At 63.5% G+C, this 114175-nt stretch carries 94 protein-coding genes, 5 tRNA genes and 5 pseudogenes; 51 read left to right on the forward strand and 53 right to left on the reverse strand.

The window, feature by feature from the left end; translation table 11 throughout:
- Positions 1–1136, reverse strand: a 1136-nt coding sequence (gene tssI / locus DK261_RS16210) for a type VI secretion system tip protein TssI/VgrG (protein WP_146218537.1), incomplete at its 3' end; no start/stop codon positions are given.
- A gap of 420 nt (positions 1137–1556) precedes the next feature.
- On the opposite strand from tssI, the gene DK261_RS16215 reads away from it, so the two are divergent.
- The 4 genes from DK261_RS16215 to DK261_RS16230 all read left to right on the forward strand — a co-directional run bounded on the left by DK261_RS16215 (position 1557) and on the right by DK261_RS16230 (position 5459).
- Positions 1557–2312: a PIG-L deacetylase family protein gene (locus tag DK261_RS16215; protein ID WP_009048817.1), complete on the forward strand. Its 756-nt coding sequence runs from the start codon at positions 1557–1559 to the stop codon at positions 2310–2312.
- Between the two features lie 92 nt (positions 2313–2404).
- Positions 2405–3205 (forward strand): endonuclease/exonuclease/phosphatase family protein, encoded by an 801-nt coding sequence (locus DK261_RS16220; RefSeq protein ID WP_016704743.1) that lies wholly within the window; start codon positions 2405–2407, stop codon positions 3203–3205.
- 121 nt (positions 3206–3326) lie between these two features.
- Positions 3327–4025, forward strand: coding sequence for an alpha/beta hydrolase (locus DK261_RS16225; protein WP_110175998.1), 699 nt, complete (start codon positions 3327–3329; stop codon positions 4023–4025).
- Positions 4026–4394: 369 nt separating this feature from the next.
- Positions 4395–5459: an autotransporter outer membrane beta-barrel domain-containing protein gene (locus DK261_RS16230; protein WP_110175999.1), complete on the forward strand. Its 1065-nt coding sequence runs from the start codon at positions 4395–4397 to the stop codon at positions 5457–5459.
- Positions 5460–5712: 253 nt separating this feature from the next.
- Here DK261_RS16230 and glgB read toward each other — a convergent pair whose 3' ends face one another.
- The 3 genes from glgB to DK261_RS16245 form a co-directional block, all read right to left on the reverse strand.
- Positions 5713–7941, reverse strand: a complete 2229-nt coding sequence (glgB, locus tag DK261_RS16235) for a 1,4-alpha-glucan branching protein GlgB (RefSeq protein ID WP_038632164.1) — start codon at positions 7939–7941, stop codon at positions 5713–5715.
- Positions 7942–7983: 42 nt separating this feature from the next.
- Complete coding sequence (gene treS / locus DK261_RS16240) at positions 7984–11298, reverse strand: maltose alpha-D-glucosyltransferase (protein WP_029527223.1); 3315 nt, start codon at positions 11296–11298, stop codon at positions 7984–7986.
- 282 nt (positions 11299–11580) lie between these two features.
- Positions 11581–13581 (reverse strand): alpha-1,4-glucan--maltose-1-phosphate maltosyltransferase, encoded by a 2001-nt coding sequence (locus DK261_RS16245; RefSeq protein ID WP_028682417.1) that lies wholly within the window; start codon positions 13579–13581, stop codon positions 11581–11583.
- A 247-nt stretch (positions 13582–13828) separates the two neighbouring features.
- On the opposite strand from DK261_RS16245, the gene DK261_RS16250 reads away from it, so the two are divergent.
- On the forward strand, positions 13829–14026 hold the full coding sequence (locus tag DK261_RS16250) for a hypothetical protein (protein ID WP_110176000.1): 198 nt from the start codon (positions 13829–13831) through the stop codon (positions 14024–14026).
- Positions 14027–14116: 90 nt separating this feature from the next.
- Here the strand turns inward: DK261_RS16250 and DK261_RS16255 are convergent, their stop codons facing one another.
- Entirely contained in the window at positions 14117–14632 is a 516-nt protein-coding gene (locus DK261_RS16255; protein WP_110176001.1) for an MgtC/SapB family protein, read from the reverse strand.
- A 112-nt stretch (positions 14633–14744) separates the two neighbouring features.
- Between DK261_RS16255 and DK261_RS16260 the strand changes: the two are divergent.
- The 3 genes and pseudogenes from DK261_RS16260 to mapR form a co-directional block, all read left to right on the forward strand.
- Positions 14745–14867 (forward strand): annotated as a pseudogene (locus DK261_RS16260) (DUF3203 family protein); the annotation flags it as partial.
- A 207-nt stretch (positions 14868–15074) separates the two neighbouring features.
- On the forward strand, positions 15075–16487 hold the full coding sequence (ccoG, locus tag DK261_RS16265) for a cytochrome c oxidase accessory protein CcoG (protein ID WP_016704739.1): 1413 nt from the start codon (positions 15075–15077) through the stop codon (positions 16485–16487).
- A 125-nt stretch (positions 16488–16612) separates the two neighbouring features.
- Positions 16613–18022, forward strand: a complete 1410-nt coding sequence (mapR, locus tag DK261_RS16270; protein ID WP_009048808.1) for a GntR family transcriptional regulator MpaR — start codon at positions 16613–16615, stop codon at positions 18020–18022.
- A gap of 24 nt (positions 18023–18046) precedes the next feature.
- On the opposite strand, the pseudogene DK261_RS16275 reads toward mapR, so the two are convergent.
- The 12 genes and pseudogenes from DK261_RS16275 to DK261_RS16330 all read right to left on the reverse strand — a co-directional run.
- Positions 18047–18787: pseudogene (locus DK261_RS16275) on the reverse strand (SDR family oxidoreductase); the annotation flags it as partial.
- A gap of 272 nt (positions 18788–19059) precedes the next feature.
- Entirely contained in the window at positions 19060–21138 is a 2079-nt protein-coding gene (locus DK261_RS16280; protein ID WP_110176002.1) for a bifunctional diguanylate cyclase/phosphodiesterase, read from the reverse strand.
- Positions 21139–21528: 390 nt separating this feature from the next.
- Complete coding sequence (locus DK261_RS16285; protein WP_009048805.1) at positions 21529–23007, reverse strand: efflux transporter outer membrane subunit; 1479 nt, start codon at positions 23005–23007, stop codon at positions 21529–21531.
- Entirely contained in the window at positions 23004–26111 is a 3108-nt protein-coding gene (locus tag DK261_RS16290; protein WP_110176003.1) for an efflux RND transporter permease subunit, read from the reverse strand. The genes DK261_RS16285 and DK261_RS16290 overlap by 4 nt, the downstream gene beginning before the upstream one ends.
- A gap of 100 nt (positions 26112–26211) precedes the next feature.
- Positions 26212–29307, reverse strand: coding sequence for an MdtB/MuxB family multidrug efflux RND transporter permease subunit (locus tag DK261_RS16295; protein WP_110176004.1), 3096 nt, complete (start codon positions 29305–29307; stop codon positions 26212–26214).
- A complete protein-coding gene (locus tag DK261_RS16300; RefSeq protein ID WP_041984098.1) occupies positions 29304–30626 on the reverse strand; it encodes an MdtA/MuxA family multidrug efflux RND transporter periplasmic adaptor subunit in 1323 nt (440 codons plus the stop codon). Before DK261_RS16300 ends, DK261_RS16295 begins: the two co-directional genes overlap by 4 nt.
- 175 nt (positions 30627–30801) lie before the next feature.
- Positions 30802–31302 carry a thiol peroxidase gene (gene tpx / locus DK261_RS16305; protein WP_009048801.1) on the reverse strand — a complete coding sequence of 167 codons (501 nt, stop codon included), beginning with the start codon at positions 31300–31302 and terminating at the stop codon, positions 30802–30804.
- Positions 31303–31509: 207 nt separating this feature from the next.
- Positions 31510–31734: a hypothetical protein gene (locus DK261_RS16310; RefSeq protein ID WP_235184585.1), complete on the reverse strand. Its 225-nt coding sequence runs from the start codon at positions 31732–31734 to the stop codon at positions 31510–31512.
- Positions 31735–32118: 384 nt separating this feature from the next.
- Positions 32119–32787 (reverse strand): DUF3313 domain-containing protein, encoded by a 669-nt coding sequence (locus DK261_RS16315; RefSeq protein ID WP_009048799.1) that lies wholly within the window; start codon positions 32785–32787, stop codon positions 32119–32121.
- 191 nt (positions 32788–32978) lie between these two features.
- On the reverse strand, positions 32979–33944 hold the full coding sequence (locus DK261_RS16320) for a hypothetical protein (protein ID WP_038632152.1): 966 nt from the start codon (positions 33942–33944) through the stop codon (positions 32979–32981).
- Between the two features lie 220 nt (positions 33945–34164).
- Positions 34165–34659, reverse strand: a complete 495-nt coding sequence (locus DK261_RS16325) for a DUF934 domain-containing protein (RefSeq protein WP_110176005.1) — start codon at positions 34657–34659, stop codon at positions 34165–34167.
- Positions 34660–34734: 75 nt separating this feature from the next.
- On the reverse strand, positions 34735–36408 hold the full coding sequence (locus DK261_RS16330) for a nitrite/sulfite reductase (protein ID WP_016704730.1): 1674 nt from the start codon (positions 36406–36408) through the stop codon (positions 34735–34737).
- A gap of 479 nt (positions 36409–36887) precedes the next feature.
- Between DK261_RS16330 and ccoN the strand changes: the two genes are divergently transcribed.
- The 5 genes and pseudogenes from ccoN (at position 36888) to DK261_RS16355 (ending at position 40221) form a co-directional block, all read left to right on the forward strand.
- Positions 36888–38315: a cytochrome-c oxidase, cbb3-type subunit I gene (gene ccoN, locus DK261_RS16335; RefSeq protein ID WP_009048795.1), complete on the forward strand. Its 1428-nt coding sequence runs from the start codon at positions 36888–36890 to the stop codon at positions 38313–38315.
- A gap of 75 nt (positions 38316–38390) precedes the next feature.
- The gene (locus DK261_RS16340) at positions 38391–38618 is read left to right on the forward strand and encodes a hypothetical protein (protein WP_009048794.1); all 228 of its coding nucleotides are present in this window, start codon (positions 38391–38393) and stop codon (positions 38616–38618) included.
- A gap of 107 nt (positions 38619–38725) precedes the next feature.
- Positions 38726–39029, forward strand: a pseudogene (locus tag DK261_RS33555) (PAAR domain-containing protein); the annotation flags it as partial.
- Between the two features lie 152 nt (positions 39030–39181).
- Positions 39182–39805 carry a hypothetical protein gene (locus tag DK261_RS16350; RefSeq protein WP_172666943.1) on the forward strand — a complete coding sequence of 208 codons (624 nt, stop codon included), beginning with the start codon at positions 39182–39184 and terminating at the stop codon, positions 39803–39805.
- A 20-nt stretch (positions 39806–39825) separates the two neighbouring features.
- Positions 39826–40221 (forward strand): hypothetical protein, encoded by a 396-nt coding sequence (locus DK261_RS16355; protein WP_110176006.1) that lies wholly within the window; start codon positions 39826–39828, stop codon positions 40219–40221.
- Between the two features lie 9 nt (positions 40222–40230).
- On the opposite strand, the gene DK261_RS16360 is transcribed toward DK261_RS16355, so the two are convergent.
- Both DK261_RS16360 and DK261_RS16365 read right to left on the reverse strand, forming a co-directional pair.
- Positions 40231–40722 carry a hypothetical protein gene (locus DK261_RS16360; RefSeq protein ID WP_177411719.1) on the reverse strand — a complete coding sequence of 164 codons (492 nt, stop codon included), beginning with the start codon at positions 40720–40722 and terminating at the stop codon, positions 40231–40233.
- 123 nt (positions 40723–40845) lie between these two features.
- Positions 40846–41664: a helix-turn-helix domain-containing protein gene (locus tag DK261_RS16365; protein ID WP_110176007.1), complete on the reverse strand. Its 819-nt coding sequence runs from the start codon at positions 41662–41664 to the stop codon at positions 40846–40848.
- 79 nt (positions 41665–41743) lie between these two features.
- On the opposite strand from DK261_RS16365, the gene DK261_RS16370 reads away from it, so the two are divergent.
- The gene (locus tag DK261_RS16370; RefSeq protein WP_110176008.1) at positions 41744–42442 is read left to right on the forward strand and encodes an aspartate/glutamate racemase family protein; all 699 of its coding nucleotides are present in this window, start codon (positions 41744–41746) and stop codon (positions 42440–42442) included.
- A 159-nt stretch (positions 42443–42601) separates the two neighbouring features.
- Here DK261_RS16370 and DK261_RS16375 read toward each other — a convergent pair whose 3' ends face one another.
- The 16 genes from DK261_RS16375 to DK261_RS16450 all read right to left on the reverse strand — a co-directional run bounded on the left by DK261_RS16375 (position 42602) and on the right by DK261_RS16450 (position 57861).
- Positions 42602–43120, reverse strand: a complete 519-nt coding sequence (locus tag DK261_RS16375) for a GNAT family N-acetyltransferase (protein ID WP_009048788.1) — start codon at positions 43118–43120, stop codon at positions 42602–42604.
- A gap of 223 nt (positions 43121–43343) precedes the next feature.
- Complete coding sequence (locus DK261_RS16380) at positions 43344–44321, reverse strand: LysR family transcriptional regulator (RefSeq protein ID WP_110176009.1); 978 nt, start codon at positions 44319–44321, stop codon at positions 43344–43346.
- Positions 44322–44500: 179 nt separating this feature from the next.
- Entirely contained in the window at positions 44501–45454 is a 954-nt protein-coding gene (locus tag DK261_RS16385) for a peptidylprolyl isomerase (protein WP_110176010.1), read from the reverse strand.
- On the reverse strand, positions 45451–45945 hold the full coding sequence (locus DK261_RS16390; RefSeq protein ID WP_101282371.1) for a YbjN domain-containing protein: 495 nt from the start codon (positions 45943–45945) through the stop codon (positions 45451–45453). Before DK261_RS16390 ends, DK261_RS16385 begins: the two co-directional genes overlap by 4 nt.
- 20 nt (positions 45946–45965) lie before the next feature.
- The gene (locus DK261_RS16395; protein WP_110176011.1) at positions 45966–46628 is read right to left on the reverse strand and encodes a DNA repair protein; all 663 of its coding nucleotides are present in this window, start codon (positions 46626–46628) and stop codon (positions 45966–45968) included.
- Between the two features lie 78 nt (positions 46629–46706).
- Complete coding sequence (locus tag DK261_RS16400; protein WP_110176012.1) at positions 46707–48401, reverse strand: putative porin; 1695 nt, start codon at positions 48399–48401, stop codon at positions 46707–46709.
- A 43-nt stretch (positions 48402–48444) separates the two neighbouring features.
- Positions 48445–49152, reverse strand: a complete 708-nt coding sequence (locus DK261_RS16405; RefSeq protein WP_016704718.1) for a TonB C-terminal domain-containing protein — start codon at positions 49150–49152, stop codon at positions 48445–48447.
- A 4-nt stretch (positions 49153–49156) separates the two neighbouring features.
- The gene (locus tag DK261_RS16410; protein ID WP_023964687.1) at positions 49157–49582 is read right to left on the reverse strand and encodes a biopolymer transporter ExbD; all 426 of its coding nucleotides are present in this window, start codon (positions 49580–49582) and stop codon (positions 49157–49159) included.
- Between the two features lie 11 nt (positions 49583–49593).
- Complete coding sequence (locus DK261_RS16415; RefSeq protein ID WP_110176013.1) at positions 49594–51423, reverse strand: DUF2341 domain-containing protein; 1830 nt, start codon at positions 51421–51423, stop codon at positions 49594–49596.
- A gap of 20 nt (positions 51424–51443) precedes the next feature.
- Complete coding sequence (locus DK261_RS16420) at positions 51444–53180, reverse strand: ShlB/FhaC/HecB family hemolysin secretion/activation protein (RefSeq protein ID WP_371923079.1); 1737 nt, start codon at positions 53178–53180, stop codon at positions 51444–51446.
- Positions 53180–53791, reverse strand: a complete 612-nt coding sequence (locus DK261_RS16425; protein ID WP_169897782.1) for a transposase — start codon at positions 53789–53791, stop codon at positions 53180–53182. Before DK261_RS16425 ends, DK261_RS16420 begins: the two co-directional genes overlap by 1 nt.
- Before the next feature lie 392 nt (positions 53792–54183).
- Positions 54184–54786, reverse strand: a complete 603-nt coding sequence (locus DK261_RS16430; protein WP_110176015.1) for a GNAT family N-acetyltransferase — start codon at positions 54784–54786, stop codon at positions 54184–54186.
- An 80-nt stretch (positions 54787–54866) separates the two neighbouring features.
- The gene (locus DK261_RS16435) at positions 54867–55253 is read right to left on the reverse strand and encodes a hypothetical protein (protein ID WP_028682433.1); all 387 of its coding nucleotides are present in this window, start codon (positions 55251–55253) and stop codon (positions 54867–54869) included.
- Complete coding sequence (locus DK261_RS16440; RefSeq protein ID WP_110176016.1) at positions 55250–56716, reverse strand: PAAR domain-containing protein; 1467 nt, start codon at positions 56714–56716, stop codon at positions 55250–55252. The genes DK261_RS16435 and DK261_RS16440 overlap by 4 nt, the downstream gene beginning before the upstream one ends.
- A gap of 97 nt (positions 56717–56813) precedes the next feature.
- A complete protein-coding gene (locus tag DK261_RS16445; protein WP_101283410.1) occupies positions 56814–57086 on the reverse strand; it encodes a hypothetical protein in 273 nt (90 codons plus the stop codon).
- Positions 57073–57861 (reverse strand): VacJ family lipoprotein, encoded by a 789-nt coding sequence (locus tag DK261_RS16450; protein ID WP_110176017.1) that lies wholly within the window; start codon positions 57859–57861, stop codon positions 57073–57075. The genes DK261_RS16445 and DK261_RS16450 overlap by 14 nt, the downstream gene beginning before the upstream one ends.
- Before the next feature lie 168 nt (positions 57862–58029).
- On the opposite strand from DK261_RS16450, the gene DK261_RS16455 reads away from it, so the two are divergent.
- Together DK261_RS16455 and DK261_RS16460 are read left to right on the forward strand one after the other, a co-directional pair.
- Complete coding sequence (locus DK261_RS16455) at positions 58030–58740, forward strand: response regulator (protein ID WP_009050668.1); 711 nt, start codon at positions 58030–58032, stop codon at positions 58738–58740.
- On the forward strand, positions 58737–60080 hold the full coding sequence (locus tag DK261_RS16460) for a cell wall metabolism sensor histidine kinase WalK (protein WP_110176018.1): 1344 nt from the start codon (positions 58737–58739) through the stop codon (positions 60078–60080). The genes DK261_RS16455 and DK261_RS16460 overlap by 4 nt, the downstream gene beginning before the upstream one ends.
- 64 nt (positions 60081–60144) lie before the next feature.
- On the opposite strand, the gene ppk2 is transcribed toward DK261_RS16460, so the two are convergent.
- Together ppk2 and DK261_RS16470 are read right to left on the reverse strand one after the other, a co-directional pair.
- Positions 60145–61233 (reverse strand): polyphosphate kinase 2, encoded by a 1089-nt coding sequence (ppk2, locus tag DK261_RS16465; protein ID WP_028683332.1) that lies wholly within the window; start codon positions 61231–61233, stop codon positions 60145–60147.
- A gap of 275 nt (positions 61234–61508) precedes the next feature.
- Positions 61509–61593: transfer RNA gene (locus DK261_RS16470), tRNA-Leu, on the reverse strand.
- A 108-nt stretch (positions 61594–61701) separates the two neighbouring features.
- On the opposite strand from DK261_RS16470, the gene queA reads away from it, so the two are divergent.
- The 6 genes from queA (at position 61702) to DK261_RS16500 (ending at position 67788) form a co-directional block, all read left to right on the forward strand.
- Positions 61702–62751, forward strand: a complete 1050-nt coding sequence (queA, locus tag DK261_RS16475) for a tRNA preQ1(34) S-adenosylmethionine ribosyltransferase-isomerase QueA (RefSeq protein WP_028683321.1) — start codon at positions 61702–61704, stop codon at positions 62749–62751.
- Positions 62752–62765: 14 nt separating this feature from the next.
- Positions 62766–63881, forward strand: a complete 1116-nt coding sequence (gene tgt, locus DK261_RS16480) for a tRNA guanosine(34) transglycosylase Tgt (RefSeq protein WP_162096445.1) — start codon at positions 62766–62768, stop codon at positions 63879–63881.
- A gap of 47 nt (positions 63882–63928) precedes the next feature.
- Positions 63929–64264, forward strand: a complete 336-nt coding sequence (yajC, locus tag DK261_RS16485) for a preprotein translocase subunit YajC (RefSeq protein ID WP_007929510.1) — start codon at positions 63929–63931, stop codon at positions 64262–64264.
- 62 nt (positions 64265–64326) lie between these two features.
- A complete protein-coding gene (gene secD, locus DK261_RS16490; protein WP_009050646.1) occupies positions 64327–66195 on the forward strand; it encodes a protein translocase subunit SecD in 1869 nt (622 codons plus the stop codon).
- A 9-nt stretch (positions 66196–66204) separates the two neighbouring features.
- Entirely contained in the window at positions 66205–67119 is a 915-nt protein-coding gene (gene secF, locus DK261_RS16495) for a protein translocase subunit SecF (RefSeq protein WP_009050645.1), read from the forward strand.
- 120 nt (positions 67120–67239) lie between these two features.
- A complete protein-coding gene (locus DK261_RS16500) occupies positions 67240–67788 on the forward strand; it encodes a glycine zipper 2TM domain-containing protein (RefSeq protein ID WP_009050644.1) in 549 nt (182 codons plus the stop codon).
- 207 nt (positions 67789–67995) lie between these two features.
- Here DK261_RS16500 and DK261_RS16505 read toward each other — a convergent pair whose 3' ends face one another.
- Positions 67996–69201, reverse strand: coding sequence for an ISL3 family transposase (locus DK261_RS16505; RefSeq protein WP_110176019.1), 1206 nt, complete (start codon positions 69199–69201; stop codon positions 67996–67998).
- Between the two features lie 122 nt (positions 69202–69323).
- The gene (locus DK261_RS16510; protein ID WP_009047772.1) at positions 69324–69575 is read right to left on the reverse strand and encodes a hypothetical protein; all 252 of its coding nucleotides are present in this window, start codon (positions 69573–69575) and stop codon (positions 69324–69326) included.
- Between the two features lie 158 nt (positions 69576–69733).
- Here DK261_RS16510 and DK261_RS16515 point away from each other — a divergent pair, with 158 nt between their 5' ends.
- The 4 genes from DK261_RS16515 to DK261_RS16530 all read left to right on the forward strand — a co-directional run bounded on the left by DK261_RS16515 (position 69734) and on the right by DK261_RS16530 (position 73448).
- Positions 69734–70210, forward strand: coding sequence for a PaaI family thioesterase (locus DK261_RS16515; RefSeq protein WP_110176020.1), 477 nt, complete (start codon positions 69734–69736; stop codon positions 70208–70210).
- Positions 70207–70659: a PaaI family thioesterase gene (locus DK261_RS16520; RefSeq protein ID WP_009047774.1), complete on the forward strand. Its 453-nt coding sequence runs from the start codon at positions 70207–70209 to the stop codon at positions 70657–70659. Before DK261_RS16515 ends, DK261_RS16520 begins: the two co-directional genes overlap by 4 nt.
- 88 nt (positions 70660–70747) lie before the next feature.
- On the forward strand, positions 70748–72652 hold the full coding sequence (gene htpG, locus DK261_RS16525) for a molecular chaperone HtpG (RefSeq protein WP_009047775.1): 1905 nt from the start codon (positions 70748–70750) through the stop codon (positions 72650–72652).
- Between the two features lie 67 nt (positions 72653–72719).
- Positions 72720–73448 (forward strand): dienelactone hydrolase family protein, encoded by a 729-nt coding sequence (locus tag DK261_RS16530; protein WP_038631063.1) that lies wholly within the window; start codon positions 72720–72722, stop codon positions 73446–73448.
- Positions 73449–73541: 93 nt separating this feature from the next.
- On the opposite strand, the gene DK261_RS16535 is transcribed toward DK261_RS16530, so the two are convergent.
- The 4 genes from DK261_RS16535 to DK261_RS16550 form a co-directional block, all read right to left on the reverse strand.
- Positions 73542–74720: a PLP-dependent aspartate aminotransferase family protein gene (locus DK261_RS16535; protein WP_028681905.1), complete on the reverse strand. Its 1179-nt coding sequence runs from the start codon at positions 74718–74720 to the stop codon at positions 73542–73544.
- Complete coding sequence (locus DK261_RS16540) at positions 74717–76093, reverse strand: pyridoxal-phosphate dependent enzyme (protein WP_110176021.1); 1377 nt, start codon at positions 76091–76093, stop codon at positions 74717–74719. The genes DK261_RS16535 and DK261_RS16540 overlap by 4 nt, the downstream gene beginning before the upstream one ends.
- A 210-nt stretch (positions 76094–76303) precedes the next feature.
- Complete coding sequence (locus DK261_RS16545; protein ID WP_038631067.1) at positions 76304–77191, reverse strand: pirin family protein; 888 nt, start codon at positions 77189–77191, stop codon at positions 76304–76306.
- Positions 77192–77253: 62 nt separating this feature from the next.
- The gene (locus DK261_RS16550; RefSeq protein ID WP_007931549.1) at positions 77254–77670 is read right to left on the reverse strand and encodes an OsmC family protein; all 417 of its coding nucleotides are present in this window, start codon (positions 77668–77670) and stop codon (positions 77254–77256) included.
- Between the two features lie 136 nt (positions 77671–77806).
- Here DK261_RS16550 and DK261_RS16555 point away from each other — a divergent pair, with 136 nt between their 5' ends.
- The 4 genes and pseudogenes from DK261_RS16555 (at position 77807) to DK261_RS33910 (ending at position 81148) form a co-directional block, all read left to right on the forward strand.
- Positions 77807–78808 (forward strand): amidohydrolase family protein, encoded by a 1002-nt coding sequence (locus DK261_RS16555; RefSeq protein WP_110176022.1) that lies wholly within the window; start codon positions 77807–77809, stop codon positions 78806–78808.
- A 112-nt stretch (positions 78809–78920) separates the two neighbouring features.
- Entirely contained in the window at positions 78921–79385 is a 465-nt protein-coding gene (locus DK261_RS16560) for a DUF3859 domain-containing protein (protein ID WP_009047781.1), read from the forward strand.
- 137 nt (positions 79386–79522) lie between these two features.
- Positions 79523–80293, forward strand: a pseudogene (locus DK261_RS33905) (MCP four helix bundle domain-containing protein); the annotation flags it as partial.
- Positions 80285–81148 (forward strand): methyl-accepting chemotaxis protein, encoded by an 864-nt coding sequence (locus DK261_RS33910; protein ID WP_371356849.1) that lies wholly within the window; start codon positions 80285–80287, stop codon positions 81146–81148. The pseudogene DK261_RS33905 and the gene DK261_RS33910, both read left to right, overlap by 9 nt.
- A gap of 79 nt (positions 81149–81227) precedes the next feature.
- Here DK261_RS33910 and fabB read toward each other — a convergent pair whose 3' ends face one another.
- The 5 genes from fabB to DK261_RS16590 all read right to left on the reverse strand — a co-directional run bounded on the left by fabB (position 81228) and on the right by DK261_RS16590 (position 88176).
- Entirely contained in the window at positions 81228–82448 is a 1221-nt protein-coding gene (gene fabB / locus DK261_RS16570; protein WP_025805277.1) for a beta-ketoacyl-ACP synthase I, read from the reverse strand.
- A gap of 11 nt (positions 82449–82459) precedes the next feature.
- The gene (gene fabA / locus DK261_RS16575; RefSeq protein ID WP_007931558.1) at positions 82460–82975 is read right to left on the reverse strand and encodes a 3-hydroxyacyl-[acyl-carrier-protein] dehydratase FabA; all 516 of its coding nucleotides are present in this window, start codon (positions 82973–82975) and stop codon (positions 82460–82462) included.
- A 248-nt stretch (positions 82976–83223) separates the two neighbouring features.
- Complete coding sequence (locus DK261_RS16580; RefSeq protein ID WP_009047784.1) at positions 83224–85125, reverse strand: ATP-binding protein; 1902 nt, start codon at positions 85123–85125, stop codon at positions 83224–83226.
- The gene (locus tag DK261_RS16585; RefSeq protein WP_028681900.1) at positions 85122–86051 is read right to left on the reverse strand and encodes an ABC transporter substrate-binding protein; all 930 of its coding nucleotides are present in this window, start codon (positions 86049–86051) and stop codon (positions 85122–85124) included. The genes DK261_RS16580 and DK261_RS16585 overlap by 4 nt, the downstream gene beginning before the upstream one ends.
- 1 nt (position 86052) lies before the next feature.
- Positions 86053–88176: a TonB-dependent siderophore receptor gene (locus tag DK261_RS16590; protein ID WP_110176023.1), complete on the reverse strand. Its 2124-nt coding sequence runs from the start codon at positions 88174–88176 to the stop codon at positions 86053–86055.
- Positions 88177–88370: 194 nt separating this feature from the next.
- On the opposite strand from DK261_RS16590, the gene DK261_RS16595 reads away from it, so the two are divergent.
- The 10 genes from DK261_RS16595 to DK261_RS16640 all read left to right on the forward strand — a co-directional run bounded on the left by DK261_RS16595 (position 88371) and on the right by DK261_RS16640 (position 96997).
- Positions 88371–89396: an NAD(P)H-dependent glycerol-3-phosphate dehydrogenase gene (locus tag DK261_RS16595; RefSeq protein ID WP_009042808.1), complete on the forward strand. Its 1026-nt coding sequence runs from the start codon at positions 88371–88373 to the stop codon at positions 89394–89396.
- A gap of 18 nt (positions 89397–89414) precedes the next feature.
- Positions 89415–89762: a DUF4389 domain-containing protein gene (locus DK261_RS16600; protein ID WP_110176024.1), complete on the forward strand. Its 348-nt coding sequence runs from the start codon at positions 89415–89417 to the stop codon at positions 89760–89762.
- Positions 89759–90208, forward strand: coding sequence for a phosphohistidine phosphatase SixA (sixA, locus tag DK261_RS16605; protein ID WP_009047787.1), 450 nt, complete (start codon positions 89759–89761; stop codon positions 90206–90208). The genes DK261_RS16600 and sixA overlap by 4 nt, the downstream gene beginning before the upstream one ends.
- Before the next feature lie 214 nt (positions 90209–90422).
- The gene (locus tag DK261_RS16610; RefSeq protein ID WP_110176025.1) at positions 90423–92090 is read left to right on the forward strand and encodes an AMP-binding protein; all 1668 of its coding nucleotides are present in this window, start codon (positions 90423–90425) and stop codon (positions 92088–92090) included.
- Positions 92091–92120: 30 nt separating this feature from the next.
- Entirely contained in the window at positions 92121–92564 is a 444-nt protein-coding gene (locus DK261_RS16615; protein WP_007931583.1) for a hotdog fold thioesterase, read from the forward strand.
- A gap of 114 nt (positions 92565–92678) precedes the next feature.
- Complete coding sequence (locus DK261_RS16620) at positions 92679–93485, forward strand: alpha/beta fold hydrolase (RefSeq protein WP_009047789.1); 807 nt, start codon at positions 92679–92681, stop codon at positions 93483–93485.
- On the forward strand, positions 93482–94336 hold the full coding sequence (locus DK261_RS16625) for an alpha/beta hydrolase (RefSeq protein WP_009047790.1): 855 nt from the start codon (positions 93482–93484) through the stop codon (positions 94334–94336). The genes DK261_RS16620 and DK261_RS16625 overlap by 4 nt, the downstream gene beginning before the upstream one ends.
- Before the next feature lie 50 nt (positions 94337–94386).
- Positions 94387–95046, forward strand: a complete 660-nt coding sequence (locus DK261_RS16630; RefSeq protein ID WP_023968388.1) for a glutathione S-transferase family protein — start codon at positions 94387–94389, stop codon at positions 95044–95046.
- Between the two features lie 8 nt (positions 95047–95054).
- Complete coding sequence (locus tag DK261_RS16635) at positions 95055–95861, forward strand: DUF4892 domain-containing protein (RefSeq protein ID WP_038631081.1); 807 nt, start codon at positions 95055–95057, stop codon at positions 95859–95861.
- A gap of 83 nt (positions 95862–95944) precedes the next feature.
- Positions 95945–96997, forward strand: a complete 1053-nt coding sequence (locus DK261_RS16640; protein WP_053268518.1) for an AI-2E family transporter — start codon at positions 95945–95947, stop codon at positions 96995–96997.
- Between the two features lie 318 nt (positions 96998–97315).
- Here the strand turns inward: DK261_RS16640 and DK261_RS16645 are convergent, their stop codons facing one another.
- Positions 97316–98359 carry a HAMP domain-containing sensor histidine kinase gene (locus DK261_RS16645; protein ID WP_009047794.1) on the reverse strand — a complete coding sequence of 348 codons (1044 nt, stop codon included), beginning with the start codon at positions 98357–98359 and terminating at the stop codon, positions 97316–97318.
- Positions 98359–99123 (reverse strand): response regulator, encoded by a 765-nt coding sequence (locus tag DK261_RS16650; RefSeq protein ID WP_009047795.1) that lies wholly within the window; start codon positions 99121–99123, stop codon positions 98359–98361. Before DK261_RS16650 ends, DK261_RS16645 begins: the two co-directional genes overlap by 1 nt.
- A gap of 316 nt (positions 99124–99439) precedes the next feature.
- Between DK261_RS16650 and pyrF the strand changes: the two genes are divergently transcribed.
- Positions 99440–100138 (forward strand): orotidine-5'-phosphate decarboxylase, encoded by a 699-nt coding sequence (pyrF, locus tag DK261_RS16655; protein ID WP_007931610.1) that lies wholly within the window; start codon positions 99440–99442, stop codon positions 100136–100138.
- Between the two features lie 112 nt (positions 100139–100250).
- Here the strand turns inward: pyrF and DK261_RS16660 are convergent, their stop codons facing one another.
- Positions 100251–101255, reverse strand: a complete 1005-nt coding sequence (locus tag DK261_RS16660; RefSeq protein WP_110176026.1) for an NADP-dependent oxidoreductase — start codon at positions 101253–101255, stop codon at positions 100251–100253.
- A 233-nt stretch (positions 101256–101488) separates the two neighbouring features.
- Between DK261_RS16660 and DK261_RS16665 the strand changes: the two genes are divergently transcribed.
- The 3 genes and pseudogenes from DK261_RS16665 to DK261_RS33920 all read left to right on the forward strand — a co-directional run bounded on the left by DK261_RS16665 (position 101489) and on the right by DK261_RS33920 (position 104422).
- Positions 101489–102250: an SDR family oxidoreductase gene (locus DK261_RS16665; protein WP_110176103.1), complete on the forward strand. Its 762-nt coding sequence runs from the start codon at positions 101489–101491 to the stop codon at positions 102248–102250.
- Positions 102251–102613: 363 nt separating this feature from the next.
- Positions 102614–103510 (forward strand): annotated as a pseudogene (locus DK261_RS33915) (methyl-accepting chemotaxis protein); the annotation flags it as partial.
- A 207-nt stretch (positions 103511–103717) separates the two neighbouring features.
- Positions 103718–104422: a methyl-accepting chemotaxis protein gene (locus DK261_RS33920; RefSeq protein WP_371923087.1), complete on the forward strand. Its 705-nt coding sequence runs from the start codon at positions 103718–103720 to the stop codon at positions 104420–104422.
- Between the two features lie 88 nt (positions 104423–104510).
- Here the strand turns inward: DK261_RS33920 and DK261_RS16675 are convergent, their stop codons facing one another.
- Positions 104511–105269 carry a hypothetical protein gene (locus tag DK261_RS16675; RefSeq protein ID WP_110176027.1) on the reverse strand — a complete coding sequence of 253 codons (759 nt, stop codon included), beginning with the start codon at positions 105267–105269 and terminating at the stop codon, positions 104511–104513.
- Positions 105270–105646: 377 nt separating this feature from the next.
- Between DK261_RS16675 and DK261_RS16680 the strand changes: the two genes are divergently transcribed.
- From DK261_RS16680 to DK261_RS16700, 5 genes are all read left to right on the forward strand, one after another.
- A tRNA-Glu gene (locus DK261_RS16680) sits at positions 105647–105722 on the forward strand.
- Positions 105723–105724: 2 nt separating this feature from the next.
- Positions 105725–105800, forward strand: a tRNA-Gly gene (locus tag DK261_RS16685).
- Between the two features lie 104 nt (positions 105801–105904).
- A tRNA-Glu gene (locus tag DK261_RS16690) sits at positions 105905–105980 on the forward strand.
- A gap of 3 nt (positions 105981–105983) precedes the next feature.
- Positions 105984–106059, forward strand: a tRNA-Gly gene (locus tag DK261_RS16695).
- 280 nt (positions 106060–106339) lie between these two features.
- Positions 106340–107554 (forward strand): sugar transporter, encoded by a 1215-nt coding sequence (locus DK261_RS16700; protein ID WP_016702188.1) that lies wholly within the window; start codon positions 106340–106342, stop codon positions 107552–107554.
- A 133-nt stretch (positions 107555–107687) separates the two neighbouring features.
- Here the strand turns inward: DK261_RS16700 and DK261_RS16705 are convergent, their stop codons facing one another.
- Positions 107688–111188: a GLUG motif-containing protein gene (locus DK261_RS16705; RefSeq protein WP_110176028.1), complete on the reverse strand. Its 3501-nt coding sequence runs from the start codon at positions 111186–111188 to the stop codon at positions 107688–107690.
- 1124 nt (positions 111189–112312) lie between these two features.
- Between DK261_RS16705 and DK261_RS16710 the strand changes: the two genes are divergently transcribed.
- Together DK261_RS16710 and DK261_RS16715 are read left to right on the forward strand one after the other, a co-directional pair.
- Positions 112313–113026, forward strand: a complete 714-nt coding sequence (locus tag DK261_RS16710) for a molecular chaperone (RefSeq protein ID WP_110176029.1) — start codon at positions 112313–112315, stop codon at positions 113024–113026.
- A gap of 107 nt (positions 113027–113133) precedes the next feature.
- Complete coding sequence (locus tag DK261_RS16715; protein WP_110176030.1) at positions 113134–114093, forward strand: fimbrial protein; 960 nt, start codon at positions 113134–113136, stop codon at positions 114091–114093.
- The last annotated feature ends 82 nt before the right edge of the window (positions 114094–114175 follow it).

Here is a 114175-nt window from a genome sequence, read left to right on the forward strand (position 1 = left end):
GCGGTCTGGCTGCCCAGGGACTTGGGTTTCGGGTGTTCCAGCGGCGGGCGGTAGTGGGCGTCCCAGGGCGTGGCGAGGAAGCGGTTGCGGTAGCCCTGGTGGAAGTCGTCCTTATTGCTGGTGACGTCGCTGGTGATGTTCTCGCCCAGCACCTGCGGCTGCTTGCCCTCGTGGATCACTTCCAGCAGCAGCCACAGGTCGTTCCATTCGCTGCGCGGGTGTTCGGCCAGGGTCAGGAAGTGGCCGCTGACCAGGCTCGGCTCGTCGCCTTTGCCTTCGGCCAGCTGGTAGTCGCTGCGGTGGCGTTCCAGGGCGCGGGTCGCCAGTTGCTTGCCGCGGGCCTGCTGGGTGAACAGGCCGGGGTAGTCGTAGTCTTCCAGGTCCGGCATGACCCCGGATTTGGCCGCGCCTTCGGGCAGCAGGCGTGGTTTCTCGAAGTCGTAATCGCGGCGGCTGACGCGGCTGGTACGGGTTTCCAGGCGCAGGTTGAAGCGCTTGATCACCGGCTGTTCGGCGGCCATGCCGGAGTCTTGCTGGTAGTTCACCGCCGCCAGTTTGCGGAACACCGTCTGGTTGTCGCCGAACACCAGCTTGTGGCCGCTGGCCGAGTGCTGGAAGTGGAAGTGAATGCCTTCTTCTTCGCACAGGCGCTGGATGAAGTGCAGGTCGGACTCGTCGTACTGGGTGCAGTAGACCCGTTCCGGGTAGGTGGCGCCGAGCTGGAAACTGTAGGCGTCGGCCAGGATGCCGCGGGCCTCGAGGACCTGGGCGATGATCTTCGGCACGCTCAGATGCTGGTAGATCTTCTGGTTGAAGCTGTGGCGCAGGTAGTTGAGCTGCGGGGTCAGGCTGATGCTGTAGCGGGTCAGCTTGCGCCCGGAATCACCCTGGGCGATGCGGCACACCAGGCCATGGATCAGGCCTTTGCCACTGCCTTTGCCTAAGCCGCCAAAGGTCAGGCAGGCCGGCTTGTGCAGCAGCTCCTCGAGCTTGAGGTCGGGACGCGCGCTGACCAGTTCGATATCGAAGCAGAAGGGCTGATTGAGGGCTTCGCGGCCAACGAAACTGAGGACCTGAAGGTCGACCGAGGCGCCTTCGATCGTCAGGGAAATATGGGTAGCGTTAGCATCCAGCATGCCGTGAAATCCATCCATTGAATAAGCAAGGGCTGAATAGTGGGGGACGCCTCTCCCGAAACTCAATACCGGCCAACTCCAATCACGATAAAGAACAGAAAATCAGACGATTCCTACATCTCCCGAACTTACCTACTTACAAAATCGGGACGGTTATGCCCTACCTCCTACAGTCGCCCACTCTGCACTCTTTGCCTGAACACCCGTGCCAACCGCATATCCCCCCGACTATCTTCAGCCTCTGGAAAAAAAACCGCTGGCCCCTGCGACGGCGGCCAACGGCTGTGTATGATTGATCACTCTTGCAGGACGGCAATCCAAGGTATGGAGCGCCGGCACCCGAACCGACGCCGGGTGCGAACCCAAGCGGCCCGGTTCATCACCGCACGCCGACTGCCCCGGAACAAGGATGTGACACCCATGAGATCCATACCCCTGAGCGACAACTGGCCGGAGCAGGTCTGGAACGGCGCCCGCCAACTGCTCGACGTCCCCCCCATCAACCTTGCCAGCCTGGTGCCGCCCGGCTTTCGCGCGGTGGTCATCGCCCCGCACCCCGGCGACGAAGTGCTGACCTGCGGCGGCCTGCTGCAGGTACTGGCCCACCACGGCCATCCGCTGCAACTGATTTCCGTCACCGACGGCAGCGCCAGCCACCCCGGCTCCGACCTGTGGTCCGAGCGGCGCCTGAGCGTGTTCCGCCCCCAGGAAAGTGTCGAGGCCCTGCGCCGCCTGGGCTTGCCCCTGCACAGCCTGCAGTGGATTCGCGGCGGTTTTGCCGACAGCGGCCTGCAGGAACGCGAGCACCAGCTGAGCCAGTTCATCGGCCGCTACCTGCGCCCCGATGACGTGGTGTTCAGCACCTGGCGCGAAGACGGCAACGACGACCACGACGCCGTCGGCCGGGCCAGCGCCAAGGCCGCGGCCCAGGCCGGCGTGGCATTCCACGAAGTGCCGGTATGGGCCTGGCACTGGCCGGCGCGCGATGAGCACCTGCTGCCCTGGCACCGCGCCCGCAAGCTGCGCCTCGACACCTGGACCGTGGCCCGCAAGCGCCATGCGGCGCATGCCTATGCCAGCCAGTTGCAGGGCGACCCGGGCATCGGCCTGGCCCCGACGCTGACGCCGGTGGTGCTGGAGCGGCTGCGCCAGTCCTACGAAATCATTTTCATGTAGGGCTGCCCGCTGCAGGCAGACCGGGGAAAAACCTGAACTGACCGGCAAAGTGTCAGTCGCATGAGTAACCGCCCTGATTACGAGGAGTGAGCGTGAGCACCGATTCAACCAGGCGCCCGGTCACGTCGGCAGCGCCAGACGAAACCCCGGCGATCCATCGCCTGCGCATCCTGACCGTCAATACCCACAAGGGCTTCACCGCCCTGAACCGCCGTTTCATTCTCCCGGAGCTGCGTGACGCGGTCCGCAGCACCCAGGCCGACCTGGTGTTTCTCCAGGAAGTGCTGGGCGAGCACGATCGCCACGCCAACCGCTACAGCAACTGGCCCCAGCAGTCGCAATACGAGTTTCTCGCCGACAGCATGTGGAGCGACTTCGCCTATGGGCGCAACGCGGTCTATCCCGACGGCCATCACGGCAACGCCCTGCTGTCGAAATACCCGATCCGCCAGTACCGCAACCTCGATGTCTCGATCACCGGCCCCGAGCGCCGCGGGCTGTTGCATTGCGTGCTGGATGTACCGGGGCATGCCGAAGTGCACGCGATCTGCGTGCACCTGAGCCTGCTGGAAAGTCATCGCCAGCTGCAGCTGGCGCTGTTGTGCCAGTTGCTCGAGTCGCTGCCGGACGATGCGCCGGTGATCATCGCCGGCGACTTCAACGACTGGCAGTTGCATGGCAACGCCACCCTCGCCCGTCGCAACGACCTGCACGAAGCCTTCGAACGCCACCATGGCAGCCCGGCCAAGACCTACCCGGCACGCTGGCCGCTGCTGCGCCTGGACCGCATCTACCTGCGCAATGCCAGCAGCCACGCGCCGAAGATCCTCGGGCACAAGCCCTGGACTCATCTGTCGGATCACCTGCCGCTGGCGGTCGAAGTGCACCTCTGAATATCCGCTCGAACATTCGCCGTGCACCGCCGGCGATTGTCACCAATACTCGACCACTCTCATTCCGACGCTGCCCACAGCGTCGGGGCGCTGTCTGGTGTGTTTACCAAGGAGTCATCCCATGAGTGACAAACCCGTGATTGTGCTGGTCCATGGTTTCTGGGGCGGTGCCGCCCACTGGAACAAGGTCATTGTCGAGCTGTTGCAACGGGGCTACACGCGGATTCGCGCGGTGGAGCTGCCGCTGACCTCGCTGGCCGACGACGTCGAGCGCACCCGCAAGCTGGTGGCCCAGCAGCAAGACCCGGTGCTGCTGGTCGGGCATTCCTATGGCGGCGCGGTGATCACCGAGGCCGGCCTGGCACCGAATGTCGCGGGCCTGGTGTACATCGCCGCCTTCGCCCCCGACGCCGGCGAAAGCCCGGGCAGCATCACCCAGCAGCATCCGCCGGTGGCCGCGGCGAACCTGCAACCCGACAGCGACGGTTACCTCTGGGTCCAGCCGGAGCTGTTCCATGAAAGCTTCTGCCAGGACCTGCCGGAGCAGGACGGGCTGGTCATGGGCCTGACCCAGAAGGCGCCGCTGGCCAGCACCTTCGGCGACCCCATCGGCACCCCCGCCTGGAAGCACAAGCCGTCCTGGTACCAGATTTCCACCGAGGACCGGATGATCGCCCCGCAAAACCAGCAGCGCATGGCCGCGCGCCTGGGGGCGAAAAAAATCATCAGCCTGGCCGCCAGTCACGCCTCCCTCGCCTCCCAGGCCAGCGAGGTCGCCGGGCTGATCGACGAAGCGGCCAGCGAGCTGGCCAAGGGCTGACACCGTCCCTGGCACAGGAAAATGACCGACTCGCGCACACGGGCGAGTCGGTAGCGGGCTACCGAAAATCGCTTTCTCTCGCCTTTCTTGACGTTTTTCCGCGCAAACAAGAACTTAGAGAAACGCTTTTTTTCAGTCGGTTACAGCGCCTAAATCTCCTACGCCGCTGGTCGGTCATTTTCTTGACGGCTGCCCTGTCGTCTCCTTAGCTACAGCTTACTACCCCCGGAAATACAACCAGGGGCAAGCCTCGGATACCTGCTCTAGAGCGGGTCGCCGAGCCTTGCCTCAACGAACTCGGTCGCCCCTCATTCGGGGTAGGAGAGACGCCACGGCGAGACACGGCATGCGATTGCAAGGTAGCCCTCCATGAAAACTTCACTCACCCCACAAGAGATCAAGATCATTCTGTGCACAGTTTCCGCTTCGGTATTGCTGTGTTCTTCCATGGAGGTACAAGCATCCCCTGCCGAGGATGAGGCGCAGCTCTGGTATCGCCAGGACCTGCTCCTGAACCGCCTGTTGACACCCGCGACATCCGCGACATCCGCGACGCCCATGCCGGCCAGCCAGCCCATGGGCAACAGCCTGGGCATCGTGCAAGGCAGCCCGCAGGTCTGGGACCCGTCGTACGGGCCCGCGGCGCGGCAGACCGAAGTCGGCTATCTCGGTTCGCGTTTTGCCAGCAGCATCAACGGTACGCCCGGCGGCTCGGTGCTCTACACCCTGGAAAGCAGCAGCGGGCATACCCAGCGCATCGGCCTGTTGGGCGGCCAGAGCCAGTTCCAGGCCAACAGCCAGGGAATGCCCGGCGGTTTCAGCGACCCGCGTAACGACAGTTTCAGTGTCCAGGGTCAAAGTCTTGGCGCGTTCTGGAGCCTGACCGGCCCGCAGGGCTGGCACGTCGACCTGTCGGCCAGCGGCGCCCGGGTCAGCGGCTTCAGCCGCACCGAGCAAGGCCAGCGGCAAGCCGCCGAAGGCAGCGCGGTGACCCTGTCGGTGCAAGGCGGGATTCCCATCGGTATCAGCGACAACTGGGTGGTCGAACCCCAGGCGCAATTGATCAACCAGCGCGTCAGCCTGGACAACCCGAATGCCGACAGCAGCACCCGCTCCGCCGGCAACCTGAACGCCTGGAGCGGCCGCGTCGGGGCCCATTTGCAAGGTCGTTATGACATCGCCGGGCACTCGCTGGAACCCTATGTGCGCACCAGCTTGTGGCACACGGTGTACAGCGGCGATGTGCTGACCCTGGACAAGGTCGACAAGATCAGCAGCAGCCACAAGTCCTCCACAGTTGAAGTCGGCCTGGGCCTGGTGGCCAGGATTACCCCCGTCGTCAGCCTGTATGTGAGCGCCGACTACAGCAGCGACGTGGACGACAACGACCTCAACGGGCTGATCGGCAGCCTGGGTGTGCGGATGCGCTGGTAAAAACCTGCGTAGCCGCTGCCGCAGGTTGCGATCGGCGGCGCAGCCGAGGCAAAGGAGGCGTCGGCAATACGCGTTGTCCGGGTTGCGGGCTCTGCGAGCCCGATCGCAGCCTGCGGCAGCGGCTACGAGGATTGGATGTTCAGGGACAACCTGATGGTGTATGGGCGGATGTCATCGCGAGCAAGCTCGCTCCTACAGGATATATACCGCCCTTGTAGGAGCGAGCTTGCTCGCGATCCGCTGCGCGCAGCGGTCAGCCCTCGGGCTGCAGGATCAGCACCGCCAGCGGCGGCAGGTTCAACACCAGCGACAACGCCTGGCCGTGGCTCGGCTCATCCTCGGTGAAGGCCCCGCCACCGTTGCCATAGTTGGAGCCGGCGTAGGTGTCGGAGTCGCTGTTGAGCAACTCGCCCCAGCGCCCGGCGAACGGCACGCCGACCCGGTAGGCCTGGCGCGGCACCGGGGTGAAGTTGGCCACCACCAGCAGCGGCTTGCCCTCTTTGCTCCAGCGCAACCAGGCGTAGACGCTGTTGATCGCGTCGTCGCCGATCAGCCACTGGAAGCCCTGGGGCGCGTCGTCCTGGTCGTGCAGCGCCGGATGCTCGCGGTACAGCCGGTTGAGGTCGCCCACCAGTTTCTGCACGCCACGGTGCTCGGGGTATTGCAACAGGTACCAGTCCAGTTGCTGATCGTGGTTCCACTCGCGCCACTGGCCGAACTCGCAGCCCATGAACAGCAGCTTCTTGCCCGGGTGGGTCCACATGAAGCTCAGGTAGGCCCGCAGGTTGGCGAACTTCTGCCAGCGATCGCCGGGCATCTTGTCGATCAGCGAGTGTTTGCCGTGCACCACTTCGTCGTGGGAGATCGGCAGGATGAAGCGCTCGGACCAGGCATACACCAGGCCGAAACTCAGCTCGTTGTGGTGATGGGCGCGGTACACCGGGTCCTGCTGGATGTAGTGCAGCGAGTCGTGCATCCAGCCCATGTTCCATTTATAGGCGAAACCCAGGCCGCCCTGCTGGGTGCTCTGGCTGACGCCGGGCCAGGCCGTGGACTCCTCGGCGATCACCAGGGCTCCCGGTGCCTCGAGGGACACCACGTCATTCAGGTGACGGAGGAAATCAATGGCTTCGAGGTTCTCGCGCCCGCCGTGGCGATTGGGCACCCACTCCCCGGCGTTGCGCGAATAGTCGCGGTAGAGCATCGAGGCCACGGCATCCACCCGCAGGCCGTCGACATGGAAATGCTTGAGCCAGTGCAGCGCCGACGCCAGCATGAAACCGTGGACCTCGGTGCGCCCCAGGTTGTAGATCAAGGTGTCCCAGTCCTGGTGGAAACCTTCCAGCGGGTTGCCGTATTCGTACAGTGCGGTGCCGTCGAACTGCGCCAGGCCGTGGGCGTCGGTGGGAAAGTGCGCCGGCACCCAGTCGAGGATCACGCCGATGCCCGCCAGGTGGCAGGCGTTGACGAACGCCGCGAAGTCGTCGGCGCTGCCGTAGCGGGCGCTGGGGGCAAACTGCGACAGCGGCTGGTAACCCCAGGAGCCGCCAAAGGGATGCTCCATGATCGGCATCAGCTCGATATGGGTGAACCCCAGGTTCTGCACGTAAGGGATCAGGCGCTCGGCCAGTTCGTGCCAGTCGTACTGGCGCGCCACCTCGCCCAGATCGTCCACCTCGCATTGCCAGGAGCCGGCATGCAGCTCGTAGATCGACAGGGGTGCGTCCGCGCGCTGGCGCTCGCCCCGGGCCTGCATCCAGTCGAGGTCCTGCCAGTCGATGCTCAGCGGGCTGGCGACTTTCGAGGCGGTGTCCGGCGGCAGCTGGGTGGCCAGCGCCACCGGGTCGGATTTCAGCGGCAGGATGCCGTGGGCGCCGAGGATTTCATATTTGTAGGCTTCGCCCGGCCCCAGGCGTGGGATGAACAGCTCCCAGACCCCGGACGGATGGCGCAGGCGCATCGGGTGCCGCCGCCCGTCCCAGACGTTGAAGTCGCCGACCACCGAGACCCGCCGGGCATTCGGCGCCCAGACCGCGAAACGCACGCCGTCGACGCCATCCACGGTTTTCAGCTGCGCGCCGAGGCAGCTACTGAGGTCGCGGTGGTTGCCCTCGGCGAACAGGTACAGGTCCATCTCTCCCAGCAACGGGCCGAAGCTGTAAGGGTCTTCGCCGATGTGCTCGCCACCGGCCCATTGGGTGCGCAGCAGATAGGGCTGGGCCTGGGCAAAATGCCCGACGAACAGCCCCGGCACCTCGGTGCCCTCCAGGCTACCCAGCACGGTAGTGCCATCGCGGGCCAGCACCTGCACACTCAGGGCGCCCGGCAGGAAGGCACGAATGAATTGGCCACCGGCGTCGTCGCCATGGGGGCCGAGTACGGCAAAGGGATCCTGGTGCTCGGCACGCACCAGCGCCTCGACATCCCGGGCGCCGGGCATTGCCTGTTTGACCTCACCCTGTTCCTTGTTCGAGAAACTCATGACTGCTCTCCACCACTTTTTGTATCGGAAAAGGGTTTCACATCACTCAACCTTCATATCACTCAGCAGCGCCTGCAGCCCGCGCAGCGGTACCGCGAGCCAGGCAGGACGGTTTTCCGCTTCATACACCACTTCGTAGGCTGCTTTTTCCAGGCTGAACAAGGCCAGCGCGGCGTCCTCCCCGTTTTTGTCCTGCCAGGCATGAGCAAGACTAGCTGCCGCCAGCCGGTACGCCTGGACAAACGACTCGCGGGCTTCGTGCAGATAACGCTCGGCAACCCGCTGCCGGGCCGCCAGGGTGTGAGCCGAAGCGTCGAGGCTCTGGCCGCTGAGGGCCAGCGCCGCGGCATAGTCGAAGGAGCGCAGCACGCCGCTGACGTCCTTGTACGGGCTGTGCTTGCCCCGGCGCTCGTCCAGCGGCCGCGCCGGTTCGCCCTCGAAATCGATCAGGTAGGCATCGCCCTTGATCACCAGCACCTGGCCCAGGTGCAGGTCGCCGTGGACGCGCATGCGCAAGCCGCCGACCGCCTGTTTCGCCAGGCCCTGGATATGCGCCAGGATCGCCTGCTTGTGTCGGGTCCATGACGCCACGCGCTGTTGATCCTCGGCCGTCAGCTCGGCGTGATGCTGCTGGAGCAAGTGCAAGGCGCGTTCCAGCTGCGCGCCGATCTGCCTGGCCCAGGCCTGGGCATCCTTGTCCGTGCTCGGCTGCGCGCGAAAGTCCGGGTTGGCGGTCGGCGCCGCGAGGATCTGGTGCATTTCCCCCAGGCGCTGGCCGAGCATGCCGGCAAAGTCGCGCAGCTCGCCCAGGGCGTTGTAATGCTGGTCCTGCTCGGACATGGCGTCGGCCAGTTCGTCGCGGATCGCCCGCTCCAGGTTGTTCTGGGTCCACTCCCAGGCGTCGCCCTGATTGCTCAGGTAGCCCTGGGCGATCATCAACAGGCTGTCGCCCTGCCCGTCCCGACGAATCACCGATCCGAGCAAGGGTGAAATGTGCTGGAAGCCGGCGGCGGTCAGGTAGGCGCCCATCTCCAGTTCCGGGTGCACGCCACTGGCCACCTTGCGGATCAGCTTGAGCACCAGGCTGCCACCGATCACCACCGAGCTGTTGGACTGCTCGGCGGACAGGTAGCGCACCTCGGAGTCCGCGCCCAGGCCGAGCGCGGCCAGTTGCTGCGTGGCCTCGAAGCGGATCTCGCCCTCGCCACAGGGCAGCACGGTGTGCGTCTGGATCGCCTGCAGGACATTGTGCACAAAACTTTCCAGGGCGAAGGCGTCGGTGATCAGCCCCACCTGGCGTCCCCGGCGAACCCGGGCCAAGGCCAGTTGCTGCGGCAGCGCGGCGCCGATCTGCTCTTCGCCGAGCAGGCCGAACGGCAGTTGGTAGCGCCCGCTCTGGCCGCCGCCGCTGACCTCCAGCTCGCTGAGCAACACCGGATGCTGCGGATCGCCGAAGCGCACGCCGTAGGCGATGTGCACCTGCTCGATGGCGCTGTCCTTGCCGGCGAACCAGCGGCGCTTGGGCAGCCAGGTCGGCAGCGAACTCTGCTCCAGAGTGGTGCGCGACGGCGCTTCGAGCAATTCCTCGAGACGCTTTTTCAGCACCAGGGTGGTGAAGTCCGGCATGCTCTGGGCCGGTTCCACATGCCAGCTCGGCATCTGGTTTTCCGCCGCCAGGACGAACCAGTAGAAACCGTAGGGTGCCAGGGTCAGGAGGAAATTCAGCTGGCCGATCGGTGGGAAGGCGTTCCCGCCGAGCATCTCCACCGGCACCATGCCGGCGAACGCCGACAGGTCCAGCTCCGCCGCCTGGGCGCTGCGCGAGACGTTGGCCACGCAGAGGATGATTTCGTGCTTGCCGTCGGGCCCGGTGTATTCGCGGGTGTAGGCGAGGATCCGGCGGTTGCTCGGCGACAGCATCTTCAGGCTGCCGCGGCCGAAGGCCTTGGACTGTTTGCGGATCGCCAGCATGCGCCGGGTCCAGTTGAGCAGCGAATGCGGGTCGCCGGCCTGGGTCTCGACATTCACCGACTGGTAGCCGTACAGCGGGTCCATGATCGGCGGCAACACCAGGCTCGCCGGGTCGGCCCGGGAGAAGCCGCCGTTGCGGTCGATCGACCATTGCATCGGCGTGCGCACGCCATCGCGGTCGCCCAGGTAGATGTTGTCGCCCATGCCGATCTCGTCGCCGTAATACAGGGTCGGCGTGCCGGGCATCGACAGCAGCAGGCTGTTGAGCAGCTCGACCCGGCGCCGGTCGCGCTCCATCAGCGGCGCCAGGCGCCGGCGAATCCCCAGGTTGATCCGCGCGCGGCGGTCGGCGGCGTAGTAGTTCCACAGGTAGTCGCGCTCGCGGTCGGTGACCATCTCCAGGGTCAGCTCATCGTGGTTGCGCAGGAAAATCGCCCATTGGCAGTTGGCGGGAATCTCCGGGGTCTGGCGCAGGATGTCGGTGATCGGGAAGCGGTCTTCCTGGGCCAGCGCCATGTACATGCGCGGCATCAGCGGGAAGTGGAAGGCCATGTGGCATTCGTCGCCGTCGTTACCCTTCACATCGCCAAAATACAATTGGGTGTCTTCCGGCCACTGGTTGGCCTCGGCCAGCAGCATGCGGTCCGGGTAGTTGGCATCGATCTCGGCGCGGATCTGCTTGAGCACATCATGGGTCTCGGGCAGGTTCTCGTTGTGGGTGCCGTCGCGCTCGATCAGGTAGGGAATGGCGTCCAGGCGCAGGCCGTCGATGCCCATGTCCAGCCAGTAGCGCATCACCGACAGCACCGCCTTCATCACCTGCGGGTTGTCGAAGTTGAGGTCCGGCTGGTGGGAATAGAAGCGGTGCCAGAAGTACTGGCCGGCCACCGGGTCCCAGGTCCAGTTGGATTTTTCGGTGTCGAGAAAGATGATCCGCGTGCCGTCGTACTTCTGATCGTCATCGGACCACACATAGAAATCCCGCGCCTTGGAGCCGGCCTTGGCCTTGCGCGCCCGCTGGAACCAGGGGTGCTGGTCCGAGGTGTGGTTGATGACCAGCTCGGTGATCACCCGCAGCCCGCGCTTGTGGGCCTCGGCGATAAACCGCCGGGCATCGGCCAGGGTCCCGTAGTCGGGACTGACGCCGCGGTATTCGGCGATGTCGTAGCCGTCGTCGCGGCGCGGCGAGGGGTAGAACGGCAGCAGCCAGATGGTGTTCACACCCAGGTCGGCGATGTAGTCGAGCTTGGCGATCAACCCGGGAAAGTCGCCGATCCCGTCGTTGTTGGAGTCGAAATAGGATTTGACGTGAACCTGATAGATCACCGCGTCCTTGTACCAGAGCGGGTCCTTGATGAAGGTGGCTGACCTGGTTTTCTTCGCCATGGGTAACTCCTGAAAAATTCATTGGTCCGTGGCTGTGTCACTGCCCTGTAGCCGCTGCCGAGCCCGCGAGGCTGCGATAAGGCCCGCAGGGCCTTCGACGGCCTCAAGAGCGCGTCCCGTTCCGGGCCGATCGCAGCCTGCGGCAGCGGCTACACCGATCGCGCTGTAGCCGCTGCCGAGCCCCACGAGGCTGCGATAAGGCCCGCAGGGCCTTCGACGGCCCCAAGAGCGCGTCCCGTTCCGGGCCGATCGCAGCCTGCGGCAGCGGCTACACCGATCGCGTCAAGCAACGCTGATACGCCAGATGCCGAACGGTTGCTGCCAGGGTTCGATCCGCATGAACTGGGTCTTGCCGTACCAGGTCCAGCGATGGCCGTTCATCAGGTCCTCGCCCTGGGTTTGCGCATCGTCGGGCAGGCCCAGCTCCCACAGCGGCAATTCGAAATGCGCCTCCTGGGCGTTGAACGGGTCGAGGCTGACCGCCACCAGGATGAAGTTGCTGAGGTCGGCGGTACGCTTGCCGAAATACAGGATGTTGTCGTTCCAGGCGTTGTAGACCTGCAGGCCCAGGTGGGTATGCAGCGCCGGGTTCTGCCGGCGGATGCGGTTGAGCTGGGCGATCTCGGCAATGATGTTGCCCGGAGCGCTGAAATCCCGGGGGCGGATCTCGTACTTCTCCGAGTCGAGGTATTCCTCGCGCCCCGGAACCGGCGCCGACTCGCACAGCTCGAACCCCGAGTACATGCCCCACAGGCCCGAGCCCATGGTGGCCAGCGCGGCGCGGATGAGAAACCCCGGGCGCCCCGAGTCATGGAGAAAGAACGGGTTGATGTCCGGCGTGTTGACGAAAAAGTTCGGCCGGTAGCACTCGCGCCACGGCGACTGGTTCAGTTCGGTGAAGTAAGTCGCCAGTTCGCTCTTGGTATTGCGCCAGGTGAAGTAGGTGTAGCTCTGGGAATAACCGACCTTGCCCAGGCGCGCCATCATCGCCGGCGTGGTGAAGGCCTCGGCGAGGAAGATCACCTCCGGGTACCGCGCCCGCACATCGGCGATCAGCCACTGCCAGAACGGCAGCGGCTTGGTGTGCGGGTTGTCCACGCGAAAGATCTTCACCCCCTCCTCGACCCAGCCGACCACGATGTCGCGCAGCTCCAGCCACAGGCTGGGGATGGCCTCGATGGCATAGAAGTCGACGTTGACGATGTCCTGGTATTTCTTCGGCGGGTTCTCGGCATATTTGATGCTGCCGTCCGGGCGCCAGTTGAACCAGCCCGGATGTTGCTTGAGCCAGGGGTGGTCCTGGGAACACTGGATGGCGAAATCCAGGGCGACCTCCAGGCCGTGCTCGGCGGCGGCCGCCACCAGGCGGCGGAAATCCTCGCGGCTGCCGAGCTGCGGGTGGATCGCCTCGTGGCCGCCCTCTTCGCCACCGATCGCATAGGGGCTGCCCGGCTCGTCGGGGCCGGCGGTCAGCGAGTTGTTGCGGCCCTTGCGGAAGCTGCGGCCGATGGGATGGATCGGCGGGAAGTACAGCACGTCGAAACCCATGTCATGGATCATCGCCAGGCGCGAGTGCACATCATTGAACGTGCCGTGTCGGGCCGGATCGTCGGTGATCGAGCGGGGAAACAGCTCGTACCAGCTGGCGAACTGCGCGCGCTCGCGTTCCACGTCCAGCGGGTATTCCGGGCTCAGGCTCAGGTACGGGCGGTAGTCGGCCTCGGCCATCAGTTGTGCACTGCGTTCGTGCAGGAACAGCGCCACCTGCTCGGCTTCCAGCAGCGTCGCCAGTTCATGGTGCAGCGCCAGCAACTGCTCGCGCAGCGGCCCTTCGCTGCGCTCGGCGGCCTGCAACACGTGGCTGCGGCCCTCCTGCAATTCGAGGCTGACGGCGATGCCGGCCTGGTGTTTCTTCTGCAGGTCGTAGCAGAAGCTGGCGAACTGATCGATCCAGGCCTCGATGCAATACAGGTAGCGGCCCTGGCTGGGCACTGTGAACTGGCCTTCCCAGCTATTGTTGCCGAGGTCTTCCATGGTTTCGCTGTGCCAGTGGCTGTCGTTCTCGGCGCACCAGCGGATGCGCACGGCCAGCTTGTCGTGGCCATCGGCGAACACCTTGCTGCTGACCTTCACCACCTGCCCCACCACCGCCTTGACCGCGAACTGGCCACCGTCGATCAGCGGCCGGGTGTTCTCGATGACGATACGTGGCAGCAACAAGGCCTGCGACAGCGGCAGGTTCGGGTTGTATTGCAGTTCAGTCGGTCTTTTCTCGGCAGTCATCGAGCATCACTCCTTACGCCCCATGGACGCTCTGTTGCTGGTCTATTCCGGCGCGGCGCCATCTTTTGAGATCGGCCCTCGGTGTCGGCAACGTCCCGCGCGGATCAGCGAAGCACTTAGGTTCCGAGACACCAGGGCCGGAAAAGTTCACCCGGATTTGCCTCCCTTCGCGCCGGGAATCGAATCACCGGGTCGAGGGTCCACCTTGGGCGACTGTGCAAAACCAAGCACAAAGGAGGCCATGCCGATGAGTATCCCGATCCCTGAGGAAACACCCGATCCGAACATCGATCGCCCGACCTTGCCGCCGATCGTGCCTCCAACAGGGCCGCAACCGGTACCCGAAGAAGATCCACCGGAAACGACCCCGCCGCCCAAGGAGGAGCCGCCGAGCGATCCGGCGCCGGTCATCGCTTGCGGTCACAGCATTACGCCCAAACCATGACAAGCGTAGACAATCGGTTGCCCGTCGCTGCCGTCGCCACCCCGTCGCGGGCATCCCTTCGTTGCTGGCGGCGAGCGTGTCCACAACGCTTCAGGGCGTTCCTTCGGGCGGTTCATCGTCGCCTTCCAGCTTGCGCACTATCCAGGGCATCACGCTGAAGACCGCCAGCGCCAGCAAGGTGCTGAGCACCGCCGTGGATTCGCGGCCAACGCCCACCGAGACGCCGATCGCCGCGGTCATCCATAGCCCGGCCGCGGTGGTCAGGCCCTTGACGTGCCCTTCCTCGTCCTGCTTGCCCTTGAGAATGGTGCCCGCGCCGAGAAAGCCGATACCGGCGATCACCCCCTGCACCACCCGGCTCATGGCATCGGCCTGGGAGCCGGACATCTGCGGCACCAGCACGAACAGCGCCGCCCCCAATGCCACCAGCATATGGGTGCGCACCCCGGCGGCCTTGCCCTTGTGCTCGCGCTCGAAACCGAGAATGCCGCCCAGCAGCGCGGCGATCAGCAGGCGTACGGTGATCTGGGTGAGTTGCCGGGCATCGCCGATGTCGGCGAACTCGGCTTGCAGGGTGACCCAGACTTCATTCCACCAGGCGTTCATGCGCAGGTCCTTTTCCGTTCGGCGTCTTGTTGGCGGGCGGGCGACGCCCCTGGCGAGGCGGCCCTCCTTAATTGAGAGGACAGCGACGCCAGGCAAAAGGTGCGATCCGCCGGCGGTCGACCTCGAAGGGCAACGCATCTACATCACCGAAGCAGAAGCCGACGCATTGACCGTAGCAGGCGCCACCGACGGCCGGCGCCATCTGCGCGCCAGTGACAGTGATTCGGTGATTTGACTGATCTGCATCACGGTATCCGCCACAGGCTTGTGCCAGATGCTGCTGGCGCCCGATATCGGGCGCTTTGCCGGGTATGGCAAGTTGTCGCAGGGCGGCCCTTCGCGGTCATCTGATCTGCTTTTTATTGCGATACCTGAGTCTGTTATGCAAACAGATCGCTGGGCATAGTTCATTGGCCTGATGGAGGCTGATGAGCGAACGACCATGAGCGAAAGAATCCCCGTCCGATTAGTAGAAACATTCGAGCCTGCGCGCCCAAAGACGAAGGCCAAATCCAGCGACAACCTGATCCACACCCGCAGCTTCACCGGCTTGTTCCGCACCCTGCGCATGAGCGGCGCGGGGTTCCTGTTCCTGTTGTTCTTCGGCACCGTGTGGCTGAACTGGGGCGGCCGCCAGGCGGTGCTCTGGGACCTGGCGGAAAGCAAGTTCCATATCTTCGGCGCCACCTTCTGGCCGCAGGATTTCATCCTGCTCTCGGCCCTGCTGATCATCTGCGCCTTCGGCCTGTTCGCCATCACCGTGTTCGCCGGCCGCGTCTGGTGTGGCTACACCTGCCCGCAGAGCTCCTGGACCTGGCTGTTCATGTGGTGCGAGAAAATCACCGAGGGTGAACGCAACCAGCGCATCAAGCTGCAAGCCGCGCCCTGGAACCTGAACAAGCTGATCCGCCGTTCGGCCAAGCACACCCTGTGGCTGGCCATCAGCCTGCTCACCGGGCTGACCTTCGTCGGTTACTTCACCCCGATCCGGCCGCTGGCCGAGGAGTTGCTGACCCTGCAGATCGGCGGCGTCAGCCTGTTCTGGGTGCTGTTCTTCACCGGCGCCACCTACCTCAACGCCGGCTGGTTGCGCGAGGCGGTGTGCATGCACATGTGCCCTTATGCGCGGTTCCAGAGCGTGATGTTCGACAAGGACACCCTGACCATCTCCTACGACCCGGCCCGTGGCGAAATCCGCGGCCCGCGCAAACGCGGCGTGAAACCGACCGATATCGGCCTCGGCGACTGCATCGACTGCCAGCTGTGCGTGCAGGTCTGCCCGACCGGCATCGACATCCGCGACGGCCTGCAGATGGAATGCATCGGTTGCGCCGCCTGCATCGACGCCTGCGACTCGATCATGGACAAGATGGGCTATGCCCGGGGCCTGATCAGCTACACCTCGGAGCACCAGCTGCAAGGTGGCAAGACCCACCTGCTGCGCCCGCGCCTGATCGGCTACAGCGCGGTGCTGCTGGTGATGATCGGCGCCCTGGCCCTGGCGCTGGTGGAGCGGCCGATGGTGTCGCTGGACGTCAGCAAGGACCGGGGCCTGTTCCGCGAAAACAGCCTGGGCCAGATCGAGAACATCTACAGCCTGAAAATCATCAACAAGACCCAGCAACGCCAGGATTACCGCCTGCAACTGGTGGACGGCGACGGCTTCCAGCTGCAGGGCAAGAGTGAAATCAGCCTGGCCGCGGGCGAGATCGTCGACCTGCCGGTGTCGGTGGCGATGATCGCCGACAAGCCGCAGAGCAGTTCCCAGGAGCTGAGTTTCAAGGTGGTCGACGCCGACCAGCCAGAGATCTACAGCGTGGCCAAGAGCCGGTTTGTTGCGCCCTTGAACCGTTGATCCCTTAGACTGGGCGCCGCTTTGCGGCTATCGCGAGCAAGCTCGCTCCTACCCGGGCCCCCGTAGGAGCGAGCTTGCTCGCGATAAATCCCTCAGCCACCGCAGCCCCCAACCCGAGCCGCCCCATGAAACGCTACGAAAAATTCGCCGACGACATCGCAGAACTGATCCGCTCCGGGGTGCTCGGCCCCGGCCAGCGCGTACCTTCGGTGCGTTATGCCAGCCAGACCTATGGGGTCAGCCCGTCCACGGTGTTCCAGGCCTATTACCTGCTGGAACGCCGCGGCCTGATCCGCGCCCGGCCGCGCTCCGGCTACTTCGTCAACACCCATGCGCCCAGCCCGTTCTCGGAGCCGGTGATCAGCAGCCAGGTCAACGAGTCCACCGAAGTCGATGTCAGCGAACTGGTGTTCTCGGTGCTGGACTCGATCAAGGACCCGACCACCGTGCCGTTCGGTTCGGCCTTTCCCAGCCCGACCCTGTTCCCGCTGCAACGCCTGTCGCGCTCCCTGGCCAGCGCCAGCCGCGAGATGGACCCGCGCGTGGTGGTCACCGACATGTCGCCGGGCAACCCGCAGCTGCGCCGGCAGATCGCCCTGCGCTACATGGTCGGTGGGCTGATGCTGCCCATGGAAGAACTGCTGATCACCAACGGCGCCCTGGAAGCCCTGAACCTGTGCCTGCAGGCAGTGACCGAACCCGGCGACCTGGTGGCCATCGAAGCCCCGGCCTTCTACGCCAGCCTGCAAGTGCTGGAGCGCCTGAAACTCAAGGCGGTGGAAATCCCCGTGCACCCGCGGGACGGCATCGATCTCGGGGTGCTGGCGCAGACCCTGGAACGGCATCCGATCAAGGCCTGCTGGTGCATGACCAGCTTCCAGAACCCCATGGGCGCGACCATGCCCGAGGCGAAGAAACAGGAGCTGGTGGAGTTGCTGCGCAGCCATCAGGTGCCGCTGATCGAGGACGACGTCTACGCCGAGCTGTATTACGGCCAGCAGGCGCCGAAACCGGCCAAGGCCTTCGACACCGAGGGCCTGGTGATGCATTGCGGTTCGTTCGCCAAGAGCCTGGCCCCGGGTTATCGCATCGGCTGGGTCGCCGCCGGGCGTTACGCGCAGAAGATCGAACGGCTGAAACTGATGACCTCGCTGTGCGCCTCGATGCCGGCCCAGGCGGCCATCGCCGACTACCTGCAACACGGCGGCTACGACCGCCACCTGCGCAAGCTGCGCTACGCCCTGGAAGAACAGCAAAGCGCCATGCTCGCCGCCATCGCCCGCTACTTCCCGGCGCAGACCCGGGTCAGCCAGCCGGCCGGCGGCTACTTCCTGTGGCTGGAACTGCCGGCGCAGATGGATTCGTTGAAGCTGTTCCAGATGGCCCTGGCCCAGGGCATCAGCATCGCCCCGGGACCGATCTTCTCGCCGACCCAGCGCTTTCGAAACTGCATCCGCCTCAACTACGGCAGCCCGTGGAACGAAGCGGCAGAAAAGGCCATGGAAACCCTGGGCAGGATCGTGCGGTCGTTCTGAAGCCGGGACGGTGTGGAACCTGTAGCCGCTGCCGAGGTCGATAAAGGTCCCGGTGGAATAGGAGGCCTTGTCCGACAGCAGCCAGATGATTGCCTCCGCCACTTCGTCCGGGCGCCCGCCGCGGCCCATGGGAATGGCGGACTCCAGTTTGCTGACGCGGTCGGCATCGCCGCTCAGGGCGTGGAAGTCGGTGTAGATATAGCCCGGGCGCACCCCGTTGACGCGGATGCCTTCGCCGGCGACTTCCTTGGACAGGCCGATGGTGAAGGTGTCCAGCGCCCCCTTGGAGGCCGCGTAGTCGATGTACTCGCCGGGTGAGCCCAGGCGGGCGGCGACCGAGGACACGTTGACGATGCTGCCGCCCTGCCCGCCATGCCTTGGCGACATGCGCAGCACCGCGTGCTTGGCGCAGAGGATCGGCCCGAGCACGTTGGTCTTCATGGTCTTCAGAATGCGGAATTCGGACATTTCGTCGAGCCGCGACTTCTGCCCGACGGTCCCGGCGTTGTTCACCAGCGCGGTGACCCGCCCCAGTTCGGCGTCGACCCGGTGGTACAGGCCAATCACTTCGTCCTCGATGCTGACATCGGCCCGCACGGCAATCGCCTGGGCACCCAGGCCGCGCACCTGCTCCAGCACCTGGAAGGCCGCCTGTTCGTCGGCCTGGTAGTTGATGCAGATGCGATAGCCCTGTTGCGCGGCCAGCAGCGCGGTGGCCGCGCCAATACCGCGACCGCCACCGGTGATGAGGATGACTTTGTCCATGCTGCCAACTCCCTCGCTGATCTTTGAACGCCAGCAATTAAACACCCTGGGGCCAGCGTTGCAAACCTTCTCGGGGCCGTCATCCGTCCCGTGGCTGATCACCGGTCGGCGTGTCTATCCAGGCAGGTCGCAGGCTTGGAGTTTGCGGTCGCTGCGCGACCGATCGCAGCCTCGCAGGCTCGGCAGCGGCTACAGGAGTCGGCTACAACGCGATCGATGTAGCCGCTGCCGCAGGCTGCGAACCTGAGAAGCAGGCAGGCTTGCGAGGCCGCTCAGAGGGCCAGCTGTTCGGCCTGATGGATGTTCTGCATGAAGCGCGCGGCCGGCAGCGGATGACCGAGGAAATAACCTTGCAGCGAATCGCAGCCCAGCTGGGTCAGGAAGCTTTGCTGCACATCGGTTTCCACGCCTTCGGCGACGATGCGCAGGCCCAGGGCCTGGCCCAGGGCGACGATGGCCGAGACGATTGCCGCGTCGTCGCTGTCGTGTTCCAGGTCGCGGACAAAACCGCGGTCGATCTTCAGTTCATTGGCCGGCAGGCGCTTGAGGTACATCAGGCTCGAATAACCGGTGCCGAAGTCGTCGATCGACAGGTCGACGCCCATGTCCGCCAGTTGCTTGAGCACGGTCATGCTGGCATCGGCATCGCTCATGGCCGTGGTCTCGGTGATCTCCAGGGTCAGGCTGTTGGCCGGCAGGTGGTGGCGGCTCAACGCCCTGGCCACGCTGTCGACCAGCCCGGCATGGCAGAACTGCAGCGCCGAGATGTTCACCGCGATCCGCCAGCCTTCGTAGCCTTCGCTGTACCACTCGCGCATCTGCCGGCAGGCCTCGTTGAGCACCCATTCGCCGATGGGGATGATCAGCCCGGTCTTTTCCGCCAGGTCGATGAACTTGTCCGGCAGCAGCAGGCCCAGTTGCGGGTGTTCCCAGCGCAGCAAGGCTTCGGCGCCCACCGGCAAGCCGTTGGCGGCGTCGAACTTGGGCTGGTAATACAGCCTGAACTCGCCGTGCTCGACGGCATGGCGCAGGTCCTGCAACAGTTGCAGTTGCCGGCGCGCGTCGCTGTTCATCGAGGCGTCGAAGAAGCTGTAGCCGTTCTTGCCGGTGCCCTTGGCGTGGTACATCGCCGCATCGGCATTCATCAGCAGTTCCTGGGGCGTCAGGCCGTTGCCCGGGTACACCGCGATGCCGACGCTGGCGGAGATCTGCAACTCATGCTCGGCCACCCGGAACACCTGGCCGATCAGCCCCACCTGGCGCGCGGCCAGGCGCAAGGCGTCGTCCGCCTCGTTCAGTTGCACCAGCAGCACGAACTCGTCGCCGCCGATCCGCGCCAGGGTGTCCTGGCTGCGCAGGTCTTCGCGCAGGCGCACCGCCACCTCGCGCAGCAACTGGTCGCCCATGTGATGGCCAAAGGCATCGTTGACCGGCTTGAAGCCGTCCAGGTCGATGAACATCAGGGCAAAACAGCCGCCCTGCTCCGTCACCCGCTGCATCGCCTGGTCGATCCGGTCGGCCAGCAGCGTGCGGTTCGGCAGGCCGGTCAGGGTGTCGTGCAGCGCCAGTTGGGTCAGCTCGCGGTTGGCCACGGTCAGCGATTCGGCCAGTACCGCGGTGCGCGCTTCCAGGCGCGCGTCGAGGACCGAGGTCAGCAAGGCAATGACCAGCACCGCCAGGGTGGTGATCAGCACCAGGTTGTCCAGGCCCTTGCCGCTCAGGCCGTCCACCGCCGCGCCACAGAAACTGCCATCGGCGAAACGCGCCGCGGCCATGCCGGTGTAGTGCATGCCGACAATGGCGATGCCCATCACCACCGCGGCCCCACAGCGGGCCAGGCGTACATAAGGGGTATTGCGGCGCAGGCGAAAGGCGATCCACAGCGCCGCGGCCGAGGCGCCGATGGCAATCAGCAGCGAGGCGCCGAACAGGCTCGGGTCGTAGTCGATGCCCGGCTGCATGCGCATCGCCGCCATGCCGGTGTAATGCATGGCGCTGATCCCGGCGCCCATGACCAGCGCGCCGAAGGCCAGCTGCCACAGCGGCAGGCTCTGCTGGCTCACCAGCCACAGGGCGAAACCGCAGGACAGCACGGAAATCAGCAGCGACAGCGCGGTGATGCCGGTGTCGTAGCCCAGGTCGATGGGCAGGCTGAAGGCGAGCATGCCGATAAAGTGCATCGACCACACCCCGATGCCCATGGCCAGGGCGCCGCCGGCCATCCACAGCAACGCCGCTCGACCACGCGTGGTGGCGATGCGACCAGTCAGGTCGAGCGCGGTGTAAGAGGCGAGAATCGCCACAAACAGGGAAATCAGAACCAGGGCGGGAGAGTAGGTACCGGTGAGCATGAACGTCTCGTGGCGTGAGCCGGAAGCTTCCATGCCCGGCGGTAAAAAGGCGCAATTGTACTGATTGCGTGCAGAAACACACTCACAATGTAAGCAAAAAGCCATCAGTCGGACGAAAGTAGCCGGCTGATAAAACAAATCGGTGACAGCGACCCGGCTCCTGACAACGCCAGGCTCGCCGCTATCGATGTAGCCGCTGGCGCAGCCTGCGCGCGACCGCGTAGCGGTCGTGGAACCAAACAGCGCATTTATCCAGGCAGGCCGTGGTTTCAGGAGCTGCGGTCGCTACGTCGGAGTGCCGCCCAAACCGTTCGCAGCCTCGCGGACTCGGCAGCGGCTACAAGGGTCAGGCAGCGGTCGTAAACCCGGGCGGATCACGGATTCAGCCTGTTACTCCTTGCTGGCCTGCAGCTGGCCGTCCCAGCCGCCGCCGAGGGCGGCGATCAGTTGCACGCTGGTGACCAGCCGGCTTTGCAGCAGGCTCAGCACGCTGCGTTCGTTGTTCAACGCGGTGGCCTGTACCACCACCACGTCCAGGTAGGCGATCACCCCGGCCTTGTACTGGTTCTCGGTCAGGCGCAGCGACTCGCGCGCCGAATCCAGGGCCTGCTGGCGCACCGCGGCCTCGTCTTCCAGGACCTTGAGCTGCACCAGGTAGTTCTCCACCTCGCGGAAGCCGTCGAGCACGGTCTGGCGATACTTGGCCACGGTCTGGTCGTAGGCCGCCTCGGTGCGGTCGACTTCCGCCGAGCGCTGGCCGCCGTCGAACAGGGTCATGGCCAGTTTCGGCCCCACCGACCAGAAGCGGTTCGGCAGGCTGATCCAGTCGGCGTAGGTACTGCTGCTGTAGCCGCCGGCCAGGCTCAGGGTCAGGTCCGGGTAATAGGCGGCCTTGGCCACGCCGATATTGGCGTTGGCAGCGATCACCGAACGCTCGGCCGAAGCGATGTCCGGGCGCCGCTCCAGCAGCTGCGACGGCAGGCTCAGGGGCACCTGGGGCAAGGCCGGGATGTCCTGGGTCTCGGCCAGGCTGAACTCGGCCGGCGGCAGGCCGATCAGTACCGCAATGGCGTTTTCCAGCTGGGCGCGTTGCCAGATCAGGTCGATCAGGTCGGCCTGGGTGGTTTTCAGCTGGGTTTGCGCCTGGGCCACCGCGTCCTTGCCGGAGACGCCGGCGCGGTACTGGTTCTCGGTCATGGTCAGCGAACGCTGGTAAGCCGCCACCGTGGCTTCGAGCAGGCGCTTCTGCTGGTCCATGACCCGCAGTTGCAGGTAGTTCTGCACCAGTTCCGACTGCTGGCTCAGGCGCATCGCCGCGAGGTCGGCGAAGCTGGCTTCGGCGCTGGCTTCGTTGGCTTCCAGGCCACGACGCAGCTTGCCCCAGACATCGGCCTCCCAGCTCACCCCGAGCTGGGTGTTGTAGGTGTCGCGAATGCCGCTGGAGGAGCTGCTCAGGGCCGAACTGCTGCTGCCGGTGCCCTGGCTGGCGCGGGTTTTGCCGGCGCTCAGGTCGACCGTGGGGAACAGCGAGCCACGGGCGCTGCGCACCAGCGCCTGGGCCTGGCGGTATTGGGCCTCGGACTGCGCCACGGTCTGGTTGGCGCTGTTGAGCTTGTCGATCAGGCCGTTGAGCTGTTGGTCGCCATACAGCTCCCACCAGGCGCCACGGGCCAGGGAATCGCTGGGGCTGGCCTGGCGCCAGCCTGCTGCTTCCTTGTATTGCGCAGGCTCGGCGACGGTCGGGCGCTGATAGTCCGGGCCGATGGCGCAGGCGCTGAGCAGCGCCAGGCTCAAGCTCAGGCTCAACAGCCGCGAACCGCGGGCCAGGGCCAGGCGCTGAGGAAGGTTGCGGGGCGAGCAGTCAGTCATAGCGGCGTTTCCAGAGCGGCATCGGTACGGACCCCACGCCAGTGGTTGAATTTATGGCGCAGGCGATCGAGATAGAGGTAGACCACCGGGGTGGTGTAGAGGGTCAGGATCTGGCTGAAGACCAGGCCGCCGATAATGGTCAGGCCCAGGGGCTGGCGCATTTCCGCGCCTTCGGCGCTGCCGAGCAGCAACGGCAAGGCGCCGAGGATCGCCGCCAGGGTGGTCATCAGGATCGGCCGCAGGCGCAGCAGGCAGGCGCTGCGGATCGACTCCAACGGGCCCAGGCCCTGGTGGCGCTCCAACTGCAGCGCCAGGTCGATCATCAGGATGGCGTTTTTCTTCACCACACCGATCAGCAGGAACAGCCCCAGCAGCGAGATCAGGCTGAACTGGCTGCCCAGCACATAGATCGACAGCAAGGCGCCGACCCCGGCCGACGGCAGCGTGGACAGGATGGTCAACGGGTGAATGTAGCTTTCATAGAGCACGCCCAGCACCAGGTACACCGCCAGCAGCGCGCCAAGGATCATGAACGGCTGGCTCTTCTGGGTCGCGGCGAAGGCGTCGGCGGTGCCGGCCATCTTGACGATCACGTCTTCGGGCATGCCGACCTTGGCGATCGCCCGTTCGATGGCCGCCGTGCCCTGCTCCACCGTCACCCCTTCGGCCATGTCGAAGGAAATGCTTTCCGAGGCGAACTGGCCTTCGTGGCTGACCCGGTCGTCTTCCAGGCTGTTCTCGTAATGGGCGATGGTCGACAGCGGCACCCGCGCGCCATCGGCGGTGATCACCTGCACCTGGTTGAGGGTGATCGGGTCCTGGGCGTATTTCGGGTTGACCTCCATCACCACCTGGTACTGGTTGAGGCTGTCGTAGATGGTGGAAATCTGCCGCTGGCTGTAGGCGTTGTTGAGCACCGCGGTGACCATGTTCATGTCGATCCCCAGGCGCTTGGCCTGGTCGCGGTCGACCACCAGGGTCACCTGCTGGGCACCCTGCCCCTCGCGGGCGTCGATGGCGGTCAGCTCCGGCAAGGCACGCAGCGCGGTGACCACCTTCGGGTACCACTCGCGCAATGCCCCCAGGTCGCCGCTCTGGATGATGTAGGAATACTGCGAGGTGGTCTGTTCGCGACCGCCGCCGAACTGCAGGTCCTGGTCGGCCATCAGCATCAGCTGGGCGCCGGGCACCTTGGGCATTTCCTTGCGCAGGCGCTCGATGACCTTCTGCGCGGAAATGTTGCGTTCCTTGATCGGCTTGAGGCGCACCAGCATGAAGGCGTTGTTGGTGCCGTTGTTGCCGCCGATGAAGCCGGCCACGCTCTCCACCGCCGGGTCCTTGAGCACCTCGCGGCGGAAGATTTCCATCTTCGGCTGCATCACGGTGAACGACAGGCCGTCGTCGCCCCGCACGAAACCGATCAACTGGCCGGTGTCCTGCTGCGGCATGAAGGTCTTGGGCACCACCACGTACAGCGCAATGTTGACGCCGATGGTCACGAACAGGCTGAGCAGGGTCAGGCGTTTGTGGCGCAGCACCCAGTCCAGGCTGCTGGCGTATTTCGCCACCATCCAGTCGTTGCCGCGCTGGCTCCAGCGCTGCAGGCCGTTCTCCTGGCCCGGCACATGGGGCTTGAGCCAGCGGGCGCAAAGCATCGGGGTCAGGGTCAGGGACACCACCAGGGACACGATGATCGCCGCCGCCAGGGTGATGGAAAACTCGCGGAACAGGCTTTCGATGATCCCGCCCATGAACAGGATCGACAGGAACACCGCCACCAGCGAGACGTTCATCGACAACAGGGTGAAGCCGACTTCCCTGGCTCCCAGGTAGGCTGCCTTCATCGGCGCGATGCCTTCGTCGATGTGCCGGGAAATGTTCTCCAGCACCACGATGGCGTCGTCCACCACCAGCCCGGTGGCGAGAATCAGCGCCATCAGCGACAGGTTGTTCAGGGAAAAACCGTACAGGTACATCACCGCGAAGGTGCCCACCAGCGACACCGGCACCGCCAGGGTCGGGATCAGCGAGGCGCGCAGATTGCCGAGGAACAGGTAGACCACCAGGATCACCAGGGCCACGGCGATCAGCAGGGTCATCTCGGCTTCATGCAGGGTGGCCTTGATCACCGGCGAGCGGTCCATCGCCAGGTTGAGCTTGACGCTGGCCGGCAACACCGCCTGCAACGCCGGCAACTGCGCCTTGATCTCGTTGACCGTCTCGATGATGTTGGCCCCGGCCTGGCGGTTGATCACCAGCAGCACCGCCGCGTCGTCGTTGAAGAAGCCACTGTTGTAGCGGTCCTCGACGCCGTCGCTGACCTTGGCCACGTCTTTCAGGCGCAGGGCCGCGCCGTCCTTGTAGTGGATGATCAACGGCTCGTAGTCCTTGGCCTTCTCCAGCTGGTCGTTGGCCTGCACCTGCCACATCTGCTCGCTGTTCTCCACCGAGCCCTTGGGCCGGCGCACGTTGGCTTCGGCGATGGTCTTGCGCACATCGTCGAGGGCCACGCCGTACTGGTTGAGCAACTGCGGCTCGAGCTCGATGCGCACCGCCGGCAGCGAACTGCCGCCGATCTGCACCTCGCCGACACCGGAGACCTGGGACAGGCTCTGGGACAGGATGGTCGAGGCCAGGTCGTACAGCTGGCCCTTCTCCAGCACATCAGAGGTCAGCGACAGCACCATGATCGGCGCCTGGGACGGGTTGACCTTCTTGTAGGTGGGCATGCTGCGCATGCCGCTGGGCAGCAGGTTGCGCGAGGCGTTGATCGCCGCCTGCACTTCCCGCGCCGCGCCGTTGATGTCGCGGTCCAGGTCGAACTGCAGGATGACCCGGGTCGAACCCTGGCTGGAGCGGCTGCTCATGGTGTTGACCCCGGCGATCGCGCCGAAGGAACGCTCCAGGGGCGTGGCCACGGTGGATGCCATCACCTCGGGGCTGGCCCCCGGCAAGCTGGCCTGGACCACGATCACCGGGAAGTCCATCTGCGGCAGCGGCGACACCGGCAGCAGGCCGAAGCTGACGCCGCCCAATAACATAATCGCCAGGCTCAAGAGCATCGTCGCCACAGGACGGCGGATAAAGGGTCCGGACAGGTTCATGGGCGGCAGCTCCAAGCTTCAAGCTGCAAGCTGCAAGAGAAAAGCAGGGATCGCGCAGGCTTTGACTTGCGGCTTGAAGCTTGAAACTTGTAGCTCGCCGTCATACCACCACCTCTTTCGAGTCAGGCTTGCCAAAGCGGCGTCCCAACCGATCGAAATACAGGTAAATAACAGGCGTGGTAAACAGCGTGAGGATCTGGCTCAGCAACAGGCCGCCGACCATCACCAGGCCCAGAGGCTGGCGCAGTTCGGCGCCGGAGCCGGTGGCCAGCATCAGCGGCACGGCGCCGAACAGCGCGGCCAGGGTGGTCATCAGGATCGGCCGGAAACGCAGGAGCGCCGCCTGGTAGATCGCCTGCTCCGGGGCCATGCCCTGGTTGCGTTCGGCGTCGAGGGCGAAGTCGATCATCATGATCGCGTTCTTCTTGACGATGCCGATCAGCAGGATGATGCCGATGATCGCGATCATGCCCAGGTCGTTGCCGCTGAGGATCAGCGCCAGCAAGGCCCCCACCGCCGCCGACGGCAGCGTGGAAAGGATGGTGATCGGGTGGATGTAGCTCTCGTAGAGCACCCCCAGCACGATGTACATGGTCACCACCGCCGCCAGGATCAGCAGCAAGGTGCTCGACAGCGAAGCCTGGAACGCCTGGGCCGCGCCCTGGAACTGGGTCTGCACGCCCACCGGCATGCCGATGTCCCGCTGCACCTGCTCGATGATGTCCACCGCCTGCCCCAGGGCCACGCCGGGCGCCAGGTTGAACGACATCATCACCGCCGGGAACTGGCCGATATGGGCGATGGCCAGTTGCGCCTGGCGCTCCTCGACCCGGGCCAGGCTCGACAGCCGCACCTGGCCGCCGTCGATGGTCTTCACATGGATCTGTTCCAGCGCCTGCGGGCCGATGCTTTCCCCGGCCTGGGCCTGCAATACCACGCGGTATTGGCTGGCCTGGGTGTAGATGGTGGAAATCTGCCGCTGGCCGAAGGCGTCGTACAGCGCGTCGGTGATGTTCGACACCGAGACGCCGATGCGCGAAGCGGCGTCGCGGTCGATCACCAGGTACACCTGCAAACCCTTGTCCTGCAGGTCGCTGGCGACGTCGGTGAGTTCTGGCCGGTGGGCCAGGGCATCCACCAGGCGCCCGCTCCACAAGGCCAGCAGGTCGGCATCCGGCGACGACAGGCTGAACTGGTACTGGGTACGGCTGACCCGGTCCTCGATGGTCAGGTCCTGCACCGGCTGCATGAACAGGCGGATGCCCACCAACTGGTCGACCTGCGGCTGGATGCGCGCAATCACTTCGGCGGCGCTGAGGTCGCGTTCGCGGTGCGGCTTGAGGTTGATCAGCAGCCGGCCGCTGTTGAGGGTGGCGTTGTCGCCGTCGACCCCGATATAGGACGACAGGCTTTCCACCGCCGGGTCGGCCAGGATGATTTTCGCCAGGTCCTGCTGGCGCTGGCTCATGGCGGCGAAGGACACCGACTGCGGCGCTTCGGAAATGCCCTGGATCACCCCGGTGTCCTGCACCGGGAAGAAGCCCTTGGGCACCACCATATACAGGAACACGGTCAACGCCAGGGTGCCGACGGCCACCAGCAGGGTCAGCGGCTGGTGCTTGAGTACCCACTGCAACCAGCGGCCGTAGCTGGCGATCAACCAGTCGATCCAGGCGCCGCTGGCGCGGTAGAACCGTCCCTGTTCTTCTTCCTTGGGCTCACGCTTGAGCAGGCGCGCGCACATCATCGGCGTCAGGGTCAGCGACACCACCAGGGAAATCAGGATCGCCACCGCCAGGGTGATGGCGAACTCGCGGAACAGCCGCCCGACCACGTCGGCCATGAACAGCAGCGGAATCAGTACGGCGATCAGCGACAGGGTCAGCGACACCAGGGTGAAGCCGATCTGCTTGGCGCCCTTGAGCGCGGCCTGCATCGGGCTGTCGCCCTCCTCGATGAAGCGCGAGATGTTCTCCAGCATCACGATGGCATCGTCGACCACAAAGCCGGTGGCGATGGTCAGGGCCATCAGGGTCAGGTTGTTGACCGAGAAGCCCGCCAGGTACATCACGCCGAAGGTGCCGATCAGCGACAACGGCACGGCAATCGACGGGATCACCGTGGCGCTGGCCCGGCGCAGGAACAGGAAGGTCACCATCACCACCAGGGCGATGGCGATCAGCAGTTCGTGCTGCACGTCGGTGACCGAGGCGCGGATGGTCTGGGTGCGGTCGGTGAGCACGGTGACGTCGAGGCCCGCCGGCAGGTTGTCGGTAATGCTCGGCAGCAGCGCCTTGATCCGGTCCACCACCTCGATCACGTTGGCCCCGGGCTGGCGCTGGATATTGAGCAGCACCGCCTGGTTTTCATTGGCCCAGGCCGCCAGGCGTTCGTTCTCGGCGCCGCCGACGATCTGCGCGACGTCCTTCAAGCGCAGCGGCGCGCCATTCTTGTAGGCCAGGATCAGCTCGGCGTAATCCTTGGGCGAAGTCAGCTGGTCGTTGGCGTCGAGCATCGACACCCGGGTCGGGCCGTCGAAGTTGCCCTTGGGCTGGTTGACGTTGGAGGCGCCGATCAGGCTGCGCACGTCCGCCAGGTTGAGGCCATTGGCCGCCAGGGCCTCCGGGTTGACCTTGACCCGCACCGCCTGGCGCTGGCCGCCGGCGATGCTGACCATGCCGACGCCGCTGATCTGCGCGATCTTCTGCGCCATGCGGGTATCGACCAGGTCGTTGAGCTTGGGCAGCAGCATGGTCTTGGAGGTGATGGCCAGGGTCAGCACCGGGGTGTCCGCCGGGTTGACCTTGTTGTACACCGGCGGCGCCGGCAGATCCGTGGGCAGCAGGTTGGTCGCGGCATTGATCGCGGCCTGCACCTGCTGCTCGGCGACATCCATATTGATGTCGAGGTTGAAACGCAGGGTCAGCACCGAGGCGCCGCCGGAACTGGTGGAGGCCATCTGGGTCAGGCCGGGCATCTGGCCGAACTGGCGTTCCAGGGGCGCGGTGACCGCGCTGGTCATCACGTCGGGACTGGCGCCGGGGTACAGGGTCATCACCCGGATGGTCGGGTAATCGACCTGGGGCAACGCCGAGACCGGCAGCAGGCGATAGGCGATCAGGCCGGCCAGGACAATGGCCAGCATACTCAGGGTGGTGGCTACCGGACGGAGGATGAACAGCCGCGAGAGGTTCATGCGCCGACCTTGCTCGCCGGGGCGTCAGCGGCCGGGGCAGGCGTAGTCGCCGAACTGGCCGGCTTGCCCTGCAGGTGCTGGGTCGGGGTGGTCGGCACTTCCTCGGTGGTGTTCACCACCTCCACTTCGCTGCCGTCTTTCAGGCGGTCGGTGCCTTCCAGCACCACGCGATCGCCGGCTTCCAGGCCGGCCTTGATCACGGTGGAGTCGCCGTTGCTGTCGCCGACCTGCAACTGGCGGATCTTGACCTTGTTGTCGCCGTCCAGGGCGTAGACGAAGGTGCCGTTGGTGCCGAACTGGACCGCCGCCGACGGCGCCAGCACCACGTTTTTCAGGGTGTCGGCGAGCACGCGCACGTTGACGAACTGGTTGGGGAACAGCACCTGGTCGCGGTTCTCGTAGCGCGCCTTGAACTTCAGGGTGCCGGTGGTGGTGTCGATCTGGTTGTCGAGGCTTTGCAGCACGCCGCTGGCCTGCAGTGTCTGGTCGCCGCGGTCCCAGGCTTCCACCGGCAGCCTGGCGCCGCTGCGATAACGCTCCAGCACCCTGCTCAGGTTGTTCTCCGGCAGGGTAAAGGCAACGCTGATCGGCTGGGTCTGGGTGATGATCGCCAGCGCGGTGGTGTCATTGGCCGCCACCAGGTTGCCGACGTCCAGCTGACGCAGGCCGACGCGGCCGGTGATCGGCGCGCGGATCCTGGTGAATTCGAGATTGAGCTTGGCGTCGTTGACCGCCGCCTGGTTGGTCTTGACCGTGCCCTGGTACTGGCCGACCAGCGCCGCGGCGGTGTCCAGGGTCTGCTTGGCGATACTGTCCTGGGCGTACAGGCCGCGATAACGCTCGTAGTCGACCTGGGCGTTCTTCAGCTGGGCCTGGTTCTGCAACAGCGTGCCTTCGGCCTGGAGCAAGGCGTTCTGGTAAGGCCGCGGATCGATTTCCGCCAGCAGGTCGCCGGCCTTGACCATCTGCCCTTCCTCGAAGGCCACCTTGACCAGCTCACCGGCCACCCGGCTGCGCACATTGATGGTGTTCAGCGCGGTGACGGTGCCCAGCGCCTTGTAATACAGCGGGAAGTCCCCGCGCGTGGCCGGTGCCACCCGCACCGGGATCGGCCCGCTCGCGCCACCGAACCCTGGCCGCATCGACCCGCTGCGCCCGGTGTGTCCGACGGCAGCCTTTTGCCCGGCGGCATCCTTGTGGGTGGTCGAGGCCGGCCAGAATTTCCAGCACAGGCCGACGATGGCCAACAGGACAAGCAGGCCGAGCAGCCAGCGACGGGAGTTGCGGGAAACGGAGGATTGCATGGAATGATCAACCATTGGGCGCGAGGGGATCTTTTTCAGAAGGCTGAAAGATAAGCACTGGCCGGTGTTTAGCAAAGCGCCTTTACCGGCAATTTACCTTGGGCTTACGTTTGCAAGTGTCTGCTAAGCCACTGAAGCACAAATAAAAACGGCCTGGACAGGGCCAGGCCGTGAATAATTGTAAAACCTGTTACTTCAGAACGGCCAAGGCCGCGTCGTAGTTAGGTTCTTCAGCGATTTCCTTGACCAGCTCGCTGTGCAGCACGGTGTCGTTCTCGTCCAGCACCACCACCGCGCGGGCGGTCAGGCCGGCCAGCGGGCCGTCGGCAATGGCCACGCCGTAGTTTTCGATGAACTCACGGCCACGCAGGGTCGACAGGTTCTGCACGTTTTCCAGGCCTTCGGCGCCGCAGAAACGGGCCTGGGCGAACGGCAGGTCAGCCGAGATGCACAGCACCACGGTGTTGTTCAGGTCGTTGGCCTGGGCGTTGAACTTGCGCACGGAGGTGGCGCAGGTCGGGGTGTCGACGCTTGGGAAGATGTTCAGCACTTTGCGCTTGCCGGCAAAGCTGCTCAGGGTGATGTCGGCCAGGCCGGCGCCCACCAGGGAGAACGCTGGCGCCTTGGAGCCGGCTTGTGGCAGTTGGCCATTGACTTGAACCGGGTTGCCTTTAAGGGTGACTTGAGCCATGAACGGAGTCCTTTTAAACGATTGTCATTGAACAGCTGTAAAGAACATCGAGAGGCCGGAAGTTAAACATGAAACGCTCCGGCTACCTATGCCCGGGATACAAATTGTCGCCCTTTTGCGCCCTTGAGTGGATACAGGACGCGAGGCTGTCGCCATCCAGCCCGCAGGCTCGAAGCGACAGTCGTCAACCCGGCCAGCGCGCTGACCTCACGTATAACCAGCGTCCATGTCGCCGGTATGACACCCCCACATCCCGTGCCGAAAGCTGAACTGGCGTCCGGCACTGAGCCGCAGGCTATCGATACCCACACCTTTCACAGGGCTGATGCGCCCGGGAAAGATCTTCGGGAAGTTGGCGCCGTCAAGGCAGAAATCCAGCGCCTGGGCCGGGCTGAGACCGGCGATAAAAGTCGTGCGTCCGACCACAGGCATGCCAGCAAAGCTCCTTGAGAGCATCAATAATATGTAATTAATAACATCACAAATATTCTATAACTATATGTTTTTATTAAATTTGTTACTCTTGATAAATCACATTAACTTAACCATTCAAAAAACACGGAAATCATCACCATTCACATGAACATCCAGGCAGGCCTTGAAGCTCCGCTGCCATTCGATCCAGGAGCCCGTCACCCTGCTGCGGACGGAAAAAACCTGCCATGGACAATGCCGTCGGCAGGCCTTGTGCCCTCGCCTCGCCAGCGAAACCTGTGCTTTTGATTGACTGCCGGCCCTGCTCGGTGAAGGGGTCAGGCACCCGCCCTGACCCCGACGCAGTGGGCAAAAAAATGCTCGGGGATACCCCGGCCCCAACTACTTTTTCAGTTTCTTAAAGGACTGGTGCAGGTCTGAGGCCCAGCCGTCGATGACGTTTTTCACGTCCGCAGGCTGCATGACCTGGGTGTCGTTCTGCAGCGGCTTGCCGCTGCCCTTGCGCACCACCTGGGCGATCACCTTGTTGTTGCCGCCGTCGATGAACTGCGCCTCGGTACCCAGGGTAGTCTCCTGGTCGCGGATTCCGCTGGCCGTGCTCACCGCCGCCGCCACCAGGGCGATGGGAATGATTTCGTAGGGTTTCAGGCCTTCGGTCTTGCTGCTCACGGCGGTGATCGCCGCGCGCACCACAATCACGCCTGGCCCCGGTGCGCTGGCCAGCGGCATGGCCTGGCCGATCTCGCGCTTGAGCGCCTCGTCGTAATAGCGGTTGATACCGTACAAGGTGTTCTGCGGGATCTTCACCGTCGGCTGCGGCTTGGGATAGAACTGGGTGGGCTCGATATAGACGCTGCTGTACTGCTTCAGGTCCAGCTTGGGATCGACCCAGCGCATCACTTCTACGCCCGACGGCGACTTGGCCTCCTTGAGCTGGCTGTAGTCGCCGAGAAAACCGGAATACTCGTCGGGCTGGGTGACGTTGCTGGAACAGCCCACCAACCCGAGGGTGGCCAGGCACAGCGTGCTCATCATTGATGCGAGCTTCATGGGGTAACTCCTGTCAGAAATCCGGAAGCGCTACTGGTTTGAGGAAATTTAGGTATAGCCAATAGCGGGCATATCAGCACAGCAAAAGCGGATTAATCGCCAAAGCAGGCCAGAGAATTCTTGTCGGATCGGACAGATACAGGTGCGGCGTCAAAGCCGCACCTTGCCCAGGCCCGTTACCAGCCCGTCCGTTACCAAGTCGTTCCGCGCCTTGCCGCCGCCTCGCGCCGAGCGTCGATGCGCATGGCCTTGAGCAGGGAAAAGGTCCCGGCCAGGACGATCACCGCGCCAAACACGAAGTCGATGCCGTACAACTGATAGTCCTGCAGCGGCCCAACCAGGAATACCCGGACCGCCGCCACGCCCAGCAGCGTGGCGAGAAAGTCGATGGTCGGCTCGTCGCGGTACAGCACCATCAGCAGCGGCAGACACAGCACCAGCAACAACAGCAGCACGATGATCTTGAACGAGCCTTTACGCTCGATGCTGAAGGCGCACTCGCTGGCACCATAGGCCGGATAGTCGCCGGGCTGGACCAGGCTGTTCTGCTCGGCGATGTAGTCCGCCGGGTTGTACATCCGGGTCGGGGTGAAGGTATTGGACAGGTTCATCTGCGTGGTGATGCGCTTGAACGGCAGGTCGACCTGCTCGTTGCCCTTGAGGATGTACAGCACCGGCTTGTAGCCGTAACGGTAGACCTCGAAGGGAAACCGGCTGGACTCGCCGATCACCCGGATCGGCCGGCTTTCCAGGTCTGCGTAGGCGTTCTTGTGCGACGAATTGAAGTTGCGGTTCAAGGGCTTGACCTTGACCTCTTCAAAGAACAACGGCGGCAGGCTGTAGGTGGACTGCAAGGGTTCCAGGCGCAATTTCAGCGGGTAGCGGCCCAGTTCGTAGCGGTTGTAGGTGCGTTCGGAAACGTTGACCTCCCCCGAGACCCTGAACTCGCCCTGGGTGCTGTTGGTGACCCTGAGCAGCAGATAGTCGCGCTTGAAGGAATGCGGCGAATCCGCGGCGGGGCCGCACCAGCCGTAGCTGTCGAGGGGGTCGCCGAGGCGCCCGCTGCGGGCATCCTGGTACACATAGAAATAGCCGACCCACAGGGTCAGGATCAGCAACAACGAAAACAACCCGAGTATCTTTTTAGCAACGCTCACAGCCGCGACTCTCTTCCATGGATGGCCCATGCCAGGCACGCCTGCGACTGATCGCCGGACGCCGATCCCTGGCTCCTTCATAAGGGGTGGGACTCTACCAAAGTGCCATCAGCGACCCAAGGACAAATGCCCCTGGCGGCCAGACAATGGCCGTTGCCTGCCCTGTTCACGGGCGACGGTGAGCATCGATGGAAGCGCCGGCCGGTGCCGGCGCCTCTCTTCAGCGCCTCCGGAACAGCGGCCGCGGCTCGATCGCCGAGCGCCCGTAAAGCACACTCATGCCCGCCAGCCCCTTGAGGGCGTCGTCGGCGCATTTGTCTTCGCGGATGGCAAAGCTGTCAAAACCGCATTGGCGCATATGGCTGAGCTGGTCGCGCAGCACATCGCCCACCGCCCGCAGTTCGCCCATCCAGCCCAGGCGGGTGCGCAGCAGGTAGGCCTGGCTGTAGGCGCGGCCGTCACGGAAGCTGGGAAAATCCAGGGCGATCAGCGGGATCAGCTTGAGCCAGGGCCTGAGGCTTTCCACCTCATCGTCCGGGCCGAGCCAGACCCCGTCCCGCGCCGGCTCGTGCTCGGTGCGGCGGATCAGCCAGCGGGCCAGTGGCAAGATCAGCGCCCCCTCGGGCAGCGGGCCGTCCACCTCGCGCACCAGGTTCCAGGGATCGTCCTCGACCCGCCCAGCCTGGCCATCCTGCAAGCGCAACAGATTGTTCATGGTTTTAGTCTCTCGCTCACGGCTGTAATTCCTCGCTCACGGCTGTGCTTTCTGTTGCCCGGTCGCAGTGCTGGCTCATGGCTGTGCCTCCAGCACTTTCGGATAGACCCGCTCCTTGAACGGCTCCAGGCCGATGCGTTGCACGGTATCGACGAACAGCTCCTCGCTTTCCCGGTAACGCACGAAGGTGGCGATGATGCGTTCGATCACCCCGGGCACTTCCTCGGCGCTGAACGACGGGCCTATGACCTTGCCCAGCGCGCTGTGCTTGCCCTGGGCGCCGCCGAGGGTGATCTGGTACCACTCGCTGCCGTTCTTATCGACGCCGAGGATGCCGATATTGCCGATGTGGTGATGGCCGCAGGCGTTCATGCAGCCGGAGATGTTCAGGCTGATGTCACCCAGGTCGTGCAGGTAATCCAGATCATCGAAACGCGCCTGGATCGCCTGGGCGATGGGGATCGACTTGGCGTTGGCCAGGGCGCAGAAGTCGCCGCCGGGACAGGCGATGATGTCGGTCAGCAAGCCGACGTTGGCGCAGCCCAGGCCCTGCTCGCTCGCTAGCCGCCACAGTTCATGCAGCGCGGCCTTGGGCACGTCCGGCAGGACGATGTTCTGTTCGTGGGCGATACGGATCTCGCCAAAGCCGAAGGCCTCGGACCACTCGGCCACCGCCTCCATCTGCGCCGCCGTCACGTCTCCGGGCGGCGAGGTGCTGCCGGGTTTGGTCGACAGCACCACACTGGCGTAGCCCGGCACCTTGTGCGGCTTGACGTTGTGCGCCACCCAGCGCTCGAAAGCCGGCTCCTCGGCCAGGCGGCTGCCGTAGTCGAGATCGGTGGCTGGCTGGCGCTCGTAGAGCGGCGGGATAAAGGCACTGGCGACCCGCTGGTATTCGGCCTCGGTCAACTGCGCCGGGCCGTCCTTGAGGTGCTGCCACTCCTCCTCCACTTCCTTGGCGAAGGCCTCGATGCCCAGGGCCTTGACCAGGATCTTGATCCGCGCCTTGTACTTGTTGTCGCGCCGGCCGTGGCGGTTATAGACCCGCAGCACCGCCTCGACATAGGACAGCAGGTGCTGCCACGGCAGGCCGTCGCGGATCTGCTGGCTGAGGATCGGCGTGCGCCCCAGGCCGCCGCCGACCATCACCCGCAGCAGCATCTGCCCGCGCCAGTCGCGGTACAGGTACAGGCCGATGTCATGCATCATGATCGCCGCCCGGTCCTCGCGGGCCGAGCAGATGGCGATCTTGAACTTGCGCGGCAGGAACAGGAATTCCGGGTTGATGGTCGACCACTGGCGCAGGATCTCCGCCAGGGGCCGCGGGTCCATCAGCTCGTCGGCGGCCACCCCGGCGAAGGCTTCGGTGGTGATGTTGCGCACGCAGTTGCCGGAGGTCTGGATTGCGTGCATCTCGACACCGGCCAGGCGTTCGAGGATGTCCGGCACCTGGGCCAGCTCGATCCAGTTGAACTGCATGTTCTGCCGGGTGGTGAAGTGGCCGTAGCCGCGATCGTAGTCGCGGGCGATGCTGGCCAGGGTGCGCATCTGCCGCGCACTGAGGGTGCCGTAAGGGATGGCCACCCGCAGCATGTAGGCGTGTTTCTGCATGTACAGGCCGTTCTGCAGGCGCAGCGGCAGGAACTCTTCTTCGCTCAGCTCGCCAGCCATGAAGCGTTCGACCTGATCGCGAAACTGCGCCACCCGTTCAAAGACCAGGGCCCGGTCGTACTCGTCATAGTGATACATGTCACGGCCTCATCAGTGCTGACCCCAATCCCGCCCCTGAAGCCACTGCAATCCTGTAGCCGCTGCCGAGCAACGCGAGGCTGCGACCGAGCGCGGAGCGCTCGCAATCCGGACGACGCGGTCTGGCTGACAGAACACATGTGTCGGTCTTTGCGGCTGCTTTGCAGCCGATCGCAGCCTCGCTGCGCTCGGCAGCGGCTACAGGGCTACAGAGCCACGGTGGTTATGGCATTCCAGGGGTGATCCGGGGGTTTTGGTGTGGCGGTGACTATGCCCTTACGGCTCAGAGCGTTACAGATTCAGGTAAAAACTAAAAAACCGTATCAGCCGGCCCCGGACCTGTACCGGCAGGCGGGCAAATCTGATCCGTATTAATGGTTTTTTTCTGAGCCTGTTTTGTTTCGCCGCTGCTTTCTACAGTGCATGGCATGCCAGGCCGGGTGGCCTGGCAAGCCTTTGCAACCGTGGAAGCATTGACCATGAGCACAGCAACAATGGAACCGGCCTACAACTACAAGGTGGTGCGCCAATTCGTCATCGCCACCGTGGCCTGGGGCGTGATCGGCATGGCCATGGGGGTGTGGATCGCCTCCCAGCTGGTATGGCCGCAAATGAACCTCGACCTGCCCTGGACCAGCTTCGGCCGCCTGCGCCCGCTGCACACCAGCCTGGTGATCTTCGGCTTCGCCGGCAGCGCCCAGTTCGCCGCCAGTTACTACGCGGTGCAGCGCACCTGCCAGGTGCGGCTGTATTCCGACAAGCTCGCCGCCTTCACTTTCTGGGGCTGGCAGTCGGTGATCCTGATCATGCTGGTCACCCTGCCGCTGGGCTACACCACCACCAAGGAATACGCGGAAATCGAATTCTCCGGCGCGGTGTGGATGGCCGTGGTCTGGGTGGTCTACGGCATCGTGTTCTTCACCACCGTGGTGCAGCGCAAGACCAAGCACATCTACGTCGGCAACTGGTTCTTCGGCGCCTTTATCCTGGTGATCGCCATGCTGCACGTGGTCAATCACCTGTCGATCCCGGTGGACTGGTTCAAGTCCTACCCGGTGTACTCCGGCGCCACCGACGCCATGGTCCAGTGGTGGTACGGCCACAACGCCGTGGGCTTCTTCCTCACCACCGGTTTCCTGGGGATGATGTATTACTTCGTGCCCAAGCAGGTCGGGCGCCCGGTGTATTCCTATCGCCTGTCCATCGTGCACTTCTGGGCGCTGATCACCCTGTACATCTGGGCCGGCCCGCACCACCTGCACTACACCGCCCTGCCGGACTGGGCGCAATCGCTGGGCATGGCCATGTCGCTGATCCTCCTGGCACCGAGCTGGGGCGGCATGATCAACGGCATGATGACCCTCTCGGGCGCCTGGCATAAATTGCGCACCGACCCGATCCTGCGCTTCCTGGTGCTGTCCCTGGCCTTCTACGGCATGTCGACCTTCGAGGGGCCGATGATGGCGATCAAGACGGTCAACGCCCTGTCCCACTACACCGACTGGACCATCGGCCACGTCCACGCCGGCGCCCTGGGCTGGGTGGCGATGATCACCTTCGGCGCCATCTACCACATGGTGCCCAAGGTCTTCGGCCGTGAGCAGATGCACAGCATCCCGCTGATCAACCTGCACTTCTGGCTCGCCACCATCGGCACCGTGCTCTACATCGCCTCGATGTGGGTCAACGGCATCACCCAGGGCCTGATGTGGCGCGCGGTCAACGACGACGGCACCCTCACCTACTCCTTCGTCGAAGCCCTGCAGGCCAGCCACCCGGGTTTCATCGTGCGCTTCGCCGGGGGCGTGTTCTTCCTCAGCGGCATGCTGCTGATGGCCTACAACACCTGGCGCACCGTGCGCGTGGCCGACCCGCGCCTGGCCCTCAGCGACGCCCAGATCGCCTGATCGCCCAAGAGCACGACGCGAGCCACACCCGGCCCGCGTCGTTCATCCCTCTCCTGCAGCACAGCGAGCCCTCCGATGATCGAATTCGCCCTTGACCTGCTCGGCGTGACCTTCCTTTACCTCAGCATCGGCTACTGCCTGCGTCATCAATCGGCCAAGAGCCTCGACGACGCCAGCCTGATCCCCTTCGCCGACGACCCGGACGTGGCGCGCCGGGTGGAACTGGCCACCGGCAAGAAGATCGACGCCGTGGCGCCGGAACCGACCGAAGCCCGGCCGGGCTGGGGCAATGTAGAGATCTGACCCCGCCTCGCAGCCTGACCGCCGCTGTAACTGCAACGGAGCCCGATTGGCCAACGGCGGGTGTTTCGCTTAGTCTTCGCCGCTGAACAAACACGGACGTTTCTAGAATGAGCGGAAAACCGGCCGCGCGGGTAACCGACCCGACTTCCTGCCCGATGCCGGGCCACGGCACCAACCCCATCGTCAGCGGCTCCCCCGATGTTTTTTTCGACGGCCTGGCACAACGACTAGAGCGCCTGCGGTGCGGTGATCGTCGGTGGGGTGTCGGCAACCGTCTTCATCAATGGCCGCAATGCCGCGGTACAGAGCAGTACCGGTGACCACGGCAGCATTATCGTCGGCGGTTCGGGCAGTGTGATCATTGGCGATACCGTTACAGCGGCGCCCGTCAGCGCGGTGTCGGCGATGCCGAACACAGCTGCCGTCGTGGCCGCCCTGCTGCCTCCCGCGCCTTCTGCCCCGCAGGCCGCAGCGCTGACTGGCGCGCCAGCTGTAGCAGCGCTGACCCCGACCAGAAAGAGACCAGCCTCTGCGGTCCGGCCACCTTCTTCTATGCCTTGTTGATGGATCGCCCCGACCTGTACGCAAAAGCCATCACCGAGCTCTGGGAAACCGGTGAAACGACCATCGGGCAGTTGCACATCAAGCCGAGCCACGGCGCCTGCAATCCAAAAAACTTCAGTCACGGTGCAGAAGGTGACCGCATCTGGGCTATCGACTGGATCACCCTGGCCAGCTTGCGTGACAGTGAAAACATATTGTTCGCCTATGACGAACCAGATGACATGTTCTCTGGGATCACCCTGCCCGCGGGGCTCAGAAAATGGTTCAAGCAAGCAGGAGCCGAGATCCTTTTCGACAACACCCAGTTCTCGTCCCATATAAACCAGAATCAGTTGAGCGAACTGTTCCAGTACATTCGCCCCGGTACTCATGTCGCGACCCTTATCGGCGCGGGGATGCTGGCAGCCAATGCAGGGCAAATGAAAAACCACTGGGTTACCTGGGAGCAACCGGCAAAAACCTTATCCGGCCCCATCACCCCGGCCACTGCACCGAGTGACACCATCAGTTCCTCGAGGATCTTTTCCTGGGGTGAGTTGTTGCATCAGATCCCAGCGGGATCGACCCTGCAGACCATTCTCAAATACATATACGGCGGCCTTGTGTTCAGCAAGATCCCTTGAACGGCCCCCAGGAAACTCCCATGAAGCGCGCACTGATTTCCGCTATTGCTCTTTCACTCATGCTCAGCGGTTGTGGGCTGGGATTTGTTCCCGGCTGCTATACCCGTCCGGATCTCACAATGCAGCCAGAGACACTGCCCAGTGCCGTCGCCGGCCAGCCGTTCAGCGTCAAGCTGGAGGTGGTGGGCGCCGATACGCCGCTGACCGGTTTTTATATCCACCCCGACTACCCGTTGCCCGAGGGGTTGGAACTGAGTTACCAGAAAAGAACCCATTACGTGCTGATCACTGGCAAACCGCTGACGCCGGGCACCTATACCATCAACGCGTATGCCAGTAGCTACGGGACTCAATGCCCAGGGCAGAAAGCGCAGAGGATCTATCAACTCAAGGTGCTGCCAGCTCCGCAGCCCTGATCCCTGACCTCACCCACGCTCCCGGGGAATCAGCACCTGCAGCTGCGACGCCAGGAAGTTGCCGTCGAAGGTGAAGACGTCGGGTTCCTTCAGGCCATTGGCCTTGCGCCATTGCCAGCTGCCGTCGGGCAGGCCCACCAGGGACACGCTGCCGTAACGCGCGGCGGTCAGGCCCATCACCGCCAGGGAAATCTGCCCGGCGGCGCCCATCACATCGGGCACGAACTCCACCGGTTTGCCGGCGATGACGATGGTCAGTTTCTCGGTCTTGAAGGTCGAGGTTTCCACCGGGACGCTGGGGCTGAAGGCCACGTAGGGTTCGCGAGTCAAGGCCAGCAGGTCCGGCATCAGCACCGGCGCCAGCCACTGCTGGATATGGTCGAACAGCTCATTGATACGGTTCGTCCAGACCACCGACTGGCTTTCGAACAGCTGTTTCTTGTGGGCTTCGCTTTCGGCGTAGTGGCGAAGCATCTCGCCCAGTTGCTGTACGTCGTCCATGTTCATGCCTCTTCGAGGAACCGCGATTGCGGAACTCGATCATGGCAGATGCACGCCCGCGTCGTATGACTAAAAGCCGAACCCTGGCGGCACGGCTGCCGAACGGTGAACGCGCGCTCGCCCTCAGCCCCGCCCGCCGCGGAGGGCGCGGTACTGGCTGGGGGTCAGGCCGAGGATCTTGCGAAACGCGCTGCCCATATGGGACTGGTGGGCGAAGCCGGTTTCCAGGGCGATGGCGGCGAGCGACAGGTCGCTGTGCTCGATCAGCCGGCGCGCCGCCTGGACCCGCACTTCGACCATCCAGGCATGGGGCGTCATGCCGATGGCGCGGGTGAAGTCGCGCAGGAACCGCAGTTCGTTGCGCCCGCTGCAGGCCGCCAGTTCAGAGAGTGACAGGGGCTCGGCGAACTGCTGGTCGATCAGTGTCAGCACCCGGCTGAACTCGGCGCGCCTGGCGGTCTTGGCGGGTGGTTGGTCGAAGGCGGCCAGGCCGGCGAACTGCAAGGCGCATTGTTCCAGGGCCAACTGATCCTGGTTGGGGTCCAGCAACAGCCGCCGCGCCTGCCGTCCCAGCGCCAGGGCCCTCGCATGTCCTGGCAGCTGCAGACGCCGCGAACCGCTGGCGATATCCAGGCCCTGTGGTTCGGCCAGCCAGCGCAGCAGCAGGTATTCACCGCCGTGGGGCGACTCGGAAAACACCTCGACCCCGGCCGGGGTCAAGGCCAGGGTCCCCGGCCAGCTGTCGAAATCCTCGCGCCGGTCGCTGCCGATGGCATGCACGCCCCGCTGGCGTTCCAGGCTCACGCCGAGGCTTTGCCACTGCAACGGATCGCGCGCACTGTAGGCCGCGCGCGGCAGCAATTGCAGGTCGAGCGTGCCGCCCAACAGTTCGCGACGCGGCAACTCGTAACCCTGGGCCTTGTCGCTCAGTGCGCCGGGCATATGAAATTTCTTGATAGATCGCGGGGCTGTGCCACGGGACACTCTCGACACTCAGGTTTATCAGCAACAGGAGCTGTGTATGCGCACCATCGGCCTTATCGGCGGCATGAGCTGGGAGTCCAGCGCCGAGTATTACCGCCTTATCAACCAGCAGGTACGGGACCGTCTCGGCCCGCTGCGTTCGGCGCGGCTGCTAATGTACAGCGTCGACTTCGGGCCTGTCGAACAGGCCCAGCACGCCGGGCGCTGGGACCTTGCGGCAGAGATCCTGGTGGATGCGGCGCGCCGCCTGGAGGCCGGTGGCGCCGAGTGCGTGGTGCTCTGTACCAACACCATGCACAAGGTCGCCGAGCAGATTCAGGCCGTGCTGTCGGTGCCCTTCCTGCACATCGCCGACCCGACCGCCGAAGCCGCGCTCGAGGCTGGAACCCTCAGCGTGGGCCTGCTGGGCACGGCCTTCACCATGGAACAGGATTTTCTCAAGCAGCGCCTGGTCGATCGCGACCTCAAGGTGCTGGTGCCGGACGCAGTGGACCGCCAGGCCGTGCACCGGATCATCTACGACGAGTTGTGCGTGGGCGTCATCAGCGACAGCTCGCGCCAGCGCTACCAGCAAGTGATCCGGGCCCTGATGGAGCGCGGCGCCCAGGCCATCATCCTCGGCTGCACCGAGATCGGCCTGCTGCTCAAACCGGAACACAGCCCCCTGCCGCTGCTGGACACCACCGTGCTGCATGCGCGGGCAGCGGTGGCGTTTGCCTTGGATAGAGGGGCGTAGCGCCAGATCGTGGATCATTGGCCACCGCAAACCTGTAGCCGCTGCCGAGCTCCAGCGAGGCTGCGATAGGTCCGAAGGACCTCAGCAATCTGAAGTCCGCCGCGCCCGTTCCGGGCGATCGCAGCCTCGCTGGCGCTCGGCAGCGGCTACAGGGGCGAATCAGGCCTGGGGCGTGCGGCGCAGGCGCGCCATGCTCAGGACGTCGACGTACTGGCCGTCGCGCACCGCGTAATCACGCAGCAGACCTTCGCGCTCGAAGCCGAACTTGCGGTACAGGCCCAGGGCGGCTTCGTTGTCGGCGAACACCGTCAGTTCTACCCGATGCAGGTTCATCCAGTTGTCCGCCACGTCCAGCACCGCCGCCAACAAGCGGCTGCCGACGCCCTGGCCCTGCCATTCCACCGCCACGCCCATGCCGACGCCGCCGCAATGGGCGCGGCGGATGCGCGAGTACTGCTCGATGCTGCAACTGCCGATCACCGTGCCCTGGTGCAGCGCCACCAGCGATACCAGCCGTTCGTTGTTCGGCGCCAGGCGATTGCGCCAGACCTCGGAAGGTTGAAACGGCATTTGCAGGGTCTGACAGGCGACCGCAGGGTCGTTGTACAGCGCGGTGATGCCCTGCACATGGGCTTCGCTGAAACGTTCGATGACGATGGTGGGGGTCTCGGCGGGCATAAAGTCTTCCTTGGTTTATGCAGTAGGGCCGTCGAGTGTAGAGCGCCAGTGGCACGGGTGGCGAGAGGGAGCGTGTTGCAGGCGCCTTCTCCGGTACAACCGCCCTCCTGCAGGAGCCAGCTTGCTGGCGATTAGGCCAGTAGGTCTTGCGCCGTCCTTGAGATTGTTTCGCGAGCAAGCTTCGCTCCTACAGAAGCAGGGCGAAGCAGCAGCGTGCCGGCGGCTATTCAAACCATTCGCTGCGCTCATTGAAGGTGTGCAGGATCAGCTCCACCAGCATCCGCACCTCGGCGTCGTGCTCCACTTCGGCATTCACCGCCATCCATACCTGACGCGGCATGGCCTCGTCGAACAGCCCGGGCAAGGCCGTCAGGCCGCGGTCGAAGCGGCTCATGTAATGGGGCAGCAGGCCGATGCAGGCGCTGCAACGGATCATCTCCAGCATCAGCGCGTAGGAATGCACCTGCACCACCCCCGCCAGGCGCTGCTCCACCAACTGGTTCCACGGTCGCAACGGCTCGACCTGACGATCCTGCTGCCACTGCACCAGCATGTAGTCGGCCAGGTCGTCCAGGCTGTCGGGGCGCGCGGCGACCCGCGAGTAACGCTTGGCGATATGCGGCAGGTAGTCCAGGCGCACCAGCGGCTGCGGCGGACTGGTGACGAAACTCGGCCCCGGTGCCGGCGAATCCACCCCGCCCAGCCACACCACCACGTCGGCGCTGAGGGCCCGCAGCGACAGCTCGCTGTCGATGGAGATGATCTCCAGGCGCACGCTGGCGTTGCGCCGCAACAGGGAAATCAGGTCGCGGCCGAGGATGTCATGCAGGATCGACTCGGCCACCGCCAGGCGCAGCAGCGGCTGTTCGAGCACCGGCAGCGTGCGTTCGTGAGCCAGGGCGATCAGTTGCGCCTTGAGTTGCTGGCCTTCGCGGCTGAGGCTCAGGGCGCTGCCCTGGAAGCTGAACAAGGAGCGACGCAACTGTGCCTCCAGGTGCGCCAGCTGTTTGCGCAGCAGCGTCGACTTGATGTTCAGGCTGCGCGCCGCCTGCATGAAGCAGCCGCAACGGGCGGTGACCAGGAAATACTGGGCCAGCTCCGGCTCGATCCCGGCGGCCAGGGCCAGCCAGGCTTCCCGGGGTTCGGCCGGAGCGATGTAGGGTGTGATGCCCGAGATCGGGACGGGTTCCAGAAAGGACATGGGTGACTCCCTGTCGTGTGGGTGATGGCATCCATTGCACATTGTTCATAGCAGGTCGGACGGCGTTGCCGTCCATCGCGAGCAAGCTTCGCTCCTACAGGGGGATTGCGTTGCTTGTGTAGGAGCAGCCGGTCGACGCTCGATTGCTCGCGATAGCGATATCGGCCACACCGCCCTACTTACAGTTTCTCCTCCAGCACCTTGTTCAACTGCGCGCCGTCGATACTCAGGGTCGCAGTGTCGAGCATGCCTTCCAGGTAGGCCTTGGCGATCTGCTCCTGGCGCTGGGCTCGCAGGGCCTGGGTCAGGCGTTCGCGCAACTCGTCCAGGGTCGCGGTGCGGGCCGGTTGCTGCTCGGTCAGCTTGAGCACATGAAAACCCGCCGCGCTCTGCACCGCATCGGACACCGCGCCGACCTTCAGGCGCGCCACCGCGCCGCGGACCTCGGGCACCAACTGCTGCAACGGCTGTAAACCCGAGTCGCCGCCGCGCCGGGCGCTGTTGGGCTCCTGGGAATACTGGCTGGCCAGGGCGGCGAAGTCGCCGGGGGCGGCCTGGGCCTTCTTGCTCAGTTCCTGGGCCTGCTTGCGCGTTGCTTCCAGCGCCTGCGGGTCACTCACCGCGAGGAAGATCTGGCTGACCCGGTACAAGGCCGGGGTCTGCCACTGCGCCTTGCCCGCGTCGTAGGCCTGCTGCAACTCGGCCTCGCTCGGGTAACCGGCCGGCACCTGGCTGACCGAACGCAAGTAGTCGCGAAAGACAATCTGCTCGGTGGCCACCCGGGTCTGCAAGGCCACGTCCGGACGCTGGCGCCAGCCCTGGGCATCGGCCTGTTCGAGCACAGCCTTTTCCGCCAGGCGGGTGCGAATCCAGTTTTCCAGGGCCGGGCGATTGCCCCGCAGCTGCTCGCGGGACGGCTCGGGCAACGCCGCGAACAGCGCCTTGAGCTCCTCCGGCGCCACCCGCTGGTTACCCAGGCGCGCCACCGCCGGGCCATCGTCGACCGGGCTGGCGGCCATCGGCCTGGGCTGTTGCGCCGCCACCGGGTCGCTGCCCGGGCGCACGCCCAGCCACACCGCCAGCGCCACCAGGGCCAGGGCTCCGACACCGACCATCAGGCTTGGCTTCTTCACTGCGCAGGCACCTCGGCGGCCTCGGGCGTTGCCTCAGGCGCATCGGCCTGGGCCTGCAGGCGTGCGGCGTGCTGGCTGTAGTCGCGCAGGTAAACGATGAATTCCTGCAACAGCCGATCCCAGAGTTCCAGCTGGCTGCGCAGGTGATCGTGGCTGACCCCGGCCACCACCACGTCCATTTCCATCACCAGGAACTCGCCCTGCACCGAGAGCCGGGCAAAGCGTCGCGAGGCGTTCCACAGTTCGGCCAGGCCCGCCGGCAACTCGCCCTGGACCCGCAGCGCGCAGCTGAAGGTGAAGTCCACATAGCGGCCCGGTTCAGCACCCACCGCGTTGCCGAAGCGCACGGCGTAGCCGATGCCCTGGCTGGCGCTGAGCAGTTGCACGATGCCGTTCTGGTCGGTCTGATTGACCCGGTAGCCGGCGCCTTGCAGCAGTTCGGTAAGGCTCTGCGGGGTGACGCTGGCGATCAGTTGGGTTGGTTCAGTCATGCTCGATTCTTCCCTGATATTCAGTGGGTGCTCGCTGCCTGGGGGGCATCGAACTGGGTCTTGTACAAGTCGTCGCCAAAACCCTGGGCCAGTTCCTCGAACTTGACCCGGGCGCCGCCGGCGAAGGGCTGGCGGATTTTCATCACCTCGGCCACGTCGATCTTTTCGTAGGCCGCGAGGATCTGTTTGGCCACGCCATACATCTGCTGATTCTTGACCGAACATTGCTGCACTTGTGTGTCACGTTCGCTCAATTGCGCCTGGAGCCGGGCCCGCTCGGCCTCTTTGGCCCGGGCCATGACCAGCAACTCGTCATAGGCCTTCTTGAACTTGCCGATCTGCTCGCTGCTGGCGGCCATCTGCGCCTGGGCCTGGCTGTGCAGGTTCTGCTGCTGGCCGGCCAGCTGCTCGGCGACGCCACGGGCCTTGGCCAGGTCGGCGCTCAGTTGCTTGATCTGCGCCTGCGCCTGCCTGGCCTGGTTCTCGGCGGCGATGCGGGCGGCGCTGGCCTGGGCCTGTTCGCTCTGCAGGGCCTGCAACTGCTGGGTGGTGCTGCGCAACTGGGTGCGCAGGCGCTCCTCCATGCCTTCGGCGCTGGCCCCGCTGGCCAGCAGCACGCCCAGGGTCAACAACAGGCCGCGCCTCAACAACAGGCAGCGCCCTGCCCTGGCTCGCGTGTTCATCGCCGTGCTCCTCATAGCCGTACATTTCATCGCCGTGCTTTTCATCGCAAGACTGGTCATGACAATGCCCCTTGCGCCCTAGAAGCGCGTGTTGATTTCAAGCTGCAAGACATCGATGTCGAACGGCGCGCCGTACACCGCCTCGGAGCTCAGCCAGCGGCCGGTGGCGAAGACGTTCTTGGCCAGGCCGTAGTTGCCGCCGAGGAAGTAACCCTTGGCGTTGGTGCCGCCGAGGTGGAACGAGGAGTCGTTGAAGCCGTCAGGCAGCGCATCGGGCTGGATGTACTTGTAGCCGGCGAACAGGTTCCAGTCGCCCTGCTTGGCCAGCTCCAGGCTGTTGCCCAGGGTGAACTGCACCATCCAGGCGTTGGCGCCGCTTTCCAGCTCGCCGTTGCTGTCCAGGTTGTTGACGATCTGGCCCTCAGAGCGCTTGCGCATCTCGCCTTCGTCGTAGCCCAGGTTGTGGATGTAGTTGGCCTGGCTGCGCAGCTTGAAGTTCTCCGGCAGGTCGGCGTCCCACACCAGGTTCAGGTCCAGCAGGTTGAACTCCGAGGCCAGGCCGACGAACTGCGGCTGCGCGGTGGCGGCCGGGTTGAGCGGGTTGGGCGTGATGTCGCGCAGCAGGAACACACTGTTGCCCTTCTGCATGAAGGCCACGCGGCTGCCGTCACTGTCGCAGCCCGGCGCCCCGGCCCAGGGTTCGCAGGCACTGGAGCGCTGGCCTTCGATGTCGTCGAAGCGGTAGTAGGCCAGCGCGCCCTTGAGCCGGTGGTTGCTGTTGATCGCCCAGTTGGCGCCGATCTGCGCGCCGTACAGCCATTTGTTGTCGCTCTCTTCCTTGTCGAAGCCGTTGCTGGTGGAGGTGTCGTTGGTGTACTCCACCGGGAACGCGCCGACCGTACCGAACAGGCCCCAGTCACGATTGAGCTTGTGGTTGAAGATCGCCGCCACGCCGTCGAAATTCAGGTCGTTGGAATACAGCAGGTCGGTGGAGAAGAACGGGTTGGCGATCCGCCCGCCGGTCAGGGTCAGCTCGTCGGTGGCCTTCCAGGTCAGGTAGCCCTGGTCGAGCCAGATGTCCTTCTTGCCGAACCCGCCGCCCAGGTTCTGGGTGGTGGACACCGGGTTGTTGTCCGAGCCGGTGCCGATGCGGATGCCGGCGGTCCAGTCCTCGGCGACCTGCGCCTTCATGCCCAGCCGGGCGCGCAGGCGGAACAGGTTCTCGCGGTCCTCGCGGGTGTTGAGCAAGGGCGGCAGGTTGGAGCTGCTGTTGGGGTTGACGTCGTATGGGCCCTTGTCGTTGAGCTTGGCGAAGTCGACGATCTCGTTGCTGTTGCTGCCCGAGTAGTAGCGCGACTCGTCGCGCAGGCGAATGTCGCCGTCGAAGCTGATGCGCGATACCCAGTCCGGGAAAGTGTTGGGCTGGGCCCAGTTTTCCTGCTTGGCGGTAGCCATGACCTCGGCCTTGACCTGGTCGCGGATCTGGTCGCGGACAATGGCCGGCACGTATTGCACCCGCACATCCCCCGGGGTCGCCGCCGGCCCTGCCGCCACCGCGGTGTTGGCCTGGCGCGCCTGCTGCGCTTCGCGCTCGGCCTGGGCGATCAGGCCGTCGGCCTGCTCCTGTTTCAGCACGCCCTGCTGCACCAGCAAACGGATCAGATTGATCGTGGCGTTTTCCGAGGGCGCGGCGGGCGCGGCCGCTACCGGTCCCACCAGGGTCGCGATGACCATGCCGATCGCCAGGGACAATCGATTCACGTTGGAAATCATTTGCACACAGCTCCTTTTGGCAAAACTTGCATCAGTCGTTCGGTTAACCCGGACGCCGCCCCTGCAGGGACAGGCGTACAGGCAAGGTCAGGGAGGCCGGCGGCCGTTCCGTCAGGTGCGGTGCGCCGCGCAAGGCGGCCAGCACCAGGGTGTCGATTTGCGGGTTGCCGCTGGACTTGACCAGCTCGACCCGGGTGATCTCGCCGACGGCGCTCAGCCAGACGTCGGTTTGCAGCGAAAAGGCCTGGTTGCGCAGGTCCGGGTTTTCCCGCAGCACGCGCTGGAAGGTGAAGGCCAGGAACTGGCTGTAGGTGCCGTTGCCCAGGCGCCCACCGCCGGAGCCGGCCATGCCGCCGCCCTTGCCGGCGCCGATGTTGAAGGCGTCGCTGCCGGCCTGGGCATCGCCATCCATCTGCATCGGGTTAGCCAGATCGTCCACCGGCGACGGCGGCGCCTCTTCCTCGGGCTTGACCTGTTCCGGCTCCGGGGTCGGTTCCGGTTCGGGCACCTTCTCCTCGACCGGCGGCTCCGGCTCCTTGGGTTTTTCCGGCGGCGGTGGCGGTGGTGGCGGCAACGGGATGATGGTCGGCACCTTGGGCGCCTCGCGGCGCACCCCGCTCATGTCGTTGGCCCACTGCCAGAGCAGCCAGGCAGCGCCGGCCCCCAGCAGCAGGCCCACGCCCCACTTGAGCAGGCGCGGCGCCGTGCGGTTCTTCACGGGCGGCAGGTGGATCGGTTGTTGTGCGGTCATGGGGTCAGCCCTGGCTCGGTTTGCCGGTGACCAGCCCGACCTGGGACAGCTCCAGCCGGCGCAGCAGGTCCAGGACCTCGATGACCTTCTGGTACTGCACCGTGGCGTCGCCGCGCACGATCACCGGGAAGTCCGGGTTCAGGGCCTTTTCCATGCGCAGGCGTTCTTCCAGCTCCGCCAGGGTCACCGGGTAGGCGTCGAGGAACACCTGGCCGCCGTCGTTGACCGAGATCGCCTTGGTCTTGGCCTCGGACAGCGACACCGAGGCGCTGGCCTTGGGCAGGTTGATCTGGATCCCGGAAACCTGGGCGGTGGCGGTGAGGATGAACATCACCAGCACCACCATCAGCACGTCCACCAGGGGCGTGATGTTGATGCTGTCCACTGCCGCGTCGTCATCGTCGTCGTGGGAGGCGTTCACAGAAGCCATGACGTTTCTCCTCAGGCCAGCACGCTGGCGTTGGCGTTATGCCCACGCGCGGGCGCGGCTTCACTTGACTGGCCGGCGCCATGCAGCTCGGCCAGGCGGGTGATGAACTCGTCGACGAACACCCGCATGTCGGCGCTGACTTCCTTGTTGCGGGTAATCAGCCGGTTGTAGCCAAACAGCGCCGGGATCGCGACGAACAGGCCCATGGCGGTAGCCAGCAGGGCCGCGGCCATGCCCGGGGCGATGGCGTTGATGTTCACGTCGCCGGCCATGGCCGTGCCGAGGAACACCACCATGATCCCCAGCACCGTGCCCAGCAGGCCGATGTAGGGCCCGCCGGCGATGGCGTTGGACAGGGTCGAGAGCTTGGAACTGAGTTGCTGGTTCTCGCGGGTGCGCACGCCGTCCATGGAGCAGCGGATGGCTTCGATGGTCGCCGCCGAGACCGACGAGGTGTCGGCGCCCTGCTCGCGACGGGTGCGGATCTCCTGGACCGCCACCTGGTACAGGCGCCACAGCGAGGAATGCTCCAGGCGCTGGGCCAGTTCGCGGTCGTCGGCGAACATTTCCAGGCGAGTGCCGACCCGGGCGAACTGCTCGCGGAACAGCTGGTTGGCGCTACTGACGCGGCCGACCATGCGGTTCTTGCGGATCATGATGATCCACGACTGGAACATCATCAGCACCAGCACCGCGATGATCACCCAGGCATCCACCGGCACCGCCTTGAGCAAGAAGCCCAGGCTGCCGAAACCGAAGCCCGACTGTTCTTCATCGACGCCGTACACCACCAGCTTCGACTCGGCGCCCTGGGCCGCGGCATCGGCCAGCAGCAGGCCAGCGGGACGGGCCACCTTGGATAGGCGCAGCTCGTCGATGGCGCCGTTGAACGGCAGGAACGCACTGGCCTCGGTAGCGGCCTCGGCCCCCGCTACCGGCGGCAGGTCGGCACCGATAGCCAGCGGCGAATTGAACGCCGGCAGCGCCACCGCCAGGCGGGCGCTTTCGCGGCCATTGACCCACAGCGCCAGCTGGCTGCCCTGAGCGGTCAGGGCCAGGTGCTGCCACTGCCCGGGATTGAGCGGCTGGGTCGACACCGCGCGCTGGCCGTCGACCTCGACAAAAGGCCCCCCCTGGTTGACCCCGATCAGCAGGCTGCTCGCCCCTTCACGCCGGGCCAGCAACAGTTGCTCGCCGCTGGCCTGGTCCAGGCGCAGCCAGGTGCTGAAGGTAAAGGCACCCTCGGCGCTGTGTTGCAGCGACGGGCTGGCCGGCAACAGCAGCGGCTGGCCGTTGAACTGCAAGGCCCGGCCGATGACCCCGTCGATGCTCGCGCCAGTGGCGTTCTGCGCGTGGTTGCCGTAGGCCGTGGTGTCCCTGGCCGGGGTGCCGTTGGCGCCGTCGAAGTGATAGAGGGCGATGTAGTTCGGATCGAAGGTCAGCTGGCCGTTGGCGCTGGCCGGGGCCTTCTGGTTGCCGTAGTACATCCAGATGTCCTGGCGCTGGCCGCCCTCCACGTTCGGCACATCGACCCAGACCAGGGCCATGCCCATCAGCGGGTCGAAGCTTTCGATCTGGTGGTTGAACACGGTCTTGTCATCGGCGCTGACGAAACGCAGGTCGGAGCCGTCTTCCTTGACCCCGTCGAAGCTGAAGTTGCCGGTGTGCAGGCGCACCAGCAGCGCGGTGCGGCCCAGGGCCTGGTTGATGGCCGCGCCTTGCGGCGTGGTGTCGATGGAGATCTGCTTGCGGTAGTGCCAGTCGTCCTGCCACCACGCCTGGGCCGTCGCCGGGAGCACGAAGCCCAGGCAGATCAACAGGGAAATCAGTAAGCGCTGCATGAAAGTTACTCCGTGAAAGATCAAAACGTCGCCTGCACACTGAAGTGCACGCGCGAGTCCTGTTTCTGGGTGTTCGGTCCATCAAGCAGCGGGTAACCCCAGTCCAGGCTGCCGGAAAGCCATTTGCTCAAGCTGGCGCGGGTGCCCAGGCCGACGCTGGCCAGGCTGTAGTCGGCCTCCTGGTCGGGAAGCTCGTCGCGCAGGTACATCCGGGCCCCTTCGGCGAAGGCGTAAAAGCGCCATTCGTTGACATAACCGCCCAGGTACTTGGCCAGGGACGGCGTGCGCAGTTCCTGGGAAAACAGGTAGCCGTCGTCGCTGGTGCGCTCGGCCGCCAGGTAGCCGCGCACCGAGGTGGCGCCGCCGGCGGAGAACTGCTCGTTGGACACCAGCGGCCCCGAGGCCAGCTGGAACGCGGCCTTGGATGCGCTCTGCCAATCGTTGGCGAAGGTGTAGGTGTAATTCAGATCGCCCTTGAGCACGGCGAAGCTGGGGTTGGCGCGGTAGCGCTTGTAGTCGAAGTCCTCGTCCGAGCTGCTGTAGCCGAACAGGCTGCGGGTGCCGGCCACCAGGCTCAGGCCGAGGCCCAGCTGGGAGGTCTCGGTGTAGCGGAAGCCGTTGTAGGCGAAGGTGAACGGCGCGTACTTGAGCGGCACCTTGTCGCTTTCACCGCCCAGGCTCAGCTCTTCCTCGAAGTCCTTGAAATCCACCCCGACCGAGAACGAGTTGGCCCAGGCGCCGCTGGCCGGCAGGCTGTAGATCAGCGACAAGCCGTAGGAATGGCCCTTGCCCAGCACGTTGCTGCCGCCGATGGTGGCGACGTTGCTGTCGGACTTGTAGCCGGCGAACTGCAGGCTCCAGCGCTCATTGAGCGGTGCGGTGTAGGAACCGGACCAGACCTTGGCGTTGTCCTGGTCCTCGGGCGCGGTGAAATAGGTCAGGGAAATGCTGTGGCCCAGCTGCCAGAGGTTGTTGTAGCCCAGGCTAGTGACCGCCCGCAGGTGCTTGGTGTCGGCGCTGTAGTCGTTGTTCAGGCCGATGCTGGCCTGCCAGGGGTTCTGGTCCTCCACCTGCAAGTCGACGTCCATGGTGCCGGGGCGCTGGCCTTCGCGGACCAGCGGCATGACCTGACGCCCGGGAGTCTTGTTCAGGCTCGCCAGCTGGCCCTGGACCTTGGCGAAATCCGGTACCTGGCCTTCCTGCAGCGCCGGCACCTCGTCGCGGATTTCCACCGGCGAATAATGCTTGGCCCCCACCACCCGCACCCGCCCGACCTTGGTCTCGCTGACCTGCAGGTAGACGATGCCGTCCTCGACCTTCTGCTCCGGCAACTCGACGAACACCGACTGGTAACCGCGGGCCTGGTAGACCTTCTGCAACGCGTCGCGGGCGCCCTCGATATCGCCCAGGGCCTTCTGCGGGCCGAGGAAGGGATACACCGCCTCTTCGATGGCCCGGGCATCGAGCACGGTGTTGCCGCGCACGAAGTACTCATTCACATCCACCAGCCGCGCAGGCGCGGCCTCGCCTTGCGATGCGCTGCCTGGCACCGGTTCGCTTTCCACCGGGCCGCCCTCCTCGGCCAACAACGGCGGGCTCAGCGCGACCAGCGCCAGCCAGCCGCACACCGGCAGCCAGCGCCTGGTCGGCCCCGGCCGCCCCCTATCGAACAGATGCTCCACACCGCCCCCTAGATTTCCAAGAATGTCGAACCGCGTCGAAACCGCCGTCGCCGTCTGTACGGCGTTTGGCCGCATCAATTGCTCAAGGTCGATGTCGTGGCGTGCTTGGCCAGCCAGCTGTGCAGCAGCGCGAAGTTCAACGAGAACTCGGGCATTTGCAGCAAGGCGCCACAGAACACTTCACCGATGATTTTCTGGATCAGCAGCACCGCCCGTGCGTCGTTCAACAGCGTGGCGATGTCGCGGCTCAGCACGCCGAGGCTCCAGACCTTCTGGTTCAGGTCCAGGCCGACGAACCAGCGAAACAGCAGGTTGTAATTGAGTTGCTCGTACAACTGCTGCTCGCCGGGCACCGAATACAGCAGCTGCAACAGCAGGATGTGCATCACCGTGCGTGGGGCGATGAGCATGCCGGGCTCGGCATCCAGGCCCTGGAGAATGTCGCGGTGCTGGTCGAGCAAGGCGTCGATCTGCGGGCGCAGCAACACCAGCGAATGGCCCGGTGGGATATAGCTCGACACCTCCTTCAAGGCGCCCTGCCAGTCATCCTGGGAAACGATCCAGACCCACGGCGCACCGTAGCGATAGACCGATACCGGCTTCTTGCGCGCGGCTTCGACTATCTTCGACAGCCGCTGATCCAGCTCCTGCATGCCCACTTTCGCGTAGCGTTCCATAGTCCCCATAACCTCACTCCCGGCGTCCCGCCTCGGCTCAGAACAGTGGCCAGAAGGCCCCCTCAAGCGCGTCACATATCCATGACGGGACTGGCTAAGTGCTACCGAACTTTTGTCACAAAAGCTTCATTCACCAGAGGGTGGGAGTTGTTCGCGATGACAACGCTGAGAACACCAGGTACTCGAATCGGATAGGGGATATCCAAGAAAGACGGGGGCCCCGTGAGGCCGGCCCAGATAGCACCGACCCGCCAGCAGACGAGCCGAAAAAGGCTGAAGCCTCGCGTTCATCGGGGCTCAGAGAACGGGTAGGAGCGAGGCTTGCCCGCGATGGCGTCGGCACTGTCGCTGATACGCTGGATGGAGTACACGAGACTCCCAGCCCACCACCATCGCCGCTGCTATAAAAACTGCCCGTCTGGCAGGCCCAGGTCGATGACCCCGCTGGCAAAATCCGACGCCGCCGCCCTGGCCTTCGCGGAAAACAGCCGCAACAGCACGACTTTACCCAGCGTATCGCTGCGCAACGCCCCGTCGTGCCGGTTGCCGGTCAGGACCACATCCGGCGCAATCGTCCAACCACCAGCCCGGGCATAGAAACGCGCCAAGGGTGGATCACAGGTGAAGACGCCAATATCGAGATGGCTGTGCTCCATGCAGCGGGTGGCCGCGGCGACTGTCCTCAACCCCAGGCCTTGCCCCTGATAGTCGGGATCGGTCATGACACAGCTGAGCCCGCCAATGTCGAAGGTGTCGCCAGCATGCTCGATGGTCTTCATGGCAACGGCGGCATAGCTGACCACCCTGTCGTGCGTGCAGATATAGAACGAGAATGCGTCGAACACAGGATCGTGCAGCGGTGCGACCTGCGCTTCTTCAGGCGCATCCGGCTCGGGATAGACGCGCTGCTGCAACAAGGTAAATGCTCGCTGCACGGCCGAAGAGGCCCGGTTGTAGGCAATAGCGTCGACAGCCCCCGGTTGCGAGGGTTTGAGGTCTGTCATGGGGTTGTCCTTGTCTGAGGTGAATGTCGCTGCTTGTTATTTTCGTGTTGACTCAAATACTTGTTCAGCGCTGGCTTTTGCTACGTAATCAACTCCATCACTGCATATTCTATGAAGAACTTTGTCAGCAGCCCTCCCAGAATATAATGCGAGGCGATCAATTTTTTCTTGAGTGGTTCAGGAAAACTATCGACCTCATCAGCATCTAGCAGCCCCCTTTTAATAAAGTAACCGGAGTGCGCCAGAAAGCCTGCTATGCCCCCAATCACCGCCATCTTTCCCCAGGTTCCGAAATACAGAAACCCCCTTTGTTGATTGACGATGGGGCTGTTCTTGAAGTGCTCAAGTGCCTCATTCAAATGGTTGCGAATCCAATAGAGGTGCACACCAATCATAATGAAGGCCCCGAGAATAGTTCCCGCCATAAAAAAGCCAAGTACGATATGTGCAGTCGTTATTTCGTTCATTTTTCTGTTCCATAAAGCAGTTCTCCAAGAAACTTCCCGCCGCCTTCCCCCGCCTTTCCGGCTGCATAGGTACCTCCGCCGATCAGTACCAGGCCACATGCAAGCCCCCCGATACCACCGGTGGACGCTGCAACCGCAACACAGATAGTTGCCGCGCCGGAGTTTATAAAGGGAGTAGCGATTGCCCCGATAGCTACCCCGCCTGTAAAACTCCCCGTCTCGGTAAACTTCACCTTCTCACACGCCTCCTTGCTTCCCGCCAAACAAACATCCTGCACCTTCACATAAGAGGCCCCACCACCAAGAGCCGTCCCAATCCAACCACCCCACTTTAGAATCCTGGACGCCCGGGAAACACCCTCAATATGCGTGGCGTACCCCGGTATCTGCCCCACTGCGCCCGCCTGAGTCCAGCGATGCACCAGGCTGCGACTGGAAATCCCCAGGGCACTCTTAAGGCTGGGGTGGTCAGGAAAGGCAATGCTCATTTTTGTAATGGACAGCAGGCTAGCGTCCAACTGCACGAACAGCTCTTTTCTTTCACTGAAGAACTCAACGCTGCGCAAATGCCCATCCCGCAGAAAGAACTTCTGATGGAGTTCTTCGATATCCAGCAAGGTTCTTTTCAAGCTGTCCATATGGTTGCCCACGGCCGCCGTGCTAACACCTAAAGCAGTCGAACCATAGGACAGTATCGATTCAACCTGCACCCGATACTTGAGCATAAAGGCCGCTTCCTCATCGCTCATGGACGCCAATGCCGCACTGACCTTCTCCGCCGCTTCCATCAGCAAGGCTTCTTCACGGGTGCATTGGTAGTTGTCGGGATGACTGAGCACAACAAGTTGCCCAAGTTTGGCAGGACTCGATAGCTGAGGATTGAGCCGACGGAATTTCTCCAGCACAGCCTCGTCGGCCTGGCCGAACAGCACCGTCTCCAGCGCGGCGCGGGTCATCGGTGTTTGCACAATATGAAAACCCGGTTCTACGAGGTGTTGCGTGTCCTGCACGGACAGCGGCGGGGAAACAATATCGCCGTGAGCAACGGTCAGGCCGCGTACCCGATCCCGCGGCACCGCATCGGCAAATTCGTTTTGCGGGTAGCCCTTATGAATAGCATCGGCCCAGCGCTGGGTATTGATCACCGCGGGCCCGACGTAATCGCTGTCGAGCGGGATAGCGGGCTGATTCCCGGAGCAGACTGTCCGCTGAGTAGCGATCAGGCGGTTGGCCCCGGTCGGGCAGCCACACTGCACAAGGCCACCCTCCACCGCCGTGGCTTGGTGGTTATCCGCCCAGGTGTGATGGCCTTCGGCGATAAAACCCACCGTCTGGCACACCGGGCACCAGACCGGGTCGGCAATGCGGGCGACCCGTTGATCCACAACAAAGGTGGTGGCTGATCCGGCAATGACTTTGCCGCCGGTTGTAGTGGGGTCGCCTTCCCTGATGACAAAGGCCATGAGCTACGTTCTCCATGAGGAATTTGCCTCGAACGTAACAACGCCTATCAGCCGGCTGAATCAGGCGATCCTGAAACGCCTTACCCCTTGGCTGGCATCACGACGCAAGACCACTGTCCACCCCTCGCACCAACACCTGCGGTTCCCCCTGCTTGATCACCCAACGAATCAACTCGCTCACGCTGATGCGGTGCTGGCGCTCGACCCATTCCAGGCCTTCGGGGCTGTAGTGTTCGCTGTAGCGGCTGAGGGTCAGGTGTTGTTGGTCGGCCGAGAGGCGCAGGCTGACTTCGCGGCATTGCAGGGAGGCATCGCCGTGTTTGGCCACGCGTTGCAGCAGGACCAGGGCGTCGGTTTCAGAAGTCATCATGGGTCGCTCCTTCACAACGATGTTTGGCGGGGCTGGTAGCGCCTTGCTTGCCTTCCTGTACGAAGGCAGCGCGGTGTTCGGCGTTCACGTCGCGCAGGGCGCTGTAGTAGTCGGGCATGGTTTTCAGGCTGTCGGTCAGCGGCAGCAGGGCGGCGCGGCCGTCCACTACGCCGCCGACCATGGCGACGGTGCCCAGAGTCTGTACGGTGTCGCTGTTGTCGCCGAAGGGGGAGACCACGAAGTTGAGGATCTTGCCCACCGAGTCGCGGCTGTTGTCGGTGCCCAGCAGCGGCAGTTCGACGATGGGGCCGTTGCCGATGCCCCACACACCGAAGGTCTGGCCGAAGTCGGCGGTGTGGCGCGGGATGCCGAGCGGGTCCGAAACGTTGAATAGGCCGAGTACGCCAACCGTGGTGTTGACCGCAAAGCGCCCCAGACTGTTGACCGAGCGTTGCGGGTTGCCTTGCAACAGGTCGTTGATGAAGACCTTGGGTTCGCCGAAGTTGCTCGCGAAGTTATGCACGCCCTGTTGCATGAAGTCCGGCAGGTGGCGGTAACCGCGGGCGACCGGTGCCAGTGCGTAGTCGTCAACGGCCTTGTTGAAGGCGAATACGCCACGGTTGACCGGCTCGGCGGGGTCATAGATCGGATAGTCGACCTTCGCGCAGTCGGGTTGAGTGGCAGGCCCCGGGCTGGTACAGCCCGCCAGGTAGGACAGGGACAGCAGCAGGGCGGTATGACGACACAGGCGGGTGGAGCACAGGAGTGAGCGCATGGGCGGACGACCTTGGGAACAGGGAGGCCGATGCTGGCATGGACGTTTTGCCTGAAGATGTCTGCTTTATTGCGGGGTTGTCGGTTTGTTACCGCGTTGAAATATATGACGGGCCGCGGCCAATGGTTTTGAATGACAGTACTTTCCGAGCTTGAGTGATACGCACTGGTGAGCAGTCTGTTGATTGTGGACGACGACCTTGAGGTCCTCGCGCTGCTGAAGAAATTTTTTGTGCAACACGGCTACTCGGTGGAAGTCGCCACCGAGGGCGCTTCGTTGTGGGCGGCGCTGGAGCGGCAGGTGCCGGACCTGATCATTCTCGACCTGATGCTGCCGGGGGAAAACGGCCTGACCCTGTGTCAGCGCCTGCGCCAGCAGCACGCCGTGCCGGTGATCATGCTGACCGCCATGGGCGAATTGAGCGACCGCGTGGTGGGGCTGGAAATGGGCGCCGACGATTACCTGAGCAAACCCTTCGATGCCCGCGAACTGCTGGCCCGAGTGCGCGCGGTGCTGCGCCGGGCCGGAGAGAGCCGGCCGGTGGTCGGGGAGGTGCCGCGGCCGCTGATCAGGTTCGCCGATTGGCAACTGGACCTGACCCGCCGCGAGCTGCGCTCGCCGGATCAGGTGATGATTCCGCTGTCGGCGGGGGAGTTCGACCTGCTGCTGGTGTTCGTCGAGCATCCGCAACGCATCCTCAGCCGCGAACAGTTGCTCGACCTGGCGCGCGGGCAGGCCCATGACGCCTTCGATCGCAGCATCGATGTGCAGGTCAGCCGCCTGCGACGCAAGCTGGAGTTCGACACCAAGCGCCCGGCGATGATTCGCACGGTGCGCAATGGCGGCTACCTGTTCACCCCCAGCGTGACCCGCCAATGAAAGTGAGACACAAGCCGGGCGGCCCGCGCGACACCATCGCCCGCTGGATCGCCCTGACCACCCTGATGGCGATGCTCACCGCGCTGGCCTTCAATGCGCTGTTCGTGCAATTGGCCGGAGTCTGGGCCAAACCGCCGTTGAGCGAATCCGGCCTGGTGGAAAAGATCGCCTCCATCAGCAATATGATCGACGCCTCGGAGCCGGGGCAGCGCGCGCGCCTGGCCGAGTCAGTCAGCGACCACGGCCTGAGCGTGACTTGGCACCCGACGCGACGGGATATCGAGGTGCCGGTAGTCGATGAGCCGGAGTACCGCGAGGGCTCGACGAAACTGAAACAGCTGCTCAGGCCCGGGGCGGGGCACATTGAAGCCTACCAGCCCAGCGACTGGCCGGAGCCGGGCGGACCGTATGCGTTGTTGATCCAGATGAGCGATGGCTCCTGGCTGATGTTCTCCTCGCTCTCGCGCAACTGGGGGCTGGATGAGGGACCGCGCAATCTGATCGTGATCGGTCTGGTGCTGTTGTCCACCGTCCTGGTCGCCTTGATCGCCACCCGCCGCCTGGCCCGGCCCCTGCAGCAGTTCGCCCTGGGCGCGCGGCGGTTTGGCGTGGATTTTCGCGCGCCGCCTATCGAGCCGGTCGGCCCCCACGAGATTCGCCAGGCGATCCTCGCATTCAACGCCATGCAGGCGCAGTTGCAGCACTTCATCAAGGAGCGCACGCAGATGCTCGCGGCGATCTCCCACGACCTGCGTACCCCCCTGACTCGCATGCGCCTGCGTGGCGAGTTCATCGAGGACTCCGAGCAGCAGCGCCGGTTGTTCCATGACGTCGATGAGATGCAGGCGATGATCAATTCGGCCCTGGAGTTCTTCCGCGACGATGCGCGGCTGGAGGAGGCGACGTCTTTCGATCTGGCGGAGCTGCTGCAAACCCTGGTCGACGATTACCGCGACCAGTCCATCGACATCGCGTTCAGTGGTCCGCCGCGCCTGGTGTATTTCGGCCGCCCGTTGGGGCTCAAGCGGGTCATGAGCAACCTGCTGGAAAACGCCATCAAATATGGCAGCGAACCGGCGATTGAAGTGGTGGCGGATGCCGAGCAGGTGAAGGTCTGTGTGCTGGATCGCGGGCCGGGGATTCCCGTTGAGTGGCAGGAACAGGTGTTCGAGCCGTTCTTCCGCATGGAAAGCTCGCGCAATCGCAACACCGGCGGCGTCGGCCTGGGGCTCTCCGCGGCGCGGGCGATCGTGCTGGAGCACGGCGGCGAACTGCGCTTGCGCAACCGTGACGGTGGCGGGTTGCAGGCCTGTGTGCTGTTGCCGGTGCAGGGTATCTAGCTGGTCGGACCCGCTTCAGGACCTTTCATCGATCCTGGAGCAGGCCCTCTTCAAGGCTGGCTGCTTACGCGAGCGTCACCTGTGGATTGCGCACCGGCTCCGCGGCCGCTTCGTTGTACACCCGCTCGTCTTCTTCCATGACCCGCGACGCCCGGCCGACCAGCACCGGGTCGGGTTGATGGGCCACGCGCAGGTTCTTGCCTGGGTAGTCGAGGGAGTGCAGGAAGTGGCGGATGCAGTTGATTCGCGCGCGTTTCTTGTCGTCCGACTTGATCACCGTCCAGGGCGCATCGGCGGTGTCGGTGTGGAAGAACATCGCCTGTTTGGCGGCAGTGTATTCGTCCCACTTGTCCAGCGACTTGATGTCGATGGGCGAGAGTTTCCAGTGCTTGAGCGGGTCGTCGCGGCGCGAAATGAAGCGCCGCAGTTGCTCGTCGCGATTGACCGAGAACCAGTACTTGAACAGCAGGATGCCGCTGTTGCACAGCATGCGTTCCAGCTCGGGCGTCTGGCGCATGAATTCCAGGTATTGCAGGGGCGAGCAGAAGTCCATGACCCGCTCGACGCCGGCGCGGTTGTACCAGGAGCGGTCGAAGAACACCATTTCCCCGGCGGTGGGCAGGTGCTGGATGTAACGCTGGAAATACCACTGGCCCTGTTCCTGTTCGCTGGGTTTTTCCAGGGCGACGATCCGCGCGCCCCGCGGATTCAGGTGCTCCATGAAACGCTTGATGGTGCCGCCCTTGCCCGCGGCGTCGCGCCCCTCGAACAGCACCACGACGCGCTGCCCGGTTTCCTTGACCCAGCTTTGCACCTTGAGCAGTTCGATCTGCAGCTCCTGCTTGGCCTTTTCATACTCGGCGCGGCGCATGCGGCTGCGGTACGGATAGCTGGCCGGCAGCTTGGCGGTGGAACTGTCTTCATTGCTGCCATGGGGCGCGCTGGCCACCTGCAGGGCGACCGGCTGCTGGCTGATGGCGCTGATTTCAGCTTCGGCGGTCTTGGCCGCGGCAGGTTTAGTGGTCGCACGTGGCCGGCGTGGGCGTGGGGTGGCCGGTTTGCGTGGGGCGCTTTTGCTACTGGCCGTGACCGTCGGTTTGGCGGCTGGCGTGGCTTTTTCGGGAAGGGGACGCGCGGTGGATTCTTCGCTCATATCGGGCCTGTCTGATCGCTCCAATGTCTTTCAGACAGTCTATGGCGCACAAAACCGGGCTTCTTGATGCGTATCAAGGAAGCTTTTGAGCCGGTCTGTGTTTGTCCGTAGGAGCGAGGATTGCCCGCGAAACAGGCGCTGTGCAGTGTCAGTCAATCCGAGTCATCGTTCATCGCGAGCAAGCTTCGCTCCTACAGAATCCTGGTGCGCGGGGGAGGTGGCACTTTTCAACAGGCGAAAAAAAAGACCTTGAATTTCAAGGTCTTTTTTAAGTTTGGTGCCCCGAGGGAGACTCGAACTCCCACTTCTCTCGAAAACGGATTTTGAATCCGCCGCGTCTACCAATTCCGCCATCAGGGCTCAATGGCGGCGAAGTATAGAGACGTGCCTACCGTTGGTCAATCAGGTTTCATGGTCAATTTTGGCTATTTCCGCTAAACTTTCCGGCCCTGCTAGACGAACCCCATCATGCGTGTTGCTGACTTTACCTTCGAGCTCCCTGATTCGCTGATCGCCCGCCATCCCCTGGCCGAGCGTCGCGCGAGTCGCCTGTTGACCCTGGATGGGGTCACCGGCGCCCTGGCCCACCGTCAATTCACTGATTTGCTTGAGCATTTGCGCCCGGGCGACTTGATGGTGTTCAACAATACCCGGGTGATTCCGGCGCGGCTGTTTGGCCAGAAGGCCTCCGGCGGCAAGCTGGAAATCCTGGTGGAGCGGGTGCTCGACAGCCACCGTGTGCTGGCTCATGTGCGCTCCAGCAAGTCGCCGAAACCGGGTTCGAAGATCCTGATCGAAGGCGGCGGCGAGGCCGAGATGCTGGCCCGTCACGACACTTTGTTCGAACTGGGGTTCGCCGAGGAAGTGCTGCCGTTGCTGGAGCGCGTCGGCCATATGCCGTTGCCTCCTTATATAGACCGCCCGGACGAAGACTCGGACCGCGAGCGTTACCAGACCGTGTATTCCGAGCGCCTGGGCGCCGTGGCCGCGCCGACCGCTGGGCTGCACTTCGACCAGCCGCTGCTGGAGGCGATTGCCGCCAAGGGCGTCGAGACCGCGTTCGTGACCCTGCATGTGGGCGCCGGGACCTTCCAGCCGGTACGGGTCGAGCGCATCGAAGATCACCATATGCACAACGAATGGCTGGAAGTCAGCCAGGACGTGGTGGATGCGGTGGCGGCCTGCCGCGCGCGTGGCGGTCGGGTGGTGGCGGTGGGGACCACCAGCGTGCGTTCCCTGGAAAGCGCGGCGCGCGATGGCGTGCTCAAGCCGTTCAGCGGCGACACCGACATCTTTATCTACCCGGGCCGGCCGTTCCATGTGGTCGATGCCCTGGTCACCAACTTCCATTTGCCCGAATCCACACTGTTGATGCTGGTTTCGGCGTTCGCCGGTTATCCCGAAGCCATGGCCGCCTACAAGGCCGCCGTCGAGCATGGATACCGCTTTTTCAGCTACGGTGATGCGATGTTCATCACCCGCAATCCCGCGCCACGCGGTCCTGAGGAAACAGCATGAGTCGCACCTGTCGTATGTCTTTCGAGCTGCTCGCCACCGATGGCAAGGCTCGTCGCGGTCGTCTGACCTTCCCCCGTGGCACCGTGGAAACCCCGGCTTTCATGCCGGTGGGCACCTACGGCACGGTCAAGGGCATGCTGCCTCGGGACATCGTCGCCACCGGCGCCGAAATCATCCTGGGCAACACCTTCCACCTGTGGCTGCGCCCGGGCACCGAAGTGATCAAGAAACACGGCGACCTGCATGACTTCATGCAGTGGAAAGGCCCGATCCTCACCGACTCCGGCGGTTTCCAGGTGTTCAGCCTGGGCGCCATGCGCAAGATCAAGGAGGAGGGCGTGACCTTCGCCTCGCCGGTCGACGGCGCCAAGGTTTTCATGGGCCCGGAAGAGTCGATGCAGGTCCAGCGCGACCTGGGCTCGGACATCGTGATGATCTTCGATGAATGCACCCCGTACCCGGCCGACGAGGACGTCGCGCGGGTGTCCATGGAGCTGTCGCTGCGCTGGGCCCAGCGCTCGAAGAACGCCCATGGCGACAACACGGCGGCGCTGTTCGGCATCGTCCAGGGCGGCATGCACCAGGACCTGCGCATGCGCTCCCTGGAAGGCCTGGACAAGATCGGCTTCGACGGCCTGGCCATCGGTGGCCTGTCGGTGGGCGAGCCCAAGCACGAGATGATCAAGGTGCTGGACTACCTGCCGGGCCAGATGCCAGCAGACAAACCTCGTTACCTTATGGGTGTTGGCAAGCCGGAAGATCTGGTTGAGGGTGTGCGCCGCGGTGTGGACATGTTCGATTGCGTGATGCCAACCCGTAATGCCCGCAATGGGCACCTGTTCATTGACACTGGCGTGCTGAAGATCCGCAACGCGTTCCATCGCCATGATGATTCGCCGCTGGATCCGACCTGCGATTGCTATACCTGCCAGAACTTCTCCCGTGCTTATCTGCATCATCTGGACAAGTGCGGCGAAATGCTGGGGAGCATGCTCAATACCATCCATAATTTGCGTCATTACCAACGTCTTATGGCTGGTTTGCGCGAGGCTATTCAACAGGGTACATTGGCCGCCTTTGTCGATTCCTTCTATGCCAAACGCGGGTTGCCCGTGCCGCCTTTAGAATAAGTTCTAAAGACGTTTAGACCCACTTTTGTAATTATCCGGAGTGTTACATGAGCTTTTTTATCTCGACTGCAATGGCTGACGCTGCTGCACCTGCTGCTGGCCCTGCTGGCACTGGCTTTGAGTGGATTTTCCTGGTCGGTTTCCTGGTCATCTTCTACCTGATGATCTGGCGTCCACAGGCCAAGCGCGCCAAAGAGCAAAAGAACCTGCTGGGCAGCCTGCAAAAAGGTGACGAAGTTGTGACTACTGGCGGTATCGCCGGCAAGATCACCAAAGTGACCGATGACTTCGTAGTGCTGGAAGTTTCCGACACTATCGAGATGAAGTTCCAGAAAGGCGCTATCGCTGCCACGCTGCCAAAAGGCACGCTGAAGGCGATCTAAGTTTCATCTTTTACCAATCGACGGGGCGCGCAAGGCGCCCCGCTTCATAAACGGGCGGCGTGATGCTGAACAAATACCCTCTGTGGAAATACGTACTGATCCTGGCGGTGCTGGCGATCGGTTTTATTTATTCCGCTCCCAATCTATACCCTGATGATCCGGCCATTCAGGTCAGCGGCGCGAGCACTGCGTTGCAGGTCACTCAGGCGGATCTGGATCGTGCGAGCAAAGCGCTCACCGACGCCGGGATCAACGTCAAGGCAGCGACCATCGCGGCCAAGGGCAAGGGCGGCCTGTTGCGTCTGACCAAGCAGGAAGACCAGCTTCCAGCCAAGGACGTCGTGCGCAAGGCCCTGGGTGACGACTACGTCGTTGCATTGAACCTGGCACAAACCACCCCGCAATGGCTGCGCAACCTCGGCGCGCATCCGATGAAGCTGGGCCTGGACTTGTCCGGTGGTGTGCACTTCCTGCTGGAAGTGGACATGGAAAAAGCCCTCGACGCACGCCTGAAAGTCTACGAAGGCGATGTGAAGAGCCTGCTGCGTAAAGAGCGCCTGCGCTATCGCAGTCTGCCGCAGCTCAACGGTGCCATTCAGCTGGGCTTCAGCGACGAAGCGACCCGTGAACAGGCGCGTACGCTGATCCGCAAGAACTTCAACGATTTCGACATTGTTCCGGCCGACCTCAATGGTCAGGCGGTGCTGCGTCTGGCGATGACCCCGGCCAAGCTGGCGGAAATCCGTGAATACTCCATCAAGCAGAACTTGACCACGGTGCGTAACCGCGTCAACGAGCTGGGTGTTGCCGAGCCTCTGGTTCAGCGCCAGGGTGCCAACCGTATCGTGGTTGAGCTGCCGGGCGTGCAGGACACCGCTGAAGCCAAGCGTATCCTGGGCAAGACGGCCAACCTTGAGTTCCGTCTGGCCGCCGAGCCGGGCGCTTCGAAAGCCACTTCCGAGTCTTTCGAGTTCCGTGAAGGCAATCGTCCTCCTGCGCTGATCGAGCGTGGCCTGATCATCACCGGTGACCAGGTGACCGACGCCCAGGCGGGCTTCGACGAACACGGTCGTCCACAGGTGAACATCAAGCTCGATGGCCACGGCGGCGAGCTGATGAGCCGTTCGACCCGCAGCAACGTCGGTCGCAGCATGGCGGTGATCTTCATCGAGCAGAAGCCGACCACCACTTACACCAAGCAAGTAGTCGACGGTGTCGAGAAAGACGTCGCGGTGCAGAGCTTCAAGGAAGAGAAGAAGATCATCAGCCTGGCGACCATCCAGTCGCCGCTGGGTAGCCAGTTCCGCATCACCGGCCTGAACGGCCAGGGCGAGTCCTCCGAGCTGGCGCTGCTGCTGCGTGCCGGTGGTCTGGCCGCACCGATGTACTTCGCCGAAGAGCGCACCATCGGCCCGAGCCTGGGTGCCGACAACATCACCAAGGGTATCGATGCGTCGCTGTGGGGCATGCTGTTTGTGTCGCTGTTCATCATCGCCATCTACCGTTTCTTCGGCATCATCGCCACCGTGGCGCTGGCGCTGAACATGGTGCTGCTGCTGGCCCTGATGTCCTTGCTGGGGGCTACGCTGACCCTGCCGGGTATCGCCGGTATCGTGCTGACCATGGGTATGGCGGTGGACGCCAACGTACTGATCTTCTCGCGGATACGTGAAGAGATCGCCGCCGGCATGACCGTGCAGCGGGCAATCAATGAAGGCTTCGGCCGGGCATTCACCGCGATTCTCGACTCCAACCTGACCACATTGCTGGTCGGCGGGATTCTCTTTGCCATGGGCACCGGCCCGGTCAAAGGCTTTGCGGTGACCATGTCCCTCGGGATCTTTACCTCGATGTTCACGGCCATCTGGCTGACCCGCGCGATGGTCAACCTGATCTTCGGCGGTCGTGACTTCAAGAAGTTGTGGATTTAAGGGGCTGCCATGTTACGTACTATCAACTTCATGGGCGTCCGCAACGTTGCGTTCGGCGTCACCCTGCTCCTGACCGTTCTGGCGCTGTTCAGCTGGTTCCACAAGGGGTTGAACTACGGCCTGGACTTTACCGGCGGAACGCTCATCGAGCTGACCTACGAGCGTCCGGCGGATGTGATGAAGGTTCGCGCTCAACTGAGCGAATCCGGCTATCACGAAGCGATCGTGCAAAGCTTCGGTGCCACCACCGACCTGCTGGTGCGGATGCCGGGTGAAGACCCGCAACTGGGCCACCAGGTGGCAGAAGCGCTGCAGAAGACTGGCGGCGACAACCCGGCGCAGGTCAAGCGCGTCGAGTTCGTCGGCCCGCAGGTGGGTGAAGAGCTGCGCGACCAGGGCGGCCTCGGCATGCTGATGGCGCTGGGCGGCATCCTGATCTACCTGGCCTTCCGCTTTCAGTGGAAGTTCGCGGTAGGTGCCATCGTCTCGCTGATCCACGACGTGGTGGTGACCGTAGGTATCCTGTCGTTCTTCCAGATCACCTTCGACCTGACGGTGCTGGCGGCGGTACTGGCGATCATCGGTTACTCGCTCAACGACACCATCGTGGTGTTCGACCGGGTGCGTGAGAACTTCCGCGTGCTGCGCAAGGCCAGCCTGATCGAGAACATCAACATCTCGACCACCCAGACCCTGCTGCGCACCATGGCGACCTCGATCTCCACCCTGCTGGCGATCGCGGCGCTGCTGTTCTTCGGTGGCGACAACCTGTGGGGCTTCTCTATCGCATTGTTCGTGGGTGTTCTGGCGGGTACCTACTCGTCGATCTACATCGCCAACGTGGTGCTGATCTGGCTGAACCTGAGCAGCGAGGACCTGATTCCTCCGGCCAATACCGATAAGGAAGTCGACGACCGTCCATAACGGTTTCCGCTTCCCGGCAGGCAGTCGAAAAGGCGGGAGTATTGAACTCGCGCCTTTTTTTATGCTCCAAGGCAGGGAGAAGCGCGGGCTTGTCCCGCTTGTGATGGTCAGGAGGTTCACGTGAACAAGTCGATGCTGGTTGGTGCGGTATTAGGTGCCGTCGCTGTGACTGCTGGGGGGGCTGTTGCCACCTACAAGCTGGTCAATAGTGGCCCTGAGTATGCGCAGGTGCTGGCAGTTCAGCCGGTCAAACAACAGATCAAAACACCGCGTGAAGTATGCAAGGACGTCACCGTGACCCGTCAGGCTCCGGTGAAGGATCAACATCAGATCGCCGGTACGGTGGTCGGTGCACTGGCCGGCGGCCTTCTGGGTAACCAGATCGGCGGCGGTACAGGCAAGAAGATCGCCACGGTCGCCGGTGCGGTCGGCGGTGGTTACGCCGGTAACAAGGTGCAGGAAGGCATGCAGGAGCGTGATACCTACACCACCACTCAGACTCGCTGCAACACGGTCAACGACATCAGTGAAAAGGTCGTGGGTTATGACGTGAAGTACGAGCTGAACGGCAAGCAAGGCCAAGTGCGTATGGATCGTGATCCAGGCAGCCAGATTCCGGTCAACAAGGAAGGCCAGCTGATCCTGGGTCAGAACCAGCCGGCGCAATAAGCCTTTCGGCGTCAATCAAAAAAAGCACCCTGCGGGGTGCTTTTTTATTGCCTGTGGCTTGGGGTTGCTTCTGTAGGAGCGAGGCTTGCCCGCGATAGCTTCAGTCCCGAATGAGGCTGATGCGCCGCGGCGCCCGGATCGCGGGCAAGCCTCGCTCCTGCAAGGAGGGTGGTTCGCCGACAAATCCCAGGCATAAAAAAAGGTTCTTCACGGAATACCGGGAAAGACGCTCTTGATCTTCATGAAAAAGAATTCGCTATCCCGGTAACCGTACGCCATTCGTTTGATGACCTTTATTCGATTGTTTATTCCTTCCAGCTGACCGGTGTGCATCGGCCAGCGAACGCGGCTGACGATGCCCCGCCAGTAACTCTTTAGCCGTTTGGCGAACTGGATCAGTGCCGGTATTTCGCTTTCATGAGCATGGCGCAACCATTGCTTCCAGGCCGATCTCCAGCTCCAAGCGGTATTCGGCGTCCAGAGCGTTTTGAGTTCAGCCTTCATCAAGTAGACCGTCATCAACGCCTGGTTGGCCGCCAGTAAATCCTGCAAGTGAACCTGTTGTTCCGGCGTTTTCAGATTCTGTGGATTGCGTAGCAGTAGCCATCGCGCTTGCTTGATGACCTTACGAGCAGGCTTGTCGTGGCGTAGCCGATTAGCCTCGTCAACGCGGACCCGATCAATCACCTCTCGGCCATATTTGGCCACCACATGGAAGAGGTCATAGACCACGCGCGCTTTGGGGCAGTGCTGGCGAACCTCCAGGTCAAAAGCGGTGTTCATGTCCATCGCCACCGCTTCGATTCGAGCGCAACCCTCTGGCCCCAACTCTTCGAAGAACGGCCTGACCGCCGCACGGCTGCGGCCTTCGCCGATCCACAGCACTCGTCGTGTATCCGCATCCAGCACCACACTGGCGTAACGATGGCCCTTGAACAGAGCGAACTCGTCCATCACCAGACGCCGTGGTTGCGCCTTCGGCAGATCGCTCAATGCCGTTTGCAAGGCGCGACGCTCTAGCAGCCGAACGGTGTCCCAATGCAACCCAAACAGTTGAGCCACGTGTAACGTGGGAAGGCGTTCGCAGGCTTGAATCACCGCATCGGCCAAGCGGCGCGTCATACGGGCATAGCGATCCAGCCAACTGACAGTCTCCATGCGTTTGCCGCAGTCACGACAGCCAACACGTCTGAGCAAAACGCTGAGGCGCACTGCACGGCCGAGAATGGGCAAATCACGAACGACTCGCTCGCAATACTCGTGAGTGGTTGAACAGGGCTTTTGGCATCCACCACAGGAAGGGAGTCGGGTGGTGTGGGGCGTCAGATCGATCTGTAGGGCATCGCCATCAGGCTTGATCGTGACGACAGAAAAGCCCTCCCAAAAAGGAAGGAAAGTATTAATATCGTGCATAAGAACGCCGGTTTTTTAGATGTGTTTGCTCGCACGAACATCATCAATCAAATCGGCGTTCTTGTTTCTGTGTTTCCCGGAATTCCGTGAAGAACCTTTCTTTTTGCTGCACTAAAACCGGATTAGTTGGTTTTAGGAGCGGCTTCCTTGGCAGCTTCTTCAACAGCTGCTTTGCTCGATTCAACCTGATCTTTGGCTGCATCGACGGTTTCTTTTGCGGCTTCGTTCACTTTATCCTGAGCTTCGTTCAGTTTCTGTTGAGCTTGCTCAGCATGTTGGTTGGCATCTTGAGCTTTGTCCTCGGATTTTTTATCGCAGGCAGCGAGACCGAGGGAAGCGGTCAGCATCAGGGCAATAGCTAAAGTCTTACGCATGGGGTGTTTCTCCTTATTGAAGATATCTTCTGGCCTTTCGAGCATGGCTCTACAGGTTAAGTTCCTTGAAAGCTAAAGATATATAAAGTGCCAGCAATATGGAACTTTTACCGGCCTCGTTAACTGAGCGGTTTTGACATCAACTAGAGAATTGCCTTATGGAGCAAAACCCTGTTTTTGAGCGTGCGACGCGGTTTTTGTCGGCGCTGCGCCATTGCCAGGTATTGGCCATGAGCGTGCACAGCGCTTCAAAAGACGGCATCACCCTGACGCTGCCTTACAGCCCGCAGATAGTCGGCAACCCACAGACCGGAGTGATCCATGGTGGCGCGCTGACCTCATTGATGGACACCGCTTGCGGCATGGCCACCTTGTGCGTCCTGCCGGAGTTCGAAGTCTGCCCGACCCTGGACCTGCGCATCGATTACATGCACCCGGCGGAACCGGGCAAAAGCGTGTACGGCTTTGCCCAGTGCTATCGGGTGACCAGCGATGTGATTTTCACCCGCGGTTTTGCCTATCAGGACGATCCCGAGCACCCCGTTGCCCATGTGGTGGGCACCTTCATGCGCATGGGCAAGGGCATCAAGGGCAGCAAAGGTTTTTCCGGCGCCATCAAGGGTGAGCAGCCATGAGCGACGATTTCCAGGAACAAGTGCAGCGTGCCCACCAGCAGGGCGATTACGCCGCACTGCTGCAGCTGATTCCCTACGCCAGGCTGATCGGCATCGAGTGTTCGCGACAGGGTGATGAGTTGCTGTTTCGCCTGCCTGCCAACCGCGACAACATCGGCAACCCGTTGCTGCCGGCCCTGCACGGTGGGGTGATCGCCGGTTTCATGGAGCTGGCCGCGGCCCTGCATCTGTTGATTGGCACCGGTTCGCCCGGAGTGCCGAAGATCATCGACTTCTCCCTCGATTACCTGCGGGCCGGGCAGTTTCGCGATACCTATGCCAGGTGCCAGGTCTGCCGCCAGGGCCGGCGGGTGGCGAACGTGGCCATCACCGCCTGGCAGAGCAGCGCGGAGGAGCCGATTGCCACCGCCCGAGCACATTTCAAGCTCGAAGAAAGTCCAGGCCCTTGAAATCTCAGGTCTAGCCCCCAACTCTGTGGACATCCCGCCGTAAGCCCTCCGGGCGCGGCTTATGCCATCTGATTGGAGTTTGATGACCATGAGTGTGGAAACTCAAAAGGAAACCCTGGGCTTCCAGACCGAGGTAAAGCAACTGCTGCACCTCATGATCCATTCGCTGTATTCCAACAAGGAAATCTTCCTTCGCGAACTGATCTCGAACGCTTCTGACGCTGTCGACAAATTGCGCTTCGAAGCCCTGTCCAAGCCTGAGTTGCTGGAAGGTGGCGCGGAGCTGAAAATCCGTGTGAGCTTCGACAAGGACGCCAAGACCGTCACCCTCGAAGACAACGGCATCGGCATGAGCCGGGAAGATGTGATCACCCACCTGGGGACCATCGCCAAGTCCGGCACCGCCGACTTCATGAAAAACCTCACGGGCGACCAGAAGAAGGATTCGCACCTGATCGGCCAGTTCGGCGTGGGCTTCTATTCCGCCTTCATCGTCGCCGACAAGGTCGATGTCTTCAGCCGTCGTGCCGGCCTCGCTGCCAGCGAGGGCGTGCACTGGTCCTCCAAGGGCGAAGGCGAGTTCGAAGTCGCGACCATCGACAAGGCCGACCGCGGCACCCGTATCGTCCTGCACCTGAAGTCCGGCGACGACGAGTTCGCCGATGGCTGGCGCCTGCGCAACATCATCAAGAAGTACTCCGACCATATCGCCCTGCCGATCGAGCTGCCGAAAGAGGTCGCTGCCGCCGAGGGTGAAGAGAAACCTGCGCAGGAATGGGAAACCGTCAACCGCGCCAGTGCCCTGTGGACCCGTCCGCGTACCGAAATCAAGGACGAGGAATACCAGGAGTTCTACAAGCACATCGCCCATGACTTCGAGAACCCGCTGAGCTGGAGCCACAACAAGGTCGAAGGCAAGCTGGAATACAGCTCGCTGCTGTACGTGCCGGCCCGTGCGCCATTCGACCTGTACCAGCGTGAAGCGCCGAAAGGCCTGAAGCTGTACGTGCAGCGCGTGTTCGTGATGGATCAGGCAGAGTCCTTCCTGCCGCTGTACCTGCGCTTCATCAAGGGTGTGGTCGACTCCAACGACCTGTCGCTGAACGTGTCGCGGGAAATCCTGCAGAAAGACCCGATCATCGACTCCATGAAGTCGGCGCTGACCAAGCGCGTGCTGGACATGCTGGAAAAACTGGCGAAGAACGAGCCTGAGCAATACAAGGGCTTCTGGAAAAACTTCGGCCAGGTGATGAAAGAAGGCCCGGCCGAAGACTTTGCCAACAAGGAAAAGATCGCCGGCCTGCTGCGCTTCGCCTCCACCCAGGGCGACGACGGCGAGCAGAATGTTTCCCTGGCCGACTACCTGGCGCGCGCCAAGGAAGGTCAGGACAAGATCTACTACCTCACCGGCGAAACCTACGCGCAGGTCAAGAACAGCCCGCACCTGGAAGTCTTCCGCAAGAAAGGCATCGAAGTGCTGCTGCTGACCGACCGCATCGACGAGTGGCTGATGAGCTACTTGAGCGACTTCGACGGCAAGAGCTTTGTCGACGTGGCGCGTGGTGACCTGGACCTGGGCAACCTGGACTCGGAAGAGGACAAGAAGGCCGCGGAAGAAGTCGCCAAGAGCAAGGAAGGCCTGGTGGAGCGGATCAAGACCGCCCTGGGCGATACCGTCAGCGAAGTGCGGGTTTCCCACCGCCTGACCGACTCCCCGGCGATCCTGGCGATCGGCGAGCAGGACCTGGGCCTGCAGATGCGCCAGATCCTCGAGGCCAGCGGGCAGAAGGTGCCGGATTCCAAGCCGATCTTCGAATTCAACCCGGCTCACCCGTTGATCGAGAAACTCGACGGCGAGCAGAGCGACGAGCGCTTCGGCGACCTGTCGCACATCCTCTTCGATCAGGCGGCCCTGGCTGCCGGCGACAGCTTGAAAGACCCGGCCGCCTATGTGCGTCGTCTGAACAAGCTGCTGGTTGAACTGTCGGTTTAACTGCGTTGCATAAAAACCCGCTTCGGCGGGTTTTTTCATTCCGGTGTTTTTGAATCAGGAGTCTGAAATGAGCCAAGTCACTGTTCGTTCCCTGGTCTACCAGATTGATGGTCAATCCTATGAAAGCCGCCTGGCGTTCGATGCCAGCCAGCAGGGCCCGCGTCCGGGGCTGTTGATGGCGCCGAACTGGATGGGGGTCAGCGCCGGTGCCGAGAAGATCGCCGAGGCGGTGGCCGCCAAGGGGTATGTGGTGCTGATCGCCGACTTGTACGGGCAACAGGTCCGTCCGAGCAACGGCGACGAGGCGGGCGCCGCTATGATGCCGCTGAAGGATGACCGGGCCCTGCTGCGCAAGCGCATGCAGGCGGCCTTCGAGGCGCTGCAAAGCCAGCAGGAAGCCGCGGTGGACAAGGCCAGGCTGGCCACCTTCGGTTTCTGCTTCGGTGGCTGCTGCTCCCTGGAGCTGGCGCGCAGCGGTGCGCCGCTGAAAGCCGCGGTGTCCTTCCACGGCACCCTGGATACGCCGAACCCGGCCGACGCGCGGAACATCAAGGGCTCGGTACTGGTGCTGCATGGCGCCTCCGACCCGCTGGTGCCGAAAGAGCAGTTGCCGGCCTTCGAAGAAGAAATGAATGCCGCAGGCGTGGATTGGCAGTTGCTGAGCTACGGCGGCGCGGTGCATTCCTTCACCGATCCGCACGCCAATGTGCCGGGCATGATGATGTACGACGCCAGGACCGCGGGCCGTGCCTTCACCTCGATGCACAACCTGCTGGATGAAGTGTTCAAGGGCTGAGCCCCGGGAACGACAAGCCCGCCTGGCGATGCAATGCGGCTCTCAGCGAGCCGCCTTGTACGCCAGGCGGGCTTTTTTGTGCCTGTCAGCCATTCAGATCCGCGTCAGCGCCTGGGCCAGGTCGGCGCGCAGGTCCTCGACATCCTCGACCCCCACGGATAAGCGCACCAGAGCATCGCCGATGCCGAGCTGCGCCCGGGTTTCCGCGGGAATGCTGGCGTGGGTCATGATCGCCGGGTGCTCGATCAGGCTTTCCACCCCGCCCAGGCTCTCGGCCAGGGCGAAGATCCGCACGTTCTCGAGAAAACGCTTGGCGCCGGCCAGGTCGCAGTTCAGATCGAGGGAGATCATCCCGCCGAAAGCCTGCATCTGCCGTCGCGCCAGGGCGTGCTGCGGGTGGGACGGCAGGCCCGGGTAGTAGACCCGCGCCACCTGTGGCTGGCGTTCCAGCCATTGCGCCAGCTCCAGGGCGTTGCTGCAGTGGCGTTCCATGCGCAGCGCCAGGGTCTTCACCCCGCGCAGGGTGAGGAAGGCGTCGAACGGCCCGGCGATGGCCCCCACGGCGTTCTGCAGGAAGCCCAGGCGCTCGGCCAGGTCGGGGTTCTGGCCGACCACCGCAATGCCGCCGATCACGTCGGAGTGGCCGTTGAGGTACTTGGTCGTCGAGTGCAGCACGATATCGAAGCCCAGCTCCAGCGGGCGCTGGATCCACGGGCTGGCAAAGGTGTTGTCGGCGACGCAGATGATGCCCCGCGCGCGGCAGATGCGCGCGATGGCGGCGAGATCGGTGAGGCGCAGCAGGGGATTGCTCGGGGTCTCGACCATCACCATCCGGGTGTCGTCCTGCAACGCCGCTTCGAAGGCCGAGAGGTCGGACAGGTCGACGAAGCTGAAGCGATGCCCGGCGCTGCGCCGGCGCACCCGTTCGAACAGGCGGAAGGTGCCGCCATACAGGTCATTGCCGGAAACGATATGCGCGCCGGCGTCGAGCAGTTCGAGCACGCTGGAAATCGCCGCCAGCCCGGAGGCGAAGGCGAAGGCCTGGGTGCCGCCCTCAAGGTCCGCCACGCAGCGCTCCAGCGCCCAGCGCGTGGGATTGTGCGAGCGTCCGTAGTCCAGGCCCTTGTGCACCCCGGGGCTCTGCTGGGCATAGGTGGAGTTGGCGTAGATCGGCGGCATCAGCGCCCCGGTGGAAGGGTCTGGCGTCTGCCCCGCATGGATTACCCGGGTAGCGAAGGCACGCGGCGCGCCGGTTTCATCCTGTTGACTCATGTTAGCGATCTCCGTAAGTGATTGAGCATGTCGACCCGGGTAATCAAACCGTGGAAGCCCGAGGCGTCGGCGATGATCGCCACGAAGCCACGGTCGAGTTCCGCCTCCAGTTCGGCCAGGCTGGCGCTGGGAGGCAGGGTTTCCAACTGATCGCTCATGGCGCTGGCCACGGTCTGGCGAAAGTGCGAAGCGTCTTCGTGCACGCCCAGCAGGATGTCCGACTCATCGATCACTCCGACCAGCCGCTGCCCGTCCACCAGCACCGGCAGTTGCGAGACGTCGGCCAGGCGCATGCGCTGGAAGGCGGTGAGCAGGGTGTCGTCCGGCCCCACGCTGATCACCCGGCCGTCCTCGAAGCGCCGCGCGATCAGGTCGCGCAGGTCGCCGTAGCGCTTGCGCGCAAGCAGGCCCTGATCGTTCATCCATTGGTCGTTGTAGATCTTCGACAGGTAGCGGGTGCCGGTGTCGCAGACGAAGCTGACCACCCGCTTCGGCTTGGTCTGCTCGCGGCAGTAGCGCAGAGCCGCGGCCAGCAGGGTACCGGTCGAAGAGCCGCCGAGAATGCCCTCGGCACGCAACAGCTGGCGGGCGTGCTCGAAGCTTTCCTCGTCGCTGATGGAGTAGGCCTTGCGCACGCTGGAAAGGTCGGCAATGGACGGAATGAAGTCTTCGCCGATGCCTTCCACCGCCCAGGAACCAGGCGTGCCCAGGGCGCCGCTGCGGCTGTATTCGGCCATCACCGAGCCCACCGGGTCGGCCAGGACCATCTCCAGGTCCGGCTGCACCCGGCGGAAGAACCGGGTCAGCCCGGTCAGGGTGCCGGCCGAACCGACGCCGACCACTATGGCGTCCACATCATGCTGGGTCTGCGCCCAGATTTCCGGCGCGGTGCTGCACTCGTGGGCCAGCGGATTGGCCGGGTTGTTGAACTGATCGGCGAAGAAGGCGTTGGGAATCTCCTTGGTCAGCCGCGCCGCCATGTCCTGGTAGTAGTCAGGGTGGCCCTTGCCGACATCGGAGCGGGTGATGTGCACTTCGGCGCCCATCGCCTTGAGGTGCAGGACCTTCTCGGTGGACATCTTGTCCGGCACCACCAGGACCACCCGGTAGCCCTTGGCGCGACCGACCAGGGCCAGGCCCAGGCCGGTGTTGCCGGCGGTGGCCTCGACTATGGTGCCGCCGGGTCGCAAGCGGCCGTCGCGCTCGGCGGCGTCGATCATCGCCAGGCCGATACGGTCCTTGATCGAACCTCCGGGGTTTTGTGATTCAAGCTTGAGAAACAGCGTACAGGGGCCGGTATCGAAACGGCTGACACGCACCAGCGGCGTGTTGCCGATCAGTTCGAGCACGGCAGGACGGGAGTCGTTTGGCATGTGGTCACCTCGCTGCGCAACGTTGCGCTGGATGGACAGCGACCCACGGCGAATCATCGCGCGGCGGTCGCAGGCTATGCATCGCTTGGACCATAGGCCGGGATCCGGCTACCCGCAACCGCTCGCGCCAGCCGGTACCTGGTTGCGCAGCCTGGCGGCGGTGGAGCCTGGGCCGGTACTTGACCTGCCCAGGCTATTGAACGCCCGGCGCTACAGAGGGGACGGCGAGCCTTTGCCCTTGGGCAGTTCGATTCGTTCGCTTTCCCCCGGCACCGTCGGCCAGTCGCCAGCGGCCCAGCGCTGGCGGGCTTCATCGATACGGGCCGGGTCGCTGGAGACGAAGTTCCAGTTGATCCGCCGTGGACCGTCCAGCGGCGCGCCGCCGAACAGCACGGCGTGGCAGTCGCTGTCGGCGAACAGGGTCGGGGTGGTGCCGGCCGGCAGGATCACCAGCGCATGGGGCTCGACGGGCTCGCCGTCCAGCTGGGCGTCGCCTTCGAGCACGTACAGGGCGCGCTCCTCATGTTCGGCGGGGATCAGCAGGGTGGTCGCGGTCTGCAGCTGTATTTCGGCATACAGGGTCGGGGAAAGCACCGGGACCGGCGATTCCAGGCAGAAACCGCTGCCGGCGATCATGCGGATCCTGACCCCGAGGTTGTCGCTGACCGGCAGGGTCGCGGCCGGGTGATGGCTGTAGTGCCCCGGGCCTTGTTCATGGGCCTTGGGGGAGGCCAGCCAGACTTGCAGGCCGTGCATGCTGAAATCACTGTCGATCAGCGCCTGCGGGGTGCGTTCGACGTGGGCGATGGCGCTGCCGGCGGTCATCCAGCTGACATCCCCCTGGTTCACCACCTGGTCGGAACCGAGGCTGTCCTTGTGCTGGATCTGCCCCTGGAACAGGTAGGTCAGGGTCGACAGGCCAATATGCGGATGCTGGCGGATATTCATGCCCTTGCCCGCGGGGTAGCGGGTTTGCAGCATGTGATCGAAAAACACGAAGGGCCCCACGCTGCGGCATTGGGCCGAGGGCAGCGGACGCAGGATGGGTTGGCCTTCGACGTCCTCGGCGCGAGGGCGAATCACGAGCGGTGTGTTCATGGTGCATTCCAGGCTGATCGGGTTATGCCCGGGAGCATAACCCGCTTGTGCAGCCCGTGGCGCTATTGGCTGAAGGCGCCTTCGGACAGGTGGGTCTCGATGCTCACCTCGGCGGTGGTCATCAGCTTGTGCACCGGGCAGCGGTCGGCGACGCGATGCAGTTCTTCACGCTGGGCGTCGGTCAGTACGCCTTTGAGGGTCAGCTTGACGTGCAGCGCGTATTTGCCTTTCTGCTCCTGGCTGTTGTCGTGCTTGACCTCGACCGTGACGCCGGTGAGCGGAATCTCTTTTTTCTGCGCGTACAGCTTGAGGGTCAGGGCCTTGCAGGCGCCCAGGGCAGCATCGAAAAAGTCGTGGGGTTCCGGCGCGGAACCTTCGCCGCCCAGGGTCTTGGGCAGGTCGGCGAACAATTGGTGGTCATCGATCTGGATGCTGTGGCGGAAACCTTCGCTGGATTCGGTGTTGACGGTGATAGTCATGACGGACCTCGGGCAGTGAGCAGTCGTTGAAAGGTGGTGCAGTTATAGAGCATTACGCTGGTTGTGCGTTCCCCTTTTTCTGAACCGCCGCCTCCGGGGCAGGGTCTACCCAGCGTGAATCGACAGGAGCCCACCCATGCGCTGGATCTACCTGAGCACCTTGCTGTTGCTGCTGCCGAGCGCCTGGGTCCAGGCCCGCGACTACGCCTACAGCGATGCCCACCTGCATTACGTCGACTTCTTCCAGGAGTCGGCGGGCATGGACAAGCTGCTCAAGGCCATGGCCGACAATCGCATCGAGCATGTGATGATTTCCGGTATCCCGGTGGCCAAGAAATGGCATGAAGACGAACCCAAGCGGCCGCGCTATTACGCCGGCGATGACGCGGATGCCTACTGGTACAGCGCTACCGATGTGATTGTCGCCGCCGCGGTGAATCGCCTGACGCCCGAGCAGCGCCGGCACTTCCATCCGTTCCTGTCGGGCTTCAACCCCAACGACAAGAACTCCGAGGCCCATATCCAGCGCATGCTCGACCTCAATCCGGGGTTGTGGCAGGGCATCGGCGAGGTCTTCACCCGCCACGATGACCTGACCGCGCTGACCTCCGGCGATACGCCACGGGCCAATAACGAGGCGATGACGCGGATCTATCACCTGGCGGCGGAAAACGACCTGCCGGTGATGCTGCATTCCAACATCACCTCCAAGCGCGAAAAGAACCCGCTGTACCTGAGGGAAATCGAAGAGCCGCTGCGCAATCACCCTCACACGCGTTTTATCTGGGCCCACGCGGGCACCAGCATGGAGATCCACCGGCACCAGGTGCAGCTGAGTTTTCTCCTGCCGACCCTGGCGCGGATGCTCGAGTCCTATCCCAACCTGTATATCGACCTGTCCTGGAGCGTGCTCAGGCCGTACCTGCTGGATGAGCAGGGCGTGCCCCGGACGGAGTGGGTAAAGCTGGTGGAACGCTTTCCCGAGCGGTTCATGCTGGGTTCGGACGTTGTCGGGCGATTCAACAAGCTGGGACGGGAAATGCGCAGCTTCGATCCCTTCCTCGATGCCTTGCCGGAGGACGTGGCGCGCAAGGTGGCCCGGGACAACTTCCTCGCCGTGCTGCCGCGCGCTCGTTGATCCTGGGAGGCTCCAGTGCGCGGGCGTTGCCAAGGCGCTGGCGATGCAGGTTTGTCATCAGCCTGTCATGCCTGCGTCATAGGCTCGCGCCATCTCAATCAAGGAGCGCGATATGCACCTCACCCGTTTAAGCGCATTGGCGGCGCTGATGATGCTCAGTGGCTTTGCCAGTGCTGAAGTCCGTGTCGAAGGCCCGGTGGAATATGGTGTGTTCGAGGGGCCGAAGGCCGCGTTGCAGTCGGGTGAGCGGGTGCTGCGGCGCAGCAACGAGAACATCGAGCAGACCGAGATCGTGCCTGCGCGGCTGGGCACCAAGTTCGGCCTGCGTTATCAGCTGGCCGGCAAGGTGGCCGAGGATGTGCCGCTGACCCTGCTGTATTTCACACCGGGTATCCGCACCCCGGATGGCCAGCGTCACGACAAGCTCGAAGTGACCCAGAAACTGGTGCCGGGCGCGCCGCAGGACATCATGGCCTATGAGTTCACCGAGAGTCATGAGGTGATCCCCGGCGAGTGGCGCTTCATGGTGTTCCAGGGCGACCGTTTGTTGGTCCAGCAGCGTTTTACCGTACGCTGAATCGTTTACGCCCAGGCATCGGAGTGCTTGGGCGTTTTGATATCACGTTTTCGTCTTAAGCAAATTTTCCGCGACCCGATACTTTCAACAGCAGCCCGCTGCATGGCGAATGCAGCGCTTTTGGAAGGAACCGGAGAATGAGCATCAGGAGTCTCAACATTGCACCGCGCGCAGGCCTGGGCTTCGGCCTGCTGGCGTTGATGGTGTTCGGCCTGGGGGCGTTCGCCCTGCTGCAGATGGCGAACATGCGCGCGCAGTCCGACGAGGTCGACAACAACTGGCTGCCCAGTGTGATGTCGGTGGGCGAAATGAATCAGGACCTGCTGCGGGTCCGCGCGCTGACCATGCGCTTGCTGCTCAACCGCAGCCCCCAGGCCCTGGCGCAGAACGAAAGCAAACTCAATGAAATCAAGCGCGGCATGACGGTGGCCCAGGAGCGCTATAACGCGCTGATTGTGCTGCCGCAAGAGCGTGTGCTGTTCGATCGCTACAAAGCCGCCGAGAAGCGCTACCTCGAGCATCAGAACCAGGTAATGGCACTGTCGCAACAGGGGCGGGTCGAGGATGCGGTCGCGGTGGTCAATGGCGAGATGAGCCAACTGGCCGATGAGCTGGCGGGCACCCTCAATGAGTTGGTGGCCCTGAACCGGCACAACGCCAACCTGGCCACCGAGCTGGCCAGGGCGGTGTTCAGCAACGCCAAGGTCTGGGTAGTCGTGATGGTCGTGGTGGCTGGCCTGATGACCATTGTCCTGGCCCTGTTGCTGACCCGCAGCATCGTACTGCCGCTCTCGCAATCGCTGAACGTAGCCGAGGTGGTGGCCGGCGGCGACCTGACCGAGGACATCCGCATCAGCGGCAAGGATGAGCCGGCGCGCCTGCTGCAGGCGCTCAAGGCCATGCAGCACAGCCTGCGGGAGACCATCCGGCGCATCTCCGACTCTTCCAGCCAGCTGGCTTCCGCTTCGGAGGAACTCAGTTGCGTGACCGAGGACGCCACGCGCGGCCTGCACCAGCAGAGCCAGGAAATCGAGCAGGCGGCGACGGCGGTGAACCAGATGACCGCTGCGGTGGAGGAGGTGGCCAGCAATGCCGTGGCGACATCCGAGGCCTCCCGCCAGTCCGACCTGATTGCCCAGCATGGGCGCGAGCAGGTGCGACAGACGGTGCAGTCCATCGAGTCCCTGGCCGACGACGTGACCGCCAACGCCTCCCAGGTCGAAGAGCTGGCGCAGAAGGTCTATGGCATCAGCAAGGTGCTGGATGTGATTCGTTCGGTGGCCGAGCAGACCAACCTGCTGGCCCTGAATGCCGCCATCGAGGCGGCGCGGGCCGGGGATGCCGGCCGCGGGTTCGCCGTGGTGGCCGACGAGGTGCGGGCGCTGGCTCATCGCACCCAGCAATCGACCCAGGAGATCGAGCAGATGATCGGCGGCATTCAGCTGGGCACCGAGCAGGCCGTCAGCTCCATGCAGCAGAGCAACAGCCGGGCCCGTTCGACCCTGGAGCTGGCCAAGGCGGCGGGGGCGGCGCTGGAGGAAATCGCCGGGGCGATCACCCTGATCAACGAGCGCAACACGGTGATTGCCAGCGCCTCGGAGGAGCAGGCGGCGGTGGCTCGGGAGGTGGACCGCAACTTGATGAACATCCGCGACCTGGCCATGCAGACCTCGGCCGGGGCCAACCAGACCAGTGCCGCGAGCCAGGAGTTGTCACGGCTGGCGGTGGACCTGAACACCCTGGTGGCGCGTTTTTCGGTGTAAGGGCTTCCGGAAAACAGTCGCCCAATAAAAAACGCCCCGAACCAGTCGGGGCGTTTTTCATGTTGCGAAGCGGCGGGGCTTACTTGCCCTGCCAGCGCTTCAGGACCAGGGTGGCGTTGGTGCCGCCGAAGCCGAAGCTGTTGCTCATCACGGTGTTGATGGTGGCGTCTTCGCGAGTCTTGGTCAGGATCGGCATGTCGGCCACTTCCGGATCCAGCTCTTCGATGTTGGCGGAACCGGCCATGAAGTTGCCTTCCATCATCAGCAGGCAGTAGATCGCTTCGTGAACGCCGGCGGCGCCCAGGGAGTGACCCGACAGGCTCTTGGTGGAGCTGATGGCTGGAGCCTTGTCGCCGAACACTTCACGCACGCCTTTCATTTCCGCGACGTCGCCGACCGGAGTCGAGGTGCCGTGGGTGTTCAGGTAGTCGATCGGTGCGTCGACGGTGGACATGGCCATCTGCATGCAACGGATTGCACCTTCGCCGCTTGGCGCCACCATGTCGTAGCCGTCGGACGTCGCGCCGTAGCCAACGATTTCGGCGTAGATCTTCGCGCCACGGGCCAGGGCGTGTTCGAGCTCCTCGACCACCACCATGCCGCCACCGCCGGCGATGACAAAACCGTCACGGTCGGCGTCGTAGGCGCGGGAGGCTTGTTCCGGGGTGTCATTGCGCTTGCTGGACAGGGCGCCCATGGCGTCGAACAGGAACGACTGGCTCCAATGTTCTTCTTCACCGCCGCCGGCGAACACGATGTCCTGCTTGCCCATCTGGATCTGTTCCATGGCGGTACCGATGCAGTGGGCACTGGTGGCGCAGGCGGAAGCGATGGAGTAGTTCAGGCCCTTGATCTTGAACGGAGTGGCCAGGCACGCGGAAACGGTGCTGCTCATGGTCCGCGTGACACGGTATGGGCCAACGCGCTTGACGCCTTTCTCGCGCAGGATGTCCAGCGCTTCCATCTGGTTCAGGGTCGAGGCGCCGCCGGAGCCGGCGATCAGGCCGGTACGCGGGTTGGAAACCTGCTCTTCGGTCAGGCCGGAGTCGGCGATGGCGTCTTTCATGGCCAGGTAGGCGTAAGCCGCCGCGTGGCCGACGAAACGATAGATCTTGCGATCGATCAGCTCTTCGAGGTTGAGGTCAATGGAGCCGGAAACCTGGCTACGCAGACCCATTTCGGCATATTCCGGGTTGAAGCGGATGCCAGGGCGACTTGCACGCAGGTTAGCGGAGACGGTCTCTTTGTCATTGCCCAGGCACGAAACGATGCCTAGACCAGTGATAACGACGCGGCGCATGCGGATAACCCTTAGAAGTTGTCAGTGGAGGTGAAAACGCCGACCCGGAGGCCTTCGGCGGTGTAGATTTCGCGGCCGTCGACGCTGACCGAACCATCGGCGATGGCCATGTTCAGCTTGCCCTTGAGGACGCGCTTGATATGAATGTTATAGGTGACTTTCTTGGCGGTCGGCAGCACCTGGCCAAAGAACTTCACTTCGCCCGAACCCAGGGCGCGACCGCGGCCCGGCAGGCCTTGCCAGCCCAGGAAGAAGCCAACCAGTTGCCACATGGCGTCGAGGCCCAGGCAGCCTGGCATCACCGGATCGCCTTCGAAGTGGCAGGCGAAGAACCACAGGTCGGGGGTGATATCCAGCTCGGCGACCAATTCACCTTTGCCGTACTTGCCACCCTCTTGGCTGATATGAGTGATGCGATCCACCATCAGCATGTTCGGGGCGGGCAGTTGCGCGTTACCTGGGCCGAACAGCTCACCGCGACTGCAGCGCAGCAGATCTTCCCGAGTAAAGGCGTTTTGTTTGGTCATGCGAGCTCCTCAATAGTCCCATGCGGCAGGGTGGGGCAAATCTTCCCGGCCGATCGAAGCGTTCATGCCTCGAGCCGGCAGCCTACTCATAGACTATTGCGTTGTGGTGAAAGTCACAGCACAAGGGACATGAATGTACACTTGTGCACTGAAATTATTATACAGGCCCTGTGAGGGGCCTGTTCGGGTGCCTAAGACTGCCGCACTTTCGCCCTTCACGCCAGTCGCAGATGGTCGATAAATGGCCGCTACTGCACCCAACGTTGGAGTATTTGCTGCAGATCCGTGCGTTTGAACGGCTTGGCCAGGTAATCGTTCATTCCCGCCGACAAACACGCTTCGCGGTCGCCCTGCAAGGCGTTGGCGGTCAGGGCGATGATCGGCAGGTCGGCGCATCCGGGCAGTTGGCGGATCTGCCGGGTGGCCTCGTAACCGTCGATCAGCGGCAGTCGGCAATCCATCAGGATCGCCTCGAAAATCAGGCTTTCGGCGCTGCGAATGGCCTGGGCGCCGTCGGTGGCGATGCTGACCGTGAAGCCCAGGCTGCGCAGCATGGCCTGGATCACGGTCTGGTTGACCGGGTTGTCTTCCACCAGCAGCACGTTGCGTCCTTCGCCATGGGCATGCCCGCTGTGCACTCGCGGCGCCAGCACCGGCAGGCTTTGCTGGTACAGCGCCAGCGGGATCTCCAGGGTGAACACCGAGCCGCGGCCTTCCTCGCTCTGCGCGCGCAGGGTGCCGCCCATGCGTTCGGCCAGGGTGCGGGCGATCGGCAGCCCCAGGCCGGTGCCGCCATAACGCCGGGAAATCGAACTGTCGGCCTGCTGGAAGGCGTTGAACATCAGTTCCAGGCTTTGCGGGCTGATGCCGATCCCGCTGTCGCGCACGCTACAGGTGAACCACAGCAGTTCATGGTCCAGGGCCTGCCATTGCGGCTCGATGGTGACGCTGCCTTGTTCGGTGAACTTCAAGGCGTTGCCGATCAGGTTCACCAGGATCTGCCGGATGCGCGTCGGGTCGCCTTTGACTTGCAGCGATTCCATTCCGGGCGGCAGCCGCAGTTGCAGGTCCAGCCCGCGCTGCGCGGCGCTGTGCTGGAAGGCCTGGGCCGAGCTGCTGATGAGTTCGGCGAGGTTGAACGGGATGTGCTCCAGCTCCAGGGCCGAGCGCTCGATGCGCGAGAAGTCGAGGATGTCGTTGATCACCTTGAGCAGGTGCTCGGTGGATTCGGAGGCCAGCGCCGCGTACTCGTGCTGCTCATCAGTCATTTCCGTGGTTTCGAGCAGTTGCAGCATGCCCAGCACGCCGTTCATGGGCGTGCGCAGTTCATGGCTCATCATCGCCAGGAAGTCCGACTTGGCGTTGTTGGCCCGTTCCGCTTCTTCGCGGGTCTGGATCAATTGCGCCATGGCCTGGTGCTGCTCGCGGCTGGCCTGCTCGAGGCCGGCGGCGAGGTTGTTGATATGCCGCGAAAGATCGCCCAGCTCGGCATCGTCGACGATCGGCAGCGGAGTCTTGAAGTCACCCTGTTGAATGGCCTTGACCGCGGTGCCCATGGCGCTGATCGGCTGCGACAGGCTGGCCGCCAGGCGGCGGGCCAGGAGGAAGGTGAACAGCAGGGCGAACAGCGCGAGGATGCCGGCCTTGAACAGGATCTCCTGCTGGCGCTGGCTGAAGGCGTCGTTGGACATGCCGACGATCACCCGCCCCAGGTAGTCCTCGTTCGGGCTCACGCTGGCGCTCGGGTCGTCCTGGAAAAAGTCGTTGCTGAGCTGGATGCGTTGCAGGCGTACCGGGGCCTGGAACACTTCTACCTGCTGGGAGCGGTTGTGGGTCTCCGAAGGCTGCTCGACGTACACCAGGATCTTGTTGCGGCTGTCCTGGACTTCGAGAAAGCGCACATGGGGCGTGGCCAGGGTGGCCTTGAGCAGGCTCTCGAGGCCTTCGCTGTTGCCCGAGATCACCCCGTACTCGGTGGCCGGCGCCAGCTGGTTGGCGATCAACTGGCCAGTGTGGTTGAGCTCCTGGCGCAGATCCTGGATCCGCACGAAGGTAAAGAAGCTGATCAGCAGCAGGGTCAGCAGCAGCGCCGGGCCGAGACAGATGATCTGGGTGCGGGTACTGATGTCCCAACGGCGACGGAAGGTCATGGGCGTTTTTCTCCTTCGGCCAGCTGGGTCGCCACCGATTGCTCGTCAATCGGTTCGACACCCAGGGAGCGTGCCACTTGCGGGTTGCTCAACACCTTGAACGGTTGCGGATACAGGGTACGCGGCCAGTGGGTCGTGGGCCGGTCCAGCAAATCGTCGAGCACCTGCAACCAGTCGTCCTGGTCGCTGTAGGTGCTGGCCAGGCTGCCAGCCTTGACGAAACCGGCATTGGGGCCAATCAGCGCCAGCTGCCGGGCATAGCTGCTCAATAACAGGTTCTTCGCGGTTTTCGGGTTGTACAGCTGTGGGTCGTCCAGCCCCAGCAGGACGTCGCTGCTTTTCAGCAGGCTTTGCAGCGGGCGACTGTCATTGGTGTCGTCCCAGCGCTCGGCGACGATTTCCAGCCCCAGGGGATGGGCGGCCTGGTGCAGTTCCTTGAGCAGGAATTCACTGTCGGCGCCGTAGAGCACGCCGATCCGCCGGGCCTGGGGGAGGATCTTGCGGATCAATTGCAATTGCCGAGCCAGCGGCGGGTCGCTCCATAACAGGCTCAGCCGGGGCGAGGCCGTTGCCCCAAGGCGCTGCTGGGCCTGGATCCGGCCGATGCGCAGTACCAGGGTGGCCGGGCCCTGGGTATCTTTCTGGCGCCACTCCAGGCTCGCCGGGTCGAGCAGGATCAGCCGGGTGCCCGCCGGCAATTGACCGGGGGCAGGCAGGTTGGCCAGGAGTTCGAAGCGCACTTCGTCCTGTGGCCGCTGTTGCGCCAGTGCCTGGGCGAAGGCCCGCACGCCGGTGCTGTCTTCGGCGCCGGTCAGCAACACCTGGGCCGCCCATGCGGGGAGTGCACCCCAGAGGCAACAGAACAGCAGCAGGCGAACCCGGAATCGGCTCAAGGCAAGCGTCATCCCTGACTGACGGTGGCTCATGCTAGAACGTCAACTCCGCACTGAAGTAGAGGACGTGTTGCGAGTCATAGTTGTTGTCGACAAAGGTGGTGGGCTCGTTGTCGAGCCGTTGCTGGAGCACGGCGGCCAGCTCCAGGCTGCCCTTGCCCAGGGGGATGCGCTTGGCGACGCGGGTATCGACCCGTTCGAAGCGGTAACCGTTGAGTGCGCTGGAACCATAGTAGAAGAGCGCGCTGGACCAGCCCTGGCCCCAGTCGCGCAACCAGCCCGCCGAGCCGCTGTGGCGCGCGGTCAATTGCTCGTCCAGCGGGTTGCTGGCCTCGGCATCGACATAGGCGTACGTCAGGCGCAGCCGGTCCGCCGGGTCCAGGCGCCAGTCCAGCTGGGTTTCAGTGCCGACGAAGCGTGAGGAGTTGCTGTTGCTGGCAATGTACTGGTTGTTGCGCAGCGGCTCGCTGATCATCCCGCTGATTTCGTCGTAGAACAGCTTCACATCGAGGTTCAGCCCGAGGTCGGCGAAAAGGCCGTTGTAGCCCAGCTCCCGCGAGCGCATGCGTTCCTGGTCGAGGTTGCCCGGGCCGCGGGTCTTGACGAAATACTGGGCGCTGGGCTGGCCGTAGGCGGTCGGGCTCAGCTTGGTGACCCGGTAGCTCCAGTTGACGTTGTTCTCGAACATGTCCGGCGAGCGGATCGCTTCCGAATACACCGCCCGCAGGCCGTGGCGCGGGTTGATCAGGTAGTTGACCGCCACCCGCGGGGTCAGCGAGCTGCCGCTCAGTTGCGAGTCCTCGAACATGGCGCCGCCCTGCAGCAGCCAGTGTTCGGTGGCGCGCCATTCCAGCTGGCCGAACGCGCGCCAGGTGCTGTCGTCGAGGGTGCCGTTGAAATAGGTTTCCGAGTCGGCGCGGTCGTAGCGATAGTTCAGGCCGCTGACCAGGCGCACGCCGTCGGACAGGCTCAGGGTGTCCTGCAGTTCGAGGTCGTAGCGCGATTCACGGGCGCTCTGGTCGATATCCCCGCACACCGTGCGCTTGGCGCCGTCCTTCCATTGCGTCAGCACCTGGTTCGCCAGGGCCTGTTCGGCCGCGGTGCCCGGAGGGGCGCCGGAGCCGGTGAAATTCTCCATGTGCCGGGCCAGCAGTTCGGCGTAGTTCGGGTTGAGCTGCCAGAGGCGGGTCAGTTCCGGGCTGAACGACACTTCGGCGTCACAGGCGCGCCAGTTCTGCTGGCGGTCCCAGTGCTGGGCCGAGCCTTGTATATAAAGGCTATGGTCCGGGTTGATGTCGAGGTTCCAGCGCAGCGAGCCGGCATAGTCCTTGGCTATCACGTCGGAGTTGTAGCCGGCCGAGGTGATACCGGAGAACACCGGGCGGTAGGTATAGGGGCGCTGGTTGCTGCCTTCCTTGGCGCTGAGCTGCCAGTCGATGCTCTGCTGCTCGTTGAGCATCTGGCTGACCGACAGGCTGAAGCGGTTCAAGCGCCGGCTGTCGCGGTAGTCGGCGCCGTTGCGATCGCTGTCGAAACCGTCGTCTTCCTGCCCGGAGAGCGAAAGGCGCAGGTCGCCGCTGTCCCAGCCGGTGCCCTGGCTGGCGTACCAGTCGCTGATACCGCGCTGGCCGCGGGTGACCTTGACCCGCGTGCCGTGGCTGTTGGCGGGCGAGCGGGTAATGATGTTGATCACCGCCATCAGCGCATTGGCGCCGTAACTGACGGTATTGGGGCCGCGGAACACCTCGATGCGCTCGATGTCCTCCATGGTCACCGGAATGTCGCTCCAGTCCACGGTGGCCAGGCCCGCCCGGTACACCGAGCGCCCGTCGATCAGCACCTGCATGCGCCGCGCTTCGCTGGCATTGGTGCCGTGATAGTTCACCGTGGCCTGGTTGCCGTTGATATTGCCGACCATCATCCCCGGCACCAGGCGCAGCAGCTCGCTGATGTCGCGGGCGCCGCTGGCGTTGATCAGTTCGCTGTCGAGCACGGTCATGCTGCCGGGCACGGCCGCGGGGGACTGTTTCAGACGGGTGGCGGTGAGGATTTCCGGCAGCGGCTGGCTGTCCAGGAACAGATCGTCGGCCAACGCCGGGGTGCTGCAAAGCAGCGCCAGCAAGAGCGATGGGCGGGAGAGGGGAGGGCCAGGATACACGGCACAGCCTTGATAACGGATAATTGCCGCGCATGTTAACCGAGATGACCGGGTTTTCCAGTCGATAACCCCGACAATCCGGGGTCTAATCGGCGTTTTCCCGGCATTTGTGCCTAATTGTTCACGGGGCTGGCCGCCGCAGGGCCGCCCCGTATAATGCCGCCATCGCCACTGTATGGATTGACGGATTGCATATGACTGAACAGCGCCCTATCGCGGTCCTGGGAGGCGGAAGCTTTGGTACCGCCGTGGCCAATCTGCTGGCCGAGAACGGCCATCGGGTGCGGCAGTGGATGCGTGACCCGGAGCAGGCGGAGGCCATTCGCATTCATCGCGAAAATCCGCGTTACCTCAAAGGCATCAAGATTCATCCGGCGGTGGAGCCGGTGACCGATCTTCTGGCCACCCTGAACGACAGTGATCTGTGTTTTGTCGCCTTGCCCTCCAGCGCTCTGCGCTCGGTGCTGGCACCCCATGCGCAGCTGCTCGCCGGCAAGCTGCTGGTCAGCCTGACCAAGGGCATCGAGGCGCAGACCTTCAAGCTGATGAGCGAAATCCTCGAAGAGATCGCGCCCCAAGCGCGGATCGGCGTGCTGTCCGGGCCGAACCTGGCCCGTGAAGTGGCCGAGCACGCCTTGACCGCCACCGTGGTCGCCAGTGAAGACGAAGAACTCTGCCAGCGCGTGCAGGCGGCCCTGCATGGCCGTACCTTCCGCGTCTATGCCAGCGCCGACCGCTTCGGCGTCGAGCTGGGCGGGGCGTTGAAGAACGTCTACGCGATCATCGCCGGCATGGCCGTGGCGCTGGGCATGGGGGAAAACACCAAGAGCATGCTGATTACCCGGGCGCTGGCGGAAATGACCCGTTTCGCCGTCAGCCAGGGCGCCAACCCGATGACCTTCCTCGGCCTGGCGGGGGTTGGCGATCTGATCGTCACCTGCTCGTCGCCCAAGAGCCGCAACTATCAGGTCGGTTTCGCCCTGGGCGAAGGCCTGAGCCTGGAAGAGGCGGTGGACCGGCTCGGCGAGGTGGCCGAAGGCGTGAACACCCTCAAGGTGCTCAAGGTCAAGGCACAGGAAGTGGGCGTATATATGCCGCTGGTGGCCGGATTACATGCCATCCTGTTTGAAGGTCGCACGCTGAATCAGGTCATCGAGCTGCTGATGCGCGGCGAGCCGAAAACCGATGTCGACTTTATCTCCCCCAGTGGTTTCAACTGAGCAGGACAGGAGCGAGACATGAACGATACGAATTCCGAAGCCAAGTACGAATCCATCCTCCTGCGTGTGCTGTGGATGCTGGTGTTCGTGCTGGTCTGGCAAGTGGCGCAATTCATCCTCGGCGCGTTGGTGCTGGTGCAGTTGATCTACCGGCTGATCTACGGCTCGCCAAGTGCCAGCCTGATGAGCTTCGGCGACAGCCTGAGCCAGTTCCTGGCGCAGATCGGCCGCTTCGGCAGTTTCCACACCGACCAGAAGCCTTGGCCGTTCGCCGACTGGCCGGCCCCGCGCGCCCCTGAAGGCGAAGCGCCGCACGTGGTGCCACCGGCGCCCCATCCGGTGCGCGACGAGGAGCCCAAGCTGTGAAGCTCTGGGTGTTGCGCCACGGTGAAGCCGAGCCGCATGCACGCAGCGATGCCGAGCGCAACCTGACCGAGCATGGCCGCGAGGAAGCGCTGCGCAGCGCCGCGCACCTGATCGGCCAGCCGCTCAGCGCGATCATCGCCAGCCCTTATGCGCGGGCGCAGCAGACGGCGAAGCTGGTGCGCGAAGCCCTGGGCTTCGAAGCGGATATCCGCACCGTGTCCTGGCTGACGCCGGACAACAACCCGTTGTCGGTGGTCGCCCAGCTCGATTCGGCGGACAACGTGCTGCTGGTCAGCCACCAGCCGCTGGTGGGTAACCTGATCGGCCTCCTGCAGCATGGCCATCTGCGCAATCCCCAGCCGATGCACACCGCAGGCCTGGCGGAACTCGAAGGCGACTGGCCGCTGGCCGGCCTGATGACCCTCAACAGCATCAAGAATCCCTGAACCGTAGGAGCGAGGCTTGCCCGCGAAGGAAGCGGCGCGGACTGTCTGAAGCAGCGCGTTCCTCTTATTGCGGGCAAGCCTCGCTCCCACGACGATCTGGGCTTTTCGCTACATTTCTTAACTTGCAGCGTTCCTTTGTGCGTGGAATAGTCGCCCGAGCAAGTGCTTGGTTGGCTAGCCTCACGATCAGAACAAAAACAAAGGAGCGAGTCGCATGTCTGCTGCTTTTCGTTTGCCGCTGGAAGTGTTCTACGAGCGCGAAGCTCGTCATCCCCGCCAACGTTTCCTGGTCCAGCCCCTGGGCGGTGGCCGGGTCGAAGAGCTGACCTGGGCCGACGTCGGCCACCAGGCCCGCTGCGCCGCCCACTGGCTGCGCGCCCGCGAGCTGCCGCCGGGCAGTCATGTCGCGATCATTTCCAAGAACTGCGCCCACTGGATCATCGCCGACCTGGCGATCTGGATGGCCGGTCACGTTTCCGTGCCGCTGTATCCCAACCTGACCGCCGATTCGGTGGCCCAGGTGCTGGAGCATTCCGAGTCGGCCCTGGTGTTCATCGGCAAGCTGGATGACTGGCCGGCGATGGCCCCCGGCGTGAAACCCGGGCTGCCGACCATCAGCCTGCCGATCTGCCCCGAAGGCCGCTTCGACTTCACCTGGGACCAGTTGCAGCAGTGCTCGCCGATCCAGGACGACCCCAACCCCGCCGCCGAGCAACTGGCGACCATCATTTACACCTCGGGCACCACCGGCCTGCCCAAGGGCGTGATGCACAGCTTCGGCACCCTGGGCTTTGCGGCGACCCGCGGCACCCAGCTGTTCGGCCTCGGGCCGACGGACCGGCTGTTGTCCTACCTGCCGCTGTGCCATGTGGCCGAGCGCATGTTCGTCGAGCTGGCGGCGATCTATACCGGGCAGACGGTGTTCTTCGCCGAGAGCCTGGAGACCTTTCTCACCGACCTGCAGCGGGCGCGGCCAACGGCTCTGTTCGGTGTGCCGCGGATCTGGACCAAGTTCCAGATGGGCGTGTACAGCAAGGTTCCGGCCAAGCGCCTGGACTTCCTGCTGGGCCTGCCGCTCATCGGCAAGCGGGTCGGGCACAAGGTGCTGGCCGGGCTGGGGCTGGATGCACTGCGGGTCGCCTTGTCCGGCGCCGCGCCGGTGCCGCAGACCCTGTTGGACTGGTACCAGCGCCTGGGCCTCGACGTGCTGGAGGTGTACGGCATGACCGAAAGTTGCGGTTATTCCCACATCGGCCGCAGCGGCCAGCATGTACCCGGCTGGATCGGTCGGCCTTGCCCGGACGTCGAGGTGCGGATCGACGAGGCCGGAGAGGTCCAGGTGCGCAGTGGGGCGACCATGCTCGGCTACTTCAAGGACCCGCAGAAGACCGCGGAAACCGTCACCGCGGATGGTTTCCTGCGCACCGGCGACAAGGGCGAGCAGGACGCCGATGGCAATCTGCGCCTGACCGGGCGGCTCAAGGAAATCTTCAAGACCAGCAAGGGCAAGTACGTGGCCCCGGCGCCGATCGAGAACCGGCTGGCGGTGCATTCGCGGATCGAGCAGGTGTGTGTGGTCGGCGATGGCCTGAGTGCGCCGCTGGGCCTATGCGTGTTGTCCGCGGCCGGTTTGCAGGACGCCGCCGGCGGTGCCCGTGGCGGCCTGCATGCGAGCCTGGAAAACCTGCTCGATGAGGTCAACGGCGCGCTCGACAAACATGAACGCTTGCACCGCCTGGTGGTGGTGAAGGACAGTTGGGCGGTGGAAAACGGCTTTCTGACCCCGACCCTGAAGATCAAGCGCAATGTCATCGAAGCCACCTACGGCGAGCGCTTCAAAGAGTGGAGCGAGCGCTCCGAAGTGGTGCTGTGGCAGGATTGAGCGCGGTTAACCCCCCTAAAGGATGCAGTGATGAGCCTATGGCGTACCACCCCGAACATCGAGCAACTGAACGCGATCCAGAAAAACACCATCGGTGAGGTGCTGGACATCCGCTTCGAGTCCTTCGACGACGAATCCCTGACCGCTAGCATGGTGATCGACCATCGCACCCACCAACCCTATGGCTTGCTGCACGGCGGCGCCTCGGTGGTGCTGGCGGAAACGGTCGGCTCCATGGCCAGCTACCTGTGCATCGACGCCAGCAAGTTCTACTGCGTGGGCCTGGAGATCAACGCCAACCATCTGCGCGGCCTGCGTTCCGGCCGGGTGACGGCGGTGGCCAGGGCGATTCATATCGGGCGTACCACCCATGTCTGGGATATTCGCCTCTGCAGCGACGAAGGCAAGGCCAGTTGCGTATCGCGCCTGACCATGGCCGTGGTGCCGCTGGGGCAGACGCCGCCGGCACGTTGAGCGGTACCCATAGGCTGAAGCGGAGTGTCATCATTCTTGACCGTTACTGTCATTGCCGTCGGGCAATGGCGTGCGGACAATCAGCCATCGTTTTTTGTTCATGAGTTAGCCGGTATGTCGCAACAGGTGTTTTTCGCTCACGCCAACGGGTTTCCCTCGGGGACCTACGGCAAGTTGTTCGCCGCCCTGGCGCCCGAGTATCAAGTGGCGCACTTGCAGCAGCACGCCCACGATCCGCGCTTTCCGGCGGATGACAACTGGCTCAACCTGGTGGACGAACTGATCCACCATCTGCAACAGCAGGCCGAACCGGTGTGGGGCGTCGGCCATTCCTTCGGCGGCGTCCTGCACCTGCACGCGGCGCTGCGTTGCCCGGAGCTGTATCGCGGGGTGGTGATGCTCGACTCGCCGGTGCTGACCCGTGCCGATCAATGGGTGATTCGCGCCGCCAAGCGTTTCGGTTTTATCGACCGCCTGACCCCCGCCGGCCGGACCCTGGGCCGGCGCGAGGAGTTCAGCGACCTGGAGTCGGCGCGCAAGTATTTTGCCGGCAAGACCCTGTTCCGCGGCTTCGACCCCGAGTGTTTCGACGCCTACCTGCAACACGGCCTGCATCAGGTCGACGGCCGTTTGCGGCTGCGCTTCGACCCGGCCACCGAGATCAGCATCTATCGCGGCGTACCGCACACCAGCCCGGGCCGCCCCCGGCAGTTGAAGGTGCCGCTGGCGGTGGTGCGCGGGCGTCAGAGCCGGGTGGTGATGAAGCATCACGCCAGCAGTGTCGGGCGCATGCCCCATGGCGAATCCCTGAGCATGCCGGGCGGGCACATGTTCCCGCTGGAGCGCCCGCAGGACACCGCGGCCCTGCTGAAAAAACTCTTCAGCCGCTGGGAAACCCGCGCCGAACGGAGCTGCGCATGAGCGCCGCGGTGGAAGAAGTCCGCCTGAGCCTGCCGCATATCGAGCTGGCGGCCCACCTGTTCGGCCCCGAGGACGGTTTGCCGGTCATTGCCTTGCACGGCTGGCTGGACAACGCCAACAGCTTCGCGCGGCTGGCGCCCCGGCTGCGCGGCTTGCGCATCGTCGCCCTGGACATGGCCGGGCATGGCCATTCCGGGCACCGCCCCCTGGGTGCCAGCTATGCGCTCTGGGATTATGTGTATGACGTGTTGCAGGTCGCCGAGCAGTTGGGCTGGAAACGTTTTGGCCTGCTCGGGCATTCCCTGGGCGCGATCGTCTCGCTGGTGCTGGCCGGCTCGTTGCCCGAGCGGGTAAGCCACCTGGCGCTGATCGACGGGGTGATTCCGCCGACCGCCACCGGTGAGAATGCCGCCGAGCGCATGGGCATGGCCCTGCAGGCCCAGCTGGACCTGCGGGAAAAGCGCAAGCCGGTCTACGCCACCCTGGACCGCGCCATCGAAGTGCGGATGAAGGGCATGGTCGCAGTCAGCCGCGAAGCCGCCGAACTGCTCGCGCAACGTGGCCTGATGCCGGTTCCGGGGGGCTACACCTGGCGCAGCGACAGCCGCCTGACCCTGGCTTCGCCGCTGCGCCTGACCCAGGAACAGGCCATGACCTTCGTCCAGCGCCTGTCCTGTCCGACCCATCTGGTGGTGGCGGCCGACGGTATGCTGGCCAAGCACCCGGAGTTGCTGGAGCGGCTACCCTTTAGCCGGGAACAGCTGCCTGGTGGCCATCACCTGCACTTGAACGACGAAGCCGGCGCGAGCCTTGTTGCAGACTGTTTCAATAGGTTTTTCGCCGTTTCTTGACTTGCAGCGGGCAACTGTCGAGGCTGGGCGGGTTGAAATGGGAGACAACCATGATAGATCTCTACACCGCTGCGACCCCGAATGGCCACAAGGTCTCTATCGTGCTCGAGGAACTCGGCCTGCCTTATACGGTGCATGCCCTGAGTTTCGACAAGAAGGAACAAAAGGCTCCAGGCTTTCTCAAGATCAATCCCAATGGCCGGATTCCGGCGATTGTCGACCGCGCCAACGGCGATTTCGCCGTGTTCGAATCCGGCGCGATTCTCCTCTATCTGGCTGAACTCAGTGGGCAGTTGCTGCCCAGCGATCCCAAGGGCCGCTCCCGGGTGATCCAGTGGCTGATGTTCCAGATGGGCGGCATCGGCCCGATGCAGGGCCAGGCCAATGTGTTCTTCCGCTACTTTCCGGAAAAGCTCCAGGGCGCCATCGATCGTTACCAGCATGAAACCCGGCGCCTGTACGAGGTGCTCGACACCCGCTTGCAGGAGGTCGAATTCCTCGCCGGCGACTACAGCATTGCCGATATCGCCACCTTTCCCTGGGTACGCGGCCATGAATGGTCCGGGGTTCCGGTGGAGGGCCTGACGGCCCTGCAACGCTGGATGGCGACCCTCGAGGCGCGACCCGCGGTGCAGCGCGGGCTGCTGGTTCCGCAGCGCACGGATGACGCCAGTGTCATCAAGGGTGCCCAGGCCATGCTGATCCGATGAGAGCATCCATGCGTTTATTCAGTGTCCTGCTGCTGTCCTGTGCCAGCCCCTTGCTCCTCGCCGCCGACTTGCCCGGCAGCCATGACTTGCCGATCGTGCCGCGCATGCCTGACGCGCAGATCGTCGACTACCGCCCGGCGGCCGAGATGGAGCGGATCTATCCCATGGGCTCGATCCGCAAGATCAGCGGCCAGCTGCGTTTCGATGGCCAGGTCGGCGCGCGCGGCACCGCGACGTCGGTGACCTACGAGCTGCCGCCGGAGCATTCCTCGACCGCGGCCTTTACCGCTGCCCGCGAAGCCTTGCAGAAGCAGGGCGCCGAACTGTTGTTCTGGTGCCAGGCCCGGGATTGCGGGGAAAGCAGCCTGTGGGCCAACGAGGTGTTCGGCAACGCCAAGCTGTACGGCGCCGATGTCCAGCAGGCCTACCTGCTGTTGCGCCTGGCCGCGCCCAACGACAACTCGCTGGTGGCCCTGTACAGCATTACCCGTGGCAATCGCCGGGCGTACCTGCATGTCGAGCAGTTCGACGCCAGTACTCCCCTGGGCGAGTTGTTGCCGACCTCGGCTACCCTGTTGCGCCAGCTCAAGGACACCGGCGAACTGGACCTGCCCAAGCTCGGCGGCGAACCCCAGCCCACCTGGCTGACCTTGCTGTCACGCGGGTTGAACCTCGATGCCACCTTGCGGGTCAGTGTTTCCGGGCCGAATGCCGAGGCCTGGCGCCAGGCCCTGATTGGCCAGGGCGTGCGGGCGGCCCGCATGGAAACCGGTGGCAGCGAGGCCCCAGGCCTGCGCCTTGAACTGCTGCGCTGAATTGCTGCATTGAACGGGCGCAGGCGAACGGGCGATCCGCCTTTCGCCTACGCTTGGTGAGTTGACCTTTCTCGAGATCCTACATGCTCAATAATGATCGCCTGTTGGTGCAGATCCTGCTTCTGGTGCTGTTCGGCGCCAGCTTCTGGGTCATGGCGCCGTTCTGGTCCGCGTTGTTCTGGGGGGCGGTCCTGGCGTTTGCCAGCTGGCCGCTGATGCGCCTGCTGACCCGCTGGCTCAATGGCCGCGAGTCCCTGGCCGCGGCCGTGCTGACCCTGGGCTGGATGCTGCTGGTGGCGGCGCCGCTGGTCTGGCTCGGTTTCAACCTGGCCGACCATGTGCGCGATGCCACCGCCTTTATCAAGGATGTGCAGGTCGACGGCCTGCCCGAAGCGCCGAGCTGGCTGGTCGGCGTGCCCTTCGTCGGTGAACGCCTGGTGGGGCTGTGGGACAGCATCGACCAGCAGGGCGCGGCGATGATGCTGGCGATCAAGCCTTACCTGGGGCAGGTCGGCAACTGGCTTCTGGCCCGCAGCGCGCAGATCGGTGGCGGGATCCTCGAACTGACCCTGAGCATCGTCTTCGTGTTTTTCTTCTATCGCGACGGCCCGCGCCTGGCGGCGTTCGTCCATGGGCTGCTGGAGCGCCTGATCGGCGACCGCGCCGGCTACTACATCGAGCTGGTGGCCGGTACGGTGCAGCGGGTGGTCAACGGGGTGATCGGCACCGCGGCGGCCCAGGCGATCCTGGCCCTGATCGGCTTCCTGATCGCCGGCGTGCCGGGCGCGCTGGTACTGGGGATTGTCACCTTCCTGCTCAGCCTGATTCCCATGGGCCCGCCGCTGGTGTGGATTCCAGCCACCGCCTGGCTGGCCTGGAAAGGCGAATACGGGATGGCGGTGTTCCTCGGTATCTGGGGCACCTTCATCATCAGTGGCGTCGACAACGTGCTCAAACCCTACCTGATCAGCCGGGGCGGCAACCTGCCGCTGGTGATCGTGCTGCTCGGGGTCTTCGGCGGGCTGATCGCCTTCGGTTTCATCGGCCTGTTCATCGGCCCGACCCTGCTGGCCGTGGCCTACAGCCTGTTGACCGACTGGAGCGCCAGCCAGGCGCGGGTCGAAGACAAGCGCTGATCCATGCAGAACGCGGGCATTCGTGCCCGCTCCTGTAGCCGCTGCCGAGCCTGCGAGACTGCGATCGACCGCGAAGCGCCGTAAAACCAGGCCATGCATTCTTCCAGGCAGAAACCTGATGCTCACAAACGCAGCATGGGTAGTCTGCCGGAGCTAAGGTGTTGACTGGTTTACGACCGCTACGTCGGAGTGCCGCCCAAGCCGATCGCAGCCTCGCGCTGCTCGGCAGCGGCTACGGCGGCTACGGTGACGGCGGCGCTCAGGCGGCGAGGTGTCGTGGGTATGTGAGCGTTGTACCGGTCGGTACACACCGGCGGTTCAGACGCGGGGCAGGCGCACCACGGTGGTCAGGCCGCCGCCTGGGGTTTCTTCCAGGTGCAGTTGCCCGCCCAGGCGTTCGGCGGCCTCGCGGGCGATGGTCATGCCCAGGCCGACGCCGCCAGAGTTGCGGTTGCGCGAGCCTTCCAGCCGATAGAAGGGTTCGAACACCGCTTCGCGCTGGTCTTCGGCGATGCCCGGGCCATGGTCGATGACCCGGATCAGCACCTGCTCGCGGCTGTCCTGCAGGCTGATGCGGGCATGCCCGGCATAGCGCAGGGCGTTGTCCAGCAGGTTGTTCAGGCAGGAACGCAGGGCCATCGGCTGCACTTGCAGGGGCGCGCAATGGCCGCTGGTCTGCACGTCGGCGCCCTGGTCCTGGGCGTTTTCACAGAGCGATTCCACCAGCGCCTGCACATCCATCCACTGCACAGCCTCGCTGGTGCGCTGTTCGTGCAGGTAGCTCAGGGTCGCGTCGAGCATGCTGATCATGTCGTCGAGGTCCTGGCGCATCTGGCCCTGCAGCCTGTGGTCTTCGATCTGTTCCAGCCGCAGCTTGAGGCGCGACAGGGGCGTGCGCAGGTCATGGGAAACCGCGCCGAGCATGCGCCCGCGCTGCTTGACCTGCTCCTGGATGCGCCGTTGCATCAGGTTGAAGGTGTGGGCCGCCTGCCGCGCTTCCCGCGGGCCGGACTCGTCCAGCGGCGGGCTGTCGAGGTCTTCGCTGAGGCGCTCGGCGGCGTCGCTCAGGCGCTGGATCGGTCGGGTCAGCAGCTTGGCACCGTACCAGGCGGCGATGATCAGCGAGATGAACTGGAAGGTCAGCGGCACGATCGGCCCGCCGAACCAGGGCCGCGGCGGCCGCGGTTCGAAGCGCCCGTTGCCGGGTTGTGGCTGGCCGCTGAATTCGCTGGCCGGCGGGCGCGGATGCGGAGGCGGGCCGTAGAGGCGGAACCAGAAGAAGGCGAGCAGGTGGGCGAGCACGATCGCGATCAGCAATACCCCGAACAGGCGGCCGAACAGCGTATCGAAGCGCCCGCGCATCAGCCGATGTCTCGGGCGTCGAACAGGTAGCCTTCGCCGCGTACGGTCTTGATCAACTGTGGCGATTTCGGGTCGTCGCCGAGCTTCTGCCGCAGGCGCGAGACCAGCAGGTCGATGCTGCGATCGAAGGCTTCGATGGAGCGGCCACGGGCGGCGTCCAACAGCTGTTCGCGGCTCAGCACCCGGCGCGGACGTTCGATGAACACCCAGAGCAGGCGGAACTCGGCGTTGGACAGCGGCACGACAAGACCGTCGGCGGAGATCAGCTGGCGCAGCACGCTGTTCAGGCGCCAGTTGTCGAAGCGGATATTGGCCCGCTGTTCGGTGCGGTCGTCGCGGACCCGGCGCAGGATGGTCTGGATCCGCGCCACCAGTTCCCGGGGCTCGAAGGGCTTGGCCATATAGTCGTCGGCCCCCAGCTCCAGGCCGATGATCCGGTCGGTGGGCTCGCAACGGGCGGTGAGCATCAGGATCGGGATGTCCGATTCGTTACGCAGCCAGCGGCACAGGGACAGGCCATCCTCGCCGGGCAGCATCAGGTCGAGCACCACCACGTCGAAGTGTTCCGCCTGCAAGGCCTGGCGCATCGCCGCTCCATCGGTCACACCGGTGGCGTGGATGTTGAAACGGGCCAGGTAGTCGATCAGCAGTTCGCGGATCGGTATGTCGTCGTCGACGATCAGCGCCCGGGTGTTCCAGCGCTTGTCGTCACCCGTGCCAGGTGCTTTCTGATCGTCATTGAGGGGAGCTGGAGTGTTATGCATGCGTGCGATCATCTGCCAGGTAGGCTGCCTGCCACAAAGAGGGGCGGCGAGGTGGTGGCTTCAGCATAGGCGTCCGGCCCTGGGGCTGGAAGTGCTGTTCGGGAGTGTTGCGGCTGGCGAGGGTAGCCGGGCTGGTTGTTGTCGGCGTGTCGGGAGTGTATCGGGCTTGACACAATTGCCGCCAGGCTCGGGCATTTGCACGGTTTTATCGATACGCAAGCCGCCGTTGGCGATGAATTACCGATCATCGGGTCCCGGAGCGCCGTCGCTTGCGCTACAATCCGCGCCGATTTCGACTTGCCTGAGAGCCCCCTTCATGTCCGCTTGCCAGACTCCTATCATCGTCGCCCTGGACTTTCCCACCCGTGACGCCGCACTGAAACTGGCTGATCAGCTGGACCCCAAGCTGTGCCGGGTCAAAGTCGGCAAGGAACTGTTCACCAGTTGCGCCTCGGAAATCGTCGGCACCCTGCGCGACAAGGGTTTTGAAGTCTTCCTCGACCTGAAATTCCATGACATCCCCAACACCACCGCGATGGCCGTCAAGGCTGCTGCGGAGATGGGCGTGTGGATGGTCAATGTGCACTGCTCCGGCGGCTTGCGCATGATGGCGGCCTGCCGCGAAGTGCTCGACCAGCGCAGCGGCCCGAAACCGCTGCTGATCGGCGTGACCGTGCTGACCAGCATGGAGCGAGAAGACCTGGCTGGCATCGGCCTGGATATCGAACCGCAGGAGCAGGTGTTGCGCCTCGCCGCCCTGGCGGAAAAGGCCGGCATGGACGGTCTGGTCTGTTCGGCCCTGGAAGCCCAGGCGCTGAAGGCCGCGCACCCGTCGCTGCAACTGGTGACCCCGGGGATTCGTCCGGCGGGCAGCGCCCAGGACGACCAGCGGCGCATCCTTACTCCGCGCCAGGCGTTGGATGCCGGCTCCGATTACCTGGTGATCGGCCGTCCGATCAGCCAGGCGGCGGACCCGGCCAAGGCCCTGGCGGCCGTGGTAGCCGAGCTGGCGTAAGCGCGCTTCGCGCTATCGCGAGCAAGCTCGCTCCTACAGGGGACGCGTTTCCTGTAGGAGCGAGCTTGCTCGCGAAACAATCGACCAGCCAACGCCATTCAAAAAGCCTGTCTCAAACCTTCAATACCAGCTTGCCGAAGTTCTCGCCGCTGAACAGCTTCATCAGCGTTTCCGGGAAAGTCTCCAGCCCCTCGACAATATCCTCCTTGCTCTTGAGCTGCCCCTTGGCCATCCAGCCGGCCATTTCCTGCCCGGCGGCGGCGAACTGGGCCGCATAGTCCATCACCACAAAGCCTTCCATGCGCGCGCGATTGACCAGCAGCGACAGGTAGTTGGCCGGGCCTTTGACCGCTTCCTTATTGTTGTACTGGCTGATGGCGCCGCAGATCACCACCCGCGCCTTGAAGTTCAGGCGGCTGAGCACCGCATCGAGAATGTCGCCGCCAACGTTGTCGAAATACACATCGACGCCTTTCGGGCATTCGCGCTTGAGGCCGGCATGGACGTCTTCGCTCTTGTAGTCGATGGCCCCGTCGAAGCCCAGCTCATCGATCAGGAACTTGCATTTGTCCTGGCCACCGGCGATGCCGACCACCCGGCAGCCTTTGATCTTGGCGATCTGCCCGGCAATGCTGCCCACCGCGCCGGCCGCGCCCGACAGCACCACGGTTTCACCGGCCTTTGGCGCACCGACGTCCAGCAGGGCGAAATAGGCGGTCATGCCGGTCATGCCCAGGGCCGACAGGTAGCGCGGCAGCGGCGCCAGTTTCGGGTCGACCTTATAGAAGCCGCGCGGCTCGCCGAGGAAATAATCCTGCACGCCCAGGGCGCCATTGACGTAGTCGCCGACGGCGAAGCCGGGGTTGTTCGAGGCGATCACCTGGCCCACGCCCAGCGCACGCATCACTTCGCCAATGCCCACCGGCGGGATGTAGGACTTGCCTTCGTTCATCCAGCCGCGCATGGCCGGGTCGAGGGACAGGTATTGGTTCTTCACCAGGATCTGCCCGGCCGTCGGTTCGCCGACGGCAACCTGCTGGTAGGTGAAGGTTTCGCGGGTTGCCGCGCCCACCGGGCGTTTGGCGAGCAGAAACTGGCGATTGGTCAGGGTGGTCATGGCAGGCACTCGAGGATCAATGGAACCCTAGTTGATAGACCTTCAGCCCTGATGCCGCAAGGTTTGCCGCTGTAGCGAATAGGGCGCGATCCAGAGGCGTGATGGTCGTATGGCCGTCTTCATCACCAGCGCGGATAAGTGGGCAACCGGCCCTCTGATAGTGCTGCCGCGTGCCCGTTGCCTGTGCCTAGACTGGGCCAATCCGATCCATGCATTCCATCGAGGGCATCACCATGAGCATGACGTTTTCCGGCCAGGTCGTTTTGGTCACCGGCGCAGCGGCGGGTATTGGCCGGGCCACGGCCCTGGCGTTCGCCGCAGAGGGGCTGAAAGTGGTGGCGGCCGACCTGGACGTCGCCGGCGGCGAAGGCACGGTGCAATTGATTCGCGCCGCCGGTGGCGAGGCGTCGTTCGTGCGTTGCAACGTCACCGACGAGACGGATGTGCAGAACCTGATGGCACAGGTGGCAAGCCTCTACGGGCGCCTCGACTATGCCTTCAACAATGCCGGGATCGAAATCGAGAAGGGCAAGCTGGCAGACGGCACCCTGGACGAGTTCGACGCGATCATGGCGGTCAACGTCAAGGGCGTCTGGCTGTGCATGAAGCACCAGTTGCCGCTGATGCTTGCCCAGGGCGGCGGGGCCATCGTCAACACCGCATCGGTGGCCGGTCTCGGTGCTGCGCCGAAGATGAGCATCTATGCCGCCTCCAAGCATGCGGTGATCGGCCTGACCAAGTCGGCGGCCATCGAGTACGCGAAGAAGAAAATCCGCGTCAACGCGGTGTGTCCGGCGGTGATCGACACTGACATGTTCCGCCGCGCCTACGAGGCCGATCCGAAGAAAGCCGAATTCGCCGCGGCCATGCACCCGGTCGGACGGATCGGCAAGGTCGAGGAAATCGCCAGCGCGGTGCTGTATCTGTGCAGCGACGGCGCGGCCTTCACCACTGGCCATGCGCTGGCGGTCGACGGTGGCGCCACCGCCATCTGAGGCTCGCCTGCCTTATCGACGGCCCTGATGAACGCGCGTTGCCAGGGCTGTACCGGATCGACCTCGACCATTCTGAAAACGACCTGAACGTAGCTTTTTGCCATTATTCCGACGCCAGATACTTGTGCTCCAGTGCAGCCCGTTGCGAACCTGCAAAACTGGACAATGGCCCTGTCGCCATTGGGGACTGGAAGGGGACTGAGCGCAATGAATTCGGCCACGAACGGACGTTTTGCCAACCTCGGCATGGCGAAAAAACTGGGTGTCGGTTTCACCCTGGTGCTGCTTCTGACAGCGCTGGTGGCGGCCATAGGCGTCTGGTCCCTGCAGACCATCAGCCAGCGTTTCGATGGCCTCAAGCAGATGTCGTCGCTCAACAGCGGTCTGCTCAAGGTCCGCCTGCTCGAACAGAACTATGCCTTGCACGGCGACGCAAAAACCGCGGACGCCTTGCATGAGGGCGTCGATGGCCTGCTGGGGCTGGCGGCGCAGCTCAAGGAGCGCTCGGCGGCGAACGTGCCGGTGATGACCGACGTCGAGCAGGCGCTGGGGGCTTACCGCAAGGCCTTCGACGAGTTCGTCGAGCTGACCCAGGCCAAGGACCTGGCGCTGGAAATGGCCAGCTGGTCGGTGTCCAGCGTGGCCAACAACCTCGACGTACTGCAGGCCGGTCTGGCCGATGACGGCACCTATACGCTCAAGGAATCCGCCGGCAAGGAGGGCAGCGAGTTCGTCGAGCAGGCCAATCAGGTCAGCCAGGTCTCGCGCCTGATGCTGCAAGCCATGAACGAAGCCCGGGTGCGCCTGGACCAGAGCCGCAAGGGCGAGGAAGAGGTCGAGCAGGGCAAGATCGAGCAGGCCGACCAGGCCCTGGCCCAGGCCGAGCAGCTCAAGACCGTGGTCAAGGACGCCGGTTATCAGACCGTGCTCAACGAGGTGGTCGGGCATATCGGCGGCTTCAGCGAAAAGCTCGCTGAATACACCGGCTTGCTGGCGCAGGAGAAAAAGGTCTATCAGCAGCTGCACGAGCGCGCAGCGCAGGTGATGGAGCGGGTCGACCAGGCGTACGGCGCGCAGGATCAGTCGATGCAGGCGGAGCTGAAAAAGAACTCGCTGCTGATCGTCGCTTCGTCGGCCCTGGCATTGCTGGTGGGCGTGCTGGCGGCCTGGATCATTACCCGTTTGATCGTCACTCCGCTGCGCAGCGTGATGCGCGTGGCGCAGCAGATCGCCGCCGGCGACCTGAGCGCGACAGTGGAAGTGACGCGCCGGGATGAAATCGGCCAGTTGATGCTGGCGATGCAACAGATGGGCAGTGGCCTGAGCGGTATTGTCAGCGGCTTGCAGGCGGGCATCGAGCAGTTGGCCAGCTCCGCCCAGTCGCTGTCAGCGGTGACCGAGCAGACCAATCTGGAGGTCAGCAGCCAGAAGGAAGAAACCGAGCAGGTGGCGACGGCAATGAACCAGATGACCGCCACCGTGCACGATGTCGCGCGCAACGCCGAAGAAGCGGCGCAAGCGGCGCAGACCGCCGACGACAAGGTCGAAAGTGGCCAGCAGGTGGTGCGCCAGAGCATGCAGCGCATCGAACAATTGGCGGATTCGGCCAGCAGCGCCAGTTCCAGCATCGAAAGCCTCAGCGCCGAGATCCAGAACATCGGCACCGTGCTCAGCGTGATCAAGAGTGTCGCCGAGCAGACCAACCTGCTGGCGCTGAACGCGGCCATCGAAGCGGCGCGTGCCGGCGAGCAGGGCAGGGGCTTTGCGGTGGTCGCCGACGAAGTGCGGGCCCTGGCCAAGCGCACCCAGCAATCCACCGAAGAGATTGAGCGCCTGGTCAGTGCCTTGCGCTCGGCGGCGCAGTCCTCGGTGCAGCAGATCCAGAGCAGCGGTGAACTGGTCAAGCTGGCGGTCAGCGATGCGCTGCAGACCGAAAGCGCGCTGGGCAGCATCGCCACGGCGGTGTCGCTGATTCAGCAGATGAACCAGCAGATCGCCGCGGCCGCCGAACAACAAAGCTCGGTCGCCGAAGAGATCAATCGCAGCGTCACCAGCATCCGCGCCAGTGCCGATCAGTCGTCACTGGCCATGCAGGGCAATGCAGCGTCGAGCATCGAGCTGGCGCAGTTGGGGGCGGAGTTGAAGGGGATGGTCGGGCATTTCCGGTTGTAATGCCGCGGATGCTTGCTACAGGCTGCGCCGCCAGGGGCGCAGCCTTTATAGGCCGTGCCGTGCGAGTTGCTCGCACGGCTGTTGCCGGTCAGTCGTAAATGGCTTTCTTCTTCCAGTCGGCGTCGGCTTCGACCACTTTCAGGCCTTCGGTCAATTGGTTGACCTCGCCTTCGACCGGCTGGGTGTTGGTCAACACCATCGCGTTGGAGCGGGCCAGGAGTTTTTCCAGGTACTCCAACTGTTCCCGATAGACCGACGGGTCCGGCTGCTTGCGCAGGTACTGCACGCCACGCTCGAACGCCAGGCGCGCCTGGCCGGGTTGCTCCTGCTGCAGGGCGTACTGGCCGAGATTGTTGAAGAACTCGATGTGCAGCAGCACCAGAATGTGGCGGATTTCCCTGATCCAGTGCTTGGCTTCGTTGGTCGGCAGGAAACCGTCCTGGGCGGCGCGCGTCACCTGGCCATGCAGGGCTTCCAGGAGAAAACGCACGTCCTTGGCCTTGGCTTCGGTCTGGATCGGGCAGGGCGGGTTGTTGACCGGAATCGATTCGCCCTGGCCGACCAGCGCATTCAACTCGGTAATACGTGCCTTGAGCGCGGCATCGGACTTGTTCAGGTTCAACAGGCGCTGAACGACGTTGAGCTCCAGGCGGGTCATCAGCAGCTTGAGCGCTGGCGACATGAACTGGCCGGGGAAGGTCTCGGTGATTTCGCCGCAGCGGCGCAGGCGGTCATTGAGTTCGACCTTGGTACGGGCCTTTTCCAGTTTGTTGTTTTCCACCACATGGTTCATGTAGCCAATGGCGATCAAAAGTACGATCCCGGCTACTACTAGCAGGGTGATCATGAGTGGTGTCACCGTGTAAGACCTCTTTCTGGGGTTCGCGTACGAGTGGCGAGTGTAGTGACTTAGCCTTGGGGCGCCTAGCGCAGGTCGACGAGCAGAAACAGGCCGATTCTCTGCTTATATAGGAAATGTCTGGCTGGTTTCATATTGCCATCACCTATGGATGTGGACTATAGCGCCTTGTCGAGTGTCAGAATATAGGCGTCAAGGCACAGGCTGCACAAATGCCCGAAAGGGCTCGCAAACCACCCCGAAGTCATTGATTTAAATAAATTTATATCAGGGGGTTGACGACCCTCCAATCCATCCATAGAATGCGCGCCACTTGCAGCGTAAAGCACACAGCGAAACGCGGCAGGGAGTGAATGTTGTAGTGTGTCCCCTTCGTCTAGTGGCCTAGGACACCGCCCTTTCACGGCGGTAACAGGGGTTCGAGTCCCCTAGGGGACGCCAATGCGGGAATAGCTCAGTTGGTAGAGCACGACCTTGCCAAGGTCGGGGTCGCGAGTTCGAGTCTCGTTTCCCGCTCCAATTTTAAACGGCACTGCTTTCGGGCGGGGCTGAGTGAAACCAGAACCAAGTCTTCGGATGCGGATCTGGACACCGAAACACACACCATGTGTTCCGGGTAGCGTGTCCCCTTCGTCTAGTGGCCTAGGACACCGCCCTTTCACGGCGGTAACAGGGGTTCGAGTCCCCTAGGGGACGCCATTTGCGGGAATAGCTCAGTTGGTAGAGCACGACCTTGCCAAGGTCGGGGTCGCGAGTTCGAGTCTCGTTTCCCGCTCCAAACATAGAGCTACAGATTTTCAAAGGTCTGTAGTTCATCGAAAAAGGGTCCCATTCGGGACCCTTTTTTCGTTTCTGTCGGCAGTGGCCGAGCTTCGGTCCATTTGTCCCCTGTAGCGCGGGATGGCGCTGTTTTTCCCCTTGTCCTGTACGCTGGCGCAGTCCTGTTCGGCGCCTGCATGCTCCCGACCGTGCGCCCAGCCTTTGTGAGCGCGCGCTTGGCACGGGGTTTGCGACGGTCCGGGCCTGATTGACCATCGATAGCGTGGTGCAACCTTTAAATGAGTATCTGCGTGGCGACAACTAAGGGTAATTGGCGGGCAGTCATCGCACTGGCCTTGGCGGCCTTTGTGTTCAACACCACGGAGTTCGTTCCCGTCGGGCTGTTGAGCTCGATCGGCAGCAGCTTCGATCTGTCGACGGACCGGGTCGGCCTGATGCTCACCCTCTATGCCTGGATAGTGTCCCTGACTTCGCTGCCGGTCATGCTGCTGACGCGCAACGTCGAGCGGCGCAAGCTGTTGCTCGTGCTGTTCGGAATGTTCATTGCCAGCCACATCCTGTCGGGGCTGGCCACGAGTTTCGGCATGCTGTTGCTGAGCCGGATCGGTGTGGCCCTATCCCATGCGCTGTTCTGGTCCATCACCGCATCCCTGGCGGTGCGTCTGGCACCACCGGGAAAACAGGTCCAGGCCCTGGGCCTGCTGGCCACCGGTACCTCCCTGGCGATGGTGCTGGGTATTCCCCTCGGCCGGTTGCTGGGCGAGGCCATGGGCTGGCGCACTACCTTTATCGTGATCGCCGGCCTGGCTGTTGCGCTGGTGTTCTGGCTGGCCAGGAGCTTGCCGTTGTTGCCCAGCCAGAACTCGGGTTCTCTCCGGAGCCTGCCAATATTGTTCAAGCGGCCTGCGCTGGTGGCGCTCTATGTGTTGACGGCCCTGGTGGTCACCGCGCAGTTCACTGCCTACAGCTACATCGAGCCTTTCATCAAGGTGGTCGCCGGCTTGAGTGGCGATGTGGTGACCCTCATCCTGCTGCTGTTCGGCGGGGCGGGTATTTTTGGCTCGCTGTTGTTCAGCAGGTTTCACCGCTACAGCCCGCAGCGCTTTCTGCTGGTGACGGTGGCCTTGCTCATTCTGTGCCTGGCCTTGCTGCTGCCATTGAGTGGTGAGGTCTCGTACCTGGGCGGGCTCAGCCTGATCTGGGGGATGGCGATCATGGGCTTCGGGCTGGCGCTGCAATCCAGGGTCCTGGTGCTCGCGCCGGACGCGACCGATGTGGCAATGGCGCTGTTTTCGGGGATCTACAACATCGGCATCGGTGGTGGCGCGCTGCTTGGCAGTTGGGTAGGGGGCCAGCTCGGGTTCGCCTATGTCGGCTTGGCCGGCGGCTTGCTGGCGACCTTGGCGCTACTGTTCTACTGCGCATCCATCTACCGCCTCACCCGGTCCAGCGTTTCGGGTGTCGACCCTGTTGAGGCCGCGGCCGAGAAGTAGAGCACGGGAGGAGGGCGCAGAGAGGGGCCAGATAAAAAGAGAGGGGCAATGATTCGGCTGAATCATTACCCCCCTCTTTTTCACTCAGACAACAAGCCCTGCTCCCCTATGACGAGGGGCAGGGTTTCTGCTCTTAGAACTGCAGGCCAACCGGCTGCACCTTGGCCGCTTCACCAAAGACGCTGTTGTTGGATTGCAATTCCGACCAGGAGTTGATGCCGACCAGGCCACCGTAGAATTGTCCGGCGGAGGCAGAGCCATCGACTTTGCCACCTGCTGACGACTGGTACATCTTGGCGAAGTTCATTCCCGCCAGCCCGCCCAGGCGCGCGCCATAACCGCCGCTGACGTCACTGGTGGTTGTGGAGTTGCGGATCTCCCCTTCATTCGACCCGGCCATACCTCCCACGCTGCTATAGCGACCGCCTTTGGCCGAGCCTTTGGCGAAGGAGTTGGTGACTTTGCCCTGTTGTCTGCCGACCAGGCCGCCGACCTGGCTATTGTCGCCACCGCTCACCGCGGCGGATGCCGTGGAGTTGGTGATATCGCCACGTTGGTTGTAACCAACCAGGCCGCCGACCATGCTGTCGTTGCCGCTGCTCACCGTGCCGGATGCCGAGGCGTTGGTGATACGGCTATCCTCGTAGTGGCCCACCAGACCGCCGGCCAGGTTATTGCCGATGCCAGTCACCGTGGCGGATGCCGAGGCGTTGGTGATGTCGGTATTTTTGCTGTAGCCGACCAGGCCGCCGATCTGGCTTCCGCTGCCGCTGGTCACTGTGGTGGATACCGATGAGTTGGCGATATCGCTATTCTGGCTATAGCCGACGAGGCCACCGATAAAGGTGTTATTGCCACCAGTAACGGACATCGAGGTGGAAGATGCGTTGGCGATGGAGGAGTCTTCGCTAAAACCGATCAGTCCGCCGACCTTCGCCTTGCGGTCGCCATTCACCGCGCCAGAGACGGTCACGTTATCGATATGGCTGTTCTGGCTGTAGCCAATCAGACCACCCACATTGCTATCGTACAAACCTGACACATTGCCTTTGGCCGAGCTGTTGCTGACCGAACTGTCCTGGTTCAGGCCGATCAGGCCACCGATATTGGCAGTCCTGCCGCCTTTTACCGTGCCGGAGAACGAGGCGTTATCGATGCGACCGCCCTGGTTGTGGCCAATCAGGCCGCCTACATTTTTACCGTACAGGTCGGACACGCTGCTGCTGGAAGAGCTGTTGGCGATCGCCCCCCCCTGATTCTTGCCCACCAGGCCGCCAATCGCTTCCGTGCCGTTGCCGGTTACCTCGCCACTGGCGTGAGAGTTGGTCAGAGAACCCAGGTTGGAGCCGACCAGGCCACCGATCCGACGCGCCTGGTTACCCGAGATATGAGTGCTGGAGCTTGAGTTGGTGATGCTGCCAGCCCCAGTATTCTCACCGACCAGGCCACCGATGTTCAGGTTGGCGGCGGCAAGGCTGATCGTGCCGGTGCTGGAGGCGTTGGCGATGACCCCGCGGTTCGAGCCCACCAATCCACCTGCGTTTCTGATATCACTGTTCATTTGCCCCCTGAGGTTGATATCGGCATGGCTATTGGTGATTCTCGCCACGCCGCCGGAGCTGGAGACGTTTTCGGCCACCAGGCCACCCATTGCATAGGTGTACTTGTTGCCGATCACCAGGCCGCTGGCCGAGGAGTTGGCGATGTCGCCGTTCAGGTTGAGAGCGACCAGGCCACCCAGGGTGTTGAAGTGAGACGCCCCGGTCACCCGTACATCCTTGGCCTTGACGTTGCGGATGCTACCCATGTTCATCGCGGCAAGGCTGCCGACCTGGGTGTTGTAGTCGTTGGAATCGGCGCCGCTGGCTGAAATGCGTTCGAGGTTCAGGTTGCTGATCTGCCCCAGGTTTGCGCTGAACAGCCCGACAAAGGCACCGGTGCCATAGATCGATAGGTCGCTGATGGTATTGCCCAGGCCATCGAGCTTGCCGGTGAAGGCGCTTTTTTCGCCAAGCGTCTTGAAGCGGCCTTGGCCGGTGATCTGGTTACCCAGTACATAACGGCCAGTCATGTCGTTTTCGATATCGCGCAGCTGCTTCAGGTTCTGCACCACCTGATAGGCCTCGCCGTTGGCGCTGAAGCGGGCATCCGCACCAGAGAGGGTGACGCTCTTGTCATCCTTGAGGCTGTGGCCGTTTTTGGAATTCAACTCAAGGCTGGCTCCCGATCCGCTCAACGCGACATTGTCATTCAGGCGGATGCCGCCCTGCGCGGCATTCAGGGCCAGGGTTGCGCCGGCGCCGGTGGCGTTCAAGGCCGCGTTCAGCTGGACGTCGCCGCGTTCGGCGGTCAGGCCGAGCTTGTTGCCGCTGTTCCAGGAAACCGCCTGGTTGACCGACAGGTTGCCCTTGCTGCTCAGTTCGACGTTGGTCCGGGCCAGGTTCTGGGCCAGGGTATCGGCATGCAAGGTCGGGGCAGCGCCGGTGGTGCCACCTGTTGCACTGTTGCCGTTGAGGCCGCCACCGATGACCAGGCCGCGGGTGCTGTTGTCTACCTTGGAAACGCTCACCTCGTCCGAGAGGATCTTCCAGGTACCGGTCGATCCCTTGTCGGCGCGGGTGTCCACTTGCGCGGCCAGTTGCACTTCGACCCGGGCACCGCGGTTTTCCACCACGCCACCGTTGCCCTGGCCTCCCAGGGCGCTGGCGTCCTGGCGTCCGGCCACCTGGACGATACCGTTGTCGCCACCGTCGAGGACAATCTTGCCGGCCTTGTTCTGCAAGGTCTTGGCCTCGATCACGCCCTGGTTGCTCACCACGTTTTTCAGCAGACTGCTGGCGCTGCTGGCGGTCATCAATACCTGGCCGCCGTCGGCCTTGAGCAGGCCACCGTTCTGCACCAGGGCATCCACCGCGGCACCGTTCACCTGCAGGTTGAGCAGGCCGTTGCCGTCGAAGTTGACGCTGAAGTCCTTGCCCGCGCCCAGCGCGACGCTACCCATTTGCGCCTGGATCACGCCGCTGTTGCTGACCTGTGCGCCGAGCAGGGCGACGCTGCCGCCTTCGCTGGCGGTGATCTGGCCGGCGTTGCTCACCGCAGCGCTGGAGTCGCCGGCGAAGCGGTAGGTGCCGTCGAGGAAGTCCTTGTCGCTGATGTTCTGCGTGGAGGCCACCAGGCCGCCGACGTTGACCTGGGCGGATTTGCCAAAGACCACGCCATTGGGGTTGATCAGGAACACCTGGCCGTTGGCGTCGATGCGGCCCTGGATATCACTGCCGTTGGTGCCGACCACTCGGTTGAGGGCGACCGACTGGCTACCGGGCTGATGGAAGCTGACGCTTTCGTCGCCGGCGACGCTGAAGTCGTTCCAGTGGGTGATCAGCTTGTTGCTCTGCTGCTCGACGGTCATTTGCTTGCCGTCGCTGGTGGTGTGAATGCCGGCCTCGCCCGCGACTATCGCCGCTCCTCCCGGCAGGGCGAAGGCCGGGGCCTGAGCCAGCAGGCCCAGCAGCGAGAAGCCGGCGGCGATCACGACCTTGAGCCGGCTTGATTTGCCTCGGCGTCGGGTGCCTTCGCTGGCGACGTTCCAGCAACCAGTGGCCTGGTTCCAGATCAATGCATAACTTTTGTTCATGGTGCATCCTCTAAGTGAATACTCTGCTGGTCCCCCCAGCAGAACGGGTACTACGGGTGTGGAGCGGGAATGACGGCCTGCTCCGAGCGATCGTGAAAGACGGTGTGTCAGTCCTCCCAAGCCATGGGGGAAGGAGGGAAGAACGCTTGGTCCGTCGGGTGCTGCGCCAATACGCAATCGCGGGCTGTTTCTCTCAACCAAATTGGATTTCGTGCACTTGGGACCGATTGTTTGGATGGGGTATGAAAAACCTTTATCGAGTCATGGGCTTTAAAGGGGGTTCCATACTTTCGATGTTCGATTGACTTGTTTGCTTCAAGCATTAATTGGCGCGGCTGTGGAGCCTTCTGGGAGTTGCTTGTATTTGCTGGTTGGGCCGGGGTGATTAATTAAGCAAAAGGCAGGGGGCAAAAAAACCAGAACTTTCTTAACTGGTGGTTAGCCCTTTCCTGTTTGAATGGGGAGGCAGGAGGCTCTTGCTCGCTGCTGTTGAGGCTTGTCCTGCCTCACGCTGTAAAAGGGCCGCATTGACGGGCTTTGTGCCATACCCCGCGCTGCTTTTGTTTTGGCTGCATGCTCGGACCGCTTCTGGCTAGCCTCTTTTTTGGAGGCGAGGCGCGGCGGTATTGGGAAGTTTCAGTGTCGCTGAAAGTTTTGCGTGGTGATTGTTGGAATTGAGGTTCGGATATAAATGATGGGGCGGTTATTTGTCTTGAGGGAGTCGACTTATATTCGCTTGATCTCCAGATTTTTATATTGCGTTTGTTTTTGTCGGTAGTCAGGTCGATGGGGCATGAAGTTAGCAGTCATATTATTTAAATAACGGCCGCACATTCATATCGACCTGAAAATTCAGGGTTGCAAATACCCAAGGAGTCGTCCTTGGGGGGCGCTGCCTGTGCTTACGATTTCCGCGCTGGATATTGGCGCGACGGCCCAGAATCAGGGGGATTTTGAGAATCGTCCTACTGATAATAAGAATTATCTCATGTAAATTTCCTCCCCCCGATCCATTCGAACGTTACTCATATCGGCACAGTGGCCTTATCGCGCCATCGATATTTTTCACTAAGGCGAAACACTGGGCCTCAGCCGTTCGATTCACACGGAGTAGAGCATTTACCGTGAAGATTCCAGTCATCGCCGGAGTGATTCTGGCCAGCTTGTCCCTGCTTTTTTCTACCTCTTCCCAGGCTGGCATCAATCTGGAAAACACCCGTGTGGTGCTTGCGGCACCGAGCAAGCAAGCCTCCCTGGTGATCAAGAACAGCGCGGCCGAGGACCTGATGTTCCAGGCCTGGATAGAAGGGGCTGACAAGAGCGAGGATGTGCCCTTCGCCCTCACCCCGGTGCTCAAGCGCCTGAGTGGCGAGCAGCAAGTGCTGCGCATCCTCTACAGCGGCAAGGGCTTGCCGACCGACAAGGAGTCGGTGTTCTGGCTGAACGTGCGCGAGGTCCCGCAAAAGTCCCGGGAGGACAATACCCTGCAAATCGCCGTGCAGCAGCGTCTCAAGCTGTTCTACCGGCCAGCCGGGCTACCGGGAAAGGTCGTGCAGGCCCCGCAACAGCTCAAGTGGCGGCTGCTGGCCAAAGACGGCAAACCCTATCTGGAAGTGACCAATCCATCGGCTTTCCATCAGTCTTTTGCCGCGATCACGTTGCGGATGGGAAGCAAGAGTTTCACTGCACCGATCGATATGGTCGCGCCGACCACCACTGCCCAGGTCGAGATTCCCGAACTGCCGAACGGCGTCCAGGCCAACGACCTCAAGGTTGAATTCGAAGTCATTGGTGATTACGGCGGAATCCTCAAATACGACAGTACTATCTCCGGCTGAGGTTTGGCGTCTTTTTGGTAGCGACGGAAACTTTCTTGCTACTTCTTTTGGCCATCATCGATTTGTACTCGGACACTTAACGGGGCGTGGGAAGGAATTCTATTTATATGCGAAAACTGGTACTTGTCTTGATGTTTTTATCCGGTCTGTTTGTTCGGGAGGCGTTTGCAATTTGTACGTATCCGGATATCCCGCGAGCGCTGGACATCGTTTTACCCTCTCAGGCCGCCATTAAGGAAGCTCCTATTGGAGGGGAACTTGCCAGGCATGAGGTGAGGCTCTGGAGTGGTTCTTTTACGTGCTCTGATGATTACCAGGAGCTCACTATCCGCATCAGTACTGCACTGAAACCATCGGCGATACCTAAGGTTTATGAAACAGGTGTCAAAGGCCTTGGCGTTCAATTCTGTTTGAACTGGTGGGGTTCTTTGGTGTGTCCTTTCTATAGCCAGGGGCTTCATAACTTGGGAGGTAAGGCGCTCCCTTCGTATCTAGTAACGAGGATCATCCGCACGGGCCGCGATGTAGAGTCAGGAAAAAGTGTACCCATGGCGTTCACCATAGATTGGGTAGCCGGAGGTGCTGCCCTTCAGGTCAAAGGGCAAGGCACTACCGAACTGGTCAACGATGTGTATTTTTCCGGATGCGAGTCGGTGGGCGCGGCGGTCAATGTGCAGATGGGTAAACAAACCATCCAGCACATCAAGAATGGTAGCGCCAGGGAGGTGCCGTTCAACTTCGATGTGCGCTGTAGCGGGTTGACGTCTGGTGCAAAAGTCCCGGTGAAAGTCTACTTCGAAGGCACCTCCCAGGCCGACGGCATGCTCAAGCTTTCCAATCTGGGCCAGTCCGGTGTCGCATCGGGGGTGGGAATTTCCCTGGTCAACGACAAGGGCGTCAAGTTGCCGTTCGACATCGCCCGATCCGTCGCTCTCGACTGGAACAGGGATGCTGCCGATGGCTCCATTTACCGATTCTCCGGCAAAGCCAAGTACGCTCCGACAGGGGACGAGATGAAACCGGGCAAAGGCGATGCGACCATGAGCTTCGTTATCAACTACAACTGATTGATTGGCGGCGGGCACAAATCCTTTTGCTCGCCGACCTGTTCCCAGCCCGGCCGGATCTCTGTCGCCAGCCCGCTGTTAT

It is taken from the genome of Pseudomonas sp. RW409 (assembly GCF_003184125.1).
In the GTDB taxonomy this organism is placed as follows: domain Bacteria; phylum Pseudomonadota; class Gammaproteobacteria; order Pseudomonadales; family Pseudomonadaceae; genus Aquipseudomonas; species Aquipseudomonas chlororaphis_I.

Excerpts from the sequence above, each read along its gene's own strand:
- DK261_RS16215 (WP_009048817.1), top strand. The coding sequence starts at position 1,557 with ATGAGATCCATACCCCTGAGCGACAACTGGCCGGAGCAGGTCTGGAAC.
- DK261_RS16225 (WP_110175998.1), top strand. The coding sequence starts at position 3,327 with ATGAGTGACAAACCCGTGATTGTGCTGGTCCATGGTTTCTGGGGCGGT.
- DK261_RS16230 (WP_110175999.1), top strand. The coding sequence starts at position 4,395 with ATGAAAACTTCACTCACCCCACAAGAGATCAAGATCATTCTGTGCACA.
- glgB (WP_038632164.1), bottom strand. The coding sequence starts at position 7,941 with ATGAGTTTCTCGAACAAGGAACAGGGTGAGGTCAAACAGGCAATGCCC.
- treS (WP_029527223.1), bottom strand. The coding sequence starts at position 11,298 with ATGGCGAAGAAAACCAGGTCAGCCACCTTCATCAAGGACCCGCTCTGG.
- DK261_RS16245 (WP_028682417.1), bottom strand. The coding sequence starts at position 13,581 with ATGACTGCCGAGAAAAGACCGACTGAACTGCAATACAACCCGAACCTG.
- DK261_RS16250 (WP_110176000.1), top strand. The coding sequence starts at position 13,829 with ATGAGTATCCCGATCCCTGAGGAAACACCCGATCCGAACATCGATCGC.
- DK261_RS16255 (WP_110176001.1), bottom strand. The coding sequence starts at position 14,632 with ATGAACGCCTGGTGGAATGAAGTCTGGGTCACCCTGCAAGCCGAGTTC.
- ccoG (WP_016704739.1), top strand. The coding sequence starts at position 15,075 with ATGAGCGAAAGAATCCCCGTCCGATTAGTAGAAACATTCGAGCCTGCG.
- mapR (WP_009048808.1), top strand. The coding sequence starts at position 16,613 with ATGAAACGCTACGAAAAATTCGCCGACGACATCGCAGAACTGATCCGC.
- DK261_RS16280 (WP_110176002.1), bottom strand. The coding sequence starts at position 21,138 with ATGCTCACCGGTACCTACTCTCCCGCCCTGGTTCTGATTTCCCTGTTT.
- DK261_RS16285 (WP_009048805.1), bottom strand. The coding sequence starts at position 23,007 with ATGACTGACTGCTCGCCCCGCAACCTTCCTCAGCGCCTGGCCCTGGCC.
- DK261_RS16290 (WP_110176003.1), bottom strand. The coding sequence starts at position 26,111 with ATGAACCTGTCCGGACCCTTTATCCGCCGTCCTGTGGCGACGATGCTC.
- DK261_RS16295 (WP_110176004.1), bottom strand. The coding sequence starts at position 29,307 with ATGAACCTCTCGCGGCTGTTCATCCTCCGTCCGGTAGCCACCACCCTG.
- DK261_RS16300 (WP_041984098.1), bottom strand. The coding sequence starts at position 30,626 with ATGGTTGATCATTCCATGCAATCCTCCGTTTCCCGCAACTCCCGTCGC.
- tpx (WP_009048801.1), bottom strand. The coding sequence starts at position 31,302 with ATGGCTCAAGTCACCCTTAAAGGCAACCCGGTTCAAGTCAATGGCCAA.
- DK261_RS16310 (WP_235184585.1), bottom strand. The coding sequence starts at position 31,734 with ATGCCTGTGGTCGGACGCACGACTTTTATCGCCGGTCTCAGCCCGGCC.
- DK261_RS16315 (WP_009048799.1), bottom strand. The coding sequence starts at position 32,787 with ATGAAGCTCGCATCAATGATGAGCACGCTGTGCCTGGCCACCCTCGGG.
- DK261_RS16325 (WP_110176005.1), bottom strand. The coding sequence starts at position 34,659 with ATGAACAATCTGTTGCGCTTGCAGGATGGCCAGGCTGGGCGGGTCGAG.
- DK261_RS16330 (WP_016704730.1), bottom strand. The coding sequence starts at position 36,408 with ATGTATCACTATGACGAGTACGACCGGGCCCTGGTCTTTGAACGGGTG.
- ccoN (WP_009048795.1), top strand. The coding sequence starts at position 36,888 with ATGAGCACAGCAACAATGGAACCGGCCTACAACTACAAGGTGGTGCGC.
- DK261_RS16340 (WP_009048794.1), top strand. The coding sequence starts at position 38,391 with ATGATCGAATTCGCCCTTGACCTGCTCGGCGTGACCTTCCTTTACCTC.
- DK261_RS16350 (WP_172666943.1), top strand. The coding sequence starts at position 39,182 with ATGGATCGCCCCGACCTGTACGCAAAAGCCATCACCGAGCTCTGGGAA.
- DK261_RS16355 (WP_110176006.1), top strand. The coding sequence starts at position 39,826 with ATGAAGCGCGCACTGATTTCCGCTATTGCTCTTTCACTCATGCTCAGC.
- DK261_RS16360 (WP_177411719.1), bottom strand. The coding sequence starts at position 40,722 with ATGGACGACGTACAGCAACTGGGCGAGATGCTTCGCCACTACGCCGAA.
- DK261_RS16365 (WP_110176007.1), bottom strand. The coding sequence starts at position 41,664 with ATGCCCGGCGCACTGAGCGACAAGGCCCAGGGTTACGAGTTGCCGCGT.
- DK261_RS16370 (WP_110176008.1), top strand. The coding sequence starts at position 41,744 with ATGCGCACCATCGGCCTTATCGGCGGCATGAGCTGGGAGTCCAGCGCC.
- DK261_RS16375 (WP_009048788.1), bottom strand. The coding sequence starts at position 43,120 with ATGCCCGCCGAGACCCCCACCATCGTCATCGAACGTTTCAGCGAAGCC.
- DK261_RS16380 (WP_110176009.1), bottom strand. The coding sequence starts at position 44,321 with ATGTCCTTTCTGGAACCCGTCCCGATCTCGGGCATCACACCCTACATC.
- DK261_RS16390 (WP_101282371.1), bottom strand. The coding sequence starts at position 45,945 with ATGACTGAACCAACCCAACTGATCGCCAGCGTCACCCCGCAGAGCCTT.
- DK261_RS16395 (WP_110176011.1), bottom strand. The coding sequence starts at position 46,628 with ATGAACACGCGAGCCAGGGCAGGGCGCTGCCTGTTGTTGAGGCGCGGC.
- DK261_RS16400 (WP_110176012.1), bottom strand. The coding sequence starts at position 48,401 with ATGATTTCCAACGTGAATCGATTGTCCCTGGCGATCGGCATGGTCATC.
- DK261_RS16405 (WP_016704718.1), bottom strand. The coding sequence starts at position 49,152 with ATGACCGCACAACAACCGATCCACCTGCCGCCCGTGAAGAACCGCACG.
- DK261_RS16410 (WP_023964687.1), bottom strand. The coding sequence starts at position 49,582 with ATGGCTTCTGTGAACGCCTCCCACGACGACGATGACGACGCGGCAGTG.
- DK261_RS16415 (WP_110176013.1), bottom strand. The coding sequence starts at position 51,423 with ATGCAGCGCTTACTGATTTCCCTGTTGATCTGCCTGGGCTTCGTGCTC.
- DK261_RS16420 (WP_371923079.1), bottom strand. The coding sequence starts at position 53,180 with ATGCGGCCAAACGCCGTACAGACGGCGACGGCGGTTTCGACGCGGTTC.
- DK261_RS16425 (WP_169897782.1), bottom strand. The coding sequence starts at position 53,791 with ATGGGGACTATGGAACGCTACGCGAAAGTGGGCATGCAGGAGCTGGAT.
- DK261_RS16430 (WP_110176015.1), bottom strand. The coding sequence starts at position 54,786 with ATGACAGACCTCAAACCCTCGCAACCGGGGGCTGTCGACGCTATTGCC.
- DK261_RS16435 (WP_028682433.1), bottom strand. The coding sequence starts at position 55,253 with ATGAACGAAATAACGACTGCACATATCGTACTTGGCTTTTTTATGGCG.
- DK261_RS16440 (WP_110176016.1), bottom strand. The coding sequence starts at position 56,716 with ATGGCCTTTGTCATCAGGGAAGGCGACCCCACTACAACCGGCGGCAAA.
- DK261_RS16445 (WP_101283410.1), bottom strand. The coding sequence starts at position 57,086 with ATGATGACTTCTGAAACCGACGCCCTGGTCCTGCTGCAACGCGTGGCC.
- DK261_RS16450 (WP_110176017.1), bottom strand. The coding sequence starts at position 57,861 with ATGCGCTCACTCCTGTGCTCCACCCGCCTGTGTCGTCATACCGCCCTG.
- DK261_RS16460 (WP_110176018.1), top strand. The coding sequence starts at position 58,737 with ATGAAAGTGAGACACAAGCCGGGCGGCCCGCGCGACACCATCGCCCGC.
- ppk2 (WP_028683332.1), bottom strand. The coding sequence starts at position 61,233 with ATGAGCGAAGAATCCACCGCGCGTCCCCTTCCCGAAAAAGCCACGCCA.
- queA (WP_028683321.1), top strand. The coding sequence starts at position 61,702 with ATGCGTGTTGCTGACTTTACCTTCGAGCTCCCTGATTCGCTGATCGCC.
- tgt (WP_162096445.1), top strand. The coding sequence starts at position 62,766 with ATGTCTTTCGAGCTGCTCGCCACCGATGGCAAGGCTCGTCGCGGTCGT.
- yajC (WP_007929510.1), top strand. The coding sequence starts at position 63,929 with ATGAGCTTTTTTATCTCGACTGCAATGGCTGACGCTGCTGCACCTGCT.
- secD (WP_009050646.1), top strand. The coding sequence starts at position 64,327 with ATGCTGAACAAATACCCTCTGTGGAAATACGTACTGATCCTGGCGGTG.
- secF (WP_009050645.1), top strand. The coding sequence starts at position 66,205 with ATGTTACGTACTATCAACTTCATGGGCGTCCGCAACGTTGCGTTCGGC.
- DK261_RS16505 (WP_110176019.1), bottom strand. The coding sequence starts at position 69,201 with ATGCACGATATTAATACTTTCCTTCCTTTTTGGGAGGGCTTTTCTGTC.
- DK261_RS16510 (WP_009047772.1), bottom strand. The coding sequence starts at position 69,575 with ATGCGTAAGACTTTAGCTATTGCCCTGATGCTGACCGCTTCCCTCGGT.
- DK261_RS16515 (WP_110176020.1), top strand. The coding sequence starts at position 69,734 with ATGGAGCAAAACCCTGTTTTTGAGCGTGCGACGCGGTTTTTGTCGGCG.
- DK261_RS16520 (WP_009047774.1), top strand. The coding sequence starts at position 70,207 with ATGAGCGACGATTTCCAGGAACAAGTGCAGCGTGCCCACCAGCAGGGC.
- htpG (WP_009047775.1), top strand. The coding sequence starts at position 70,748 with ATGAGTGTGGAAACTCAAAAGGAAACCCTGGGCTTCCAGACCGAGGTA.
- DK261_RS16530 (WP_038631063.1), top strand. The coding sequence starts at position 72,720 with ATGAGCCAAGTCACTGTTCGTTCCCTGGTCTACCAGATTGATGGTCAA.
- DK261_RS16535 (WP_028681905.1), bottom strand. The coding sequence starts at position 74,720 with ATGAGTCAACAGGATGAAACCGGCGCGCCGCGTGCCTTCGCTACCCGG.
- DK261_RS16540 (WP_110176021.1), bottom strand. The coding sequence starts at position 76,093 with ATGCCAAACGACTCCCGTCCTGCCGTGCTCGAACTGATCGGCAACACG.
- DK261_RS16545 (WP_038631067.1), bottom strand. The coding sequence starts at position 77,191 with ATGAACACACCGCTCGTGATTCGCCCTCGCGCCGAGGACGTCGAAGGC.
- DK261_RS16550 (WP_007931549.1), bottom strand. The coding sequence starts at position 77,670 with ATGACTATCACCGTCAACACCGAATCCAGCGAAGGTTTCCGCCACAGC.
- DK261_RS16555 (WP_110176022.1), top strand. The coding sequence starts at position 77,807 with ATGCGCTGGATCTACCTGAGCACCTTGCTGTTGCTGCTGCCGAGCGCC.
- DK261_RS16560 (WP_009047781.1), top strand. The coding sequence starts at position 78,921 with ATGCACCTCACCCGTTTAAGCGCATTGGCGGCGCTGATGATGCTCAGT.
- DK261_RS33910 (WP_371356849.1), top strand. The coding sequence starts at position 80,285 with ATGCAGCACAGCCTGCGGGAGACCATCCGGCGCATCTCCGACTCTTCC.
- fabB (WP_025805277.1), bottom strand. The coding sequence starts at position 82,448 with ATGCGCCGCGTCGTTATCACTGGTCTAGGCATCGTTTCGTGCCTGGGC.
- fabA (WP_007931558.1), bottom strand. The coding sequence starts at position 82,975 with ATGACCAAACAAAACGCCTTTACTCGGGAAGATCTGCTGCGCTGCAGT.
- DK261_RS16580 (WP_009047784.1), bottom strand. The coding sequence starts at position 85,125 with ATGACCTTCCGTCGCCGTTGGGACATCAGTACCCGCACCCAGATCATC.
- DK261_RS16585 (WP_028681900.1), bottom strand. The coding sequence starts at position 86,051 with ATGAGCCACCGTCAGTCAGGGATGACGCTTGCCTTGAGCCGATTCCGG.
- DK261_RS16595 (WP_009042808.1), top strand. The coding sequence starts at position 88,371 with ATGACTGAACAGCGCCCTATCGCGGTCCTGGGAGGCGGAAGCTTTGGT.
- DK261_RS16600 (WP_110176024.1), top strand. The coding sequence starts at position 89,415 with ATGAACGATACGAATTCCGAAGCCAAGTACGAATCCATCCTCCTGCGT.
- DK261_RS16610 (WP_110176025.1), top strand. The coding sequence starts at position 90,423 with ATGTCTGCTGCTTTTCGTTTGCCGCTGGAAGTGTTCTACGAGCGCGAA.
- DK261_RS16615 (WP_007931583.1), top strand. The coding sequence starts at position 92,121 with ATGAGCCTATGGCGTACCACCCCGAACATCGAGCAACTGAACGCGATC.
- DK261_RS16620 (WP_009047789.1), top strand. The coding sequence starts at position 92,679 with ATGTCGCAACAGGTGTTTTTCGCTCACGCCAACGGGTTTCCCTCGGGG.
- DK261_RS16625 (WP_009047790.1), top strand. The coding sequence starts at position 93,482 with ATGAGCGCCGCGGTGGAAGAAGTCCGCCTGAGCCTGCCGCATATCGAG.
- DK261_RS16630 (WP_023968388.1), top strand. The coding sequence starts at position 94,387 with ATGATAGATCTCTACACCGCTGCGACCCCGAATGGCCACAAGGTCTCT.
- DK261_RS16635 (WP_038631081.1), top strand. The coding sequence starts at position 95,055 with ATGCGTTTATTCAGTGTCCTGCTGCTGTCCTGTGCCAGCCCCTTGCTC.
- DK261_RS16640 (WP_053268518.1), top strand. The coding sequence starts at position 95,945 with ATGCTCAATAATGATCGCCTGTTGGTGCAGATCCTGCTTCTGGTGCTG.
- DK261_RS16645 (WP_009047794.1), bottom strand. The coding sequence starts at position 98,359 with ATGCGCGGGCGCTTCGATACGCTGTTCGGCCGCCTGTTCGGGGTATTG.
- DK261_RS16650 (WP_009047795.1), bottom strand. The coding sequence starts at position 99,123 with ATGCATAACACTCCAGCTCCCCTCAATGACGATCAGAAAGCACCTGGC.
- pyrF (WP_007931610.1), top strand. The coding sequence starts at position 99,440 with ATGTCCGCTTGCCAGACTCCTATCATCGTCGCCCTGGACTTTCCCACC.
- DK261_RS16660 (WP_110176026.1), bottom strand. The coding sequence starts at position 101,255 with ATGACCACCCTGACCAATCGCCAGTTTCTGCTCGCCAAACGCCCGGTG.
- DK261_RS16665 (WP_110176103.1), top strand. The coding sequence starts at position 101,489 with ATGAGCATGACGTTTTCCGGCCAGGTCGTTTTGGTCACCGGCGCAGCG.
- DK261_RS33920 (WP_371923087.1), top strand. The coding sequence starts at position 103,718 with ATGACCGCCACCGTGCACGATGTCGCGCGCAACGCCGAAGAAGCGGCG.
- DK261_RS16675 (WP_110176027.1), bottom strand. The coding sequence starts at position 105,269 with ATGATCACCCTGCTAGTAGTAGCCGGGATCGTACTTTTGATCGCCATT.
- DK261_RS16700 (WP_016702188.1), top strand. The coding sequence starts at position 106,340 with ATGAGTATCTGCGTGGCGACAACTAAGGGTAATTGGCGGGCAGTCATC.
- DK261_RS16705 (WP_110176028.1), bottom strand. The coding sequence starts at position 111,188 with ATGAACAAAAGTTATGCATTGATCTGGAACCAGGCCACTGGTTGCTGG.
- DK261_RS16715 (WP_110176030.1), top strand. The coding sequence starts at position 113,134 with ATGCGAAAACTGGTACTTGTCTTGATGTTTTTATCCGGTCTGTTTGTT.